Source organism: Enterobacter sp. A8, from assembly GCF_004296595.1.
GTDB classification, from domain to species: Bacteria; Pseudomonadota; Gammaproteobacteria; order Enterobacterales; family Enterobacteriaceae; genus Enterobacter; species Enterobacter cloacae.
In genome coordinates this window covers 632,728-747,053 of sequence record NZ_SCMF01000002.1, presented here as the reverse complement: position 1 = coordinate 747,053, position 114,326 = coordinate 632,728, and the positions used below count along the sequence as shown (strand labels likewise).

The following is a 114,326-nucleotide window of genomic DNA, read 5'->3' as shown; positions in this document are numbered from 1 at the left end:
CGGCACCGACGAGCTGGGGCGCGATATTTTATCCCGCATTATCTGGGGAGCCAGAACCTCGCTGATGGCGGGGTGTATGTCGGTGGTCATCGCCGTGGTCATCGGCGTGCCGCTGGGGCTGGTGGCTGGTTACTTTCAGAAGATGTGGGATGGGGTGATCTCACGCGTTATCGAAGCGCTGCTGGCCTGTCCGTTCCTGATCATGGCGATCGCCCTCGGGGCGTTTTTAGGGCCAAGCCTGACCAATGCCATGATCGCCATTGGCCTTTCCGCGATGCCGATCTTCGCCCGTCTCACGCGCGGCCAGGTGATCGCCATTCGCAACGAAGAGTACATCGACGGCGCGCGGGCGATAGGCCTGCCGGATCGCTGGATCATCATCAAATATGTCCTGCCGAACGTGATGTCACCCATTCTGGTGCAGGCCACGCTGGCCATTGCCTCGGCGATTATCGCCGAAGCCAGTCTCTCGTTTCTGGGTCTGGGGCAGCAGCCGCCAAACCCCTCCTGGGGCTCAATGCTTAACACCGCTAAAGGCTTTCTTGAGCAGGCGCCCTGGATGTCCGTCTTCCCCGGTGTGGCGATTTTCCTTGCCGTGCAGGGCTTTAATTTACTCGGCGACGGGCTGCGCGATGCGCTCGATCCGCGCCACGACTAAGGAGTCATGATGACCAAAGCGCTTGATTTTACGACCGGTTACGCTTCACGACGCCCGCCGATGATGGGCCATAACGCGGTAGCCACCTCGCAGCCGCTGGCGGCGCAGGCGGGGATGAAGATGCTGCAGCTGGGCGGCAACGCCGTTGATGCGGCTGTCGCCACCGCGATGGCGCTGACGGTGGTTGAACCCACCGGTAACGGGATTGGCAGCGATGCCTTCGCCATCGTCTGGGATGGTGAAAAGCTCCACGGCCTGAACGCCTCTGGCCGCTCGCCTGCGAGCTGGCATGCGGATCTGTTCGCTGGTAAAACGGCGATGCCGGAAATCGGCTGGGATGCGGTAACCGTGCCCGGTGCGGTATCGGGCTGGGTGGCGCTGGCGGAACGTTTTGGCACGCTGCCGCTGACCACGCTGGCGCAGCCTGCCATTGAGTATGCGCGTAACGGTTTCCCCGTCTCACCGTTGATTGGCCATCTCTGGCAGCGCGGTTATAACAAACTCAAAGACCAGCCGGGCTTTAGCGCCTGCTTCGCACCGGAAGGCCGCGCCCCGCGCGTAGGGGAGATCTTCCGTAACCCGGCGCAGGCGAACTCGCTGGAGCTGATTGCAAAAACCAACGGCGAGGCGTTTTATCGGGGCGAGCTGGCGCAGAAAATTGCCGCCTTCGCCAAAGCGCACGGCGCACATCTGACGGCTGAGGATCTGGCGAACCATCGTGTGGACTGGGTGGATCTGTTGTCGCGTGACTTTGCTGGCGGTTCGGTGCAGGAGCTGCCGCCGAACGGGCAGGGGATCGCCACGTTGATTGCGCTCGGCATTCTGGAGCAGTGCGGCATTGAGCACCATCATCCGGACTCCGTGCAATCCCTGCATTTATCCATTGAGGCGATGAAGCTGGCGCTGGCGGATCTCGACCGCTACGTGGCGGATGAAGCGCACATGGAGTTTGCGGCCAAAGAGCTGCTGAGCGACCATTATCTGAAATCGCGCGCGGCGCTTATCGACCCTGATAAAGCCTCGGATTTTGAGTACGGTTCGCCGACGCAGAGCGGCACGGTCTACATCAGCACCGCGGATGCCAGCGGGATGATGGTTTCGTTTATCCAGTCCAACTATATGGGCTTTGGTTCAGGAATTGTGGTGCCGGATACCGGCATCAGCCTGCAAAACCGCGGCTGCGGATTTGTGCTGGATCCGAAGCACCCGAACGCGCTGGCGGGCAGCAAGCGTCCGTTCCACACCATCATTCCGGGTTTTGCGATGGACGGCAACGGCCAGCCGCTGATGTCTTTTGGTGTGATGGGTGGGCCAATGCAGGCGCAAGGGCATATGCAGATGGCGCTGCGGATCATGCTGCACGGGCAAAACCCGCAGGCGGCAATCGACGCCCCGCGCTGGCGCGTGGTGCAGGGCCGGGAGGTGATCGTCGAATCGACGTTCGATCGCAACACCATTGCTGCCCTGCGTGAACGTGGCCACCACATCGTCGTGGAAGATCCGCTCCAGGAGTATAACTTTGGCGGTGCGCAGGTGATTTACCGGATGCCGGAAGGGCACTACGTGGCCGCGACGGAGAGCCGCAAAGACGGGCAGGCGCTGGTGAGTTGATCTTTTATCCTCCCTCTCCCTTTGGGAGAGGGTTGGGGTGAGGGGAAAATGTCACCCAATACTAAACGGATCCGCATCCTGCCATGCGGGGAACTTCTCGCGATACTCCTTCAGCGCCGTCAACGACAGCTCGGCATCAATGCGCGTCGCCTGATGCGGTTCGGCGGTGGCGATGATCTCGCCCTGCGGATTCACCACCCGGCTATCGCCCCGGTAGTGATGTCCGTTGCCGTCTGTTCCCACGCGGTTACACCCCACCACGTACGCCTGGTTTTCAATTGCGCGTGCCACCAGCAGCGACTGCCAGTGCAGGGAGCGCGGCGCAGGCCAGTTGGCGACATACAGCGCCAGGTCGTAATCGTTGCGGTTGCGCGACCAGACCGGGAAGCGCAGGTCGTAGCAGACCAGCGGCAGAATACGCCAGCCGCGCCATTCAAACACCACGCGTTCGTTGCCGGCTTGATAATGATGATGCTCATCGGCCATGCGGAACAGGTGGCGCTTATCGTAAAAATGGACCTTCCCCTCCGGCTCAACCAGCAGGAAGCGGTTCACCGGGCCGCGTTCCGTTTGCAGGGCGGCGCTACCGGCGATCAGCGCGTTGGTCTGCTGCGCTTTGGCGTGCATCCAGGCGACCACCTCATCCTGCGGCATCGACTGTTGTGCGGCTTCCATCGCGAAGCCCGTGGTGAACATCTCCGGCAGGACAATCACATCGCGCCCGGTAATGCCTTCCAGTTGACGATCAAAGTGGCGCAGGTTGGCAGGGCCATCCATCCACACTAAAGGTTGCTGCAAAATAGAAATCTTCAGACCAGGCACAATTCAGACTCCTCAAACGACCCTTTTTGACACTGTAGCACGACATAAAGAGAAAAGATGGCAATAAAAAACCCCGCACGTGGCGGGGTTTTTCAGGACGAAACGCGTTAAGCGGCTTCAGGTTTGCGGTGTTTCTCCGGCAGCTTTACCGGCTGTGTTGCCAGCTCGTCCGGTTCGAAATCATCGACGTTAATGCTGCGCAGACGGCTCTCTTCGGCTTTCACCAGGAGTGCGGCTTCGCTGTTGTCAATGATGCCACCCGCCAGTGCCTGTTTCGCCAGTTCATCCAGGCGGGTAAACGGCAGGTTTTTGCCCAGCTGTTTACAGATCTTCTGGTGAATCGGGTCGGCGGCCATCACGTCCAGCAGCGCCTCTTCCAGCAGACCCACCGGGTTATGTGGCGTTGGCGCCAGATACTGACCTCGGCCGATACGTGAGCGGGTTGCACTCGGTACCTGCAGGATTTTCGCCACTTTATGATCCAGCTTGTCAGACGGCGCCAGATGATGACGACCGGTTGGGAAGATCGCCACGCGCAGGGCACCTGCCACCAGACGGTTAGGGAAGTTCACCAGCAGATCGTCAATCGCCTGCTCGGCCTGATACAGCGCATCCTGCACCCCCCAGTGCACCAGCGGCAGATCCGCTTCCTGACGGCCTTCGTCGTCGTAGCGTTTCAGTACCGCAGAAGCCAGGTAGAGCTGGCTCAGCACATCACCCAGACGGGCAGAGATGCGCTCGCGACGCTTCAGGCTACCGCCCAGCACTGCCATGGAGACGTCGGACAGCAGCGCCAGGTTGGCGCTCAGCCGGTTCAGATGCTGGTAATAACGTTTTGTCGCATCATGGGTTGGCGTGGCGCTGGTCAGCCCGCGGGTCAGACCCAGCCAGAAGCTGCGCACTTTATTGCTGCCTACATGACCGATATGTTTGAACAGCAGCTTGTCGAAGGCATCCACGTCGTTGTTCTGCGCGGCGGCCATCTCTTCCAGCACGTACGGATGGCAGCGAATCGCCCCCTGGCCGAAGATCATCATGCTGCGGGTCAGGATGTTTGCCCCTTCTACGGTGATGGCGATCGGTGCGCCCTGATAGCCACGCGCCAGGAAGTTGCCTTCGCCGAGCATAATGCCTTTACCACCTGCGATATCCATTGCATCAATGATCGACTGCTGTGCGCGGTGGGTGCAGTGGTACTTCACAATCGCGGACAGTACGGCCGGTTTTTCACCCAGCATAATGCCGTAGGTAATTAACGACGCGGCGGCATCCATCACGTAGGCGTTGCCTGCGATACGCGCCAGCGGCTCTTCGATCCCTTCCATCTTGCCGATGGAGATTTTGAACTGACGACGGATGTGCGCGTAGGCACCAATCCCCATCGCCACCGATTTCAGCCCGCCGGTTGAGTTCGACGGCAGGGTAATGCCGCGACCAACGGACAGACATTCCACCAGCATACGCCAGCCCTGACCGGCCATTTTCGGCCCACCGATGATGTAATCAATCGGGACAAAGATATCCTGACCGCGGGTCGGACCGTTCTGGAACGGCACGTTCAGCGGGAAGTGGCGACGACCAATTTCAACGCCCGGGGTAGAGGTGGGGATCAGCGCACAGGTAATGCCCAGATCTTCTTCACCACCCAGCAGTTTTTCCGGGTCGGAGAGTTTAAACGCAAGGCCCAGCACGGTAGCGACAGGCGCGAGCGTAATGTAGCGTTTGTTCCAGGTCAGGCGCATACCCAGCACCTGTTCGCCCTGCCATTCGCCCATGCAGACTACGCCGGTATCCGGGATGGCGCCTGCATCGGAACCCGCTTCCGGGCTGGTCAGTGCGAAGCATGGAATTTCCTGACCGCGTGCCAGACGCGGCAGATAGTGATCTTTCTGCTCTTTTGTACCGTAATGCTGCAGCAGTTCGCCCGGGCCTAAGGAGTTAGGTACGCCCACGGTGATCGCCAGGATCCCGGAGACGCCAGCCAGTTTTTGCAGCACGCGAGCCTGAGCGTACGCGGAGAATTCCAGACCGTCATACTCTTTTTTGATGATCATCGCGAAGAAGCGATGCTCTTTCAGGTATGCCCACAGCTCCGGCGGCAGGTCGGCCATTTCATGGGTGATGGCAAAGTCATTGGCCATACGGCAGGCTTCTTCTACCGGGCCGTCAATAAAGGCTTGTTCTTCCGCTGTCAGACGCGGCTGCGGGTAGTTATGCAGTTTTTTCCAGTCCGGGTTGCCCTGGAACAGATCGCCTTCCCACCAGGTGGTACCGGCGTCAATCGCTTCTTTCTCGGTGCGCGACATCGGTGGCATCACTTTGCGGAAACCTTTGAATACCGGCGCGGAGATCATCGACTTACGCATCGGGGCAAAGTTAAACGGCAGAAGGATGATGGCCAGCGGCACTAAAAGCCAGATATTCCAGAGACCTGCGACGCCAAGCGCAGCCGTCCAGGCCAGAAGAATCAGGCTGCTCAGGAATAAACTTACACGGTGATAGAACAGCACACCGAGCAGGACAACGGTTGCGAGAATGCTCAAAATCATCATAAAGAAAAGCTCCCTTGCTTGTAGGAGGTCTGACCACTTGTGATGATATGGTTGTAGTTGATGTTATTTCCTTTAGCAATGTGTTTACAAAATAATTACAACCTGGTTCACATTGTTCGTTTGTTTGCCGGCACGAAAACGCAAAACGTCAGACGATTCGCATCCCTTTAGCTTCTCGCTTTTATTGCTATCCGGTACACTCCACTGTGTTATCTCATCAATACTGAAGGATTATCCTCATGTACCAGGATCTTATTCGTAACGAACTGAACGAAGCGGCGGAAACGCTGGCTAACTTTCTGAAAGATGATGCCAATATTCACGCTATTCAGCGCGCGGCGGTCCTGCTGGCCGACAGTTTCAAAGCCGGTGGCAAAGTGCTCTCCTGCGGTAACGGGGGGTCCCACTGCGACGCTATGCACTTCGCAGAAGAGCTGACCGGGCGTTATCGTGAAAACCGTCCGGGCTACCCGGCGATTGCGATCTCCGACGTGAGCCATATCTCCTGCGTGGGCAACGATTTCGGTTACGACTACATCTTCTCCCGCTACGTTGAAGCGGTTGGTCGTGAAGGTGACGTGCTGCTGGGTATCTCCACTTCGGGCAACTCTGGTAACGTGATCAAAGCGATTGCGGCGGCGCGTGAAAAAGGGATGAAAGTCATCACCCTGACGGGCAAAGATGGCGGTAAGATGGACGGTACCGCGGACGTTGAAATCCGTGTTCCGCACTTCGGTTATGCTGACCGCATTCAGGAAATTCACATCAAAGTGATCCACATCCTGATCCAGCTGATCGAAAAAGAGATGGTTAAGTAAGGCTTCGCTGGGGGGCACCGGTGCCCCCCGCAGTTGTGGAGTGGAGGTAATCTATGTGCGAACTGCTCGGGATGAGCGCCAATGTGCCAACCGATATCTGCTTTAGTTTCACCGGGCTGGTACAGCGCGGTGGGGGAACCGGGCCGCATAAAGACGGCTGGGGTATCACCTTCTACGAAGGCAAAGGGTGTCGCACGTTCAAGGATCCACAACCCAGCTTTAACTCACCGATTGCCAAACTGGTGCAGGATTACCCCATTAAATCCTGTTCGGTAATCGCCCATATTCGTCAGGCAAACCGCGGCGAAGTGGCGCTCGAAAATACCCATCCGTTTACCCGTGAGCTGTGGGGCCGTAACTGGACCTACGCGCATAACGGGCAACTTACGGGCTATAAGTCGCTGGAGACCGGTAATTTTCGCCCGGTTGGCGAAACCGACAGCGAAAAAGCCTTTTGCTGGCTGCTGCATAAGCTGACAGAGCGTTATCCGCGCACCCCTGGCAACATGGCGGCGGTATTTAAATATATTGCGTCGCTGGCGTCTGAACTGCGCGAGAAGGGCGTGTTTAACATGCTGTTGTCTGACGGGCGCTATGTGATGGCGTTCTGCTCGACGAATCTCTTCTGGATCACCCGTCGTGCACCGTTTGGCGTGGCAAAACTGCTCGATCAGGATGTGGAAATTGATTTTCAGAAAGAGACCACACCAAATGATGTGGTCACTGTTATCGCCACGCAGCCGCTGACCGGCAACGAGACCTGGCAGAAGATTATGCCAGGCGAGTGGGTGTTATTTTGTCTCGGGGACCGTGTAATTTGATGCCAGCTGTGGGTGGACAACTTCGTGGCTCAGCGGTTTGCTGACCACATAACGGCCATCCACAACCGAGACGACAGGCGGCTTGTGCGTCTGCTCGAAATAGTCATAGCCCGGTTTTAGCTGTTTCCAGAAATCCGCGTAGTAAGAGTACTTGTGACGCGCCATGTTGGCATCGGTCATGCGGAACGGATAGATGCTGACCTGAACGTTTGGCTGACCAAAGACCAGTGCGCCCGTGACAAACTGGAAAATCTCATCAATGCCGGAATCGGTCATCGCGTAACAGCCGATGGACACACAGGCACCGTGGATCATCAGATATTTACCTTCGTAACCGTGCGCACGGTCAAAGGCATTCGGGAAGCCGATATTAATCGCTTTATAGAAACGGCTATCCGGTTTTAGCTGGTTACGCTGAACGTTGTAAAACCCTTCCGGGCTTTTGAAATCGCCCTGACGCTGTTTTGGCCCCAGACCACCGGAGTAGTTACAAATCTTGTAGCTGTCGAGCAGCTGATATGTCTCACCCATTTTCACAAACAGGTCGAGTGTGCGTTCTTCCTTGAAGATTTGAATATAAACGGGGGATCCCATTAGCTGCTGTTTATATTCTTTGCTCACAGGCGTGGTTGAACTGTTGCTGCTGAGCAGCCCGGCAAACGACACGCACGGAATCAGGAGCATCGCAATGAACAATGCGATTTTACGCATACTACAAGTTCCTTGATAAAACTAAGACCAACTTGCCAGAACGGCAAAAGAGACCCGAAATCAGATTAATCTGTTAGGAGCGCTCACATTAGCACCGCTATAGATTTTCGCAAGAGCGGAGCTGTTAGTTTACAAATTAGTTTTACTTTATAACCCATCAAAATCGCGCTGGCTCCAGGAACTTTGCGTATCAGTTCGCAATTTGACACCTGCAGCTGAGTTTTATCTGCCCGGAAAACGCCGGAAATGGTACACTTCACGCCCTCAGAATAGTTGTTCACGGAAACTTGCTAACCACATGTTTAAAATAAGAAAAGGACTTGACCTGCCCATCGCAGGCGTGCCCGAACAGCACGTTTCGGCAGGCGCAAGCGTTCGCCATGTTGCCATTCTGGGCGACGATTACGTGGGGATGCGCCCCTCAATGCTGGTCCAGCAGGACGATCGCGTCATTAAAGGGCAGGCGCTCTTCGAAGATAAAAAAAATCCCGGCGTGATGTTTACCGCCCCTGCCAGCGGCACCGTTGTGGCGATCAACCGTGGCGAACGTCGCGTGTTGCAGTCGGTGGTTATCCGCATTGAAGGGGATGAACAGCGTGAGTTTGCCCATTATGAGGCCGCAGACCTCGCGGCGTTGAGCCGTGAAACCGTTCAGGCGCAACTGCTGGACGCCGGTTTGTGGACCGCATTTCGCACACGCCCTTTCAGCAAAACGCCTGTGCCTGGCACGGTTCCGGCCGCTATCTTCGTTACGGCAATCGACACCAACCCACTCAGTGCAGACCCGCAGCCGGTTATTCTGGCACAACGTCAGGCCTTTGATGCCGGGCTGACCGTTCTCACGCGGCTGACGCCCGGGAAAGTCCACGTGTGCCAGGCCAGTGCCGGTAAACTTGGCGGCCATCCGCAGGGACAGGTGACGTTTAATGAATTTGCAGGCCCGCATCCGGCGGGGCTGGTGGGAACGCATATTCACTTCCTTGAGCCGGTCAGCCTGACAAAACAGGTCTGGCACCTTAACTATCAGGACGTGATTGCCATCGGCAAACTCTTTACCACCGGTAAGCTCTGCACAGAGCGAGTGATCGCGATTGGCGGGCCGCAGGCGGCAAACCCGCGCCTGGTGACAACGCTGTTGGGGGCGGATATCAATGAACTGCTGGACGACGAAACCAAAGCGGGTGAAAACCGTCTGATTTCCGGTTCGGTACTCAGCGGCCGTCATGCCGTTGGGCCGCAGGCCTATCTGGGACGCTTCCATCTGCAGGTGAGCATTGTACTGGAAGGGCGTGAGAAAGAGCTCTTTGGCTGGGTGCTGCCAGGTGCAGAAAAGTATTCCGTCACCCGCACCACGCTCGGCCACTTCCTGCGTCATAAGCTGTTCAACTTCTCCACCAGCACAAACGGCGGTGAGCGCGCCATGGTGCCGATTGGCAACTACGAGCGTGTTATGCCGCTTGATATTCTGCCCACCGTGCTGCTGCGCGATCTGCTTGCCGGGGACACCGACAGCGCCCAGGCGCTGGGTTGCCTGGAGCTGGACGAAGAAGATCTGGCGCTCTGTACCTATGTCTGTCCGGGAAAATACGAATATGGACCGGTATTGCGCGAGGTGTTAACCCGCATTGAGCAGGAAGGATAACCATGGGCTTAAAACACCTCTTTGAAAAAATAGAGCCGCATTTTACCGAGGGTAAACTGAAGAAGTACTACCCGCTGTATGAAGCGACGACGACCATTTTCTACACGCCAGGTCTGGTGACGAAAGGCGCGGCGCACGTTCGTGACGCCATCGACCTGAAGCGAATGATGATTCTGGTCTGGTTTGCCGTCTTCCCGGCAATGTTCTGGGGCATGTACAACGTGGGGCTGCAGACCATTCCGGCGCTGCATCATCTGTACGATGCTCAGCAACTGGCGCAGGTGATCCAGTCTGACTGGCATTACCGTCTGGCACAGTCGCTTGGCGTAAGTTTTGCCCCAGACGCGGGCTGGATCAGCATGATGACGCTGGGGGCGGTGTTCTTCCTGCCGATCTACATCACGGTATTTATCGTGGGTGGGTTCTGGGAAGTGCTGTTTGCCATTATTCGTAAACATGAGATCAACGAAGGCTTCTTTGTTACTTCCATTCTGTTTGCCCTGATTGTCCCGCCAACGTTACCGCTCTGGCAGGCCGCGCTGGGGATCAGCTTTGGTGTGGTCATCGCGAAAGAGATCTTCGGGGGAACCGGGCGTAACTTCCTCAACCCTGCGCTGGCAGGGCGTGCGTTCCTGTTCTTTGCCTATCCGGCGCAAATCTCCGGCGATCTGGTCTGGACCGCTGCGGACGGCTTCTCTGGGGCGACACCGCTTTCACAATGGGCGGCGCACGGCGGTGAAACGCTGGTGAACAATGCGACAGGCCAACCCGTGACCTGGTTTGATGCGTTTATGGGCAACATCCCGGGCTCCATTGGGGAGGTCTCCACGCTGATGATTTTGATTGGCGGGGCGATCATCCTGTTTGGTCGCGTGGCCTCCTGGCGGATTGTCGCCGGTGTCATGATCGGCATGGTGCTGACTGCCACACTGTTCAACCTTATCGGTTCCGCCACCAACCCGATGTTCTCCATGCCCTGGTACTGGCATCTGGTGCTGGGCGGTTTCGCCTTCGGCATGATGTTCATGGCCACCGATCCGGTTTCTGCTTCCTTTACTGACAGAGGGAAATGGAGCTATGGCGTGCTCATCGGGGTGATGTGTGTCCTGATTCGTGTGGTCAACCCGGCCTATCCGGAAGGGATGATGTTGGCCATTCTGTTTGCCAACCTGTTTGCACCACTGTTCGATTATCTGGTCGTGCGCGCCAACATTAAGCGGAGGAAGGCACGTGGCTGAAATCAAAAATAACGACAGCATCGGCAAAACGCTGCTGGTGGTGCTGGTCCTGTGTCTGGTCTGTTCCATTGTGGTGGCTGGTTCTGCCGTGGGGTTAAAGCCGCGACAGCAGGAGCAGCGCGCGCTGGATAAACAGCGCAACATCCTGGCCGTCGCCGGGCTGATGCAGGAAGGGATGAGTGCAGACGATGTGTCGGCCGTCTTTGCTGAGCGCATCACCGCGCGTCTGGTGGATTTAAAAACGGGCCAGCTGCTGGATAAAGATCCGGCGAAATATAACCAGGCGTTGGCATTAAAAGACCCGCAGATGAGCATGACGCTGGACGCATCTCAGGATCCGGCGGGCATTAAGCGTCGCAGCAATCTGGCTGAAATCTACCTCGTACGTGATGAGCAAAAACAGGTGCAGGAAGTGGTGCTGCCCATCTACGGCAACGGCCTGTGGTCAATGATGTACGCCTTCGTGGCGCTTGATACGGATGGCCGCACCGTGAAAGGCATCACCTACTATGACCAGGGCGAAACGCCGGGGCTTGGTGGTGAAGTGGAGAACCCTAACTGGCGCGCGCAGTTTGTCGGGAAGAAAGTGCTCGACGACAGCGGAGCGCCTGCGCTGAAGGTGATGAAAGGGTCTGCGCGTCCTGACGATGTCTATGCCGTTGACGGGCTATCCGGGGCCACGCTCACCTCCAAAGGGGTGCAGCACAGTTTTGATTTCTGGATGGGCGAACTCGGTTTTGGTCCTTTCCTGAAAAATGTACGTGAAGGAGCGCTGAACCATGGCTGATACGGGTGAACTGAAAGAAGTTAAAAAGGTGCTGATTGGCCCACTTTTAGCCAATAACCCGATAACGCTGCAGGTGCTGGGTGTGTGTTCAGCCCTGGCGGTGACCACCAAGCTGGAAACGGCGGTGGTGATGACGCTGGCAGTAACGCTGGTTACCGCGTTTTCCAGCATGTTTATCTCGATGATCCGCCACCATATCCCCAACAGCGTGAGGATCATCGTGCAGATGGCGATCATCGCCTCGCTGGTGATCGTGGTCGATCAGCTGCTGCGAGCCTTTGCCTATGAAATATCGAAACAGCTTTCGGTATTTGTGGGCCTGATTATCACCAACTGTATCGTGATGGGACGTGCAGAAGGCTATGCCATGAAAATGCCCCCGCTGGCGAGCTTTATGGACGGCATCGGCAACGGCCTCGGCTACGGCGTAATCCTGCTGTCCGTAGGGTTCCTGCGTGAGTTGATTGGCAGCGGTAAGCTGTTTGGCATCACGGTGCTGGACACGGTACAGAACGGCGGCTGGTATCTGCCAAACGGCCTGTTCCTGCTGGCTCCAAGCGCATTTTTCATTATCGGTTTGCTGATCTGGCTGATTCGTACCCTGAAGCCAGAACAGCAGGAAAAGGAGTAACCGACAATGGCTCATTACCTGAGTTTATTTGTGCGCGCGGTGTTTGTTGAAAACATGGCGCTCGCGTTCTTCCTCGGCATGTGTACGTTCCTTGCCGTGTCCAAAAAGGTATCGACAGCATTTGGCCTGGGCATAGCGGTTACCGTGGTGCTTGGCCTGTCGGTGCCGATCAACAACCTGGTGTACAACTTTGTCCTGCGCGACAGCGCGCTGGTGGAGGGGGTGGATCTCAGCTTCCTGAACTTCATCACCTTTATCGGTGTGATTGCGGCGCTGGTGCAAATCCTTGAGATGATCCTTGATAAATATTTCCCGTCACTCTACAACGCGCTGGGGATCTTCCTGCCGTTGATCGCGGTGAACTGCGCCATCTTCGGTGGCGTCTCGTTTATGGTTCAGCGTGATTACAACTTCAGCGAATCAATTGTGTATGGTTTCGGCTCCGGGATCGGCTGGATGCTGGCTATCGTCACCATGGCGGGGATCCGCGAAAAAATGAAATATGCCAACGTGCCTGCAGGCCTGCGTGGCTTAGGGATCACCTTTATCACCACCGGTCTCATGGCGCTGGGCTTTATGTCCTTCTCCGGTGTGCAGCTATAAGGGCTAACTGATGGAAATTATGCTTGGCGTGGCGATGTTCACGCTGATTGTACTGGTGCTGTCGGGGTTGATTCTGGTGGCGCGTGCGAAGCTGGTGAATTCCGGCGATGTCATTATCGATATCAACGATGAACCGCAAAACCAGATCCGCACGCCAGCCGGCGATAAACTGCTGAATACGCTTGCTGGCAACGGCATCTTCGTCTCTTCGGCCTGCGGCGGCGGTGGCTCCTGCGGGCAGTGCCGCGTAAAGGTGAAAGAGGGCGGTGGCGATATTCTGCCCACTGAGCTGTCGCACATCACCAAGCGTGAGGCGAAAGAGGGCTGCCGTCTGGCCTGCCAGGTCGCGGTGCGCCAGAACATGAAAATTGAACTGCCGGAGGAGATTTTCGGCGTTAAAAAATGGGAATGCGAAGTTATCTCCAACGATAACAAAGCCACCTTTATCAAAGAGCTTAAACTGCGGGTGCCTGAAGGAGAGAGCGTTCCGTTCCGGGCGGGGGGCTATATCCAGATTGAATGTCCGGAGCACACCGTAGCCTACGCTGACTTCGATGTGCCTGACGAATACCGTGCCGACTGGGATAAATTCAACCTCTTCCGCTTTGTCTCTGAGGTTAAAGAGCCCGCGCTTCGTGCTTACTCCATGGCGAACTACCCGGAAGAGAAGGGTATCATCATGCTTAACGTGCGTATCGCCACGCCGCCGCCAGCGGTACCGCATGCGCCGCCGGGCATCATGTCATCGTATATCTGGTCATTAAAACCGGGCGACAAGGTGACCATCTCCGGCCCGTTTGGCGAGTTCTTTGCGAAAGAGACCGATGCCGAAATGGTATTTATCGGCGGTGGTGCAGGAATGGCGCCGATGCGTTCGCACATCTTCGACCAGCTCAAGCGGCTTGGCAGTCAGCGTAAAATTAGCTTCTGGTACGGGGCGCGTTCGCTGCGTGAGATGTTCTATGACGATGAGTTCGAACAGCTGGCGCGTGAAAACCCTAACTTCACCTTCCATGTGGCGCTTTCCGATCCGCAGCCGGAAGATAACTGGACCGGCCATACGGGCTTCATCCACAACGTGCTGTATGAAAACTACCTCAAACAGCATCCTGCGCCGGAAGACTGCGAGTTTTATATGTGTGGTCCGCCAGTGATGAACGCCGCCGTGATCAAGATGCTTAAAGATCTGGGCGTGGAAGATGAGAACATCCTGCTGGATGATTTTGGAGGCTGATGATGCTGACGTTTCTGGCAACCTTCGCGGTCTTTGTACTGGTCATATTCGGCATGTCGTTAGGCTGGATCATCAAGCGCAAAAGCATTCAGGGCAGCTGCGGTGGGATCTCGTCCATTGGCATGGAAAAAGTCTGCGACTGCCCGGAACCGTGCGATGCCCGTAAAAAAAGGATGGCGCGGGAGCAGCAGCGCCGAATTTTGTAAATCGCGACGTAACGATAACAGCAGGCCGCATTATTGCGGCCTGCTGGCTTATTTAGCCCACGCTTTTGCGGCGGCGGGCGAGTCGACCATCACCGCATCCGCCTGCAGCGCCTCTGCCTTTTTATAATCTTCGGCGGTGTTCACGCCCAGCAAGATAACGTGACTGTTGCCCTGCGAGCGGAAACAGTCCATGGATTCTTTATCCCAGGTGAGGGTTGAGCGGGACACCCCTTCACCAAGGGTAAATTTCTCAACCACGTCAACGGTTCTGTTCAGCTCTAGCGCGTACCAGTACTCCTGCATCGTCTGCTCTGGTGGCAGGCACTGGTGGCTCAGCGATACCGTTACCAGCCGGGAGCGCGTTTCACTGCGGGTAACAAAGCGTGGGATTGCTGCCGGAAGCGAGGCAAGATAACGGTCCTCAGTAGAATAAACCCTCACCCGCCCCAGACTCTGGGTCTCATTAAGCACCGCAAGAAGCGCTTTTCCCATCGTGGCCGGATCGGCATCAGGTGATTTGATATCAATATAAAACCGGGTTTGTGGCCAGGTTTCCAGTACGCTTTTCAGGGTGGGGATCGTCACCCCTTTGCCACGCCACGGATGGGTTTCACCGCCCCAGCTCCAGCCAGCGTCAACTGCCGATAACTCCGCAAGCGTGTAGTCCGAGATTTTGCCTGTTTTGTTCGTCAGCGCTTTTAAATCAGAAGGACGATACAGGACCGGAACGCCATCTTTACTGAGCTGCACGGTTATCCAGACTGCCTGAGCCTGATTCTCTAAGGCCAGTTTGATCGCTTGTGCTGTGTTTTCTGGCGCATCGGCTGTTCCGCCCCGGTGGGCAACGATCTGTGGGCCAGCGAAGCTCGTTCCCGTCACGAGCAGCAGAGAGAGCGCGAGTATTTTTCTCATGAATTTATATCCTTATTCACATAAAAAATTAATATATACAACAAGTTACGTGTTGTTTTTTGTATCATATTTTTATGACAAATAAGAGAAGGTAAATCTGCTGTCGCATTTTTTAGACTTTGATATACTGTATATAAATACATGTGTGGTGGTCGTAATGCGCAAAATAATCCATGTCGATATGGACTGTTTTTTTGCCGCAGTGGAGATGCGTGACAACCCGGCGCTGCGGGATATTCCTATTGCCATTGGCGGTAGCCGTGTCCAGCGCGGTGTAATCAGCACCGCCAACTATCCTGCGCGCAAATTTGGCGTGCGCAGCGCCATGCCTACCGCCATGGCGCTTAAGCTTTGTCCTCATCTCACGCTTTTACCCGGTCGCTTTGAGGCGTACAAAGAAGCGTCCCTGCATATCCGCGAAATCTTCTCTCGCTACACCTCACTGATTGAACCTCTGTCGCTGGACGAAGCTTATCTTGATGTCACCGACAGCGTGCACTGTCACGGCTCCGCGACGCTGATGGCGCAGGAGATCCGCCGGACTATCTTCCAGGAACTGAATCTGACCGCGTCGGCAGGTGTCGCACCGGTGAAATTCCTCGCCAAAATAGCGTCCGATCTCAACAAGCCCGACGGTCAGTACGTTATCACCCCGGAAGAGGTCCCGGCGTTTTTAAAAACGCTGCCGCTCGGCAAAATCCCGGGTGTAGGCAAAGTCTCTGCGGCAAAGCTGGAAAGCATGGGGTTGCGAACCTGCGAAGATGTACAGCGCAGCGATTTAGCCATGCTGCTTAAACGCTTCGGAAAATTTGGCCGCGTGCTGTGGGAGCGCAGTCAGGGGATAGACGAGCGCAGTGTCAGCAGCGAGCGGCTGCGAAAGTCGGTTGGAGTTGAACGCACACTGATTGAAGATATTCATGACTGGTCTGAATGCGAAACCATCATTACGGAGCAGCTCTATCCTGAACTGGAACGGCGCTTAATCAAGGTCAAACCGGACCTGCTGATTGCCCGTCAGGGCGTGAAGCTTAAGTTCAATGATTTTCAGCAGACGACTCAGGAGCACGTCTGGCCGCGCCTGAATAAAGAGGATCTCATCGCGACGGCGAAAAAGGCCTGGGATGAACGTCGGGGCGGGCGAGGGGTCAGGCTGGTGGGGTTACACGTTACCTTGCTGGATCCGCAGCTGGAACGTCAGCTGGTATTGGGATTGTAAAAAGGCCGGTGGCGCGACGTTGTTCACCCTCTCCCTTTGGGAGAGGGCTGGGGTGAGGGTATTACTTAGCAGGAATCGCTTTCAGCAGTTCAGTCAGCAGGGTCCAGTAATGGCCCACGCTTTCAATGTGAACCTGCTCATCCGGCGAGTGTGGTCCGGTAATGGTTGGCCCAATGGAGACCATATCCATGTTCGGGTACGGCTTCTTGAACAGACCACATTCCAGACCCGCGTGGATCACCTGAATGTTCGGGGTGCTGTTGAACAGACGCTGGTATGTTTCACGCACCAGTGCCATCACCGGAGAGCTTGCGTCCGGCTGCCAGCCTGGGTAGCTGCCTTTGGCAGAGGTTTTCGCTCCGGCCAGCGTGCCCAGAGATTCCAGCATGCTCACCACATACTCTTTACCGGTGTCGATAAGCGATCGGATCAGGCAGATGATCTCTGCGCTGTCGTCGCCCATGGTGACCACACCCACGTTCAGAGAGGTTTCAACCACCCCTTTCGCGACGTCTGAGTTGCGGATCACGCCGTTTGGTGTCGCGTTTAACAGCTGAATAAAGGTGTCACGAGACTGGGTGGTCAGCGCGGCTTTATCCGTGGACACGGACTCCAGCACCACGGTCAGGTTCTTCTCTTTCGCGGACAGTTCGTTTTTCAGGATATCCAGATAGACGCTGGAGAGCTTTTTCAGCTCGTCCGCTTTGGCGGCTGGAACGGCTACCGTCGCGAACGCTTCACGTGGGATTGCGTTGCGCAGCGTACCGCCGTTGAAATCGACCAGACGCAGGTCCAGCTCAGCCGCGTGGCCCGCCAGGAAGCGTGCCAGCAGTTTGTTGGCGTTGCCCAGGCCTAAGTGAATATCACCGCCGGAGTGGCCGCCTTTAAGCCCTTTCAGCGTCAGCTTGAAGGTCTGGAAGCCAGCAGGCACCGCTTCACGGGAGAGCGGCAGGGTAGAGATAAAATCAATCCCGCCCGCGCAGCCCATGTAGATCTCGCCTTCTTCTTCAGAGTCGGTGTTGATCAGAATATCCGCCTGCAGCCAGTTCGCCTGCAGACCGAACGCACCGTCCATGCCCGCTTCTTCGGTCATGGTCAGCAGCACTTCCAGTGGACCGTGCTGAACGCTGTCGCCCGCCAGTACCGCCAGCGCAGAGGCCATACCGATACCGTTATCTGCACCCAACGTGGTGCCGCGCGCTTTCACCCAGTCGCCGTCGATGTACGGCTGGATCGGGTCTTTCGTGAAGTCGTGAACGGTGTCGTTGTTTTTCTGTGGCACCATGTCCAGGTGCGCCTGCAGCACAACCGGTTTACGGTTTTCCATGCCTGCGGTCGCCGGTTTGCGGATCAGAATGTTGCCAACCTGGTCGCGTTCAGCGTGCAGACCTTTTTCCTTCGCCCAACCCATAATATGTTCGGCAAGCTGTTCTTCATGGTAAGACGGGTGTGGAATGGAGCAGATTTTGGCAAAAATATCCCACAGCGGCTGGGGAGATAATTGAGACAGTTCAGACACGATAAGTCTCCTTGTCGATGCCCTGCAAAGCGAGTTGCAGGTCACAGGGTTAGCAGGTTAATAGTTACCACAAGTCAGGCTTGCGAGATGCAACTGAGAATACCACTTTCTCCGATGGCTGGTAGCATAAAGCATGTAAAAACTCAGGCAGAGGGCGCTAAACACTGGTTTTTAGTGCGTCAGATCTCTATAATCTCGCGCAACCTATTTCCCCCTCGAACACTTTTTAAGCCGTATAAAAACAGGCTGGGACACTTCACATGAGCGAAAAATACGTCGTCACCTGGGACATGTTGCAGATCCACGCACGCAAACTGGCCGCGCGTCTGATGCCTTCTGAACAGTGGAAAGGCATTATTGCCGTTAGCCGTGGCGGTCTGGTACCGGGGGCGCTGCTGGCCCGTGAGCTGGGTATTCGTCATGTCGATACCGTCTGCATTTCCAGCTATGACCACGACAACCAGCGTGAGCTGAAAGTGCTGAAACGCGCGGAAGGCGACGGTGAAGGTTTCATCGTTATTGATGACCTGGTGGATACCGGCGGTACCGCGGTGGCTATCCGCGAAATGTACCCAAAAGCACACTTCGTCACCATCTTCGCGAAACCGGCGGGCCGCCCACTGGTGGATGATTACGTGATTGATATCCCACAGGATACCTGGATTGAACAGCCATGGGACATGGGCGTGGTCTTTGTACCGCCTATTTCAGGCCGTTAATTTCCGTACGTAACTTTACACGCCCGGCTATGCCGGGCGTTGTTCTTTTTATTCTGCCACGCGTTACAATGGACACTATATGACGTATCCATGGAGGCAACGCAATGACGCAGGCGAATCTCACCGAGACACTCTTCAAACCCCGTTTCAAGCACCCTGAAACCTCGACGCTGGTGCGTCGCTTCAATCCGGGGAACCAGCCTGCCGTCCAGTCTGCATTAGACGGTAAAAACGTGCCTCACTGGTATCGCATGATTAACCGCCTGATGTGGATCTGGCGTGGTATTGATCCGCGTGAAATCCTCGATGTGCAGGCGCGTATCGTCATGAGTGAAGCCGAGCGTACCGACAGCGAACTCTACGATACGGTGGTGGGTTACCGCGGCGGCAACTGGATCTACGAATGGTCGAAACAGGCGATGCTCTGGCAGCAAAAAGCCAGCCAGGAAGAGGACGCCACCCTCAGCGGCAAGCACTGGCTGCACGCAGCCAATCTTTATGCCATTGCCGCCTATCCGCACTTAAAAGGGGATGAGCTGGCGGAGCAGGCGCAGGCGCTGGCAAACCGTGCCTATGAAGAGGCTGCCCAACGCTTGCCGGGCCGGATGCGCGAGCTTGAGTTCACCATCCCCGGCGGCGCGCCCGTGACCGGATTCCTGCATATGCCTGAAGGCGACGGCCCGTTTCCGACCGTGCTGATGTGCGGTGGGCTGGATTCGCTGCAAATCGACTATTACAGCCTGTATGAGCGTTACTTCGCCCCAAAAGGGATCGCGATGCTGACGCTTGATATGCCCTCTATCGGTTTTTCCTCTAAATGGAAACTGACGCAGGATTCCAGTCTTCTGCACCAGCATGCGCTGAAAGCGCTGGAAAACATTCCCTGGGTCGACCACACCCGCGTCGCGGCGTTTGGTTTCCGCTTTGGGGCGAACGTGGCCGTGCGTCTGGCCTATCTTGAGGCGTCACGCCTGAAGGCCGTAGCCTGTCTTGGGCCGGTGGTTCACGCTCTGCTCAGCGATCCTGCCCGTCAGGGCAGCGTGCCGGAAATGTACCTCGACGTACTGGCCAGCCGCCTTGGCATGCATGATGCTTCAGACGAAGCGCTGCGCGTGGAACTCAATCGCTATTCGTTAAAAACGCAGGGCCTGCTGGGACGCCGGTGTCCAACGCCGATGCTGTCCGGTTTCTGGAAAAACGATCCGTTCAGCCCGGAAGAGGAGTCACGCTTAATCACATCGTCATCTGCGGATGGCAAATTGCTGGAAGTTCCCTTCAGCCCGGTGTATCAGAATTTTGACAAAGCATTAAAAGAGATTACGCGTTGGATCGCCCAGAGATTGTGTTAAGAGATTGCTAAATTTTGATGGTTTGGTAAAACAGTGGCTTCACAAAAGGAGATCGTAATGACGTTACCGAGTGGACACCCGAAAAGTAGATTGATTAAGAAGTTCATGGCTCTTGGCCCGTATATTCGAGAAGAGCAGTGTGAAGAGAATCGCTTTTTTTTCGACTGCCTGGCTGTATGCGTCAACGTGAAGCCTGCACCCGAAAAACGTGAATTCTGGGGCTGGTGGATGGAAATGGAAGCAGAAGAGAAACGTTTTACCTATAGCTACCAGTTTGGCCTGTTTAATAAAGACGGCAACTGGCAGGCCACCACCATCAAAGATCAGGAAGTGATTGACCGCCTGGAATATACCCTGAAAGAGTTCCACGACAAGGCGCGCGATTTACTGGCCACGCTGGACCTGAAGCTTGAGCCTGCCGATGATTTTTCCAGTGAAAAGGCGAAATTGACGGCGTAAAGATGAAATAATACCGGGTGATGATCCCGTAGGCCCGGTAAGCGCAGCGCCACCGGGCACAAAAAAACCGGCTTAATGCCGGTTTTTTTATTACTGCCGACTCAGAACTGGTAGGTCATACCCAGGGCAACGATATCATCGCTGCTCACGCCCAGTTTGTTATCGTCATCAATCTGGTTGATTTTATAATCAACAAACGCGGACATATTTTTGTTGAAATAATAGGTCGCGCCGACGTCGATATATTTCACCAGATCTTCATCGCCAATACCTTCGATATCCTTGCCTTTAGACTGGACATAACCCAGGGATGGACGCAGACCAAAATCGAACTGATATTGTGCGACCACTTCAAAGTTCTGCGCTTTATTGGCAAAGCCGCCAGAAATTGGGGTCATATTGCGGGTTTCGGAGTACATCGCCGCCAGGTAGATATCGTTCGCATCATATTTCAGACCGGTTGCCCAGGCTTCGGCTTTTTTGCCTTCGCCGCGGGTCAGCAGGTTCTGCGCGTTGGTACGGTCAGAGTTGGTGTACGCGCCGCTTACCGCGAAATCGCTGCCGCCAAAGTCATAGGTCAGAGACGTACCAAAACCGTCACCGTTCTGTTTTTTGACGTCGCGGTTTTCGTTTTTACCCTGATATTGCAGGGTCATATCCAGACCATCAACCGCGCCAAAGAAGTCGGTATTACGGTAAGTGGCAAGACCGCTTGCACGCTTGGTCATGAAGTTATCGGTCTGCGCGGAAGAGTCGCCGCCAAACTCAGGGAACATATCGGTCCACGCTTCCACGTCATACAGCGCACCCAGGTTACGACCGTAATCCAGAGAACCAAAGTCTTTCAGCTTCAGACCGGCGAATGCCAGACGCGTTTTCTGAGTGGAATCGCTCTCTGCTTTGTTGCCCGCAAATTCCGCTTCCCAACGGCCATAGCCCGTCAGCTGATCGTTAATCTGAGTTTCACCTTTAAAACCGAAACGCACGTATGTCTGGTCACCATCTTTTGAATCGTCATCGCTGATGTAGTGCATTGCTTTAACTTTGCCGTACACGTCCAGTTTGTTGCCGTTTTTATTATAAACTTCGGCAGCGTGAACAGATGCGGAAGCCACAACGCCCATAACCATTAATGCCAGAGTGCTCTTTTTCATTTTCGATCCTGTCTTATAAACGCGCTTAAAAATTCGCTGGACGATAAGCTCATGCTTAAGTCCCGTGAAAAAACAGAAAGGGTTTTAACGTTACGGAATGAAACTTTTATGACAAATTAAGATTAATTTTAAAAAACTGTGATTTATTATTTCGGTAATAAAATTGTCAAAATCTGCCGCTACGCTTCCTGATCCCGCGCAACAAAGTGTTTCGCGATGTGCTGTGGCAGTTGGCAACGGGCCTGACACCTGTTAAAACGTTCGTTCGACATCACTTTCCCTTATCGTTGAACGGCAGAGAATCATGAGTGACAGCCAGACGCTGGTGGTAAAACTCGGCACCAGTGTTTTAACAGGCGGATCGCGCCGCCTAAATCGCGCCCACATTGTTGAGCTTGTACGTCAGTGCGCTCAGCTGCATGCCGCAGGGCATCGTATTGTTATTGTGACCTCCGGGGCGATTGCCGCCGGGCGTGAACATCTGGGTTACCCCGAACTCCCCGCGACGATCGCCTCTAAACAGCTGCTGGCCGCCGTGGGACAAAGCCGACTCATTCAACTCTGGGAACAGTTGTTCTCAATTTATGGCATTCACGTCGGGCAGATGCTGCTGACGCGCGCGGATATGGAAGACAGAGAACGCTTCCTGAACGCCCGCGATACGCTGCGCGCGCTGCTGGACAACAATATCGTCCCGGTGATTAACGAAAACGACGCCGTGGCTACCGCTGAAATCAAAGTGGGTGATAACGATAACCTCTCTGCGCTGGCGGCGATCCTGGCCGGTGCCGATAAGCTCTTGCTCCTGACCGACCAGCAGGGGCTGTTTACCGCAGACCCGCGCTCCAACCCGGAAGCTGAACTGATTACCGATGTACACGGCATTGACGATGCGCTGCGCGCCATCGCCGGCGACAGCGTCTCTGGCCTGGGAACGGGCGGCATGGGCACTAAACTGCAGGCGGCGGATGTGGCCTGCCGCGCCGGGATCGACACCATCATTGCGGCGGGCAGCCGTCCTGGCGTCATTGGCGACGTGATGGAAGGCATTTCCGTCGGCACGCGCTTCCACGCCCAGGAATCCCCGCTGGAAAACCGCAAACGCTGGATTTTCGGCGCGCCGCCGGCAGGTGAACTGACCGTGGATGAAGGGGCGACCGCCGCGATTCTGGAAAGAGGGAGTTCATTGCTTCCTAAAGGAATTAAAAACGTGACAGGCAACTTCTCCCGTGGTGAAGTGATCCGTATCCGTAACCTTGAAGGTCGCGACATCGCTCACGGCGTTAGCCGCTACAACAGCGATGCTCTGCGCCGTATTGCGGGTCACCACTCGCAGCAGATTGACGCCATTCTGGGCTACGAGTATGGCCCGGTTGCCGTGCATCGTGATGACATGATTATTCGTTAAGGAGCCAGAAAATGCTGGAACAAATGGGTGCCGCCGCCAAGGCCGCCTCTTACAAACTGGCGCTCCTTTCCAGCCGCGAGAAAAACCGCGTGCTGGAAAAAATCGCTGATTATCTGGAATCGCAGTCGCAGGAAATCCTCCTCGCCAACGAACAGGATCTGCTGGAAGCGCGCCGCAATGGTCTGAGCGAAGCGATGCTCGACCGTCTGGCGTTGACCCCGGCACGCCTGAAAGGCATCGCCGACGATGTCCGTCAGGTTTGTAATCTGGCCGACCCGGTCGGGCAGGTGATCGACGGTGGACTGCTCGACAGCGGTTTACGTCTGGAGCGCCGCCGCGTGCCGCTCGGCGTTATCGGCGTGATTTATGAAGCCCGTCCGAACGTGACGGTGGATGTCGCTTCCCTGTGCCTGAAGACCGGTAACGCCGCTATTCTGCGCGGCGGGAAAGAGACCTGGCGCACCAACGCCGTGACGGTGAAAGTCATCCAGCAGGCGCTGCAGGAGTGCGGCTTACCGGCAGGTGCCGTGCAGGCTATCGAAAGCCCGGACCGTGCGCTGGTGAACGAGATGCTGCGCATGGACAAATACATCGACATGCTGATCCCACGCGGTGGCGCTGGCCTGCACAAGTTGTGCCGCGAGCAATCAACGATCCCGGTGATCACCGGCGGTATCGGCGTGTGCCATATCGTGGTGGACGAGAGCGCCGAAATTACACCGGCGCTGAAGATTATCGTGAATGCCAAGACCCAGCGTCCAAGCACCTGTAATACCGTTGAAACGCTGCTGGTGCATCAGGGTATTGCAAACACCTTCCTGCCAGCCCTGAGCAAGCAGATGGCCGAGAGTGGCGTCACGCTGCACGCGGACGAGAAGGCGCTGGCGCTGCTGCAAGACGGCCCGGCGACGGTGGTGCCGGTAAACGCGGAGCAGTACGACGACGAGTTCCTGTCTTTGGATCTGAATGTGAAGATCGTGGCCGATCTCGACGACGCTATCGCGCACATCCGTGAGCATGGTACTCAGCACTCTGACGCCATCCTGACGCGCACGCTGCGCAACGCCGACCGCTTTGTTAATGAAGTGGATTCTTCTGCCGTGTACGTGAACGCATCAACCCGCTTCACCGACGGTGGACAGTTTGGTCTGGGCGCGGAAGTGGCCGTCAGCACGCAGAAACTGCACGCGCGGGGTCCGATGGGCCTGGAAGCGTTGACTACGTACAAGTGGATCGGCATCGGCGACGATACGATTCGTGCGTAAATAATCACGGGTGATGCAAAAATAGCCGTTTGATTCAAAAGGGCATTGACGCATCACCCGGATAGATCTAACCTTTTGCCCCGGGGTTACGCTCGTAACCGGCCTCTCAGGGCCGATATAGCTCAGTTGGTAGAGCAGCGCATTCGTAATGCGAAGGTCGTAGGTTCGACTCCTATTATCGGCACCATCTCAACTTCCCAAAACGTCCGTATTCATCCATAAATAATCTGATTTATAAAGATTTTACCGCTTTTTAGTCCATCGTTGTCCGTGACCATCCAGTAGAATCCGATACAGAATGTGTATAGGATTGTGTATATGTTCCTGTTCGGCCTTGGATTCCTATACACATGCCTTTAAACGATATGCAGATTCGTCGCGCTAAGCCTGAAGATAAACCCTATACGCTTGGGGATGGGCAAGGCTTGTCATTGCTTATAGAACCTAATGGAAGCAAGAGCTGGCGGTTCCGCTATCGCTATGCCGGTAAACCCAAGATGATCTCGCTTGGCGTTTACCCAACGATCACCCTTGCTGATGCTCGTTCCCGTCGTGATGAAGCTCGAAAACTTGTGGCAGAAGGAAAGAACCCTAGTGAGGTTCGAAAAGAGCAAAAGCTGGCTCTGCAAGCAGAGTCAGAGAACGCCTTCGAAAAGATAGCCAGAGAGTGGCATCAACTTAAATCTGCTAAATGGTCGGCAGGATATGCATCAGACATCATGGAAGCGTTTAAGAACGATATTTTTCCTTATGTTGGAACAAGGCCTGTGGGAGAGATTAAACCGCTAGAGCTGCTGAACGTACTGCGTAAAATTGAGAAACGTGGTGCGTTGGAGAAAATGCGGAAAGTGCGTCAGCGTTGCTCTGAAGTGTTTCGCTACGCAATTGCAACGGGTAGAGCGGAGTACAATCCTGCGGCTGATCTCTCCAGTGCCCTCGAAGTACATCAATCTAATCATTTCCCGTTTCTAAAAGCTGATGAGATACCGGATTTCCTGCGTGCCTTAGAGGGTTACACTGGGAGTAAGCTTGTCCAGATAGCTACGAAATTACTGATGATTACGGGCGTGAGAACCATCGAATTACGCGCGGCATTATGGCAAGAGTTTGATCTGGATAACGCTATTTGGGAAATTCCTGCTGAAAGGATGAAAATGCGTAGGCCACATCTTGTGCCTTTATCTACTCAAGCGTTAGATTTACTCATTGAGCTCAAAGTTATGACAGGAAACTATCGATATGCTTTTCCGGGACGGAACGATCCTAATAAGCCTATGAGTGAAGCCAGCATAAATCAGCTTATCAAGCGGATAGGTTATGCAGGACGACTAACTGGACACGGTTTTAGACACACTTTATCAACAATTCTACATGAGCAGGGATACGAGAGTTCATGGATAGAAATGCAACTGGCACATGTTGATAAAAACAGTATTCGCGGGACGTACAACCATGCGCAATACCTTGATGGGCGTAGAACAATGATGAATTGGTACAGTAATTTTCTGGGAGTGAAAAATTAAAATGAGTATAAAAAAAGTTGAAATAAGGAATTGTATTAGCAAGCTTGCTAATAATATAAGGGCGGAAAAGATAGATTATAGTAGCTATCTTGAGCTTTATTCAGGTGGAGAAAATATTAGAAACATCAATAATGTTAATAATAGTGTCATATATGGCAGAAGGGGGTCGGGTAAAACGCATCTGCTGAAAGCATTGTCAGAAGAAATAATGAATAATTTTTCTGCTGATAAAATATTTCCAGTTTATATTGATTTGAGAAGAATTATTCCTCTTATATCTACGAGTTCAGATAGTCAGGACGTTAATGCTGTACTAATCTTTAAGTACATAATGCAAGAAGTTTCATTTAACCTGTATCAAAATTTACCTCAGATTTTAGAGGCTAATGAATTCGATTCTAAAAACGATTTGTTATTTGACTCAAAGCTTGAGCATTTAAAAAAACTATTCTCTGAGTTGTATCTTGAGTTTGATGGTCGAGAATTAAAGAAAACGAGTGATTTGACCGTCTCTGAAGAGGAGGTCAAAAGTATCAATGGTGGTGTTGAAGTATCGAAAAGCCCCAATCTAAAAGTTAGTGCTGGTAGTTCGACAAAAGAAACAAAACAAACAGAATTAAGAATGCATATATCTATTCTTCATATGACAAATGTCATTGAGGAAATAATTTCTTCCTTGGATCTAAGATTCATCATGGTTATGCTTGATGAATGGTCTGAAATATCTAAAGATACTCAACCTGCGCTAGCTGAGATAATAAAGAAAACATTTTCAGCTATTAATGTGGTTACAAAGATAGCAGCTATACCAAATAGAACAAATCTTGGATTCAAAAACGATAATAAGTTCTATGGATTAGAGGATGGCGGTGATATTTTTGGTTATCATTTGGATTTAAGATATGTGTTCGAGGTAAACAAAAATCAAACTCGTGATTTCTTTAATGATCTCTTATATAAGCATTTATCATCAATCGACAAGGCAGAAGTTGATGCCTTAATTAAAAAAGAAAAGAAAACTAAAGAAAGTTTTATAAATATCTTGTTCGCCAATGTCGCGTTAAATGAAATATTAATTGCTTGCGCTGGTATTCCTAGGGATTTTATGAATCTCTTTTTGAATAGCTATGATAGATTCATGCTATCATCCACCTCTACAGCTTTAAGAATTAGTGTTAAAAACTTACGTGCTGCTAACGCTGAGTGGTATGAGAAAGATAAGAAAGAGCAAGTTGATAAAAACGAAATTGAAAGGAATCTTTTAACTCAGATTGTTCAGGAAGTTATTGAGAAAAAGAAATCCATGCACTTTCTCATTCCTGAGAAGTACTCAAATAATAAACATATTCAGAACCTTATTGATTTTAGGGTTATACATCTTAGAAAGAGTGGGTACTCACATCAAGACCATGCGGGGGTTTCTTATAATGTTTACTCTGTTGATTATGGGTGCTATAACTCATTAAATATAACCAAGAGTAAATTGGATACATCTATTCTCAATGAACTAGGTGTAAAAGAATTAAGAGATATCAGACGAATTTCTTTAGAGGATTCCTTTTTCCAGCAGTTTATGATGGAAATTGGCGAGGCTTTCATATGCCCTCACGCTGCCTGTAAAAAACCTGTAGATACAAATCATCCCGCTTATACGAAACAAGGGTTATGTAATCATTGTTTTGATAAGGTGGTTTAATCTGACTTGAATAGCTATTGACATGGTACCAGTGATTAATTTTGGTACCATGTCATTAATATAATCATTTAGTTACTTACAGATGTCTTGGTGACTATTTAATACCTTGATTAAATATGTCGCACATTCAAGATGTCTTTTTAAAAATTTATTTTATTATAATTCTCATGGGTATTTATTTGTTTTATAACTATATGCTTAACCAACCTCAACTATGCAAGTCTACTATGAGAAATTTGGTATTACTCACAGCGCGCAATGCTCTCCCCGCCCCGCCTGCCCGCTTAAGGGGGCGCTTTTAATGCAGGTGCATGACCGGCCTCAGGGCGCGCCAGTGCTGGCGCTGGCGGGGGATCCAGTGTCGGTAAAACGCATGCAAAACCATGCACCTATGCATGCATGGCTTTTATACGTAAAAATGGCGGGATTTTCGGGGATTTTTAAGCGGACTACTGCACGGCCAGTTCTGCACGGCGGCGGGTGTAATTCAGGCTCTGTGCGGGTGTGAATTTTTCACGATTATCATCGCGCGAAGCCGCGTCAGGCCTGAATCCGATGGCCGTTAAAATGTCATTATCCTGCGCCGAATAATTAATTTTTTCACCGGCGGCCAGCCAGACCTGAAGCGCCTCACGAAGATAGTCGACTGAGTGCTGCATGGCGCAGCGCTGAATGGCGGAATGCTGCCCGGAATAATTCATCAGCTCCGGGGCAAGGGCGGCGGCCAGCTCCGCGCCGTGTGCCTGCATAAAATCATTCAGACGGTTACGGATGCTGATGCGCTGCACCTCCTCATGCGAGCGGATATAACGCCCGGCAGCCTGATTTATTTCCCACTTTTTCACGTCGATAATTTCGCGCAGGGTTTGCAGGCTCTGGCCGCTGTGGCCGTTACCGGCAAGCTGTTCGCGGTATGCCTGTTCGGCCTGCTTCAGTTCATCCCGGCGTTGCATCCAGGCGGATTTATTTGCCTGACAGGCCTCAAAGGCTTTCTGTAGCGTCAGTGTGGTCACGTATGTCTCTCCTGATGTCTGGCCGTGCTCACGCACCGGCACGGTTAACGGTGGCCGCCGGTGCGGGTACAGGGATAACCGGCTCAGTAACCGGTGAACGGATAATCCCGTCAACGGATTCAAGCGTACGGAAGGTCGCCGAGCACTCGACGTTCACGCACTGGTGATAGCGCTGTTTGACGTTCTCAGACAGATAGCGACTGGTGCGGGCGTGCGCACTGGTTTTGCAGAACGGGCAGTGAAACATGCTTATACCTCCGCTTTTGTCTCGCCATTATCAGCCAGTTTTCTGGCGAGCATCATTCTCTTCGCCGGGCTGCGTAACAGCTCCATATCCACACCGTTAATCTGCGGCCGGTGCATGCCCGTCACAGACAATACCGGCTCCTGCTTCATATCGAAGTGATACAGGCTGCCCTGACGGCTCAGCGCATCGCGCAGCTCGCCGACGACAACCGACTGGGGGGCACTGTCACCCTGCATTTCGAGCGCGCGAATGCGCAGCAGGAAAGCACGTATGAGCGCGACGGGGAGCATGTTGACCGCCTGAGCCCATTCCGCACCGGCATAAGCGGTAAAGGCATCGTCATGCGCTGACAGGTATTTACTGGCGGTGGAGCAGGCATTCAGCATGGCGCGTGTCCGGTCGGTTTCCAGCTCCGCAATCAGGCCGGTGAACTCGTCGGCCAGCTCGCGACTGGCGATACGCCTGCTGTGCTCTGCTTTCATTTCAGGGGTGAGATTGCCGCGCAGGGTGCGGAAGCGACTGCGCCAGTCCTGCTCCGCCTCTGCACTCTCACTGAGGGCGGTCTGCCGCTCCTGCTTACAGCGTTCAATGGACGTATCAATCTCTTTCAGTTCCTGCATGCTGGCCGCGTGCGTGTCTCTGGCCGCAGTGAATGCGCTCAGCTTGTCGGTGATGCGCTGGCTGCTCTCTGCTGACTGTTGAGCGGCTACATTCTGCAGGGCGGTAATGACTGTTTCGGGTTTCATGTTCAGGCTCTCCGTGTGTTCAACCTGAAATGATTCTGCCCTTCATCACACAACATCTCGATTCATTGCAGTTGTGGCAGTTCTGGCACAAACGGCACTCAAAACCCGGCTGGCCAGAGAAAGGTCTCAGCAAAACCTTACTCATCGCTTGTTTTTTTACTGATAACTGTTCACCACTGTTCACCATAAATAAAAATATAAGTAATACAGTAGGTTAAAGGGTGAATAGTTGCAGGTCTGACTGTTCACCGTCTGTTCACCACTGTTCACCTGCCGTTCTGGCTTATCTCAGGGCTTTTATATTTTATTCCGGTCAATGCAGGAGGTATTAATTAGTAAAAGTAATCATGGGTTTTCCATCAATTGCCACTGATTGCCAGCAGTTGCCATGGGTTTGCCACATTCGATAAATCAACGGTCTGGATGCAAAATCGTCTGTAAAAGACTTGTTGCCCTGAGGGAAAATATTCACAAAATAGAGAGCTACCCGAGGCCGGACGGACACGACCGGCACAGTATGGACTTTATGAGGTAGCCCGATGCACACCGCTTTTTCTTCCCCGTCTTCTGCCCCTGCCGCCCCGATGATGCCGGTCTCTGATGCCGTTCAGGAACGCTTTATCCGCCTGCCCGAAGTGATGCATCTGTGCGGTCTGTCCCGGTCGACCATTTATGACCTCATCAGCCGGGAGGCTTTCCCGAAGCAAATCTCCCTCGGCGGTAAAAACGTGGCGTGGGCGCAGTCTGAAATCACCGCATGGATGGCAGATCGTATTGCCGAACGCAACCGGGGCTGTGACGCATGATGATGACCGTTCAGCAAACAGTCCCTTTTTCTGGCTTGCTTCCTGTCGCCGTTTCCAGGTATAGTTTTCCCGCTGCCGCAAAATCGGCAGCCGGAATTGGCGTTCCGCGAAACTCAATGGCGACACCAGACGCGCCGTGCGTCTTTTTTTTCGTCGTAGCTCAGGCACACCCATTTTCCGGGCTGTGGTGTCTATTTTTACACTATGGTTCCAGCAAGATAATGGTAGTCCGGGCGGGGCAGCCTTCGGGCTGGCCGGTATCCATTGAGGCCGGTTACGCCAACCCCGTTCGGGCTGCCACCAGTGAAATTGGCGTTTCCGGTGGTAGCAGTAACCGCTACTCAATGGAGGCTGCCATTATGGCTACTATCCTCACCCCGTCACATCCGCAGTTTGTCTTTGTGTTTGCCGCCGTTCGTCGCGCAGACCGTAAACCCCGTATCTGTATGCTCCGCACCGTTGCCGGTGATGAACACGCCGCACGCCTTTCCCTCGTTCGTGATTATATTCTGTCGTTCGCTGGCCGCCTGCCGGTTACGGAGGTGCGACCATGAAACAGACCCTTATCACCCCTCATGATATCGAGTGCCTTGAGCATATGCGTAATGTCGGCCAGCTCGTTGACGAGCTGATGAAGGTGCAGGACTCAACCTCCGTTTGTCGCAACCCGGCGCAGCAGTTGCAGCTCACCTCCGTGATTTACCTCATGACCGCCCAGCTCGACGGCGTGGTCGAGCGCTGCAAAAAGCGCTGGCTGACCGGGGAGGACAACGTATGAAAAAGCCTCTTTCACCCGTATTACGCGCCGCGCTCTATCGCCGCGCCGTGGCCTGTGCATGGCTGACAGTATGCGAGCGTCAGCACCGCTACGAACACCTCACCCTTGATGCGCTGGAAAGCGCCATCGCCGACGAGCTGGAGGGCTTCTATCTGCGCCAGCACGGTGAGGAAAAAGGCCGCCAGATTGCCTGTGCACTGCTGGAAGATTTAATGGAAGCCGGACCGCTCAAGGCCACCCCGTCGCTGTCCTTTCTGGGACTCGCCGTGATGGATGAACTCTGTGCCCGTCATATCACATCGCCTGTTATGCACTGAGGGAGAAAATAACGATGAAAATGAACGTAACGGAAACCTTAAAACAGGCGTGCGGCCACTGGCCGCGCATTCTCCCGGCGCTGGGTGTGAAGGTCATTAAAAACCGCCATCAGGCCTGCCCGGTGTGCGGCGGCTCTGACCGCTTCCGCTTTGATGATAAAGAGGGGCGCGGGACGTGGCTCTGCAATCAGTGCGGCGCGGGTGACGGGCTTAAGCTGGTTGAAAAGGTTTTCGGTGTAAAACCGTCAGAGGCAGCCCAAAAGGTGAATGCCGTGACCGGCAACCTGCCGCCGGTTGCCCCGGAAGTGATTGCGGCCGCAGAGGCTGAAACGGAGGCTGACCGCAAAGCGGCGGCCGCACTGGCCGTCAGGCTGATGGAGAAAACCCGCACGGCCTGTGGCAACGCCTATCTGACCCGCAAGGGCTTCCCCGACCGGGAATGTCCGGTAATGACGGTCATGCATAAAACCGGCGGCGTGACGTTCCGCGCCGGTGATGTGGTTATCCCGCTGTATGACGATACCGGCGCACTGGTTAACCTTCAGCTTATCAATTCTGAGGGGCTCAAACGCACCCTGAAAGGCGGGGCGGTAAAAGGAGCGTGTCACACCATCGAAGGAAAAAAACAGGCCGGAAAACGCCTGTGGATTGCGGAGGGCTATGCAACCGCGCTCACCGTGCATCACCTGACCGGCGAAACCGTCATGGTGGCACTGTCGTCCGTGAACCTCCTTTCTCTGGCGAGCCTTGCCCGTCAGAAACACCCGGCCTGTCAGATTGTCCTCGCCGCCGACCGTGACCTTAACGGCGACGGCCAGAACAAAGCCACCGCGGCCGCAGAAGCCTGTGAGGGCATTGTCGCCCTGCCGCCGGTGTTTGGTGACTGGAATGATGCGTTTATGCAGAATGGCGGGGAGGCCACCCGAAAAGCGATTTATGATGCCATCCGGCCACCGGTACAAAGTCCGTTCGATACCATGAGCGAGGCGGAATTTACCGCCATGAGCGCCAGCGACAAGGCTCTGCGGGTGCATGAGCATTACGGCGAAGCGCTGGCGGTGGATGCGAACGGCCAGCTCCTGTCCCGTTATGAAGCAGGGATATGGAAAGTCGTTCAGCCGTCCAGTTTCGAACGCGACGTAGCCGGGCTTTTCCAGCGCCTGCGCGCTCCGTTCTCGTCGGGGAGAATCACCTCAGTGGTGGAGACGCTGAAGCTGATTATTCCTCAGCAGGCCGCACCGGCACGCCGTCTGATTGGTTTTCGCAACGGGGTACTCGATACCCAAAGCGGCCTGTTCAGCCCGCACAGCAAATCGTACTGGCTGCGCACGCTCTGCGACGTGGATTTTACTCCGCCGGTCGAGGGGGAAACGCTGGAAACCCATGCCCCGAATTTCTGGCGCTGGCTTGACCGGGCGGCCGGTAAAAATCCACAAAAACGCGACGTGATTCTGGCCGCGCTGTTTATGGTGCTGGCAAACCGCTACGACTGGCAGCTCTTTCTCGAAGTCACCGGTCCGGGTGGCAGCGGCAAAAGTATACTGGCCGAAATCGCGACCCTGCTTGCCGGGGAGGATAACGCCACGTCGGCAGACATCGACACGCTGGAAGACCCGCGCAAGCGTGCCTCCCTGATTGGCTTCTCGTTGATACGTCTGCCTGACCAGGAAAAATGGAGCGGTGACGGCGCAGGACTTAAAGCCATCACCGGCGGCGATGCGGTCTCGGTTGACCCGAAATACCAGAACCCGTACTCAACACATATCCCGGCGGTGATTCTGGCCGTGAACAACAACCCGATGCGCTTTACCGACCGCAGCGGCGGTGTGTCACGTCGCCGGGTGATTATTCATTTCCCGGAGCAGATTGCCCCGGAGGAACGCGACCCGCAGCTCAGGGATAAAATTGCGCGCGAGCTGGCCGTTATTGTGCGCCAGCTTATGCAGCGGTTCAGCGACCCGATGACGGCGCGCGCACTGCTCCAGTCGCAGCAGAACTCCGATGAAGCGCTCAGTATCAAGCGCGATGCTGACCCGACGTTTGATTTTTGCGGTTATCTGGAAATGCTGCCGCAGACCAACGGGATGTTTATGGGTAATGCCAGCATCGTCCCGCGCAATTACCGTAAATATCTCTATCACGCGTATCTGGCCTATATGGAGGCTAACGGGTACAGGAACGTGCTCAGCCTGAAAATGTTCGGGCTGGGGTTGCCCATGATGCTGAAAGAGTACGGCCTGAATTATGAAAAGCGGCACACGAAGCAGGGGATACAGACCAACCTTTCACTGAAAGAGGAAAGCTACGTCGACTGGCTGCCGAAATGTGACGAACCCGCAGCGACTTAACCAACTCCAGACCGGCAACAGCCGGTCTTTTTCTTTCCGGCCATTGTCATAAGGTGAACACTCCACTGTTCACCCTTCACCGTATATTCACCCTGTATTCCTTTGAAAGTATTGATAAAAAAGAAAAGGTGAACAGTAAAACCGGAAAAAACTTTTTATACCCCCCGTGTATCGCCTTACCGGGCGCAGCCAGAACGAGCAAAACGAAAAAGGTGAAGAGTCGACTGTTCACCCTTCACCAACTCATCACCACTTAAATGCCTGATATAAAATGAGAAATAACCGAGGTGAACAGTGTGAACAGTAAAATGCAAAAAAACTTTTTCATCATCATCTACACTCTGCTCGCCGTCATATAATTCTGTACCGTATTCACGATATTCTGTTGAAAGTAGTTTTCAAAATATCAAGGGCGGTTAAATCGTCCGCATTCAATGAGGTTAACAATGGCGCAGGATGCTTGGGATGTGCAATTGCAGATGCTATTAGCTCACATACCTGTCAAGGATGTAATGGTTAATGCGGTTGGAAGTTTTGTTGGTGGTGTAGCACTCATTTGGCTCGCAATGAGTAAGCATGGAGTTCGTATTTTAAGGTCAAAGTTAGCAAGACCTAATGTACGTATCGAACGACGTAGAACACCTGAAAATATATTTTCAGGGATAGAGCTTGGTGCTCCATCTCGCTGGGTTGAACAGCAACTAGGTGTTCCTAACCGCATAGGGGATAAATGGTGGGGATACAGGTTTTCAGACTCATTGGTTTCTCTGACATTCGATTCAAACGATTCTATTAAAACCATCGCAGTGGCATTGATTAACCATGATACAACTTTCGAATTTCCATCTTGGCACCTTTGCTGTCCACCGCTGGGAAGATTAACCCTAAAAGATCTTATGGAAGAGGAACACTTAACTTTGGAGTATAGGGAGTCCTTACGGCATCAAGAACTCGTAGTTTCAGGAAGAGAAGGACCGCCAGGTGCATGGTATTATGTTGCTTTTGGGGCGCTGTCGCCTCATGTCCCAGGGCAGTTGTTACCGAGTGATTTTGAATGGGATAGGGCTAATGAAACTCTTCTGAGCAATTCAAAAGATGTAAAAATCAACTGGGCAGCAGTTTCAATCACCTCATACATCGATGTTTTTCCATGGGATTTAGGTTTGACGCTTCGACCTTGATAGCTACGATTTGGCGTATCTGCTTATATTGGTAAGTAGGGCAGGTATTCGTGAAGGGGATTAGTGTTCAGGTCACAATTTTTGACCTAAAGAGGTTGTATAAAAAACGAATGCATCCGCCAGTGTGTATAGATCTGTGTATAGATTTATTTTTGATATTTATTTTTTGAATGCAAATCAATTGGTTAGGTTGTGTTATTGATTCCTATTATCGCACCATCTCTTCAAGAAGTTTCGCATCATTTATACCTTCCATATTTTCACTGTGGGACAGAAGACCCGAAAACTGAGTCAATTTTTTGCGCATGTTCGGTCAACAGTGAGCAACATAAACCGCCTCCCAAATTGTTAGATGTGTACTGTTATTGCTCAAATGTAGAGTGTGGGCACACGTTTGTGATGAACGTTTCCTTCTCACACACGATTAGTCCCAGCGCTTTGCGCGGCCAGGGACGAATTAAAGAGCTAATGGATGCCCTGCCACCGGACGAGCGACAAAAAGCATTAGAACTCCTGATGGCAGCCAAAGAGAGTCACTGAACGGTTCGCCGGGAGTAACTAAAATTTCCCCGGCTTCGGTTCATTAAATTTCAGCTGCTTAAGAAAAAATGTCTATAAGAATCAGTTTGTTAACTTTTAAGTGTGCCGTCAGTTATCATGAAAAATCTCACCTAAAATTTTATATCCCTTTACTATCAATAGCTTAATTCAAGTGCTTACGATTTTGGAGTAAAGCTAAACTGAAAAAAAGCTGAAATTCTTTTCACTCTTTTCAGTTCTCTGCTCGCTGTAAATCCCCAGTTGTGGCGCGGTCTGGCGCTATCATTTGTAAAAAATCCCAACTGAAAAATTTTTGCGATCTGAAAACCGCAGGCGGGTGCGGTGTAGTGCGATTTCGGTCATAAATAGAAATTTTTGGCATGATTTTGTTGATTGCCGGATGTAAGCTATAAAAATCATGCTCTCGCAACACAACGTTGCGACACTTATAAAATGAAATATATTTTTCTAGGAAGTTTTGGAAGGAAATAAATGAATAGACAGCAAAAAGAACAAGTATTAGGGCTTTTAGATGCTTTTGATGCAATTAACTTCAATGACAAAGTGGCTGAATCATTTAAAGAAAGTGGCGATATTTCCCAAGTCATGCTTGGTGATATCAATGTATATGATTATGTCACTCTAGTTAATAAGGTTCGTAATCATTTTAGGCAGGAGTTCGATGATTTGAATTATGTAACATTGCCATTTTCTTATAATTATGGCAGTGAAATTGGTTCTGGTAATTTGCTTTCTGATCTTTCAAATATGAATGCAAATATATCTGGTGCTAATTATAGTAATTCACTCGCATTTGTGTATCGATTGGCAAATTATCAGAGGGTAAATGGTTTTTGGGAGTTGAATACTAGAAGGGCTTTCAAAAAGACCGAAAGAAAACTTCAAGAAGAATATGAGCTTCTTGAAATGAAAAAGTCACTAATTGAACAAAGGATTTTAGAGTTAGATAATTTTGTAAAAAGGGTTGAGGATGCTGAAGTTAGTGTGAGTACATTTCTTGATGAATGCCAGTCTCAAGTTAAAAACTATGAGGCTTTGCTTCAAAATTTAGTATCACAGAATGATTCTATAAATAACATGTTCAACTCTACAACTAGCGTTGTTGAAAAAATAAACTCACAACTAGCTCTCTCTGAAAATAAAAATAATAGCATTGATAAGATTTTTGATGATTCTGAAAAGGCATTGAATGCAATTAAATTAAATATTTCACAATATAAAGATGAGTATAGTGAAATAAGTAAGAAACTGATCGCACTTAATAGCTCATTTGATGAAAAGTTAGCTTTTGTCGCTGACAAAGAATCATACTTTAAAGAACGAAATGATTATCTTGATGCTCTGATTGGTAGAGAGGTTGGAGCATCACTTTTTGAAACATTCAAACAGCGAAAAAATGAACTTGCACCATCTGTCAGTTTTTGGAAGTACGCAGTACCATTTCTTGCAGTTTCAACTGTACTTTGGATATTTTTCCTGTTCCATTTATCCGAAGGGCAGACAATGGATTATAAACTGATAATAATAAACTCTATCAAAGCATTACCTGCAATAGGGTTGCTTCTATTTGGTATTGCACAATATAGCAAGGAGCGTAATTTTCAAGAGGAGTATGCCTTTAAATCGGCCGTAGCATTAACATTAAAAGCATATGCTGAACAGCTCATAAGTGAAGAGAATAAAGATGCGTTAATCCTTTCATCTGTATCGTCAATATACAAATCACCAATATATCATTCGAAATTAAAAGTTGAGGATGGTAAAAGTGCTATAGATTCGGTGTCGGATTTACTAGGGAAATTTAAAGATATTAATTTGACAAAAAAATAGGTCTTATAAAGTGAATGTCTTTTTTTAATGTTGTTGAAAAAGGTGAGTTATGATTGATGAAATAAAAATACTTAATAAGTTCAACTCTTTAACTGAGGATGAAAGAGAGTCAATAAATTTAAAATATGCTGAGGAGAGCCATCGACAGTTTAATGAATTTAAAAGTGCATATGTTAACGATGAATGTTACCTTTGTGGGAAATCGTTCAAAACGATTAGTAAAGAAACGCCATGTCTTCATTGGCTTTTAAGACGTTGCAAATTCAAGACGAAAGATTTTCCTCTGCTCTATAATAAATATGGATATGTAAATATTGCCGCTTTTCTACGGTGGTGCGCTAATATGGAAAAACCATTGATTAATATAAATGATCTTCCATTGGAAATGCCAAAAGGTAAAGTTTTATCTAGTACCATCAAATGGAAGAATATTGAATGGACTTTTGATTGTTCTGAATCGGATTTTAAAGGCCATGCAGGAACAGCAGTAGAATATCCGCATTATCATTTCCAAATGAGAATTGATGGTATGCAGTTTATAAATTTTAATACGTTCCACTTACCTTTCAGCAACGATGATCTATTTGCACTAACAATGGGACGTAACCATCCTGATAAATTTACACATAACTTCGGTCAATTCGGAATGGGTATGGAAGCTGCAATGGCGTTTGTGGAAGACGATCCTGAATGGGCTTTAGAAAGTATGAGCCGTTCAGATGACGAGGCAGACTCAACCTACCACATATCTACACTAGCTATTGCTGGAGAGGGAGAAAAGATATCAGGAGATCTAATTGCTGATTTGATCGAAGAGTCACGTGTAACAGGAGTCCCATTAAGTAAATTAATGCAGGAGCGTTTGCCGGAAAAAACGAATGTTCGCACGTTGATATCTCCCAGTGAGGCAGTACCGGAGATTGCGAAAAGAACAGAGCATAAAAAATGAACTTGGTTAAGTGCCCTTATTAAAATGGGGGCACTTTAGGGGGCATTTTATCATTTGTTCTTTGGTAAATGATTTTAAAACAGGTGGTTACATTTATTTTTTGTTCCTATTATCGGCACCATCTCAAAGTCTTCCCAAGTCTACTTAAGTCCTCCAGAACCCTTTATACTCTACACCCCTCCCTCAATATTTTGAGGTCTAGTGAAGTACCCCTTAAGTACAATGTTTTGGGGTATATGCTATTCGGTCTAATGGAGATAACCGCGAAAGCTGGCTGTGCTCCCCGCTTGATGTGATCGGCATCGGAACTGATGGTCCCGCGCGCTACCTGATATTGCGCTGGATGGCGCAGGGGGCATCGACTGAAACCACACAATCCATACCCTAGGCTGATATTGGCGAGCGGGAGTGCTGGCGTAAGTTAAAAGCGGGTGGGGTAATGGTCGCGAGAATTCTGATTGAATCGGGGATGCTGAAAAAGCGTATACACGGTAAAGGCTGGCAGATTAAAACACCGCGGTTAAAGCATCTCAATAATGCTCAGCCACGGACTTATGTTTTGCTGTTTGCCCCTAAACTGGCTGAAGAAAAAACGCACTAACGAAGTGATTTTAGTTGCCTCATTTGCCTCAAATTACCAGTTAATTGCCTCGCTTTTTGAAATTAAATATTTTAAATACAGATGGTTGTGTATTTTTAGGCAACTGAGGCAACCAATTTTTGTATCTCTATAATGATGTTTATCCAGCGGTAACCAATAACCACTGCAGGAGCAGGAGTGTCAAATAGACAGCTGATGTGAAGCCAAGTAGAAGTAAAAAAGCCAATATTCGCTTCACCAAAGGACTGAAGTCGCGATAGTGAACGAGGTTAATTTCACGGGCTATCGATTCCTTTGATCTTATAGCAAGGATGCCAGGCAAATCTCCGTTGATGGAAAGAGCTTCGAACATTACAGAGTCTTTTGGTGCAAGGCTTTCAAATTCAATGATGTATCTTCCATCAGCCTCTTTGAATTCTGTAAACTTCCGAACCGGCCATATATTCAGATATCTTGGTTGATAGTTGAATATCACTTCAATTTTTGTTGCGACTTCTCGACCTTCATTCAATAACGTTACCGAACGTGTGTGCACAAGTTGCTGAGGGCGAATAACTTCACCTTCCTGATTCCTTAAAGGTTCAGGAACGAGAAAAGTAAAGTTGTGCAACTCGCCGTATGCAAGCCTGACGCGAGCCTTGAAGTAAGTATTCAATGTCCACGTTAGTAACGCCGCTACTATTGAAAATATCTCTTTACCATAGAGTTTCAAAAATTCCATTTGATGCCTTCGCTATATCAGTCATGAACACCTGACAGAAAAGTCGGCACTTCTACAATACCAATCGACTTAAAATCCTGCCTTTCAAGGCTATGAGGTTAGCACGAAATTTAACTGCTTAGTGTTGTGGTGTTTTGCAGTTGTCCTGATCGGTAGCTTAGCTATTTGCATTTGGATAGATCCATGCAGTCGTGGGCGTAGGTGGAAAGAAGTATGCCTGAAAACTGGATGTAGATACCAAGCTGTTTATTCGGCGTTCGGGGAGGCTCGAGACCCAGTTCGGCCAGCTTGACGAAAGTATAGGCTCTGACCTTTTTCCGATGATTAAAGATGTACTGGATATCATTTTTGATTTTAAAAGGGATAACCCAGGTCATCTAAGGTGCTGGCTTACGGATCAATAGTGGGTGGTACACATGGGGCTGCAGCTTAGTTGAGATGCTTATTCAACAGCGGGAGCTGGAATTAAGTTTTTCGGTGTCCGCTCCGCTGCAGCAGGAAATGCACACGGAATGCTACGGTGTTCATGTTGTCACATCCATCAGCAGCCATACAGGGCAACCATCGACCAGACAAACCACTACGACATGACCGCAGGTGGCGTGGATGCGAACGGACTGGTGAGGCGTATCAAGATGATGACGCTGCCAACGTCTCTAAATCCTCCCGAAACAGATTGCTCATACGCATTTAAGTCCAATGTGTGGATCTATAAACCACGTAAACAGGTGAATAGTGGTAAACGTACCTGCACACAACGCAGGCTCTGCCAGCGCTTCGCTCACGCTCCGAAAGGTACACGAGCACCCTGATTAGGTGTGATCCTTCTGAACACTGATGCAGTCGCTACGCTCCGCTTGTTGCTTGCACCACTAACGGGGCTTTATGGCTTCTATTGTCTGAAATCTGATACATTGCACAAACATCATGTGGATTGCTGTAAAGTTCGTCAGTATGATTATTTTCACAATCAGCGGATGAGAAAACACTTCTGGGAGATAAGGGACGAGACGATATGAAAGTGACTGATGAGGCTTTGTTACGTTCAGGGTTTACGCAGCCCGAATTGCAGAAGATAAAAAGCAATATTGAAAAATATGGGGGAACGCTTGGAGAGGCCATAAATGACCTCGCCAGACGATTTGTTACCTTGGCAGGAGTGGTGGCTGTTTGTACCTTTATCCTGTTATTACTTATTGTGTTCAGCTCACCTGATAGAGTAATTGCATGGGGGCTGGCGATGATCTTTGGGGTTGCCATTATGTCCTTTGCGCAGCCGCCGGTAATTTCCTATAAATCCTGGCGTTACCGAAAAGCTATCAAGGATTAACTGGTTCCATTTTCTGTTGTCACCAGGTCGAAAATCACTTTTGCTTTAACACCATAACCGACAATCTTCATTGTTAGCGTAGGAGTGCTCATTGTGCTGACTTTGCGATAGTAATCGTGTTGAAGCCAGCGGAATAATCTCCAGGCTCCAGTTTTGCGAGCGAGTCCTACAATGCTGTACACACTGGCTCCAAGAGAAACACCATTATAGAGAGCCAGGCCCGTGTTAGGATTAAATCCCATAAATTGGGCGGTATGCATCGCGGAGTCAGCAATGATACCTTGCGAGGGTTTATGTCCTACTGGCTGATTAAAGTTGAGCACTTCTTTCGTTAATCCGTTCATACCATCGGCAATCAGGACTGCCCCAGCCAGCATACCAATTGGCCCCATAGTGGATAACATCATAAAACCACCAAAGAAAACCATCCCTGAAAGCACCACATTCACAGCTGAAATAACATATCCGACTATCTTGTTATTTTCTCTGACAAACTCGACCTTCGCATAAAGCTGAGCGGACCTGGTCCTTAACAATCGCTCTTGCTCAAGAAGATTCTCTTTTTCAGCACGCAGATTTTTGAGGCATTCAATGCATTCTTCATCGGTTTTCGCCCGCCGTGCTGTCGCGAACTCTTTTTCTACGACCTGTTTTATTTCCTCAACAAACTTGATACGTGTTAGACCATCTTGTAAATAGTAAGCTGACAGTCGATTTGCAGTTTCGATGACCTTTCGGGCTTCCAGATTCACCATCGTATCTGACCAGGTTCTGTTCCATCCCCTGTTAAGCAGCGCAATATCCATCATGCTTTCTTCATTAATATGCCTGGCTGTTTTACGGGCAATATATTCGCCTCATCGGTTTTTCTCAATAGACGATCCCCTGGTATTCATCTCACGCCAGTAAAAGAATAACCACCCGTAATTACGATGACGAATAAAGGGAACAATTAACGATAATTAAATACGACAGGCGTAATATTGTGCGCACCCTGCAAAAAGGCGATATAACCTTTGGGTTATATCGCCTGCTCCTTTTTATCGTGCGATTAAGGCAAACACGCCCCAGCCAAAGTATTCCCGCGTATACGTCACATGGCGTTTAGGCGCATTCGTCAGCTCTGCCCGAACCTCATGCGCAAAGTCATCGTCAGGGTTCTCCTCCAGCCAGCGGCGCATGGTCAGCCATTTAGCCGCTTCATACCGATCCCAGCCTTCCTGGTCTGCCAGTACCATTTCGACCAGGTCATAGCCCTGTTCATCGAAAGAGGCGACAAGGTCGGGCAGGGTGAGGAAATCGGCCACCGATGAAACGCCACAGGCCTGGGCAATCTCTTCCGTTGCAGGCACCTGACGCCAGTACGGTTCGCCGATAAGCACCAGTCCGCCTGGCTTAAGGCTCTTTGCCAGCAGTTCGAGCGTCCCGGCGACGCCGCCCGCAATCCAGGTTGCACCTACGCAGGCCGCCACGTCGCATTTTTCATCCGCCACGTAGCCCGCCGCGTCGTTATGAATAAAATGAACGCGTTCACTGACGCCAAGCTCTTCCGCGCGCAGCTTTGCCTGAGCGGTGAAGAGCGGGCTCATGTCGATGCCGGTACCGGTAATGCCGTAGTCACGTGCCCAGGTACACAGCATCTCTCCCGAGCCGCTGCCGAGATCGAGAATGCGCGCGCCTGGCTTCATGCGTAACACGCGGCCCAGCGTGGCGTACTTCTCTGGCGTGAAGGGGTTGTGAATGCGGTGTTCACTTTCGCTGATAGTAAAAATACGTGGGATATCCATAATCCTCTCCTTATCGATTATCAGGCTGGGCGCGAACGTTGTTCAGCCCGGTGGTATTGATGCGGTAGGGCTGACCGTTGACGGATTTGATCAGCTTTTTGGTTTTGAGTTTTTTAAAGACGGCGAGTGTGCAGTCGGTGAGCAGAAGCCCTTCCCGGCTGTAGCATTCAACAGAAGTGACGCGGCCAGATGCATCGCGGACGTGCACAATACGTCCACCTTTAGCGAGAACGTGTAAGGTACGTTGTTCCTGACGGGATAAATTCATACTGGAAAACCTGTTTAATCATCATGTGCAAAACGTGCAAACACACAGCGGTGTCCGCATTCGATTTCAGCGCATTGATAATCAGTCCGGCCTGAAAGGGCGGGGTGCTGATTATCAGATGATTACATTCTCCAGCATCAAAGCCTCGGTAGAGTTGAAAGGTATTTACGAGGCGAATGATAACACCGATTTTTGGTAAGTGAATAGCCAGGGATAAAAAGTGTGATCCTGAAGGGGAGGGTGCGGCGCCAGCATGTTGTATGCCCGGCAGGCTGGAAGTGAAAAGGTATGCCTGTGGTCCGGCTATCTATCTTTTTTATCCTGAAACCCCATGGTATTTCAGGATGAGCATACCCGATACAAGCCCGCACGAAGCGGGCCGTACAGCAAATCACATTACAGCTTCAGCAAACGCGGCAGCTGGTTATCCAGTTCCAGCAGACAGCTCTTCATATAGCTTTCGGTTTGAGTGGTCACTTTTTGGTAATTATTTGCACTCCACTCGCTCAGTGGCGCTTCAACTGGCGTAGGGGCGCATTCCGCTACCGTAAACGCAGAGAACATATTTCCGCTTTCCGGGCGTTTATAGAACAGGACTTTGTATTTCAGCTGATAGAGAGGTGTGGTCGCGGTGGCGTCTTTATAGATCAGCGCCCAGGTTGCTTTACCAATATAGAGCGGCTGCTTGTAAACGTGGCCATTGCCTTTTTCGTTCAGCCACTTGCTGATATTTTGTTTCGCTTTAGGAACAAACCAGCTGTTCGTCGGGTTTTGCAGGGTTTCAATGGATGTCCCTTTATAGTTCTCTTTATCAAAGTCACCGGAGTTAATGTTACCGGTTAACGCGCCGAGAACGGCAAGCCCCATACCGGCTGCGGCATGCGTCGGGGTCACTTCGCGCAGCGTGTTGTCGGCGATACGGTTGTCATTCAGTTCCGGCAGTGCTGATACGCTATAAATATCAATTGCGCTGCCATTTGCCGCTTTCACGGTGTCGGGTTTTACCGAGCCAGCACAGCCCGCAAGAATTAAGGATGCAGATACAATCGCTAGAAGACGAACTTTCATTTTCTCTCCATGAGATAATTTTATTTAGGTGGCTGCGTGGATGATCCTGAGCCGAAAAGGGCCGTTTATCTTGCCCGACAGAGTTGTCAGCCTGCAGACACAGGCTGACAACTACCCAGATAAATATCGACTCCCTGACCCTGTTCTTTAGTCAATCAGCCACATTCCTTTGACCCGCATCAATAATCGTTCGCGATTATCCAGCCACGGGTATTTTATTATTCGCCCGTATTATGTGACGCACCGAGAGGCAAACGCCACAAATCATAGCGTTCCTCTCCGGGTTTAACGGCTCCCGCGAAGTGGTCATTGAGGCGACTCGAGGTAAAGATCAAATCCCCGTCCGGACGGATTGCCGGTGTGTCTGGCCAGTAAACGTCTTCGCTGGCGGCGATAAGCGAAATAGCGCGGTGCTTCGGATCAAACCGGACAATGCCGTTGCGGGTAACATCCGTGATATAGAGGTTGCCCTTTGCATCGGTTACAAGACCGTCGGTGTTACCGCCCACCACGCCAAGATCCTGGATACTGGCGGCAATCTGCGCATCGGTTGATCCTGCCTGCCTCAGCAATGCCGTGGGCACTGCCCAGGCATGGGTTCCCGTTGTGACCGTCCAGTACAGCGTGTCCGCATCCGGGGAGAGCGCAATACCGTTGATGCCAATTAATAAGGGTTTACCCGGCCAGACCTCCGCACCGTGTGAAACCACCTTGACGCCCGGCTCAATCTGTAGCGCAGGGTGACGGTCGAGCACGCGTCGCGCCGTGCCGGTGGTGAAATCTACGACGATAAGGCCCACGCGGTTTTCCGGTGCGCTCCGCGAGCCGCTGTCGGAGATATAGGCGACACGGCGTTTCTCATCGACAACCACATCGTTCAGGAAGCTGGCTTTGCGGTCCGCCACGCCATCCAGGGCGATACGTTTAAGGGGGCGGCCCGTGTTGAGATCCAGTACGACCAGTTTCTGCGAGCCCACGGGCGACTCCGCTTCGCCTGCGACAAACCCCATGTCCAGCGCCCATAGCCAGCCGTTTTGACGATCAATATAAAAGCCAAGCACGTTGCGCAGGTTGTGCGCGGGATCGGTGTTTACCGCGTTCCCCTCGCGGGACGGAAACGCCGTCAGGCGGGCAGGGCCGGACTGCACAGTCGTATCCAGAATGCTCAGCGTGGCGGGGGCGGCGGCAGAAACCAGCCGGGGCGTACTGACAAAGGCCCGGCCCTTTGCATCAAAATGGATACCGGCAATGGGCGCGTTAACCGAGCCGGAAAACCGCGTCGGCGTTTGCCCATTCTGAGAGGTATCCCAGCTCACGCCAGCATAGCTGCGCCAGCGTTCAAGGGGCTGGAGCGTCGCCGCACTGGCGAGACTCGGGAAAGCGATCAGCGCCGCCAGCGCAATGGCGGACAGACTACGGGTGCGAATGAACATGAAAAGGCTCCGGTGAGTTCAGCATTAAAGGATGGAACGGAACGTGCCGCCCTCGACGCGTACAGCCGCCCCGTTGGATGCCGCGCCCAGTGGACTGGCTAACAGAGCGACCATCGCCGCGATCTCGTCTGCCTCAATCATTCTGGCGATCAACGAGCTGGGGCGGTAGGTCTGGAAGAAATGCGCTTCGATCTCCCGATCGGTCATATCCGGCGCAGGCGCGGTCTGGCGAAGGTACTCAATAATGCCGTCCGAGCGCGTCGCCGACGGCAGCACGCTGTTAACCGTCACGCCGGTTCCCCGGGTCAGTTCGGCCATACCGCGCGAAACAGCAAGCTGCGCTGATTTGCTGACGCCGTAATGCACCATGTCTGGCGGCGTAAAGGCGCCCACTTCGCTGGATATAAAAATCACCCGTCCCCAGTGCCGTTCCAGCATGCGCGGGAAGTAGTGGCGTGAGAGGCGGACGCCGGACATCACATTGGTGTTGAACATGCGCAGCCAGTCTTCGTCGTTAATATCCGCGAAGGCTTTGGCTTCGTAGAACCCAAGGTTATTAATCAGAATGTCGGTATCAGGGCAGGCGGCGAACAGGGCTTCTGCGCCCTCCAGGGTTCCGAGGTCAACGACAACGGTGGAGACCTGTGCGTCAGGCGTCGCGTCGGTGATGGTGGCCGCGGCTTTTTGCAGCTTTGCCGGGTCGCGTCCGGTAAGGGTGACGGCAACCCCTTCTTGAGCGAGCGTGCGGGCGATGGCCAAACCAATGCCTGCGGTTGCGCCCGTAACCAGCGCGGTCTTACCGGTGAGTTGAAGATCCATAGTGTTTACCCTCTGGTGATGAATGCAGCTCACTTTACTCATCACTCCAGAGGGGATAAATTAGCCAGATTGAAAAACATTTGTTCCTGAAAGAGCAAAATGAGCCGCAAATTCGATTATCTCGGAGACGTTGAAGTCTTCATTACTGTCGTTGAACACGGCTCTTTTACTGCCGCAGCGGTTGTCCTTTCCACCACACCCTCTGTCCTGAGTCGCGCGGTTTCCCGTCTGGAAGCGCGTCTTGGACGGCAGTTATTACAGCGAACGACCCGCCGCGTGGGGCTGACGGAGGCCGGACGCGTTTATCTGGAACAGGCGCGGTCTGCGTTTGCACTGCTTGATGACGCCGAACGCAAGGGGCGGGGCCAGGAAGGCGATCTGACCGGTCGCGTGCGAATGAGCGTTCCAACCACCTATGGGCACTACCGTCTGCCGCCGCTGCTGGCGCGCTTTGCCCAACACTACCCACGCGTTCAGGTGGAGCTGAACATCACCAATCGCAACGTTGATCTGATTGCGGAGGGATTCGATCTGGCGATTCGCCTGGGGCAGTTGCCCGACAGTGGGTTAGTCGCGCGCAAACTGGAGGACGCAGCGCTGCTGCTGGTCGCATCGCCTGATTACCTGCACCGCATGGGGAGCCCGCAGACGCTGGAGGAGTTGCATCGTCACACCTGTCTGCCCTTTATCATGCCGCGTACCGGGCGCATTGCCCCCTGGGTGTTTCGTGATGAGGAACGTGATATTGACTGGCTGCCGGGTTCAACTATCGAAATCTCAGACGATGTACTCGGTGTGGTTTCGCTGGCAGAGCAGGGGATGGGGATCTGCCAGAGCTATGAATTTATCGTCCGCGACAGGATACAGCGCGGTCAGTTAGTCGAGGTGCTGCCACACCTGCGTGGACGGTCGCGGCCGTTCTCCGTGCTCTTCGCGCCACACCGACGCCAGTCGGCGGCCACCCGGGCGATGATTGATCTTCTCACCAACCAAAAATGACAAGGATATGTCCACCATGAAAAAAGAGACTTATACCTTTTGGCTCCCACTCATCGTGGGCGGTATAGCACTGCTATCTGGTTTTGTGGTCTGGTCAGTTAACGTTTATCGCGTGACATACCTTACGATCCGCGGGGAGCAGTATCTGGCCGGAGGGGCGTTGCTGCTGGCGTTGGTGCCGATGGTTATTTTTATCAGAAAGGGACGACTGAAAGGCAAGCGTGTTGCTGGCGCGATAAAACTATACCTCGGCTTCTTCATTTGCAGCCTGCCGGTTGCCATGTTCGTGATTTTTACAACGGCCTGGCTACTGGAGGGAGACTATTCCTCATGGAGCAAACCTTACCGGTATGAATCCAGTACCCGCCACAGTTGCTCGGGGGCAGAAGTCTACGAGCCGGAGTTAAAAAAAGAGATCCGCATCTGTAACCCGAAGGGTAACGTTTATTCCAACTCTACCCTGTACGTGGAAAAGCGGAGTAATGCGCTGGGGATTGTGGTGCTCTGGGCGATCACGCGCGCCTGAACCGGTGAAGCTCAGGGCGCGAAAATCACCGTCAGCCCGCTTCCAGCATCCCAAAGCTCACAATACGCGAACGGCCCAGCTCTTTCGCCCGGTATAAGGCCACGTCGGCAGCGCGCAGCAGGTTATCGCTCTGAGCGTGCTGCGGATAGCTGGCGACGCCAATCGACACATCCACCGGGCCAATCTCTGAAAGCCCATAGCGCAGCGACAGTTCATGCACGCCGTTATAAATCTCTTTGGCGCACGCCTGCGCCGCCTCTTCATCGACGCCGGAAAGCAGCACCAGAAACTCTTCGCCACCATAGCGGAATGCCAGTCCGCTGTCGTGTACGGCGCGTTGTATGATGGTGGCCACGCTTTTGATGACCTGATCGCCCGCTTCATGACCAAAGCGGTCATTGATGCTTTTGAAGTGGTCGATGTCGATCATCAGGCAGCTTACCGGCTCTTCATTGCGCACCGCCTGCGCCATTTGGGTGCGCAGGGTATCTTCCAGATGATGACGGTTACGCAAGCCGGTGAGCGGATCGAAGAGGGCTTTTTCCAGCAGGGCATCGCGCAGACGTTGGTTGGCCAGCGCCAGACCGAGCGCTTCAGCCATCAGTTCCAGATAGGCGCGGGAAGGGGCATTTTCCGCGGTGATGTTCTGGAAGGAGAGCAACCCAATGGCTTCGCCCTGGGCAATCATAGGAACGCAGAGCGACGTATGTGTGTGCGACGCCGGCAGATGGTAGCAGGCGATATCCGGCTCGCCATTCACCGGAGGATGGCTTTGCCCACGTCTGACCGCCCAGCACTCATCGGGATGAAAAGGCGTATCCTCTCCTGGCGGCGAAAGCCACTGCGCGACGCAGCGCATCTGCCACGGATCGCGGTCGAGGATATAGAGCCGCCCGGCAATTCCCGGCGCGATATTGGGGGCGAACAGCTCCGCTACGTTAATCACGTCCGCAAAGTTCTCACACCCTTGCAGCCGCTGGGTCATGCGCGCCAGCAGCTCGCGGATGGCCCAGTCGGCGTCGCGCTCTTTTTCCAGACGCTGCCGCGCAAGGCCATTTTCACGAAAGATACGAATCGCCTGCGCCATATCGCCAATCTCATCGATCTGGTTGAAATTGGGTGTTTCTACGGCATAGTCCTGCGACGCCAGGCGATGCACCACATCGCTCAGGCGTACCACCGGGCGCAGCACGCGCCGTTTTAAGATAAAGCCAAGCACAAACAGGAACAGCAGGGCGGTCAGGCCAACCATCATTTCAGAGATTGTCCGCAGCGTTTTCGATTTTTTGGTTGCCTCCTGAACGGAAGCGATCACCCGCTTGTCGAGTATCTGGCGGAAGTGATCGATCTGATTCTGGGCGCGTTCCAGCTCCTGCTCATAGGGCGCACCGTAGAGCAGGGCGATGGCCTGCGCATCTTCTCCCTGCGCCGTATGGGTGAGGGCGACCTGCTGTTCGTCCTGTAGTTCATCGACGATTTTTATCCCTTCATGCAGCAGGGACAGCTCATCGTCTGACGCGCCGACATCCTGCAGTTTTTCCAGCCGGAGTTCGGTACTCTTCAGCTTGTTCTCTGACTGGTTGTATTCCCTGAGGATCTGCGGATCTTTTTTAATCACGTACAGGCGGGCTAAATCAGACTGCGCCCAGATATCGGTTTCGATATCTTCCGTGAGCGCATCAAATTTCTGCCGCTGTTCAACGGCCTGACGCTCAAGGGTGTCAGCATTGGACGCCATCAGCATGATGATGCCGGAAGCGAGGGTCAGGCAGACCGTGGCACCGTAGGCCCAGTTTGTTATCGTCGCGATTCGCACCTGGTGATCCTTTTACGACCAAAGAAGGATGACGTTCTTTCAAATTATAGAAAACGTTTGATTTAAGGCGAAAAAAAAGGCGGCACAGCGCCGCCTGTTGGGAAGGTTATCGTCAGCGGTTTATAAATCTGGAGGATTTTTCCCTTCTTCAATAAACGCGGCATCCAGCTCTTCGGCGTTACCCGCATGATCGCGACCGGAGAAGAGGTTCCAGCAGGCGATAAACAGCGCGGCAATCAGCGGGCCAATCACGAAGCCGTTAATGCCGTACAGCTCCATGCCGCCAAGCGTTGATATCAGGATCAGGTAGTCCGGCATTTTGGTGTCTTTGCCTACCAGCAGCGGGCGCAGGATATTATCCACCAGCCCGACGATAATCACGAAGAAGCCGACAATGAACAGCCCCTGCCAGATCTGATGCGTCGCGAAGAGGAAAATGGCAGCCGGAACCCAGACAATCGCCGACCCCACCGCAGGCACCAGGGAGAGGAAGGCCATCAGTGCTCCCCAGAGGATGCTGCCGTCGATACCGGCAATGGCAAACGCAATCCCGCCGAGCGTGCCCTGAACCACCGCGACAACCGCCGTGCCTTTTACCGTCGCCCGCGAGACGCCGACAAACTTGGCGAACAGGTGCTGCTTGGCGAAATCGGACAGAGGCAGGGAGTCGAGGATCTGGCGCACCAGGAACGGCCCGTCTTTCAACAGGAAGAACAGCAGATACAGCATGATGCCGAAGCTAATGGCAAAGCCGAACGTCCCTTTGCCGATCAGAAACGCGCTGCCCGCCAGATACTGTCCGCCCTGCAGGGCGACATCGGAGAGTTTTTTCTGGATCTGCGCGGCGTTGGTCAGGTTGTGATCCGCGAGGAAACCGCTGGCCCAGTCCGGCAGATGGTTAAAGATGCTCGCCACCACCTCCGGGAACTGGGTGTTGTTCTCCTGCAGTTTGGTGTACACCACGTTCAGCTCTATGGCGAGCGAGGAGAAGATCACCATCAACGGGATAAAGACAATCAGGCAGATAATGCCGATGGTCAGCAGCGAGGCCAGCCCGTTGCGATCCCCCAGCGCGGCGCGCAGCTTGTTTTTTACCGGGTTAAAGATAACGGTCAGAATGGCGGCCCACAGAATGGCGGAGAAGTAGGGCGACAGCACGTCGAAAAACGCCCACGTCACGAGGGCGAGAATAAAGATAAAGAAACCTTTGGTCAGTCCGTTAAAGCGCATCAGTCAGTCCTGGTTACTAAGAAACTGTGACGACTATAGAACTGATTGACGGATTTACCAACCATTGCGCCGGGGGGCGCAGGCGACGCGCCGCCGGGCAATGTCAGGACGGGAGGGATCAAATCTCCTCAAACAGCGGGCTCACTAGCGCAACGTGCGTTTTCACGCCCACTGCCAGCGCGGCCTCGTCGATGCGAAAGTGTGGATTGTGGACGTTCCAGACCGCGCCTTTTTCCTCGTTGCCGCAGCCGATGAACAGAAACGTTCCCGGAACTTTCTCCTGATACGAGGAGAAATCCTCGCTGCCAAACAGGGCCCGATCGGCAAGCTGCAGCGTTCCTTCTTCGAAGTGCGCTGCAATCGCCGCTTTGGCGATGGCATTGGTGTCGGCATGGTTGTTGCCAACGGCGTAACCCTGCTGCCAGCGGATCTCACAGCGCGCGCCGTGGGCACTGACGACGCCCTCGACAATACGCTGCACCAGCTGCGGTACCTGCTCGCGTACCTGCTGATTATGAGTACGCACCGTTCCGGCCAGGCGGGCGCTGTCCGGAATCACGTTATAGCTGTCACCGGCCTGGAAGGTCGCGATGGTCAGCACCGGGGCGTTAATCGGGTCGAGATTACGCGCCACTACGTTTTGCAGCGCGGTGACAACTTCAGCGCCGATTACCACCGGGTCGATGCAGAACTGCGGCATTGAGCCATGTCCGCCCCGGCCGAAAATCGTGATATCAAAATTATCGCTGGAGGCGACATAGACCCCTTCTTTCAGCGTAATGTTACCGGTAGGACTGGTCGGGAAAACGTGCAGACCGAAGATCTTCTCGACATCGTCAACCACGCCTTTCTCCACCAGTTCGCGCGCGCCGCCCGGCGGCACTTCTTCGGCAGGCTGGAAGATAAACTTGATGCTGCCGCACAGCTGGCTGCGCAGGTGGCAAAGCACTTTCGCCGCGCCCATCAGCATGGCGGTGTGGGCATCGTGACCGCAGGCGTGCATTACGCCGGGTTTGGTTGAGCTGAATGCTTCACCGCTCTCTTCCTGCAGCGGCAGGGCGTCGATATCAGCACGCAGTGCCCACATCGGGCCGGGTTTTTCACCCTGTAATACCGCCACCACGCTGTTCTCCAGCGGGCGGCTAATCGTCAGCTCCGGCAGATTCGCCAGTTCACGGGCGATAAAATCTGCGGTCGGCTTTTCCTGAAATGAGAGATCCGGGTTGGCATGAATATGCCTGCGCCAGCGGATCACCTCGTCGTGAACGTCGCGGATAAGGTTTTCAGTGCTACTTTTCATGACAGTCTCCTTCAGTCAGTCACCGGCAGTGAGGGCGCAGGTTTTTTTATCAATGGCACTATCGCCACGCCCGCGCACACCATTGCCAGTGACAAGAAAATAAATGCGCTTTCATAACTGTGGCTTTTTCCAACGAGATAGCCAATAACAACCGGTGAAACGAAGCCCCCCAGCGTCCCTCCGGTGTTTGTCAGCCCGATGGCCGAGCCCATGATGTTCTCCGGCAGGCGTTTCATTGGCAGGGTAAACGCGGTCACAAAGGTGGCCATCAGGAAGATCTCCCCCACAAACAGCAGGATGCTGGCACTCACCGCCGTGGCGGTGTGGAAGATGCCGAGAATGGCAGCAGCGCTCACCAGTGCGCAGATCAAAATCACCTGTGGCTCGCGGTGGTGGAAGTATTTTCCGACCAGCCAGCCGGTGCACAACGACGAAAGCCAGATCCCCGCGCCGCCAGCCGCCACGATATAACCGGACACCTCAATCGGCATGCCCATGCTCTGGACAAAGAATTTAGGCAGCCAGGCCAAGAGGCCATAGCTTGGGATATTGATGCAAAACACCGAGAAAAACAGCAGCAGCACCGTAGGGTTACGCCACAGCGCCTCGTGTTGCCCGTGCGCGGCCTGGCGTGGCGCGGGTTTCTGATACGGCACGCGCAAGGCGATCAGCAGGGCGATGGCGCAGGCAACGATCCCTAATGCCACAAAGGAGGCGTGCCAGCCCAGGTGTTCCAGCGCCGAGACGGCCACAATCGGCCCGACGGTCATCGCCAGCCCGGCGGAGGAGAGCAGGACCGACTGGGCGAAGGTGCGTTTTTCCAGCGTAAAATTGCTGACCACCGCTTTCGCGCAGGAGCAGGGATAGCCGGAATGCCCCACGCCGGAGAGAAAGCGAAACACCAGCAGCAGGCCAACGCTCATACCCAGCGCGCCAAAGCAGAGGGCGAAGACCCCCAGCGCACACAGAGAAAGGATCAGCATGGTTTTGTAGCCGATTCGGTCGTTTAACCAGCCCGCAGGCACCTGAAAGAGAGAGTAGGCGAGAAAGAAGATCCCGGTGATATAGCCCAGCTGCGCGGTGGTAAGCCCGAACTCTTTTTCGATCGGCAGCAGGGCAAAACCCATTACGGTTTTATCGATGTAGACCACGACATAGCCGATAAAAAGTAAAAAAATCATCTGTGACTGGCTTTTCATTGTGTTTTCCGCCTGACGTCAGAGTGTGATGAGAATGGTTGTGTGCACTCTGAATCTAGGGGTTTACCAGACAGGCGGGAAGATATAATTTTGCTATAGGTGATGCTTTTTTGTTATAGGGCGAGCGATGAAATATCTGCCAAAACTCGGCCATCTTCAGGCCTTTCGTCAGGTGGCGCGCAGCGGCAGTATCCGTTCGGCCGCACGGGAACTGGGCGTTTCGCAGCCCGGATTGAGCCGTACATTGCGTGAGCTTGAGCAAACTTTAGGCACCCAACTTTTATTGCGCAGCAAAGAGGGGATTGCCCTTACCGAGGCGGGAATGGCGTTTTCTCAACGGGCGGAGTGGGTGCTTGAAGAGCTGCGGCGTGCGGCGGATGAAGTGGAGCAGATTAACCATTTTACTCACGGGCGTCTGACGGTGGGGTTCTCTTCGCTTATTGCGCTGACCGTCTTTCCCGATGTGGCCGAGGCATTCAAGAAAACGCTGCCCCAGGTCTTGCTGACGGTGAAGGAGGGGCAGCTCTCCTCGCTCCTGCCTGGCGTACGAAACGGTGAAATAGATATGGCTATCGGCTCGGTGGATCCGATGGCGCCGCCGGAAGGGGTGATGATCGAACCGCTGTTTACCTCGCCGTTTTGCATCATCGCGCGCAAGGGGCACCCACTGGCAGAAGCCCGCGATCTGATGGCGCTGCGTCAGGCTAAATGGCTACTGCCGGAGTCATCCATGGGCTACTACCAGCAGCTACAAAATGAGCTCAGCCATTTTTATCGACAGGTGGATATCACCCCACTGCGCACCGATTCCGTCATCACGGGGCTGAATATGGTGCTTAACGCGGACTATCTGACGGTGGTCGCGCGGGCAATGTGTCAGCCGCTACAGCTTGATGACAAGCTGGTGGCGTTGCCCATCACCCAACTGCCGTCGGCGCAGTATTGCGCGGTGTGGTCGCAGAAGTCGGCGATGACCACCAACGCGCGTCAGTTTTTGATTCGCCTGCGCGAAGCATGCAGAGGGTTTAGCTGGTAGCGGACAGATACGACTTTTGTCTGAGCCAGAATCACAGCCGTCCGCGCCATGCTGTAAGTATCTGCTTGCGGAGGTGCTTATGGCCTGGCGTCCGATTCTGTATGTGATCCTCACAACCCATCCCCGACTCAGTGCGCGACGCGCCCGGTTGCGTCTGGTCGTCTAGCTTTTTTATGTTAATCGCGGTATAACACACCTTCTTTGGATGTTTAGATGTCCATACGTATAGAAGGTAATATGCAAACACAACAAGAAAATGGGCAGCTAAAGCGCACCATGAAAACACGCCACCTGATTATGCTCTCGCTGGGTGGCGTGATTGGCACAGGGTTATTCTTTAATACCGGTTATATCATTTCGACAACCGGGGCCGCAGGCACGCTGCTGGCCTATCTCATTGGCGCACTGGTAGTCTGGCTGGTGATGCAGTGTCTGGGCGAACTGTCGGTGGCGATGCCGGAAACCGGCGCGTTTCACGTCTATGCCGCTCGTTACCTCGGCCCGGCGACGGGCTATACCGTGGCGTGGCTGTACTGGCTCACCTGGACGGTGGCACTAGGGTCGAGCTTTACCGCCGCCGGGTTCTGTATGCAGTACTGGTTCCCACAGGTGCCCGTCTGGGTATGGTGCGTGGTCTTCTGCGTGGTGATTTTTGGCCTTAACGTTATCTCCACGCGTTTCTTTGCCGAGGGCGAATTCTGGTTCTCGCTGGTGAAAGTTATCACCATCATCGCCTTTATTATTCTTGGCGGCGCGGCGATCTTTGGCTTTATTCCGATGCAGGACGGTTCGCCTGCGCCGGGTCTGAGCAACATTACCGCTGAAGGCTGGTTCCCGCATGGTGGCCTGCCGATCCTGATGACCATGGTGGCGGTGAACTTTGCCTTCTCCGGCACCGAGCTTATCGGCATTGCGGCGGGCGAAACGGAAAACCCGCATAAGGTTATTCCGGTGGCGATCCGCGCGACCATTGCCCGGTTGATCATCTTCTTTATCGGCACCGTGTTTGTGCTGGCGGCGCTGATCCCGATGCAGCAGGCCGGGGTGGAAAAGAGCCCGTTTGTGCTGGTGTTTGAAAAAGTCGGGATCCCGTATGCGGCAGATATCTTTAACTTTGTGATTTTGACCGCGATCCTCTCGGCGGCAAACTCCGGCTTGTACGCCTCAGGGCGCATGCTGTGGTCGCTTTCTAACGAGAAAACGCTGCCGCGCTGCTTTGCCCGCGTCAATAAAAACGGCGTGCCGCTGACGGCGCTCTCCGTTTCCATGCTCGGTGGCGTGCTGGCGCTCTTCTCAAGCGTGGTTGCGCCGGACACGGTGTTTGTGGCGCTGTCGGCCATTTCTGGTTTTGCGGTGGTGGCGGTGTGGATCAGCATCTGCGCGTCGCACTTTGTCTTCCGCCGTCGTCATCTGCAGTCCGGACAGCCGCTGTCTGCTCTGCACTATCGCGCGCCGTGGTATCCGCTGGTGCCGGTGCTCGGGTTTATCCTCTGCGTGGTGGCATGTATCGGCCTGTGGTTTGATCCGAGCCAGCGCATTGCCCTTTATTGTGGCCTGCCGTTCGTCGCCCTGTGTTATGGTGCCTACTACCTGACCCGAAACCTGACATCGCAGGAGCCTGAACATGTCGCAGAATAATCCGCTTACCGCCCTCCTTGAAAAGCAGCCGTTTGTGGTGCTGGATGGCGCAATGGCAACTGAACTGGAAGCGCGCGGGTGCAACCTTGCAGACAACCTCTGGTCTGCCAAAGTATTGATGGAAAACCCGGAGCTTATCCGTGAAGTCCACCTCGACTACTACCGTGCGGGTGCGCAGGTGGCGATCACCGCCAGCTATCAGGCCACGCCTGCGGGCTTTGCGGCGCGCGGTCTGGATGAGGCGCAGTCCCGCGCGTTGATCGGCAAAAGCGTGGAGCTGGCGCGTAAGGCGCGTGAAGCGTATCTGGCGGAAAATCCGCATGCGGGCACGCTGCTGGTGGCGGGGTCCGTTGGGCCGTATGGCGCCTATCTGGCGGATGGCTCTGAGTATCGCGGAGATTATGTGCGTCGCGCCGAAGAGTTTACTGCATTTCATCGTCCGCGCATTGAGGCGTTGCTGGATGCGGGGGCGGATCTGCTGGCTTGCGAAACGCTGCCTTCCTTTGAGGAGATCAAGGCGCTGGCAGCACTTGTGGCTGAGTATCCCCGCGCCCGGGCATGGTTCTCGTTTACCCTGCGCGACAGCGAGCACCTGAGCGACGGGACACCGCTGCGGGAAGTTGTCGCGGCCCTGAAAGATAATTCGCAGGTCGTGGCGCTAGGCATCAACTGTATCGCGCTGGAAAACACTACCGCGGCGCTGAAACACCTGCACAGCCTGACGGCACTGCCGCTGGTGGTCTATCCGAACTCGGGCGAGCATTATGATGCGGTGACCAAAACCTGGCACCATCACGGTGAAGCGTGCGAGACGCTGGCGGGGTATTTGCCCCAGTGGCTGGAGGCCGGTGCCAGATTAATCGGTGGATGCTGTCGCACCACGCCGAAAGATATTGCTGAGCTTAACGCGCAGCGCTAATGCCCTCACCCTGACCCTCTCCCACAGGGAGAGGGAAAAAAACAACCGCACAAAACCAACTATCCTTTCCCGCTTTTTTTCTAAAAACGAATCGTTATTAGCGATTCGTTTTAATTCCTTTATCAAAATTCCCGCGCCGGAAATACTGCCCTCATAACAACAAGGGGAGCAGACAGGATGGCAATTACATCGCGAATTACATTACTCGGCGCGCTGGCGCTGTGGGCATTTCAGGCGCAGGCGGTGGACGTCACCGTTGCGTATCAGACCTCCGCAGAGCCTGCGAAAGTCGCGCAGGCGGATAACACCTTTGCCAAAGAGAGCGGCGCAAACGTCGACTGGCGTAAGTTCGACAGCGGGGCGGCCGTGGCGCGTGCGCTTGCGTCCGGCGACGTGCAGATTGGTAACATCGGCTCCAGCCCGCTGGCGGTAGCGGCCAGCCAGCAGGTGCCGATTGAAGTTTTCCTCCTCGCTTCACAGCTGGGCAACTCCGAAGCACTGGTGGTGAAGAAAAACATCACCAAACCGGAAGACCTGATCGGCAAGCGCATCGCCGTGCCGTTCATTTCGACCACTCACTACAGCCTGCTGGCGGCGCTGAAACACTGGGGCATCCAGCCAGGCCAGGTGCAGATCATTAATCTGCAGCCACCGGCGATTATTGCGGCCTGGCAGCGCGGCGATATTGATGGCGCATACGTCTGGGCACCGGCCGTCAATGAGCTGGAAAAAGACGGCACCGTGCTGACCGACTCCGAAAAAGTGGGCCAGTGGGGCGCGCCAACGCTTGACGTGTGGGTGGTGCGCAAAGATTTTGCCGAGAAACATCCTGAGGTCGTGAAGGCCTTTGCCAAAAGCGCCCTCGACGCTCAGCAGCCCTATATCAGCAACCCGGATGCATGGCTGAAGCAGCCTGCCAATCTCGAAAAACTGTCCCGTCTGAGCGGCGTGCCGCAAGCGGACGTTCCGGGGCTGGTGAAAGGTAATACCTATCTCACGCCTGCCCAGCAGGTACAACAGCTGACCGGGCCGGTAAACAAAGCGATTGTCGATACCGCCACGTTCCTGAAAGAGCAGGGCAAAGTGACGGCGGTGGCGGCGGACTACAGCCAGTACGTGACCGATCGCTTTGTGAAATAAGGGGGCTGCGATGCTGACTATTACAAATCTGTCTGCTGATTACGGTGGCAAACCGGCCCTGGAGAACATCAACCTGACGCTGGAGAGCGGTGAGCTGCTGGTTGTGCTTGGCCCGTCCGGGTGCGGGAAAACCACGCTGCTGAATCTGATTGCCGGGTTTGTGCCATATCAGCATGGCTCCATTCAACTGGAAGGGAAAAAAGTGAAGGGCCCGGGTGCTGAGCGCGGGGTGGTCTTTCAGAACGAAGGTCTGCTTCCCTGGCGCAACGTGCAGGAAAACGTGGCGTTTGGGTTGCAACTGGCGGGCGTAAGCCGCGAGCAACGGCTGGCAACAGCACGGGACATGCTCAAAAAGGTCGGTCTTGAAGGGGCTGAAAAACGGTTTATCTGGCAGCTTTCCGGCGGCCAGCGTCAGCGGGTTGGTATTGCCCGCGCGCTGGCGGCCAATCCGCAGCTTTTGCTGCTGGATGAGCCGTTCGGGGCGCTGGATGCCTTTACCCGCGAGCAGATGCAAACCCTGCTTTTACGCCTGTGGCATGAAACGGGTAAACAGGTGCTGCTGATCACCCACGATATCGAAGAGGCGGTGTTTATGGCGACCGAGCTGGTGCTGTTGTCCCCTGGCCCGGGGCGCGTGCTGGAGCGGCTGCCGCTTGAGTTTGCCCGTCGCTATGTCGCGGGGGAGCCGGTGCGCAGCATCAAATCCGATCCGCGGTTTATCGAACAGCGTGAATACGTCTTAAGCCGTGTGTTTGAACAACGGGAGGCCTTCTCATGAGCATCGTCTTCAGCGAGAAAACGCGACGCGCGCGCCCGGCCTTACGCTGGCCTTTCTCGCGCCAGATAACACTCAGTGTCGGCACGCTGCTGGTGCTGCTGGCGGTGTGGTGGCTGGTTGCCGCGCAGGCATGGATCAGCCCGCTGTTTCTGCCGCCGCCGGGGCAGGTGCTGGCAAAACTCATCACCATTGCCGGGCCGCAGGGCTTTATGGACGCTACGCTCTGGCAGCACTTAGGTGCAAGCCTGGCGCGCATTCTGGTGGCGCTACTGGCGGCGGTGATAATCGGCATTCCGGTCGGGATCGCGATGGGCTTAAGCCCGACGGTGCGCGGCATCCTCGACCCGCTGATTGAGCTTTACCGTCCGGTGCCGCCGCTGGCCTATCTGCCGCTGATGGTGATCTGGTTCGGCATCGGTGAAACGTCAAAAATCCTGCTGATTTATCTGGCGATTTTCGCCCCGGTTGCCATGTCGGCTCTGGCGGGCGTCAAAAGCGCCCAGCAGGTGCGGATCCGCGCGGCGCAATCGCTGGGAGCCAGCCGGACACAGGTGCTGCTGTTCGTGATTTTACCGGGCGCACTGCCGGAGATTTTAACCGGATTACGCATCGGCCTTGGCGTGGGCTGGTCAACGCTGGTGGCGGCAGAGCTGATCGCCGCCACCCGAGGGTTAGGGTTTATGGTGCAGTCGGCGGGGGAGTTTCTGGCGACTGACGTGGTACTGGCCGGGATTGCGGTTATCGCCGTGATCGCCTTTGGATTAGAACTGGGGCTGCGTGCGCTGCAGCGTCGTCTGACGCCCTGGCATGGAGAAATACAATGAGTGAACGTCTGACCATTACCCCGCTGGGGACATATATCGGTGCGCAGGTGTCGGGCCTGGATGTGACCCGTCCGCTGAGCGATAACCAGTTTGAGCAGCTTTATCATGCGGTGCTGCGCCATCAGGTGGTATTCCTGCGCGAACAGGCAATCACCCCGCAGCAGCAGCGCGCCCTGGCACTGCGCTTTGGCGATCTGCATATCCATCCGGTTTATCCGCATGCGGAAGGGGTGGAGGAGATTATTGTGCTCGACACGCATAACGATAACCCGCCGGACAACGACAACTGGCACACGGATGTGACGTTTATCGAGACGCCACCTGCAGGGGCGATACTTTCGGCGAAGCTGCTGCCGGAGACGGGCGGCGATACGCTGTGGGCCAGCGGCATTGCGGCCTTTGAGGCGCTATCCGCACCCTTCCGTACCCTGCTGAGCGGCCTGCGGGCGGAGCATGACTTCAAAAAATCGTTCCAGGAGTACAAGTATCGCAAAACAGAAGCGGAGCATCAGCGCTGGCAGGAGGCGGTTGCGAAACATCCGCCGCTGCTGCATCCGGTCGTGCGCACCCATCCGGTAACCGGCAAGCAGGCGCTGTTTGTGAATGAGGGATTCACGACGCGGATTGTGGACGTGACGGAAAAAGAGAGCGAGGCGCTGTTACGTTTCCTGTTTGCGCATATCACCAAACCGGAGTTTCAGGTGCGCTGGCGCTGGCAGGAGAACGATCTGGCGATCTGGGATAACCGCGTGACGCAGCACTATGCGAATGCGGATTATCTGCCACAGCGTCGGATTATGCAGCGGGCGACAATTTTGGGAGATAAGCCGTTCTACCGTCCTTGAACCATCGCACCCGTAGGCCGGGTAAGGCGTAGCCGCCACCCGGCAATTGTGCACCGTTCTTGCCGGGTGGCGCTGCGCTTACCCGGCCTACAAAAAACCGCACATTTAAAGGTGCGCCTCAATATACCGCTGATAGCGGTTTGCCTTGAGGTAGCACAAGTCCACCAGCACCAGCCCGTCGATGCAGTTGTTGAACGCCGGGTCGCTGCCAAAATCGATAAACTGCACGCCGCCGGGTTCACACAGCTCGGAATACTGTTTGTAGAGCGGTGGAATACCGCACCCCAGATTACCGAGCAGGGATTTCAGCTTCGTCAGGTCATCCACGTAATCGACCCCGCCAAACTGCGCCAGCACGTCCGGCAGGGAGGCCGGATAAGGCTGACGTGACGCGGCTAAGGGATGTGTCGCCGGGAACCAGAGGCGGTAAAACGCCACCAGCAGATCCCGTGCGGCAGGCGGTAAGCCACCGGAAATCGAGACCGGGCCAAAGAGGTAGCGGTAGTGCGGATAACGTGCCAGATAGGCACCAATACCGGACCACAGATAGTCCAGACCGCGACGACCCCAGTAGCGCGGTTGAATAAAGCTGCGCCCCAGTTCAATACCGTGTTCCAGCACGTCCTGCATTTTATCGTCGTAGTGAAACAGACTGTAGCTATAAAGCCCTTCCAGACCGCGTTGCTCGACCTGTCTGGCAGTGGGCATAAAGCGATAGGCGCCGACGATCTCCAGATCGTCTTCATCCCACAGGATCAGGTGCAGATAGTCATCGTCGTAACTGTCGGTGTCCCGACGTTTACCGCTCCCTTCCTCCACGGCGCGAAACGCGATCTCGCGCAGGCGTCCCAGCTCGCGCAGCAGGGGAGCCTCTTCCTGTCCGTTGCGTTGCCACAGATAAATAGTTTTGCCATCGCTGGTTTTGCCCAGACATTCGGCCTGGGCCAGCTCGCGCTTCAGCGTGGCCCGGTCTTCCGGACGGGCAATGGCGCATTGGGTTTTAAAGACGCCAGGCACTCCCTTGCCAAGACGTATCACGTGCTGACGGCACTGCTCGGCCATCTCACGCGATGAAAGGGTTGTGCTATACCAGTGATGCCAGGCTATCTGCTGGCCGATCTTTATCGGTAGCTGGCTGTGGCGGCGGCGGAACATCTGCTGCATCAGCAAGAGCATCGATACGGTGGGGGACACCAGCGTGCTGGCATAAAAGAGCAGGCTGTTGTGTGCCTGAATATGCACCGGCAGCAGCGGTACGCGCAGCTTACTGGCGAGTTTAATAAAGCCGGGGTGCCATTTTTTATCGCGGATCCCTTTGCGCGTAGGACGGGACACTTCTCCCGCCGGGAAGAAGATCAGCACCCCTGCGTTTTGCAGATGCTGTTCCATCTGCATCAGGGACGTTTTTGCCGTTCTGCCGCCCATGTTGTCCACCGGAATAAACAGTGAGCTAAGCGGTTCAAGGTGGGTCAGCATCCGGTTAGTGACGACTTTCACATCGCGCCGTACACGGGAAACGGCATACATCAGCGCCAGCCCGTCCAGCGTTCCGGTTGGGTGGTTGGCAATAATGACCAGCGGGCCATGTTCAGGGATTTGTTCGAGATCGCGAGCGGAAACGGTGCAGAGTATATCGAGGTGCTCCAGAACCTGCTCCACCATATCCAGGCCTTTCAGATGGCGGTGTGTCGCGGCAAATTGCTGGAATTCTTCTTCGTAGAACAGTCTTTTTAACAGACTTTTTTGCCAGGGTGCAGGCCTCGCCTGAGGCCAAAGGTCGTCGAGAACGCTATCGAGACTAAACATGGTTACTCCTCCTGCCGTCTTGCTCAGACAGTAGAAGGGAGAGATGTCGGTTGTATTGCAGTTTGGTGAAGATTAGCGCAGAGAGGAGGCCGGGTAAGGCGAAGCCGCCACCCGGCGCTAAAGCGGATTAACGCAGAATTTTCTTCTCGGCCAGATCCAGCGCAAAGTAGCTGAAGATCAGATCCGCGCCAGCACGTTTGATCGCGCCCAGGCTTTCCAGGATCACTTTCTCTTCGTCGATGGCACCCGCCTGCGCGGCGAATTTGATCATCGCGTACTCGCCGCTCACCTGGTATGCACCCAGCGGCAGCTCGGTGCGCTCGCGAATGTCGCGCAGAATATCCAGATATGCGCCAGCTGGTTTCACCATCAGGCAATCTGCGCCCTGGGCTTCATCCAGCAGCGATTCACGGATGGCTTCACGGCGGTTCAGCGGGTTCATCTGATAGGTTTTGCGATCGCCCTTCAGCGCAGTACCGGCCGCTTCACGGAACGGACCGTAGAACGAAGAGGCAAACTTAGTGGAGTAGGACATGATGGCGGTATCGGTGAATCCGGCCGCATCAAGCGCCTGGCGGATCGCCTGAACCTGCCCGTCCATGGCAGCGGAAGGTGCGATGAAATCCGCACCGGCTGCTGCAGCTACCACCGCCTGCTTGCCGAGATTCAGCAAAGTGGCGTCGTTATCGACACCGTGATCGCACAGCACACCGCAGTGGCCATGAGAGGTATATTCACAGAAACAGGTGTCTGACATGACGATCATTTCCGGCACGGTCTCTTTGCAGATCCGCGACATCCGGGCGACCAGACCGTCCTCTTTCCAGGCATCGCTGCCGGTAGCGTCAGTGTGGTGGGAGATGCCAAAGGTCATCACCGAGCGGATCCCCGCGTTGGCGATACGTTCGATCTCACGCGCCAGATATTTTTCCGGAATGCGCATCACGCCTGGCATGGCGTCGATGGCTTTGTAGTCATCGATCTCTTCTTCAACAAAAATCGGCAACACCAGATCGTTTAAGGTCAGTGTTGTCTCTTCAAACATAGCGCGCAGTGCAGGTGACTTGCGCAGACGACGGGGACGAGCAATTAAATCGGTCATGATATGCCTGACGTTTGTGGAACAAAGAAGGCTAGTGTACATGAAAGTGGAGGAGAGGGTTTTACGAAAGTAGGCTTTTTGTTAATGCGAAATGGGGTTTGCGATGTTTCACATGGTCAATATATATAACCAACGTCAGCCTGTTTTTCACACGCTCGAGATATTGGTGCGATTTCTAAATTGAAGTAAATATATCATTAATAATGATCTATTATTCTTTATTATATTTTCTATATTTATATCAGATGATTTTAATTCGCTGTTTTTATAGTGTTTATTTATAATTTTTAATGTCGTTGCATTTTTTTCATGTTATTAGTCTGTATACGGACTTAATGGAATCATTCATTGAACCTTTTCGAAATGAAAATGCATAATTCCCTCCGCAATACAATGTTGCCAAATGATTTGATGGACAAACTTGCTTACGTCCCTGAGGAGGGATGACCCAATGCAAACATGGAAAAAGAAACTGGTTGTATCACAACTTGCATTAGCCTGCACCCTGGCTATCGCTTCTCAGGCCAATGCGAAAGATATTTCTGGTGCCACATATAATACCTTCGGATATGATAATTCAGCATCAACACCCTGGTATTATGGCTACGCTGACTGGGATTACTCGGATGCCACCCACGACGGTGATATTTATCCGGTGATTAATAAGTCAACGGTGAACGGTGTTATTTCGACGTACTACCTTGACGATGGTGTCAATGGAAGAGCGAATGCGCTGAGCATTTCTAACAGCACCATTAATGGCATGATCACCTCAAAGTGCATGACCACCACGTGTGCTGATGGGGTTGATACGGACGGCACGACCCATACGCAGTACGATCGTTTTAGCCTGACCGTCGATCACTCCACCATTAACGATACCTATGAGCATTATGCGTATGATGTTCTGAATGGTGACAACACCGAAACCCACTATCTGGATACCTATGGACTGGGTAATGCGATTACGCTGGATGTGGAATCGGATATTGTTATCCAGAACAACTCCCACGTTGCAGGTATCACGCTGACTCAGGGTTACCATGAGCTGGACAATACCCCGTATGACGGCGTTGAAGGCGTTGCGGATAGCAGTAATGTCTTTACTAACACCCTGGTGGTCAAAGACTCTGTTTTGACCTCCGGCGCATACAGCGATCTGGGTACCAGCGGGTTCTATGGTCAAACCGCGAAGCCGAGCGACTACGGTGAAACCAACGCGACCGGCGCAGATGACGCGGCACTGATCGTCGCGGCCAGCGCGTCTGACAACGCCATGCAAACCACCGCCACCTTCGATCACTCTACCGTTACCGGCGATATCCTGTTCTCCAGCACCTTCGACAATAACTTCTACGAGAATGGCGACCCGGCAACCGATACCACCGAAGACGGTGTGTATAACCCAACCACCAACGGCTGGGATGGTACCGATAAGCTGGATGTCACACTGACCAACGGCAGCAAATGGGTTGGCGCAGCACAATCCAGCGTTGAAGCGATCGGCACCGCGCAGATGTATGGTGAGGGTTACAGCAGTGTTGACTGGAGAACCCTGTCTCCAAACAGCATCTGGCCTGATTCCACCTACGACACCAACGGTCACGTTGCAGGTGAAGAGGTATACCAGAGCGGTCTGTTCAACGTCACCCTGAACAACGGTTCAGAGTGGGATACCCGCAAACTGTCTAACATCGACACGCTGGCAGTGAATAACCAGTCGCAGGTCAATGTTGAAAACTCTGGCCTGCTGGCGGATTCCATCACCCTGACCAACGCCTCTACCCTGAATATTGGCGACAGCGGTGCAGTGGCGACAGACAGCCTGTATCTGGACAGCTATAGCCGTGCCGCGCTGACGGAAGAAACGGCTGAACTGTATGCCAACACCATCACCGTCGACAACGGTGCGGAACTGGCACTGGGCCTGGGTCAGGTGGACACGCACAACATGGTGCTGACCGATGGCGGTGTGCTGAACGTTGCCAGCCGTGACTACGTGCTGAACAGCGATCTGAACAACGCCCGCTTTATCACCAACGACAAGAGCAAAGCAGATTACGACTATGGCGTCGTGGCGCTTAACTCAGACGGTCATCTGGCGGTGAACGGTGATGTGGCAGGTAACTACACTGTGCGTATCGATGATGCGACCGGCGCCGGTTCTGTTGCTGATTATAAAAACAAAGAGATCATCCGCGTTTATGACAATAACGCAGACACTGCGGCCCGCTTTACGGCAGCAAACAAAGCCGATTTAGGTGCCTATACCTACCAGGCGCAGCAGAAGGGTGACACGGTTGTTCTGCAGCAGAAAGCGCTGACTGACTATGCCAATATGGCGCTGAGCATTCCGTCAGCGAATACCAATATCTGGGATCTGCAGCAGGATACCGTTGGAACCCGTCTGACTAACAGCCGTCACGGTCTGGCCGATAACGGCGGGGCGTGGGTGAGCTACTTCGGCGGCAACTTTGACGCTGACAATGGCGTTATCAGCTACGATCAGGACGTAAGCGGGATTATGGTTGGTCTGGATACGCAGATTGACGGTAACAACGCGAAGTGGATCGTGGGTGGCGCGGCAGGTTTCGCGAAGGGGGATATCAGCGATCGTACCGGTCAGGTTGATCAGGATAGCCAGACGGCGATGATCTATGCCTCTGCGAAGTTTGCCAACGATGTCTTCCTCGACAGCTCCCTGAGCTACACCCGCTTCAATAACGATCTCTCCGCGACCATGAGTAACGGTCAGTACGTGGACGGTAATACCACGACAGATGCGGTTGGTTTCGGTATGAAACTGGGTTATGACTGGAAACCAAACCTGTCCGGCTACGTCACGCCTTATGCGGCAGTGTCTGGGCTGTTCCAGTCGGGTGACGACTACCGCTTGAGCAATGACATGCGAATTGATGGCCAGTCTTACGACAGCCTGCGCTATGAACTCGGTGTCGACGCAGGGTATACCTTCAACTACGGCGGCGATCAGGCTCTGACGCCATACGTCAAACTGGCGTATGTGTATGACGATGCTGATAACAATGCGAACCTGAATGGCGACAGCATTGATAACGGCGTTGAAGGCTCTGCGGTGCGTGTGGGTCTGGGCACACAGTTCAGCTTCACCAAAAACTTCAGTGCATACACGGATGCCACTTACCTGGGCGGCGGTGACGTTGACCAGAACTGGGGCGCCAATTTGGGTATGAAATATACCTGGTAAAGTATAAAAGCGGGGGAATATATCCCCCGCTTTGTCATCTAAAAAAAATAATATTGAACCGACAAATACGGATGTCCAGAGGTCTGCATGAAAGTTAATGCGAAACCACTTTCTGAATTAAGCCGGCTCGAACAGTGTTTGAAAGTAGCCAGTACCCCATTTAAATCTGCTCCCCAGCAGATTATTTCAAATGATGATAATGATGAACCCAGCACCTTTGTATTACAGACCGGCGTTATTGAAATCTATCGCCGTTCAGACGAGTTGCTGATTGGCATTGCTACTGCGCCCTTTATTCTGGGGCTGACTGCAGGCATGCTTGATTACAGCAAGGAATATCGGGTCGTTGCCAAAAATCCGTGCACAGGCTTTTATTTACCTGCTTCGACCTCTCTGCAGCTTATTCAGCAAAGTTCTCTCTGGAAAGAAGCTTTCTGCTGGCTGTCCTGGATTAAATCCATTCTGGAAAAGCGGGACAGGCAACTGGTAGGAAATAACTCCTATCACCAAATCCGCGCCATGCTGCTGAATATGGCCGAATGGGATGAAACCCTGCGCTCAAAAATTGGTGTGATGAATCATATTCAACAAAGCACGCGCATTTCGCGTTCGGTCGTGGCAGAGGTGCTCGCTGCGCTTCGACAGGGTAACTACATCAATATGAGCCGGGGCAAACTGGTTAGCATCAACCGTTTGCCCACGGAATATTAAGGCTGGACGGAGGCGGTAAGCACCTGGGCTTTATTGGCGCTGAGCTCAGCCACTAAGTTATTGATGCCATCGCTCATATTGACGAAACGGGTATTTGGCGAGCGTGTGACCACCACAAAAGCGCCCACGTTGGACTGGGGGATCATTGCCATATAGGTAATGAATCCTCCACCCCCCCCCGTTTTCTGAATAATGCCCGGACGGCCATTTTTAGGTGCCATATATACCCAGCCCAGACCGAGGGCGTCGGCTTTGCCCGGCACGTCCATACCGATCACGCGGTGCAACTGGCTGCGCTGGTAAATCAGCGTCTGCATACGGTCGGCCTGATGGCTGCGTGAGTAGAAGTCTGATGAAAGGAACTGCTGCATCCAGCGCATCATGTCGCCAGGGGTGGAATAAACCCCGCCGCTGCCGATGGCTGCCAGCGTGTTGTTACACGGGCTGGCACCTTTTTCGGCGACCATCAGACGGCGGCACTGATCCGGTGATGGGGTGAAGGTGGTGTCCTTCATGCCCAGCGGGCGCGTGATCTGCTCTTCAAACAGCTGCGTATACGGTTTGCCCGCTGCCGTCGACAGCGCATCGGCCAGCAGGTCAAACGCCAGGTTGGAGTAAGAGGCCTGAGAACCGGGCGCGGACTTCAACGTGGCTTTGCTCAGGTAGTTCCAGCGCTGTTCACGCGTTGGCCAGACAAAAACGTCGCGATGCGCCGCACCCCCTGGCTGCTCGCGAGGCAGGGCGCTGGTATGCGTTGCCAGGTTGACCAGCCTTATCGGCGTTCCCTGATACGTCGGGACACGTGCGCCCGGCGGAGCATACTTGCTGAGCGGATCGTCGAGTTTCACCACGCCCTGGTCCAGCAATTTCACCAGCATTTCGCTGGTCATCAGCTTGGTCAGGGACGCGATGCGGATGACGGAATCCAGCTGCGGATGAACATTATTACCGGGACGCGTTTCACCGAAACTGCGAAACACGCGCTGATTACCGTCGATGACGACCATCGCCATTCCCGTCGCGCCGCTGCCGTAATAAATCAGGTTCGCGTAGCGATCGGCAATATCTGATGCCAGAACGGGCGCCGTCAGCGGTTGGGCTGCCTGGGCGGTTGAGAAGCTCACCGCACACAGCGCGGCGAAAAAGAGCAGACAACGTTTCAACGAAAAGCATCCATAGTGTGAATGAGGAAAGTAATGGGTATTTATACTACTAAACCGTACGGTGCAATGCCCCGAATTACATAACGATAACCAGAAAAACGTAACTGCGAGTAAATCAGAAGAATTTACTTACTGTCAGTCTCCCATTTTGTGACATCGGCCTTATGATAGAGGGCTGTGTTACTCAATCTTGCTGAGAAGGGTATGTCCGGAAAGCGTGTGGTTATGGTTGTCGATATGCAGCAGGGGGTGTTCGAAACGCCTCGTCATCAGCGTGAAAAATGTGTTTCATTGATCAATCAGCTTACGCAGGCAGCCGATCGGGTGATTTTTATTCAGCATACCGAGCCCGGCGGTCTGGAAGAGGGCAGTGACGGGTTTGCCTTGCTGCCTGAACTGCATCAGCCTGCTGATGCCCTCTACGTGACCAAGACGGCCTGCGATGCGTTCTATAACACCTCGCTTGAAACGCTGCTCCGCGAGCAGGGGATCCGGGAGTTTGTCATCTGCGGTTGTGCCACCGATTACTGTGTCGATGCCACGTTCAAGAATGGCGTCAGCCGGGGCTACCACATCACCGTGGCGGAGGATGCGCATACCACCGCGAATCGCCCGGCGGCCGAAGCCCGCATTCTGATTAACCACTACAACGACGTCTGGCGCAACTTCATTGCGCCCGCAAACCCGCCCGCGGTGAAACGCGCCGAAACAATTCTTGAAAACTGGAAAGCGAACTAATAATAAACCTTCGGGTCTGACCTTTTTGCCTGCGCCAGGCACCTGGCCCAGACAAGATTTTCGTGTGGTGATGTGTTGAGCACAGCAACAGCCATAACAACAAGAAGGATGTATCATGTTTAAGTCTTTTTTCCCAAAGCCGGGGCCATTTTTCCTGTCGGCATTTATTTGGGCACTGATCGCTGTCATTTTCTGGCAGGCCGGCGGCGGAGCGTGGTTGACGCGTATCACGGGCGCGACGGGCGAGGTTCCCATTAGCGCGGCGCGTTTCTGGTCGCTGAGCTATCTGCTGTTTTATGCCTACTACATTGTCTGCGTAGGGCTTTTTGCCCTGTTCTGGTTTGTCTATTCGCCACATCGCTGGCAGTACTGGTCGATTCTGGGCACGTCGCTGATCATCTTTGTCACCTGGTTTCTGGTGGAAGTGGGGGTGGCGGTTAACGCCTGGTATGCCCCGTTCTACGATCTGATCCAGAGTGCGCTGAGTTCACCGCATAAGGTGACTATCAATCAGTTCTACCATGAAGTTGGCATCTTCCTCGGTATTGCCCTTATTGCGGTGGTGATTGGCGTCATGAACAATTTCTTTGTCAGCCACTACGTCTTCCGCTGGCGTACCGCGATGAACGAACATTATATGGCGCACTGGCAACACCTGCGTCATATCGAAGGCGCCGCACAGCGTGTGCAGGAAGACACCATGCGTTTCGCCTCGACCCTTGAAGACATGGGCGTGAGCTTTATCAATGCCATTATGACCCTGATTGCCTTCCTGCCGGTTCTGGTGACGCTCTCGGCGCACGTGCCGGACCTGCCGATTGTTGGTCATCTGCCGTATGGCCTGGTGATTGCCGCTATTGTCTGGTCATTAATGGGAACGGGGTTGCTGGCCGTGGTGGGGATCAAGCTGCCTGGGCTGGAGTTTAAAAATCAGCGCGTTGAAGCGGCGTATCGTAAAGAGCTGGTGTATGGTGAAGATGACGCCAACCGCGCCTCGCCGCCAACCGTACGTGAACTGTTTGGCGCCGTGCGTCGCAACTATTTCCGTCTTTACTTCCACTATATGTACTTCAACATTGCGCGCATTTTGTATCTGCAGGTGGATAACGTTTTCGGTTTGTTCCTGCTGTTCCCGTCCATTGTTGCGGGTACGATAACGCTGGGTCTGATGACACAGATCACCAACGTATTTGGTCAGGTTCGCGGGTCGTTCCAGTATCTGATTAGCTCCTGGACCACGCTGGTGGAACTGATGTCCATTTACAAACGTCTGCGCAGCTTTGAACGCGAGCTGGACGATCGGGATCTGCAGGAAGTCACCAATACATTTAGCTAAAACAGGGAATTGCTATGTCTTTTGCCGTACCGCGTACATTATCGCTCTCTTTACTCGCCGCACTCGTGCTGGCGGGGTGTGCCGAAAAAGGGGCCGTCCCGCTTAAAAAAGGTGAGAAACCTGTAGATGTGGCGAGCGTGGTGCGGCAAAAAATGCCCTCTACGGTGAAAGACCGCAATGCGTGGGCCGAGGCATTAGCGAAGACCTTTGAAAGTCAGAAAATTGCCCCTACCGAGGAGAATATCTGCTCGGTGCTGGCAGTGGCGCAGCAGGAGTCGATGTACCAGTCAGACCCGGTGGTGCCGGGGCTGAACAAAATTGCCTGGAAAGAGATCGACCGTCGCGCGGAATCGATGCATATCCCTGTGTTCCTGGTGCATACCGCCCTTAAAATTACCTCGCCAAACGGCAAAAGCTATAGCGATCGGCTGGACACGGTGAAAACCGAGAAACAGCTCAGCGCCATTTTTGATGATTTCATCAATATGGTGCCGATGGGGCAGAAACTGTTCGGCTCGCTTAATCCGGTGCATACCGGCGGCCCGATGCAAGTCAGCATTGCGTTTGCCGAGCAGCATACGGACGGCTATCCGTGGAAAATCGACGGGACGGTGCGCCAGGAAGTCTTCTCCCTGCGTGGCGGACTGTGGTTTGGCACGTACCATCTGCTGAACTATCCGGCGAGCTACAGCGAGCCGTTGTACCGTTTTGCTGACTTTAACGCGGGCTGGTATGCCAGCCGAAACGCGGCGTTTCAGAGTGCGGTCAGCCGTGCCAGCGGGGTGAAACTGGCGCTGGACGGCGATCTCATCGCCTACGGCAGCAGCAAGGCGGGGACAACGGAACTGGCGGTGCGCAAACTGTCAGCAACGCTTGGCATGAGCGATAGCGACATTCGCCGTCAGCTGGAGAAAGGGGATAGCCTGGCGTTCGAGAAGACGGATCTCTACAAAAAGGTTTTCACGCTGGCCGAGAAGAAGAGTGGAAAAGCGTTACCGCGGGCAATCCTGCCGGGTATTCAACTGGAAAGCCCGAAAATCACGCGTAATCTGACAACGGCATGGTTCGCCAAACGCGTCGACGATCGTCGGGCTCGTTGCATGGGACGTTAATGGCGACGACGCAGGCGTACGACTAACGCGACAACACCGAGAATCAGACAACCCGCGAGGAAAGGGACAAGGCCAAACAAGGTGCTCACACCCAAACCAATCTCAACCCGCGGGCGTCCGTTATCCTGCACCTGCATCAGATGTTCATAGACGCCAGGCGCGTTAACCAGCATGTTGAGAAGCTGTGAGCCTGCCCAGAAGCAGAACAGGACAAACAGGGCATACGCAATATTACCCGCAGTGGAGGTTTTTGGTGGTGTGCCGCCAAAAATCGGTTTCGACAATGTAAAGTCAGCCATAAAGACCTCCGGAAATATCACTCTGTTAATACGCTTCGCACACGGTGAGTTTGACAGGTCATAGCATTTGTCAATATCAGAATCGTGGTAATTTCCCCTGCGGAATTCTCCTGGATTGTCGATTTCTGCAGCACATCACAAATTCATTACTTAACTGAAATTGCGTCGTGTTTCAGATTTTCCGCATCTGCCACAGACCCGATCGTAAAACTGTGAGAGGATGTCTTTTTTTCCTGCCGGAGTTGTTATGAAGCTCACGTCCAAACTACGCCGTGACTGGCACTACTACGCCTTTGCTATCGGGCTGATCTTTATTCTTAACGGTGTCGTGGGGCTGCTGGGGTTTGAAGCCAAAGGATGGCAAACCTATGCTGTCGGGCTGGTGACCTGGGTGATCAGTTTCTGGCTGGCTGGGTTAATTATCCGCCGTCGCCCGGAAGAGGCGACAGCGGATGAGGCGGAGACGGTGAAAAGAACCGATTAACCGTTTACTGAACTTTTGAGTGCGCTGTCAGCGGCATGACGCTCCAGCGCCAGTTCGATCAGACGGGTGATCAGCTCAGAGTAACCCAGACCGCTGGCCTGCCACAGTTTTGGATACATGCTGATGTTGGTAAAGCCCGGCAGGGTGTTGATTTCATTAATCACCACCTCATTATCTGGCGTTAGGAACACATCCACACGCGCCATGCCGCAGCAGCCAAGAGCCTGCCAGGCGTTGATGGCGATCGCCCGGATCTTATCGTTGATGGCCGGATCGATATTTGCCGGCACGACGACCTGAGCGCCTTTATCATCAATGTATTTGGTGTCGTAAGAGTAGAAATCGCTGTTTAACACCACTTCACCGCAGGTGCTTGCCTGTGGGAAATCATTGCCCAGCACCGCGCACTCAATTTCACGGCCCTTGATACCCTGCTCAACCACGACTTTGTGGTCAAACTCAAAAGCCAGACGAACGGCTTCGGTGAACTGCGCTTCGCTTGTCACTTTGCTGACGCCAACGGAGGAGCCCTGGTTCGCAGGCTTCACGAACAGCGGCAGACCCAACTGGGCGGAAATCTGGCTGAAGGTGTATTTATCGCGGTTGGTGCGGGTGAGCGTCACGAACGGGGCAACGTTCAGCCCGGCATCGCGCAGCAGGCGTTTGGTGACGTCTTTATCCATACAGGCGGCGGAGCCCAGCACATCGGAGCCGACAAACGGCAGGTTCGCCATGCGCAGCATACCCTGCAGCGAACCATCTTCGCCCAGCGTGCCGTGGACGATTGGGAACACGACGTCAATCTGAGCAAGAGCCTGTGCATTACCGGCGTCGATAAGTTGTCCCTTCACTACGCCAGGGACGGTGGCGACGCTGATTTCAGAAGGATTAAGGGCGATATGTGCCGGATCGTTGGCGTTTAACAGATACTGGCTCGCATCGTTCACATGCCACTGGCCCTGTTTATCAATGCCCAGCAGCACTACGTCGAAACGGTTTTTATCAATCGCATCGACAATATTTTTTGCCGACTGCAATGAAACCTCGTGCTCCGCTGATTTTCCCCCAAAGACAATACCTACGCGCTGCTTTGCCATCTTACTCTCTTCCAGTCTGACGAAAAGCCAATAACATACCACGATGCCCTGCGGGTTTCGCGACCTTCTGCCATAATGTTTTGGGAGTAAAGAGGGGGGAGTGTGAAAGGCAAAACGTTGCTGATCGTTTTCATTCTGGTGGCAGTCGCAACGGTGGGTTACCGCTGGTTGCCGTCTCACTACAACCCTTTTACGCCGCTCTCGCTTGACGACCCGCCAGGCCCAATCACTCAGTACAAACTGCGGCGCCTTACCCCCGAGGCGTGTGCCAGCCTGTTATCGCAGGCCAATCAGAAGGCCCTTATTCGCACACAGCCTGTCGCCGACAGCGCCGGAGCATGCCCCCTTCACAACGTGGTGCGCGTGCGTGACTTCGGACCGGTCAGCCTGAACAGCAGCTTTCTTGCCAGCTGCCCGCTGGCGCTGAGTTCTGCACTGTTTGTCAGCCAGCAGGCCCGGCCACTCACCAGAACCTGGACCGGGAGCGAGCTGGTGCGCATTGAGCACCTGGGCAGCTACGCCTGTCGCAATATTTACCACCGCCCTGATGCAAGACGCAGCGAACATGCCACGGCAGAGGCGCTGGATATCAGCGCGTTTCGGCTGGCGAACGGTGAACGAGTCACCATTCTGCACGGCTGGAGATCGACCAAAACGCAGCCGTGGCTACAGGCGCTGCTGACGGCGAGCTGCGGCTACTACGGGAACGGCCTGGGGCCGGAGTATAACGCGGCGCACGCCAACCATTTCCATCTGGGAATGCGCGGCTTTGGACTCTGCCGCTAAAGCATAATCTTCCGTCAGAAATTGGATGATTTGTGACATATTTCACAAATATGATGACTGGGAAGATAAAACACCAAAGTCAGCAAGGGCGCATCTCTGGCACGGCGTAGATGCCGGTAACTTGCTAATCTGTCGGCGCATTTGCCTAAAAATGAAGACTATTTCTTTTATGGAATCCTGGAAAGTTAACCTCATCTCGGTCTGGTTCGGGTGTTTCTTCACCGGGCTGGCCATCAGCCAGATTTTGCCCTTTCTGCCGCTGTACGTCTCGCAGCTGGGTGTGACCTCGCATGAAGCCCTCTCCATGTGGTCGGGGCTGACGTTCAGCGTGACGTTTCTGGTTTCCGCCATTGTGTCACCCATGTGGGGGAGCCTGGCGGATCGAAAAGGGCGCAAACTGATGCTGCTGCGCGCTTCGCTGGGAATGGCAATAGCCATCCTGCTGCAGGCCTTTGCCACTAACGTCTGGCAGCTGTTTATCCTGCGGGCGATCATGGGGCTGACATCCGGCTATATTCCGAACGCCATGGCGCTGGTCGCTTCACAGGTGCCGCGTGAACGTAGCGGCTGGGCGTTGAGTACGCTCTCCACCGCACAGATCAGTGGCGTTATCGGCGGCCCGTTGTTAGGCGGCTTTCTGGCCGACCACGTAGGGTTGCGCGCCGTCTTCTTCATTACTGCTATCCTGCTGGTGATCAGTTTTCTGGTGACGCTGTTTCTGATCAAGGAGGGGGGACGTCCGGTGGTCAGTAAATCCGAACGCCTGAGCGGCAAAGCGGTCTTCGCCTCGCTGCCGTATCCCGGGCTGATGATAAGCCTGTTCGTAACCACCATGGTGATCCAGCTCTGTAACGGTTCGGTAGGCCCGATTCTGGCGCTGTTTATAAAATCAATGGAGCCAGACAGCAGCAATATTGCGTTTCTCAGCGGGATGATTGCTGCCGTGCCGGGCGTATCGGCGTTAATCTCTGCGCCGCGGCTGGGAAAACTGGGCGACAGGATCGGTACGGCGCGTATCTTGATGGCCACGCTGATTTTTGCCGTGGTGCTCTTTTTTGCGATGTCGTTCGTCACCTCACCGCTTCAGCTCGGCGTGCTGCGATTCCTGCTCGGCTTTGCCGATGGCGCCATGTTACCTGCGGTGCAGACCTTGCTGGTGAAATATTCAAGTGACCAGGTGACAGGGCGTATTTTTGGCTATAACCAGTCATTTATGTATTTGGGTAACGTTGCCGGTCCGCTTATTGGCGCATCCGTTTCGGCGATGGCCGGTTTTCGTTGGGTATTTGCGGCCACGGCGATTGTGGTGTTGATCAATATTATCCAGCTGGCGATTGCGCTGAGACGCCGTCGCCAATTAGAGCAGGCGAGAGCAGCGCGTTAATCATTTGCCGTAATGTATTATATATTCTTATGGTTGCCGCATTTTTATATAACTAAATGCGGCTTTTTCTAAAGAGAAAAACGTTTCGCTGCTTGCCATTCATCTTTATTTTGGCAGCAGCATCACTTTTGCATAAGATAATACTTTTCTCCTCTTTGCATTATTCATTCTGAATGCTAAGTTCAGAAAAAACGCATAAGGAAATAGCACGATGAAAAATCTCATTGCTGAGTTGCTGGTCAAGCTTGCACAAAAGGAAGAAGAGTCAAAAGAACTGGTCGCCCAGGTAGAGGCGCTGGAAATTGTCGTTACGGCGTTGCTCCGACAAATGACACAACCGCAGCAACAGGCGTTAATCGATAATGTAGAAAGCGCACTGGACAAGGCTCGCCCCGATTCGCTGGTCCCCGCTGAAGATGCGGAGATGCTTCAGCAATACGTAAAGAAGCTATTAAGGCATCCTCGCAGCTAGCCTGCTGAAAGAGAATGGCCTGTCATAGAATGGTCATGCAGGATGCCTGTCGTCGCTCTGTTTTTATTTTTGGCCTTCGCTCTGGGAGAAAAGAATTTAAACAGAGCATCTATTTCATCGCATGCCTCTTGCTATTAAATACCCTAACGCATCAGGCGAAACCGGGTAATCAACAGCGTGCCGCGTCAGAGATGAAATAATGCATAAACCCGAAGAAAATCATTGTCGCAGGGTGGTTTTTTTCCCGCAACGAACCAGACTTAATGTGGAACTTCACATAAAGGATGGTGCAATGAAAACAACAATACTGGTTACCCTGTTTTCCGGCCTGTGCCTGATCGCCTCAGCGCATGCGGAAGAGAAAACCTTAACACCTCAACAGCAGCGTATGACAACCTGCAACCAACAGGCGACAGCAAAAGCGCTGAAAGGGGATGCCCGTAAGACATATATGAGCGATTGCCTCAAAAATGGTGCATCCAAACCAGATGAAAAAAGCCTGACGCCGCAGCAGCAAAAAATGCGTGAATGTAACGCTCAGGCCACGCAACAAATGCTGAAAGGCGACGATCGCAGCAAGTTTATGAGTGGTTGTCTGAAGAAACAGGCATAGTCCTATCGGGTGAGTCCTTACGGTGACTCACCCGAAATTTCATACTTTCTCCGCATCCCCCCTCTCTATAATTTGGGAAAATGTTTCAGAATATTCCCAAAATATGATGAACGACGAAAACTTTTACAATAAAGAGCGTATCGGGGAAGAGTGGCTTCAAAACCTTTCTCAGGATGACGCGCACCGTACCGGCATACGCTTTGCCCGGCGCGTCCGGCTGGGGCGGATTGTGGGTCTGGCGGCGATGTTTTTTCCTGTTGCCGGTGTGCTGGTCACGCATTTTCTGCCCGGCGGCTGGTGGTTATTACTGGTGAGCTGGGTTTTTATCTGGCCGCATCTTGCCTGGCAGTTCACCTGCCGTTCATCTCAACCTCATCAATGTGAAATCTTCAATCTGAAGATCGACGCTATTTTTACCGGCATCTGGATTGGCCTGATGGGCGTGAACGCTCTGCCATCGGCTGCGCTGGTTATGATGATGGGCATGAATATGATGGGATCCGGCGGCTGTCGCCTGTTTCTCGCAGGCATTGCCATAACCACGTTATCCGCTGTCGTGACGCTGAAGCTAACCGGAAATGTTGTGGTGCTCTCTTCCGGATCGCTGGAGTGGTGGCTGACGCTGCCGGTCTTGATGGTCTACCCAATACTTTTTGCCTGGGTGAGCCATCAGACGGCCATTCGCCTGGCGGAAAATAAGCGAAAACTTGAGCTGATGAGTACCCGCGATGGCATGACGGGCGTTTATAACCGGCGCCACTGGGAAACGTTGCTGCGGATGGAGTATGAAAAGTGCCGACGGGATCATGGTCAGACCACGATCCTGCTCATCGATATCGATCACTTCAAGAGCATCAATGATACCTGGGGACATGATGTGGGCGATGAAGCGATCATTGCTATCACTCGTCAACTGCAGCTGACGCTGCGGGCCGGGGATTATATTGGCCGTTTCGGTGGCGATGAGTTCGCGATCATCATGTCCGGCACCCCGGCAGAAAGTGCAATTGCGGCGATGTCCCGCGTCCACGAGCGGCTGAAAAAACTGTCGTTACCCTGCGCCCCGAACGAACGGCTTCGCATCAGCGTGGGGGTTGCGCCGTGGGGAACACAGTTTGCCCACTACCGCGAATGGTTAAAAGCGGCAGATATCGCGCTTTATAAAGCCAAAAATGCCGGACGCGGACGTACCGAGGTGGCCGCCTGACGTCCGGCTTAGTTTGGTCAGGACTTACTCAGCTTCTCTGACTTTTCCATGCATTTCGCCATCGCTTCAATGACCGCCGCACGGAACCCGCGCTCTTCCAGCACCCGCACCGCTTCGATGGTGGTACCGCCAGGCGAGCAGACCATATCTTTCAGTTCCCCTGGATGCTTACCGGTTTCCAGCACCATTTTGGCTGAGCCCATCACCGCCTGTGCGGCAAATTTATAGGCCTGCGCACGTGGCATACCGCCAAGCACCGCAGCATCCGCCATCGCTTCCAGGAACATGAAGACATACGCAGGAGCAGAGCCACTCACGCCCACAACCGGATGGATCATCGATTCGGCAATCACTTCCGCTTCGCCGAAGCAGCGGAAAATGTTCAGCACATCGGCCACATCTTCCGTGGTCACCAGCGCGTTAGGGGTGATGGAGGTCATCCCGGCGTTGACCAGCGAAGGGGTATTGGGCATTGCGCGAACAATTTTACGGTCATGACCCAGTGCACGGGCCAGCTGATCGAGCGTCACGCCTGCGGCAATCGACACCACCAGCGTGTCTTTATTCAGGCTGGAGGTGATCTCGCTCAGGACTTTGATCATGATATTCGGTTTAACCGCCCCAAAGACGATATCGGCGACCTGGGCCACTTCCTGCGCGCTTTCGGCTGCGTTAATACCATACTCATCACGTAACGCCGCGACTTTATCCGGTGATGGTGTATAGACCCAAATCTGACCCGGCAGGACCTGCCCGCTGGCGATCAGGCCACCCAGGATGGCTTTGCCCATGTTACCGCAGCCAATAAACCCGATTTTCTTATCCATCACGTTTCTCCGTCGTTATGCGTTGTTTTCTCTGATTGATAGCTTAACAACGAAATGCAGGCGACAATAGTCGCCAGTATCAATAGGGGAGACATTATGGCGATTTGGGTTGATGCGGACGCATGTCCGAATGTAATTAAAGAGATTTTATTCCGCGCTGCCGAGCGTGTTCAGATGCCGCTTACGCTGGTGGCAAACCAGAATATCCGCGTACCGCCTTCCCGATTCATTCGTGCGTTGCGGGTTCCTGCCGGTTTTGATGTGGCGGATAACGAGATCGTACGGCTGTGCAGCGCGGAAGATCTGGTGATCACGGCGGATATTCCTTTGGCCGCAGAGGTACTGGAAAAGGGCGCCGCAGCGCTGAACCCGCGCGGGGAGCGTTACTCACCAGCAACCATCCGGGAAAAACTGACCATGCGTGATTTCATGGATACGCTTCGCGCCAGCGGTGTGCAGACCGGTGGGCCAGACAGTTTATCTCAACGTGATCGCCAGCAGTTTGCCGCAGAGCTCGATAAGTGGCTGCTGGAAGTGAAACATCGCACTGCTAAATGATAATCATTGTCAATATGTGGTACAGTATGGCAGTGACAGGGTTGTCATTCCGTACCGCTTTGCAGTAAAGTAAACGCAACATCTTCTGCAATTATTTCTTTACACTCTTCAGCCATCCGGCATCAAGGGGAAACACCTGGTTATGACCCAACCCATCTTTTTAGTTGGCCCCCGCGGCTGTGGGAAAACCACCGTTGGCCTGGAGCTGGCGCGTGCCTGTCAACGTCATTTTGTTGATACCGACCACTGGCTGCAGACGCAGGCCGGACAAACCATCGCGGATATCGTCGAAAAAGAGGGCTGGGAGAGCTTTCGCAGCCGTGAAACGGCCGCGCTGGAAGCGGTAACGGCACCCGATGTGGTGATTGCCACAGGTGGCGGAATTATTCTGGCGGAATATAACCGCCGCTATATGCGTGAAAAAGGGATAGTGATTTATCTCTGTGCGCCCGTGGCTGCGCTGGTGGGGCGTCTGGAAGCGTTTCCGGAAGAGGGGCAACGCCCTGCGCTAACCTCCAGACCGCTCAGCGAAGAGGTGAGCGAAGTGCTGGCGGAGCGCGATGCGTTATACCGCGAAGCGGCACATCACGTGGTGGATGCTTCCGCGTCGCCCGAAGAGGTTGTGATTCAGATTATTACCGCCCTGCGTTTGGCTTGTGCCAGCTAACCGCCGTCTATACTTATAGCTCTGACATAAAAAAAGGATGAGCTATGCCAACCAGACCTCCCTATCCGCGTGAAGCACGTATTGTTACCGTTGAAAAAGGCAATGGCGATCAAACCGTGACCTGGTATCAACTGCGTGCCGATCACCCTAAACCCGACTCTCTCATCAGTGAACATGAGACTGAACAGGAAGCGCTGGATGCGAAACGGCGCTACGAAGATCCCGATAAGTCATAAATGTTTTCCTAAACGCTCCAATACCGTGCCTGAATCACACTTTTTACTCATCGCTAATGTTAAGCAGGAGTTAATATTTAGTTATTACAGGTAGCTCCGTTACCGGCAGGTGATCTTTACATTTCGGGATGGAGATCACCTGCTACGCTTGGTGCTGTTTTGTTGAAAAACGAACTGTGCAGCGTAGTGAGCCTGTACCTGTGTAATAAGTTTTTGTAGTAATGGAAGGCGAAGACGATGAAGGCAACGTTGGCGATCATCACTATTGGTGTGGTCCCTGTAAGCGAAGTGTTACCGCTCTTAACCGAGCATGTATCTGAACAACAGATCACGCATCTCAGCCTGCTGGGGAAGATGAGCCGGGAAGAGGTCATGGAGGACTACGCTGTAGAGGCGGGGGAGGATCCCCTGGCGACGTTATTAAGCGACGGTAAACTGGCGCATGTTTCACGACAGAAAATTGAGCGCTCGCTGCAGGCAGTAATAGAAGTGCTCGATAATCAAGAGTATGACGTTATTTTGCTGATGAGTACTGCTCCCATTAAGGGGCTCATGGCGCGTAATGCGATTTTACTCGAGCCGATGCGAATCATTCCGCCGCTGGTGGCATCCATTGTGGACGGACACCAGGTGGGGGTGATTGTGCCCATTGAAGAACTCATGGACAACCAGGAAGCAAAATGGCACGTGCTTGAAAAAACGCCCCTGTATGCGCTGGCCAATCCTTTCTGGGACAGTGAGGCCAAACTCATTGCGGCCGGGAAGGAGCTACTGGAGCGCGGGGCCGATGTGTTGATCCTCGACTGCCTGGGGTTCCACCAGCATCACCGCGATCTACTGCAAAAAGCGCTGGATGTGCCGGTACTGTTGTCGAACGTTCTGATGGCGCGTCTGGCCTCAGAACTCCTTACCTGATGATTTTGCGTGACAGGTCATGAGCATGGCCCCTATAGTGAATTTTTATCTAAAAATATAAGGGCCAGTTCATGCTTCAAAGTAACGAATACTTTTCCGGTAAAGTGAAATCCATTGGTTTTACCAGCAGCAGCACTGGCCGCGCCAGTGTCGGCGTGATGGCTGAAGGGGAGTACACCTTTGGTACGGCCGAAGCTGAAGAGATGACGGTGGTAAGTGGTGCGCTTAACGTCTTACTGCCGGGTGAAACGGAATGGAAAGTTTACTCTGCCGGCGAAGTTTTCAACGTCCCTGGCCACAGTGAGTTCCATCTGCAGGTTGCTGAACCGACCTCTTATCTGTGCCGCTATCTGAAATAATCTTCTTCCCTCTCCCCGTTGGGGAGAGGGTCAGGTTGAGACGAAATTATCTCTGCGCTTCGCCGCCGAGGCCTTCTACCAGATTTTGAATCAACGCGGCCAGCTCGCCGGTCATCAGGATAAAGTCCGCATCAAAGCGCTGGGCGTAATCTTCACGATCGATATCTTCGTTCTGATCGCGCAGTTCATCGCAGAACTTCAGGCGCTTAACAGAGCCATCGTCACACATCACAAACTGAATACGCTGCTGCCAGTCGAGCGCCAGTTTAGTGACCACTTTGCCTGCTTCAATGTGGACGGCGATCTCATCGCTCACCAGATCCTGCTTTTTCGCACGAATGACACCGCCATCCTCAAGAAGGGCTTTCAGTTCGGCTTCATCGAGGATCTGGAACCCTTGCGCTGCGGTGCCGCTGCGAACCCATTCGGTCAGGGTTAACTCGATCGGCGTTTCCAGCGCCAGTGGAACCACCGGCAAAGAGCCGATGCTCTTACGCAGCAGGGCCAGCGTATCTTCCGCTTTTTTGGCGCTGGCGCAGTCCACCATGATCAGCCCGTTGACGGTATCGATCCACATCATGGTCTGGCTGAAGCGGCTAAACGCGCGCGGCAGCAGGGAGTGCAACACTTCGTCTTTCAGGGAATCTTTTTCGGTCTTTTTCAGCTTGCGGCCCTGTTCGGCTTCAAGCTTGAAAATTTTCGCTTCCAGCGCCTGCTTCACCACCGGCGTGGGCAGGATTTTCTCTTCTTTACGGGCGCAAACGATGATTTGACCCGTGCTGCTGGCGTGGGTCAGGGCATCGCTTTGTGAACCCATTGGCGGAACCCAACCGGTTTTTGCCATATCCTGGCTTCCGCAAGGGGAAAAGGTATAAGCGGCTAACTGTTTTTCCATCTCTTCTGCACGCAGCGAAACGTCGCGGCTGAGACGGTAAACCATCAAATTTTTGAACCACAGCATGATAATTTCCACGGCCTTGTCGTTAAATCAGCGGGCATGATAACGAATTGTCGCATCGCTTGCATTGCTAATCGGGAAGCGTGCTTCTACTCTGTTGATAATCAAAATAATGAGGAGAGTCTTGTGCGTATTGGGATTGATTTGGGCGGCACCAAAACTGAAGTTATCGCACTAAGCGAGCAGGGGGAGCAGCTTTTCCGTCACCGCCTGCCCACGCCGCGCGACGATTATCACCAGACTATCGAGACGATTGCCCGGCTGGTTGAGATGGCAGAGCAGGCGACAGGACAGACCGGCTCCGTCGGGATGGGCATTCCCGGGTCCATTTCGCCTTATACCGGGGTGGTGAAAAACGCCAACTCCACCTGGCTCAAAGGCCAGCCTTTTGATAAAGATTTGAGCGCGCGTCTGCAGCGCGAGGTGCGTCTGGCAAATGATGCGAACTGTCTGGCGGTCTCAGAGGCGATTGACGGTGCGGCGGCGGGTGCCCAGACCGTTTTTGCTGTCATCATCGGTACCGGCTGCGGGGCCGGTGTGGCGTTTGGCGGGCGTGCGCATATTGGCGGTAACGGTACGGCGGGCGAGTGGGGACATAACCCATTGCCATGGATGGATGAAGACGAACTTAAATACCGTACTGAAGTACCGTGCTACTGTGGAAAACAGGGCTGTATTGAGACGTTTATCTCCGGCACCGGTTTTGCCACCGATTACCACCGCCTGAGCGGTCAGCCGCTTAAGGGTAACGAGATCATGCGTCTGGTTGAGGAGCAGGATCCCGTAGCGGAACTGGCGTTGAGCCGCTACGAAATGCGCCTGGCGAAATCGCTGGCGCATGTGGTGAACATTCTCGATCCTGATGTGATTGTGCTGGGCGGTGGGATGAGCAACGTCGACCGGCTGTACGCGACGGTGCCTGCTCTCGTCAAACAGTGGGTCTTCGGCGGCGAGTGTGAAACCCCAATCCGCAAAGCCGTCCACGGTGACTCCAGCGGCGTGCGCGGCGCAGCGTGGTTATGGCCGGAATAAAAGCAAAACAGCAACGCACGTTGCGGTTTTTTATGTTTGTACCCTCTCCCTGTGGGAGAGGGCCAGGGTGAGGGCACCAGACCGCGCCGATCCGCCTTTCACTGCACCGCAAACTCCTTATCCAGTCTGCTATACCCCAGTCCATTAATCTTCTTCACTTTGATTTGCACCGGAATACGCTCCTTCATAGCCTCGACGTGGCTTATCACGCCGATGGTTTTCCCGGTGGCATTCAGCGCGTCGAGCGCATCCAGCGCGGTGTCCAGCGTCTCGCTGTCGAGCGTGCCGAAACCTTCATCCAGGAACAGCGAATCGATTCGCGTTTTGTGGCTCACCAGGTCAGAAAGTGCCAGCGCCAGCGCCAGACTGACGAGGAAGCTTTCGCCGCCAGAAAGCGTGCGGGTATCGCGTACGGCATCGGCCTGCCAGGTATCAACCACCTCCAGCTCCAGTGCGTCGCTGACTTTACGCTGCAGAAGATAGCGCCCGTGCAGGCGGTTAAGCTGCTGGTTAGCGAGCCAGACCAGATTATCCAGCGTCAGACCCTGGGCGAATTTACGGAACTTGTCGCCGGTGCTGGAGCCTATCAGCGCATTCAGATAACCCCAGTCCTCGGCCAGACGTGAGGCCTCGTCAATTTGCTGCATCAGCGCCAGCTGGTGCTGGCGGTTATCGCTATCCTGCTTAAGCTGCTGGCGGATCTCCCCCTGATGAGTGGTGTTCTCGCGAAGCTGCTGCGCCAACTGCTGTAGCTGCACATGCAGGGTTTGCGCGTCGGCGTCCAGCCCTTCCGGTTGTTGGTGCTGGTGGGCCTGTAGCTGCTGTTCAGCCTGCCCGCTAAGCGCGATTGCCTGCTGAAGCTGGCTCTCCAGCGTCTGCTTGCGTTGTTCAAGACGGTGGATGGTCTCCTCATCCAGCAGCGCGGCGAGAAAGGCCTCGCGATCGGCGAAGCAGCTTGCCGCCAGCGCGGTGGCAAATTGCGCTGTGGCGTGCTGTAGCCGCTCGCTTTCCAGACTCTCCTGCTGCTGCAGGGTGGCAAGCTGGCTTTGCAGGGACAGGCATTCGTCGTGGATCTCGCGCCAGTTCTCAGGAATGGCCGGTTCTGCCTCGGTGTCATCGCCTGCCGGAAGCGTGTCGAGCAGCGGTTTCAGGGTATTAATGCGCTCCTGAATCGCAGCATACTGCGTCTGTTTTTCCTGCCACAGGTTGAATTCCGTCTCCCGGGCGTACAGCCAGGCGGTCTCTTCCCCCTCTTCAGGAACATGCAGCGACAGCGCGAGCAGGGCGTTTTCCAGTGCCTGACGCGTTGCCGACAGCTGCTGCTGGTACTGACGCTCCTGCGCTTGCTGTTCGTTAAGCTGGTTTTGCAGCGTCAGGCGCTGGCTGAGCTGATAGAGCTGACGTTCGTACTGTTCCTGTTCGTTCATCCATGGGGCGATATCTTCCTGAATATTCAACGAGATATTCAGGTCTGCACAGACCTCCTGCCACTCTTTAGTGAGTGCTTGCTCTTCCTGAGAGAGCGTCTGCGCTTCGTCTGTTGCTCGCTGGATCTGCTGTGTCAGGGCATTGACCTGTCCCAGCACCAGCAGACCCTCCTCTTTAAGCGCGGCAACCTCTTTTTCCAGCGCGTCCCGGCGTCGCTGGTTATCGGTGAGTTCAAGCGCCTGATACGTCTCAATGGCGGGATGTTCACTGGAGCCGCACAGTGGGCAGGGTTTTCCGGCCTCAAGCTGCGAGCGATAGCTTTCCAGCTTTTTGATCGTCGCTTCGCTTTCACACAATGCTTTCAAATCGACATAGTGCTGGTTTTTTTCTTTGTACTGCTGGCGGCGCAGCGTCAGCGTTTCATTGAGTTTTACCTGCTCGGACTGCGCTTTTTGCCGGGTATCCGCGTTCTCTTGCAGCCGTTTTTGCAGCGGCTGATAGCGGGCATGAAGCGAGGTCAGGCGCTGGCGTAAAGGGCGTGACCGGGACTGTTGCTCCATTGCCGCTGCCACGTCATCCGCCGTCAGCGTCAGGGGGTTTTCCGGCATCCCGGCGAGCTTCTGACGTAATTCAGCAATACGGGCTGCAAGCGTGGCAATCTGATGTTTATCGCGGTTCAACTGCGCAAAATGGGCGCGCCAGCCAGCAATCTCCTGGCCCCACACGCGGTAACGTTCATGCTCCGCCAGCCATGTGGCCTGGATCGTAAGGTCACTCTGCAATTGCGCATGGGTACGCAGCGCCGTATGACGGATGCGTGAGCGCTGCGCGGCTTTGGCCTGTAAGCGAGTATTTACTTCGACAATGCGCTGCTTTGTCTGCGCGAGGCGCGTGGTTTGTTCTTGCTGGCTATCCCACAGGGGGCGAAGCTGGGCGGCGGGCTGCGCAAGCTGGAGCTTGGCCAGCTCAGGCGCGGCGTCGGTCAGCGCCTGCTGCGCCTGCTGTTGCAGGAGCATGACCCGCTGCTGCTCGCGAATTAGCTCGTCGTTGCGCGTCAGCCACTGAAAATCGCGCTGTTGGTTCTGCTGCTGAGTCAGCAGGGTTTTCTCTTCGTCAGTAAGTGCCTGCAAACTCTGCTGTAACTGCTGCTGTTGCGCTTCGCTCAGTAACACCACGCCTGCGGCCTGCGCCTCGCACATCTCAAGCGCGTTACGGGCGGCCTTATGTTTCTCGAACACCATCGCTGAGATCTGACCGTAGATCTCGGTGCCGGTCAGCTCTTCCAGCAGTTCGGCGCGATCGCCCGGTTTAGCGTTGAGGAAGGCGGCAAACTGCCCCTGGGAGAGCAACATTGAACGGGTAAAACGGCTATAATCCAGCCCGGTGAGCGCGGCGGTTTGCTCCAGTTTGTCCGTCACTTTATCGGCCAGAATTTTACCGTCTTCACAACGCGCCAGTTCGACGCGCGGTGCCTGCAGGTTTCCGTCTGGTTGATTGCGCGCGCGGTTCTGGCTCCAGAACGCACGATACGCTATGCCTTTTACCTCAAACTCCACCTCGGCCAGACACTCGGCGGTATCGCGGGTCATCAGGTCGTTTTGTGCCTGGGAGACTTTTTGCAGACGCGGTGTTTCGTGGTAAAGGGCCAGACAGATGGCGTCGAGCAGGGTCGTTTTCCCGGCACCGGTCGCGCCGGTAATGGCGAACAGCCCGTTGCTGGCAAACGGCTCGGCGGTAAAGTCAATTTTCCACTCGCCCTTAAGGGAGTTGAGGTTTTTCAGACGCAGGCTCAGAATTTTCATGCGTTTTCTTCCTCATCGCTGAGCGCGTGCAGGGTATGAAGGAACAGCTCGTTAAGCCTTGCGCGCGTGGTGTCGTCAATCTCTTCCTGCGACAGTCGGCGTTCAAATACCTCTTCCACCCTCAGTTCGCTGAGCGTTTCACGCTGTGCACCCAGCAGAATTTTCTCGCGCTGTTCGCGGCTGCGGCGAACCAGTAAGACCTCGACGGGCAGATCTTCCGTCAATGCCTGAATTTTACGCTGCATATCATGCAGGTAGTCGTCGGTCGTGATTTCAATATCCAGCCAGATGGGCGGATTTTGCTCGACACCGCGCCACTGCTCCAGCTGAGCGGTAATCGCCGCCAGATCGCCCTTCAGCACCGCCAGCGGTTGGGTGACGGGGATCTCCAGCGACTCCACGGCACTGAGTTTGCCCTCATTAAAGCTCACCAGGTGCACACATTTGGCTTTGCCGGTCTCATCAAAACTGAGCGCAATGGGCGAGCCGCAGTAGCGAATGTGCTCGCAGCCGCCGATGACCTGCGCCCGGTGAATATGCCCGAGCGCGATATAATCCGCTGGCGGGAAATTTTGCGCCGGGAAGGCGTCCAGCGTACCAATATAGATGTCACGCACCGCGTCACTTTTACTGGCGCCGACGGTAGTAAGATGCCCGGTGGCAATCACCGGAATGGCCTGATCGCCGCGCAGGGCGCAGGCATTAGTATATTGCTGGTGATAATAGTCCGTGATGCTCTGCAACAGATGCTGCTGCTTTTCCCCGCCGGACATCCCCGCCTGGCTTTGCACGATATCGCGTGGGCGCAGGAAGGGCACCGGACACAGCACCGCTCCCGGTGTACCGTCACGTTTTTTCAGGATCTGCGGCGCATGACCGGCGCTGGCTACCACGGTCGTGTTAAGGAAGGCCAGGATATCGCGGGATTCATTCAGCGTTGCGACGGAGTCGTGGTTACCGGCGACAATCACCAGATGACAGCCAGTTTGTTGCAGATTTACCACGAAGCGGTTGTAGAGCTCACGCGCATAGCTTGGCGGCGAACCGGTATCGAAAATGTCACCCGCAACAATAATCGCGTCCACCTCGTGCGATCGGGCCGTGTCCAGCAGCCAGTTCAGGAACGCTTCATGCTCCGCTGCCCGGCTTTTGCTGTAAAAGTTTTGACCCAGATGCCAGTCCGAGGTGTGTAATATGCGCATAGCGAATCCGTGGCAAAAAAAAGGAATGGGGATTATAAACTTTCAGAAGCTGGAAAATAACCGCTGTAATAAAACAACAGTTTGCCATTTTACGTGGTACTGTTTTTCATAAATCTGTCATAAATCTGACGCATAATGACGCCGCATTACAAACTTGTAACTTAAATAAGATAAGACAGGGCAAAGTATGGCGAGACGTATTCTGGTCGTAGAAGATGAAGCTCCAATTCGTGAAATGGTGTGCTTCGTGCTCGAACAAAATGGCTTCCAGCCGGTTGAAGCGGAAGATTATGACAGCGCGGTGAACCAGCTGAATGAACCCTGGCCCGATCTGATCCTGCTTGACTGGATGTTGCCTGGCGGCTCCGGACTGCAGTTTATCAAACACCTCAAGCGTGAAGCGATGACCCGCGATATCCCCGTTGTCATGCTTACCGCGCGCGGTGAAGAGGAAGATCGCGTGCGCGGCCTTGAGACCGGCGCGGATGATTACATTACCAAACCCTTCTCACCGAAAGAGCTGGTTGCCCGTATTAAAGCTGTGATGCGCCGTATTTCACCGATGGCGGTGGAAGAGGTCATTGAGATGCAGGGCCTGAGCCTTGATCCCACCTCGCACCGTGTTATGACGGGCGAAAATCCCCTCGACATGGGGCCTACCGAATTCAAACTCCTGCATTTCTTTATGACTCACCCGGAGCGTGTTTACAGCCGCGAACAGTTGCTGAATAACGTCTGGGGAACTAACGTGTATGTCGAAGACCGGACGGTTGACGTACATATCCGCCGCCTGCGTAAAGCGCTGGAACTGAGCGGCCACGATCGCATGGTACAGACGGTCCGCGGCACGGGTTATCGTTTTTCTACCCGTTTCTGAACAATGACAGGAGTGTGACGCGTGCTGGAACGTCTGTCATGGAAAAGGCTCGTCTTTGAACTGATCTTATGTTGTATTCCGGCCTTCATTTTGGGGGCCTTTCTTGGATACCTGCCGTGGTTTCTGCTGGCGTCTGTGACCGGGCTGCTGATCTGGCATTTCTGGAACTTACTGCGCCTCTCCTGGTGGCTGTGGGTTGACAGAAGTATGACACCTCCGCCGGGAAGCGGGAGCTGGGAGCCGCTGCTTTACGGCCTGCACCAGATGCAGATGCGTAATAAAAAGCGCCGTCGCGAGCTGGGAAGCCTGATTAAACGCTTTCGCAGCGGTGCGGAATCGCTGCCGGATGCGGTGATTCTGACCACGGAAGAGGGGACAATCTTCTGGTGTAACGGTCTCGCCCAACAGCTGCTGGGCCTGCGCTGGCCGGACGATAATGGCCAGAACATCCTTAACCTTCTGCGTTATCCGGAGTTCACGCAGTATCTGAAAAAACGTGATTTCACGCGTCCGCATAATCTGAAGCTCAACAATGGCCGCCATCTTGAAATACGTGTAATGCCCTACAGCGATCGGCAATGGCTGATGGTGGCGCGTGACGTCACCCAGATGCACCAGCTGGAAGGGGCACGACGCAACTTCTTCGCCAACGTGAGCCACGAGCTGCGCACGCCGCTGACGGTGCTGCAGGGCTATCTGGAGATGATGCAGGAGCAGACGCTTGAAGGTGCGCCGCGTGAGAAGGCGCTGCATACCATGCGCGAGCAGACGCACCGTATGGAAGGGCTGGTGAAACAGCTGCTGACGCTGTCGAAGATTGAGGCGGCTCCGACGCTTGCCTTAAATGACACTATCGACGTACCGATGATGCTGCGGGTAGTGGAGCGCGAAGCGCAAACCTTAAGCCATAAAAAACATCATCTGACTTTTGACGTCGATAACAGTCTGAAGGTGCTCGGGAGCGAGGATGAACTGCGGAGTGCTATCTCTAACCTGGTCTATAACGCGGTTAATCATACCCCGGAAGGAACGGATATTATGGTGCGCTGGCAGCAGACACCAACGGGTGCCGAGTTTAGCGTCGAGGATAACGGGCCGGGCATTGCGCCTGAGCATCTTCCACGTCTGACCGAGCGGTTTTACCGGGTAGATAAAGCCCGTTCCCGGCAAACGGGGGGAAGCGGGCTGGGGCTGGCCATTGTGAAGCACGCGGTGAATCACCACGAAAGCCGCCTCGATATTCAAAGCACGCTGGGCAAAGGAACCCGTTTCAGTTTCGTTATACCGGAACGATTAATTGCCAAAAAGATCGCCTGACGGCGGGTGTGTCATTTTACCTTTCCACGGGCCAGCTATTGCTGGCCCGTTTGCTTTGCAGTAAAGCGAAACGCGAATGAATTTTATACGGCTGGTGCTTTTTTGTTCGCATGATTAGCCATGGCTTTTTCATGATATTAGCGAATTATTCTGGTTGGTATTTTCATGCTGGCATATTGTTCTGGTTTTACGATCCCTCCTTGCCTTTAAACGTTATAAGCGTTTAAATTGCCCCCCAGATACTGTCAGACCGACTGTATTTGCGTGGTAAATCGAAAAACTATTCTTCTCCACGCCAGGACGGGAGCATATCCCGCTGAAATTGAGCAAAATTTCCGCTGTATCGTCCCATTGGGGATGGCGAAAATCTCAATATATTCAACACCACATCCACAGGCAGTAAGGTTTTATGACCCATCACTTAAAATCGCGTGACATCATCGCGCTGGGCTTTATGACATTTGCGCTGTTCGTTGGCGCAGGCAACATCATTTTTCCCCCAATGGTTGGCTTACAGGCGGGTGAACACGTCTGGACAGCAGCATTTGGTTTCCTGATTACTGCCGTGGGCCTGCCAGTGTTGACCGTGGTTGCGCTGGCGAAAGTTGGCGGCGGCGTTGATAGCCTCAGCACCCCAATTGGCAAAGTGGCTGGCGTTCTGCTGGCAACGGTGTGTTATCTGGCCGTTGGCCCGCTGTTTGCGACCCCGCGTACCGCGACAGTCTCCTTCGAAGTGGGGATTGCGCCACTGACCGGTGACGGTGCGATGCCGCTGTTTATCTACAGCCTGGTTTACTTCGCTATTGTGATTCTGGTCTCCCTCTATCCGGGCAAACTGCTGGATACCGTGGGTAACTTCCTGGCTCCACTCAAAATTATCGCGCTGATCGTGCTGGCGGTTGCGGCCATTATCTGGCCTGCGGGTCCTATCAGCAGCGCGATGGATGCCTACCAAAACGCGGCCTTCTCTAACGGATTTGTGAACGGCTATCTGACCATGGATACGCTGGGCGCGATGGTGTTTGGTATCGTTATCGTGAACGCCGCTCGTTCCCGTGGTGTGACCGAAGCGCGTCTGCTGACCCGCTATACCATCTGGGCTGGTCTGATGGCCGGTGTGGGCCTGACGCTGCTCTATCTGGCGCTGTTCCGCCTGGGTTCCGATAGCGCCACGCTGGTCGATCAGAACGCGAATGGTGCGGCAATTCTGCACGCTTACGTCCAGCACACCTTTGGCGGTGCGGGCAGCATGCTGCTGGCGGCCCTGATCTTCCTGGCCTGTCTGGTGACGGCGGTTGGTCTGACCTGTGCCTGTGCGGAGTTCTTTGCGCAATATCTGCCGCTCTCTTACCGCACGCTGGTATTCATCCTTGGCATCTTCTCCATGGCGGTGTCTAACCTCGGTCTGAGCCACCTGATTCAGGTCTCCATTCCGGTGCTGACGGCCATCTATCCGCCGTGTATCGTGCTGGTGGTGTTGAGCTTTACGCGCCCGTGGTGGAACAACTCCTCGCGAATTATTGCGCCAGCCATGTTTATCAGCCTGATTTTTGGTATCCTTGACGGGATTAAAGCATCAGCGTTTGCTCACATCCTGCCAGCCTGGACACAGCGTCTGCCGCTGTCTGAGCAAGGTCTGGCCTGGCTGATGCCTACCGTTGTTGCACTGGTTCTGGCCATTATCTGGGACCGTGCTGCAGGGCGTCAGGTCGCATCGAACGCCCATTAATCAACGGCAACAAACTGTTTAACCACGGGGCTTAAGGCCCCGTGGTTTTTTGTTTTTTTCGTGTTGAATGGCAAGATTTAAATGGAAAGCACTAACAAACTCAAACGTGGGCTGAGCACGCGCCACATTCGCTTTATGGCGCTCGGCTCCGCTATCGGTACCGGTCTTTTTTATGGCTCGGCAGATGCCATCAAAATGGCCGGTCCAAGCGTTCTGCTGGCCTACATCATCGGCGGCGTGGCGGCGTATATCATCATGCGTGCGCTGGGAGAGATGTCGGTTCATAACCCTTCAGCCAGTTCATTCTCGCGCTATGCGCAGGAGAATTTAGGCCCGCTGGCCGGGTTTATCACCGGCTGGACCTACTGCTTCGAAATTCTGATTGTGGCCATTGCCGATGTCACCGCCTTTGGGATTTACATGGGCGTCTGGTTCCCGGCGGTACCGCACTGGATTTGGGTGTTAAGCGTGGTGCTGATTATCTGCGCCGTCAACCTGATGAGCGTGAAGGTCTTCGGTGAGCTGGAGTTCTGGTTCTCCTTCTTCAAGGTTGCCACCATCATCATCATGATTGTGGCCGGTTTCGGCATCATCATCTGGGGGATCGGTAACGGCGGCCAGCCAACCGGTATTCATAACCTCTGGAGCAACGGTGGTTTCTTCAGCAACGGCTGGCTCGGCATGGTGATGTCGCTCCAGATGGTGATGTTTGCCTACGGCGGGATTGAGATTATCGGGATCACCGCCGGGGAAGCCAAAGACCCGGAGAAGTCCATTCCGCGCGCCATCAACTCGGTGCCGATGCGTATTCTGGTGTTCTATGTGGGTACGCTGTTCGTCATTATGTCTATCTATCCGTGGAACCAGGTGGGGACCAACGGTAGCCCGTTTGTGCTGACCTTCCAGCATATGGGCATCGCCTTTGCGGCCAGCATCCTGAACTTTGTGGTCCTGACCGCGTCGCTGTCAGCGATCAACAGTGACGTCTTTGGCGTGGGCCGCATGTTGCACGGCATGGCAGAGCAGGGCAGTGCACCGAAGGTCTTTGCCAAAACCTCCCGTCGCGGCACGCCGTGGGTGACGGTTATGGTGATGACCGTTGCGCTGCTGCTGTCGGTCTACCTGAACTACATCATGCCGGAAAACGTCTTCCTGGTGATCGCTTCTCTGGCGACCTTCGCGACCGTGTGGGTGTGGATCATGATCCTGCTGTCACAGATTGCGTTCCGCCGCCGTCTGTCCCCTGAGGAGGCAAAAGCGCTGAAGTTTAAAGTGCCTGGCGGGGTAGCGACGACCGTCGTTGGGCTGATCTTCCTGGTGTTTATCATCGGCCTGATTGGCTACCATCCTGATACCCGTATTTCCCTCTACGTGGGCTGTGCGTGGATCGTACTGCTGCTGGTGGGTTGGGTGTTTAAATGCCGCCGCGACCGTCAGCTGGCGCAAGCGCAGTAATATTTTATGCCCTCTCCCTGTGGGAGAGGGAATTTTGTCTCCTCCTCCTTTCTCCTCCCCCAATAAATCACGTCATGGTGAGCTAACCTTAATCACCCTGTGGCAAGGTGACGTCAATTTCATCAAAGGGGATTCGTGATGTTAAACGCCTGGCACCTTCCGGTTGCCCCATTTGTTAAGCAAAACAAAGACAACCTTGTGATTACGCTCTGGCTGGCGGGGGAAAATCAGCCTGAACGCGTGACGCTACGCGCTGAAGTCGATAATGAAGAAACCACGCTGAAAATGCACAAGCAGCGCAGCCAGCCGCAGCCTGGCGTAACGGCATGGCGGGCAAACATCGACTTGCGCAGCGGCCAGCCGCGCCGACGCTATAGCTTTAAGCTGCTCTGGAATAACCGCCAGCTGTGGTTTACCCCGCAGGGATTTAGCCGTTTTCCTCCGGCGCGGCTGGAGCAGTTTGCCGTCGATTACCCGGACGCTGGCCCGCAGTGGGTTAACGATCAGGTCTTCTATCAGATCTTCCCGGATCGCTTTGCGCGCAGCGAAACGCGCACCGCCGGGCAGGATAAGGTCTATTATCACCACGCCGCAGGACACGACATTATCCTGAAAGAATGGGATGAGCCGTTAACCGCGCAGGCGGGCGGCTCGACGTTCTACGGCGGCGATCTTGATGGCATCAGCGAAAAGCTACCGTATCTGAAGAAGCTGGGCGTGACGGCGCTCTACCTTAACCCGGTGTTTAAAGCACCGAGCGTGCATAAATACGATACCGCCGATTATCGCCACGTTGACCCGCAGTTTGGCGGTGATGACGCGCTGCTTCGTCTGCGTAAAAATACGCAAAAAGAGGGCATGCGTCTGATTCTGGACGGCGTGTTCAACCACAGCGGCGACTCACACGCGTGGTTTGACCGTCATAACCAGTCGATGGGCGGGGCGTGCCATAACCCGGATTCACCCCAGCGCGACTGGTACAGCTTCAACGAGGAGGGTCGCGCGCTGGACTGGCTGGGCTATCCGAGCCTGCCAAAGCTGGATTTCCAGTCGCCAACGCTAGTGAACGAGATTTACGGCGGTGAAAACAGCATTGTGCGCCACTGGTTGAGTGAGCCATGGAATATGGATGGCTGGCGTCTTGACGTGGTGCATATGCTCGGTGAAGCGGGCGGGGCGCGTAATAACCTTCAGCACGTCGCCGGGATCACCCGTGCAGCCAAAGCCGCGCAGCCGGAGGCGTTCGTGTTTGGCGAACATTTTGGCGACGCGCGCCAGTGGCTGCAGGCGGACGCAGAAGATGCGGCAATGAACTATCGCGGTTTTACCTTCCCGCTGTGGGGATTCCTTGCTAACACCGATATTTCCTACGATCCGCAGCATATTGATGCGGAAACCTGCATGGCGTGGATGGATAACTACCGCGCCAGTCTTTCGCATCAGCAGCAGTTACGGATGTTTAACCAGCTGGACAGCCATGACACCGCGCGATTTAAATCCCTGCTCGGTAAGGATGTCGCGCGCCTGCCGCTGGCGGTGACCTGGCTCTTTACCTGGCCGGGCGTGCCGTGCATCTATTACGGCGATGAGGTGGGGCTGGACGGGAACAACGATCCGTTCTGCCGCAAAACCTTCCCATGGGATCCGGCGAAGCAGGACAACGTGCTGTTCAGCCTGTATCAGCGGCTGGCGAAACTGCGTAAGCAGAGCCAGGCGCTGCGCTACGGTGGTTGTCAGGTGGTTTATGCCCACGTCAACGTGGTGGTGTTTGTCCGCGTCTATAACCAGCAGCGCGTGCTGGTAGCCATCAACCGGGGCGAGGCGTGCGAAGTGGTGCTGGATGACTCTCCGCTGCTTAACGTGAGCGCGTGGCAGCTAAAAGAGGGGAAAGGGAGCGTGCAGGAGGGGATCCTCTCCCTGCCGGCGATTTCTGCTTCCGTCTGGTTTGGCTGACGGCGTGATAACAAAAAGGCCCGCATAAGCGGGCCTTTTTCGTAAACCGTGCCGATTACAGGCTGGATACGTTCTCGGACAGGTATTTCGCAACGCCGTCTGGGGACGCAGACATACCTTCTTTACCTTTTTCCCACTGAGCCGGGCACACTTCACCGTGCTCTTCGTGGAACTGCAGCGCGTCAACCATACGCAGCATTTCGTCGATGTTACGACCCAGCGGCAGATCGTTCACAACCTGGTGACGCACGATGCCGTTCGCGTCGATCAGGAAGGAGCCACGCAGCGCAACGCCAGCGTCCGGATGTTCGATACCGTAAGCCTGCTGGATTTCGCGTTTGATGTCCGCAACCATTGCGTATTTCACCGCACCGATGCCGCCTTTGTCGACAGGGGTGTTACGCCATGCGTTGTGTACAAACTCAGAGTCGAAGGAGACGCCAACCACTTCTACGCCACGCTTCTGGAATTCTTCATAACGTTTGTCGAACGCGATCAGCTCAGACGGGCAAACGAAAGTGAAGTCCATTGGCCAGAAGAACAGAACGGTCGCTTTACCGTTGGTGTGCTGTTTGAAGTTGAAGTTTTCAACGATTTCACCGTTGCCCAGAACTGCTGCAGCTGTAAAATCCGGAGCCGGACGAGTTACCAGAACCATATGATTCTCCTGTAGATACTAAGGTTATTTGGAACGCAACGCGAGCCAGTATAGAGAGTGTTCATGGATAAGACAAAGAGGTGGTGACAATCGTTCCGCCAGCTTTTACCTATCAATGCGAATTCTGTCAGAGCTGTTTGTTTTTCGCCTGCGTCATCATTCGCGGGTAAAACTGCCAGAAACGCGTTTCCAGCGCATCGTAATGTTCGTCCAGGTCATGCCATGAGTCGCGTAGCGCATCCAGACGCGGTCGGCGGCTCGCCATCCCATTTAACACATTCTGGATGAAGTCCATCTCGCGATAGCGCTCCAGCCAGCGTTCCGACCACAGGTAATTATTCAGATTCACAAAGCGCGGCGGCGAGTCGGGCAGAATGATCGACACCTGCTGGTGGGCATAACGCACAAAATCCGGCAATGGCATCTCCGGCGACAGCTGCTCCCAGTGGCGCGACAGGAAATGGTCCCACATGACATCAAGCGAGATTGGCGCAACGCGGCGCGTTTCGGGGCGAAACCACGCTTTGGCCTCGGTTACTTCTGGCAGGTTATCCGTCATGACATCGATACGACGATGCATAAAGATCCCGTCGACAACTTCAGTGGACCAGGTCTCGGCGGGGTTGCCGCGGACGAAATCGGCCAGCAAATTGCCGGAAAGGGAGCTGTCAGCGAGGTGAGCGAGATGCAGGTGAGCGAGAAAATTCATGCGTTTTATTTGTCCGGGGGCGGCTAGTTGTTGCAGCAAAAGGGTGTGAGCACTAGACTATGCCGCCTGTTTTTAAGTCACGAGTATACGTCATGCGCGTCGCCGATTTCTCCTTTGAACTACCTGAATCCCTGATTGCTCACTATCCAATGCCTGAGCGCAGTAGCTGTCGCTTGCTGTCACTGGACGGGCCAACGGGCGAGCTGACGCACGGTACTTTCACCGATCTGCTCGACAAGCTCAACCCTGGCGATCTGCTGGTCTTTAACAATACCCGCGTGATCCCGGCGCGTCTGTTTGGCCGCAAGGCCAGCGGCGGCAAGATTGAAGTGCTGGTCGAACGTATGCTTGATGATAAACGTATTCTGGCACATATTCGCGCCTCAAAAGCACCTAAACCAGGTGCCGAACTGCTGCTGGGCGATGACGAGAGTATCAAAGCAACCATGACCGCGCGCCACGACGCGCTGTTCGAAGTGGAGTTCAACGATGAGCGCACGGTGCTGGATATTCTCAATGCCATCGGCCACATGCCTTTGCCGCCGTACATTGAGCGCCCGGATGAAGAGGCCGATCGTGAGCTCTACCAGACCGTCTACAGCCAGAAGCCTGGCGCGGTAGCGGCGCCGACGGCGGGTCTGCACTTTGACGAACCGCTGCTGGAAAAATTACGCGCGAAAGGCGTGGAGATGGCGTTTGTGACGCTGCACGTCGGCGCGGGCACCTTCCAGCCGGTGCGGGTAGACAGCATTGAAGATCACATCATGCACTCTGAGTATGCTGAAGTGCCGCAGGAGGTTGTTGATGCGGTTCTGGCGGCAAAAGCGCGCGGCAGCCGCGTTGTTGCGGTAGGCACCACCTCCGTACGTTCACTGGAGAGCGCTGCCCAGGCGGCTCAAAAAGATCTGATCGAGCCATTCTTTGGCGATACGCAGATCTTTATCTATCCGGGCTATCAGTACAAAGTCATCGATGCACTGGTGACCAATTTCCATCTGCCTGAATCAACGCTGATTATGCTGGTCTCCGCCTTTGCGGGGTATCAGCACACCATGGCGGCATACAAGTCTGCGGTAGAACAAAAATATCGCTTTTTTAGCTACGGGGACGCGATGTTTATCACGTACAATCCGCTGGCTTTGAATGAGCGTGTCGGGGAATAAGTCCGCGGCACCGGAATAATGTGTTGGACTGTTTTTCTGGCACAGAGGAATAAAAATGAAATTTGAACTCGATACCACCGATGGCCGCGCGCGTCGCGGTCGCCTGGTGTTTGATCGCGGCGTGGTGGAAACCCCCGCGTTTATGCCTGTGGGGACTTACGGCACCGTAAAAGGGATGACGCCGGAAGAAGTAGAAGCCACTGGCGCCCAGATTATCCTCGGTAATACCTTCCACCTGTGGCTGCGTCCTGGTCAGGAGATCATGAAGCTTCACGGCGATCTGCATGACTTCATGCAGTGGAAAGGCCCGATCCTGACCGATTCTGGCGGTTTCCAGGTCTTCAGCCTGGGTGATATTCGCAAGATCACCGAGGAGGGCGTCCACTTCCGTAACCCGATCAACGGCGATCCGATTTTCCTCGATCCTGAAAAGTCTATGGAGATTCAGTACGATCTCGGCTCTGACATCGTGATGATCTTCGACGAATGTACGCCATACCCGGCGGACTGGGATTACGCTAAACGTTCCATGGAGATGTCGCTGCGCTGGGCGAAGCGTAGCCGCGACCGTTTTGACTCCCTGCAGAACAAAAATGCGCTGTTCGGCATTATCCAGGGCAGTGTTTACGAAGATTTACGCGATATCTCTGTTAAAGGTCTGGTAGAGATAGGTTTTGATGGCTACGCTGTCGGCGGTTTAGCTGTGGGTGAGCCGAAGGAAGACATGCACCGTATTCTGGAACATGTCTGCCCGCAAATCCCGGCGGATAAACCCCGTTACCTGATGGGTGTGGGTAAGCCAGAAGATCTGGTTGAAGGTGTGCGCCGCGGCATCGATATGTTCGACTGCGTCATGCCAACCCGTAACGCACGTAACGGTCATCTGTTTGTTACCGATGGCGTGGTGAAAATCCGTAACGCGAAGCATAAGAGTGACACCAGTCCGCTCGATGCCGAGTGCGATTGCTACACCTGTCGCAATTATTCTCGCGCGTATTTGCATCATCTCGATCGTTGCAATGAGATTTTGGGCGCGCGTCTCAATACCATTCATAACCTTCGCTATTATCAGCGCTTAATGGCTGGTTTACGCAAGGCTATCGAAGAGGGTAAATTAGAGAGCTTCGTGACCGATTTTTACCAACGTCAGGGTCGAACCGTTCCACCTTTGAACGTTGATTAATATTAATAATGAGGGAATTTGAATGAGCTTTTTTATTTCTGATGCGGTAGCGGCAACAGGTGCTCCAGCGCAGGGCAGCCCGATGTCTCTGATTCTGATGCTGGTTGTGTTCGGTCTGATCTTCTACTTCATGATCCTGCGCCCACAGCAGAAGCGTACCAAAGAGCACAAAAAGCTGATGGACTCCATCGCGAAAGGTGATGAAGTCCTGACTAACGGTGGCCTGGTCGGTCGCGTAACCAAAGTGGCTGAAAGTGGCTACATTGCTATCGCCCTGAACGACACCACTGAAGTGGTTATCAAACGTGACTTCGTAGCTGCCGTTCTGCCGAAAGGCACCATGAAGGCGCTGTAATCCCAACTTTTCCCAAAGGGAACTGCCGTGTTAAACCGTTATCCTTTGTGGAAGTACATCATGCTGGTCGTCGTGATTCTCGTCGGCCTGCTGTACGCGCTTCCCAACCTGTATGGTGAGGATCCGGCTGTTCAAATCACTGGCGCGCGCGGTGTCGCCGCCAGTGAGCAAACGCTGATCCAGGTCCAGAAAACGTTACAAGAAGAAAAAATTACCGCTAAGTCTGTGGCTCTGGAAGAGGGCGCAATTCTTGCTCGCTTCGACACCACCGACACGCAGCTCCGCGCTCGCGAAGCGCTGATGGGCGTGCTGGGTGATAAATACGTCGTGGCGCTTAACCTTGCTCCTGCTACCCCGCGTTGGCTGGCTGCGCTGAGCGCAGAGCCAATGAAACTCGGTCTTGACCTCCGTGGCGGCGTGCACTTCCTGATGGAAGTGGATATGGATACCGCGCTGGGCAAACTGCAGGAACAGAATATCGATAGCCTGCGCAGCGATCTGCGTGAAAAAGGCATCGCGTATACCACCGTTCGTAAAGAAGATAACTACGGTATGAGCATCACGTTCCGCGACAGTGCGGCGCGCGATCAGGCTGTAGATTACCTGACCCAACGTCACCGTGACCTGGTGATCACCGCTCAGGGCAGCAACCAGCTGCGCGCGGTAATGACCGACGCCCGTCTGAAAGAAGCGCGTGAATATGCCGTTCAGCAGAACATCAACATTCTGCGCAACCGTGTAAACCAACTGGGCGTGGCTGAACCGCTGGTGCAGCGTCAGGGTGCTGACCGTATCGTTGTAGAACTGCCGGGTATTCAGGACACCGCGCGCGCGAAAGAGATTCTGGGCGCCACTGCAACGCTGGAATTCCGTCTGGTGAACACCAACGTTGACCAGTCTGCTGCCGCTTCTGGCCGTATTCCGGGTGACTCGGAAGTGAAAGAGACCCGCGAAGGTCAGCCCGTTGTGCTGTACAAACGCGTGATCCTGACCGGTGATCATATTACCGACTCCACCTCCAGCCAGGACGAGTACAACCAACCGCAGGTTAACATCTCGCTGGACAGCGCGGGTGGTAACATCATGTCTAACTTCACCAAGGACAACATCGGTAAACCGATGGCGACCCTGTTCGTGGAGTACAAAGACAGCGGTAAGAAAGACGCTAACGGCCGTGCGGTGCTGGTGAAAGAGGAAGAGGTGATTAACATCGCCAATATCCAGTCTCGTCTGGGTAACAGCTTCCGTATCACTGGTATCAACAACCCGAACGAAGCGCGTCAGCTCTCTCTGCTGCTGCGTGCCGGTGCGCTGATTGCGCCAATTCAGATTGTTGAAGAGCGTACCATTGGTCCAACTCTGGGTATGCAAAACATCCAGCAGGGGCTGGAAGCATGTCTGGCCGGTCTGGCGGTCTCTATCCTCTTCATGATCTTCTTCTATAAGAAGTTTGGTCTGATTGCCACATCCGCGCTGATCGCGAACCTGGTGCTGATCATCGGCATTATGTCCCTGCTGCCAGGGGCGACGCTGACCATGCCGGGGATTGCGGGTATCGTTCTGACCCTTGCGGTGGCGGTCGACGCCAACGTACTGATTAACGAACGTATCAAAGAAGAGTTGAGCAACGGTCGCTCTGTTCAGCAGGCGATTGATGAAGGCTATAAAGGCGCGTTCAGCTCCATCTTCGATGCGAACGTAACAACACTGATCAAGGTTCTTATCCTGTATGCAGTGGGGACTGGCGCAATCAAAGGCTTTGCGATTACCACCGGTATCGGTGTTGCAACGTCAATGTTTACTGCTATTGTCGGCACCCGTGCCATCGTGAACCTGCTGTACGGCGGCAAGCGCGTCAAAAAGCTGTCTATCTGAGGAGTGCGTTGTGGCACAGGAATATACTGTTGAACAATTGAACCACGGCCGTAAAGTCTGGGACTTTATGCGCTGGGACTACTGGGCCTTCGGCATTTCAGGTTTACTGCTGATTCTGTCCATCGTCGTTATGGGCGTAAAAGGCTTTAACTGGGGTCTGGATTTCACCGGTGGTACGGTGATTGAAATCACCCTGGAAAAACCGGTCGATATGGACCAGATGCGTCAGTCACTGCAGAAAGCGGGCTTTGAAGAGCCGCTGCTGCAGAACTTCGGCAGCAGCCGCGACATCATGGTGCGTATGCCGCCGGTACACGATGCCAACGGCAGTCAGGAACTGGGCAGCAAGGTTGTTAGCGTGATTAACGAAACAACCAGCCAGAACGCCACGGTTAAGCGTATTGAGTTCGTCGGCCCGAGCGTGGGTGCGGACCTGGCGCAAACCGGTGCGATGGCGCTGCTGGTGGCGCTGATCTCCATCCTGGTGTACGTCGGTTTCCGCTTTGAGTGGCGACTGGCGGCGGGTGTGGTTATCGCACTGGCGCACGACGTGGTGATCACCATGGGCGTACTGTCTCTGTTCCATATTGAGATTGACCTGACAATTGTGGCATCCCTGATGTCCGTTATCGGTTACTCCCTGAACGACAGTATCGTGGTATCTGACCGTATTCGTGAAAACTTCCGTAAGATCCGTCGCGGTACGCCGTACGAAATCTTTAACGTGTCGTTGACCCAGACGCTGCACCGTACCTTAATCACATCCGGTACCACCTTGATGGTGATCCTGATGCTGTATCTCTTCGGTGGTCCGGTGCTGGAAGGCTTCTCGCTGACCATGCTGATCGGTGTGTCTATCGGTACCGCGTCGTCAATCTACGTGGCGTCCGCTCTGGCACTGAAACTTGGCATGAAGCGCGAGCACCTGCTCCAGCAGAAAGTCGAGAAAGAAGGGGCGGATCAGCCGTCTATTCTGCCGTAAGACGTTTATCGCGTTATCGAAATCCCGGTCTGTTGACCGGGATTTTTTTTATCTGCTCCTGACAAACACTCCTGACAGTATGCTGTCAGGAGCCCTGTCGTAGACTCCTGTTGAACCCAAACAAGAGGCAGGAGGATGTATGAAAAGTGTGATTAACTGGTTTGAGATCCCGGTCGCGGATATGGATCGCGCCATCAAATTTTATGAGCCGGTGATGCAGGTTTCACTGAGGCGCGAGAAAATGGACAGCGCCGAGCTGGCGGTATTCCCGCATGAGGATCCGGCCACCGGCGGCGCACTGGCAAAATTTGAGGGGATTATTCCCTCGGTGCAGGGGGCCATTATCTACCTGCATACTGACAATCTGACAGCAACGCTCGATCGCATTGCCTCTGCGGGCGGCGAGTGCGTGTTTGGCCCGCTGGAGTTACCGCGCGGTATTGGTACTATTGCTTTATTTACCGACAGCGAAGGTAATCGCGTCGGCCTTCATCAACCTGCCTGAGAGCGTAAGCAAAAATGACCCGACGCGCTGACCGTTTGTTTCAGATAGTACAGATCCTGCGGGGCCGACGTCTGACAACGGCAGCGCATCTTGCGGACCGGCTGGGCGTTTCTGAGCGCACGGTGTACCGCGATATCCGCGACCTGTCGCTTTCCGGCGTGCCGGTGGAGGGCGAAGCGGGGAGCGGTTACCGGCTGATGTCGGGGTTTGACCTGCCGCCGCTGATGCTGACAAACAAGGAGTCTGAGGCGCTGATTGTGGCTATTCGCCTGCTTACCACCTGGGGCGGGGAGTCGCTGTCGCGCGAACTGGAGTCGGCACAGGAGAAAGTGCTCGCGATCCTGCCCGAAGAGAGCCGCCGAAAGGCAGAGCAGACGCGGATCTACGCCCCGGATTTTGGCATGAAAAGCCACTCCCGCAGTGATTTTGATGTCATACATCAGGCGATCTCGGCCCAGCGCGTGCTCGTGCTGCATTATCGTGACGAAGCGGGGCAATTTTCAACGCGTGAGGTTCAGCCGCTGGGGCTGTTTTTCTGGGGAGAACGCTGGCTACTGGCGTCATGGTGTGAACTGCGCGATGACTATCGCTGTTTCCGTCTCGACAGATGCCTCAAAATTGTCCTTACGGAAAGACGCTTTAGTGAGAGTGCAGACCGATCGCTGGCGGATTTTTTGCGCAAGGTGAAGCAGTAACAAGCCACGGGGAGAGGCAGCCCGCACAGGTTTTGTAGGCCGGGTAAGCGTCAGCGCCACCCGGCAACAATCACACGATTAGAAGTTGTAACCCACAACCAGGTAACCACCCCAACCGGTAGAACGGACGCTGAAGTCGCCGTTGCCGAAGTTCAGGCTGGCGTCGTCGTTCCACTGTCCACCGTTGTGCCAGTAACGCGCAACAACAGAGTAGTGCCAGTGATCGTAGTTCAGCGCCAGGATGTGGCTGGAGGCGATGGAGTCGTTGGTGCGCGCTTTCTTACCGTTCAGATCGCGGAAGTCGTTGTCGCCCAGATCGGAACCCCAGTCAAAGTTGGTGAAGCCGATATAGCTCAGGTTGCCGCCCCACAGCTGGGTGATTGGCACAAAGTATTTCACTTTGAAACGGTAACCATCCCACTCGTTTTCGTTCGCGGCACCGTAGTTCTGCCATTGATACTTAGCGTAAACGTTCAGAGACAGGCTCATTGGCAGGCCCGTGTCGATGTCGGTACCCAGACCCATATACCAGGTGCTCTGGCGACCGGACTTGTTACGGCCCATGTCGTAGATATAGTTGTTCGCGAAATACCACTCTTTGAACGGACCAAACGCCAGGCTGGTACCAGTCAGTTTATCAATAGAGAAGCGCGGTTCGATCTCCATGAACAGTGGGGAACCGTGGTTCCAGATACCTTTTGCGTCGGTGTTACCACCGAAGAAGACCGGTGCATCCATATAGCCGTAGAAATCAAACCAGTCTTTCTTGGCGAACGCTTCGTACTCCAGGTAGGTATCGTTACGGATCTGAGGTCCGAAACGGGTGTGGTAGCTGCCGACCACGTTAACGCTCTGGTGCCACCAGTCGGAGAGGTATTGTGGTTTATCGTTTTCCGCTGCGTTAACAGTGAAAGAGGAGGACAATGCCAGCACGGCGCCGGCTGCGAGTAATGTTTTTTTCATAATCATGCCACTGATTGAAATTCCCTTCCGGGAGTGAAAAATGCGCGAATTGCGTTTCTAAATATTTCGTGTTTCTGCGGAGCCTATTATAGGAATCCTTGCTCACAAAAATATGTGTTGTTTCACATATCTCTCACACGCGTAATCGATTGCGTTCACGTTTGCGTACTTTAAACGGCCGGGATTGTAGCGGCAATCATTTATGTTGCCAATCCATACGAAATGTAAATGTTAGCGGAGTGACATTTCACTCCGCTCAAAAGGAGGGGGATTACTGTGCGGCGGGTTGGATGTCGTGAATGCGGATAAAGCCTAACTGATCGGGCGTAAGGCCGCTTAACTGCAGCGGAATATCCACATCACTCGGCGCTAAAACACTGGCCGGGGCGGTGAAGAGCTGATTCTTCACGTTCACCTCCTGGTAATTCTCGGTGGTGCCCTGGATCTGGCCCCACTCGACGGTGCCGCTAAAGGCTGGCAGCGGATCGTTGGACTCACCCTGAATGCGTAATGTTGCGCGAGTACCATCCGCATTTGCCGCCACATTCACCAGCGACATTTTTAACGTGCCAACCTGGCTGTTGAGACGGGCAGGGGTGTTGGCCCCCGGCAGCAAATACACTCCGCTGGTGGATTTTGCATTCAGCGCGTTTTGCTGGGTGATCTTTACGGTCTCTTTGTTCAGTTTGTCCATTGCCGTATTGAGCGTATTCACGCTCTGTTTCATCTGGCGGACTTCGGTTTGCTGTGCACAGGCACTAAGGGTGAAGAGACTCCCCACCAGTAGAATTTTCAGGTAACGTCTTGTCATTGCGTTTAATTCCTTGAAATAACGGATCACCGTAATGGTAGCCAGCATCATCCCGACAGACATAGATCCTTTGTCTCAAAAAGCTCTTCCTTTGTTGTCAGGCCAGTTCAGGGTAAAATGAAAGTCAGTTAACCAGATAACAGGGATACCGTATGCATTGCCCATTCTGCTCCGCTGTGGATACCAAAGTCATCGATTCTCGTCTTGTGGGCGAAGGGTCTTCCGTACGCCGCCGTCGGCAGTGTCTGGTATGTAACGAGCGTTTCACGACCTTTGAGGTGGCAGAGCTGGTCATGCCGCGCGTGGTAAAAAGTAACGACGTGCGCGAGCCGTTTAACGAAGAGAAGCTGCGCAGTGGAATGCTTAAGGCGCTGGAGAAACGCCCCGTCAGCGCGGATGACGTCGAAATGGCGTTAAACCACATTAAATCTTACCTTCGTGGTCTGGGTGAACGTGAAGTGCCCAGCAAGATGATCGGCAATCTGGTGATGGAGCAGTTGAAAAAGCTCGATAAGGTTGCCTATATCCGCTTCGCCTCTGTCTACCGCAGTTTCGAAGATATCAAAGAGTTTGGCGAAGAGATCGCCCGCTTACAGGATTGAGTCCATGCAGGATGAGATGTACATGGCGCGCGCCATGAAGCTGGCGCAGCGCGGTCGATTTACCACCCATCCTAACCCCAACGTCGGGTGCGTCATTGTTAAAGATGGCGAGATCGTGGGCGAAGGTTTCCACTACCGCGCGGGCGAGCCCCATGCTGAGGTGCATGCCCTGCGTATGGCGGGTGAAAAAGCGCGTGGGGCTACGGCCTACGTGACGCTTGAGCCGTGCAGCCATCACGGGCGCACACCGCCATGCTGTGAAGCGTTGATCGCGGCGGGAGTGTCACGCGTTGTCGCTGCGATGCAGGATCCTAATCCCCAGGTGGCCGGACGTGGTCTGTACCGTCTGCAGCAGGAAGGGATCGATGTTAGCCACGGCCTGATGATGCAGGACGCGGAAGCGATTAACAAAGGCTTCCTGAAGCGTATGCGTACCGGGTTCCCGTATATTCAGCTCAAGCTGGGCGCCTCACTGGATGGCCGCACGGCGATGGCGAATGGCGAAAGTCAGTGGATCACCTCGCCGCAGGCAAGGCGCGATGTGCAACATCTGCGCGCGCAAAGCCATGCTATCCTCACCAGCAGTGAAACGGTTCTCGCGGACGATCCGGCCATGACCGTGCGCTGGAACGAACTGAATGCCGATACCCAGGCGCTGTATCCGCAGGAAAACCTGCGTCAGCCGCTGCGTATTGTCATTGATAGCCAGAACCGCGTCACGCCTGAACACCGCATTGTGCAGCAGCCCGGTGAAACCTGGATTGCCCGCACAAAGGAAGATTCACGCGACTGGCCGGAAAGCGTGCGCAGCATTATGGTGCCGGAGCACAACGGTCATCTGGATTTAGTGGTGCTGATGATGCTGCTGGGTAAGCAGCAGGTGAACAGCATCTGGGTGGAAGCCGGCCCGACGCTGGCAGGCGCACTGCTCCAGGCAGGTCTGGTCGATGAACTGATTGTCTACGTTGCGCCTAAACTGCTGGGTAGCGACGCGCGTGGCCTGTTTGTGCTGCCCGGCCTTGAAAAACTGGCCGATGCACCTCAACTCAAATTTAGCGAGATTCGTCCGGTGGGTCCGGATGTTTGCCTCCATTTAACGACAGCGTAATTGCTCCTGAAATAGGGAAGCAGTGCGCAAAGTATTATGATAAAATCCGCCCCCCTGCGGGGCCAAATGAACCCGTAAAGGAAGAGTATGAACATTATTGAAGCTGCTGTAGCTACCCCGGACGCTCGCGTCGCCATCACCATTGCGCGTTTCAACAACTTCATCAACGATAGCCTGCTGGAAGGTGCGGTTGACGCCCTGAAACGTATCGGCCAGGTTAAAGATGACAACATTACCGTTGTATGGGTTCCAGGTGCTTACGAACTGCCACTGGCAGCGGGCGCGCTGGCGAAAACCGGTAAATACGACGCGGTGATTGCGCTGGGTACCGTTATTCGTGGCGGCACTGCGCACTTCGAATACGTTGCGGGCGGTGCAAGCAATGGTCTGGCGCACGTTGCACAGGACGCTGAAATTCCTGTCGCGTTCGGCGTGCTGACCACCGAAAGTATTGAACAAGCCATCGAACGTGCTGGCACTAAAGCCGGTAACAAAGGTGCAGAAGCTGCACTGACCGCGCTTGAAATGATCAATGTATTGAAAGCCATCAAGGCCTGATTTTTTTGTAAGGGGAATTCCGTGAAACCTGCTGCTCGTCGCCGCGCCCGTGAATGTGCCGTTCAGGCACTTTACTCCTGGCAGTTGTCCCAGAACGACATCGCTGATGTTGAATACCAGTTCCTGTCAGAACAGGACGTGAAAGATGTTGACGTTCTGTACTTCCGTGAACTGCTGTCGGGAGTGGCGACTAATAGCGCGTATCTCGATGGTCTGATGAAACCCTACCTCTCCCGTCTGCTCGAAGAGCTGGGTCAGGTAGAAAAAGCAGTGCTGCGCATTGCGCTGTTTGAGCTGTCTAAACGTGATGATGTGCCGTACAAAGTGGCCATCAACGAAGCGATCGAACTGGCGAAAACCTTCGGCGCTGAAGACAGCCACAAGTTTGTAAACGGCGTTCTTGATAAAGCAGCACCTGCGATCCGTCCCCACAAAAAGTGATCCGCAAACCGGAGCTCTGCATTGCCTGACGGGCAGTGCGGCTCCGGTTTTTTCTTTTATTTGCTGAGGCATAACGTATGGCATGCGGCGAATTCTCCCTGATTGCCCGTTATTTCGACCGTGTCAGAACCTCTCGTCTTGATGTTGAAACCGGCATTGGCGATGACTGTGCACTTCTCAATATTCCCGAAAAACAGACGCTGGCAATCAGCACCGACACCTTAGTGTGCGGGCGCCATTTCTTACCTGATATCGATCCTGCCGACCTGGCGTATAAAGCGCTGGCGGTCAACGTGAGCGATCTGGCTGCGATGGGGGCCGATCCGGCGTGGTTAACGCTGGCCCTGACGCTGCCAGAGGTCGATGAACCCTGGCTTGAAGCCTTCAGTGACGCTCTGTTTGAGCAGCTTAACTACTACGACATGCAGTTGATTGGCGGCGATACCACGGCGGGGCCGCTATCGATGACGCTCGCGATCCACGGTTATGTGCCGGCTGGACGCGCGCTGAAACGCTCCGGGGCGAAACCTGGCGACTGGATCTACGTCACCGGTACGCCGGGCGACAGCGCAGCGGGACTGGCGATCCTCCAGGATCGCTTAACCGTGAACGATACTGACGACGCGGCATATCTGGTCAAACGCCATCTGCGGCCAACGCCGCGTATTCTTCACGGTCAGGCGCTACGCGAACGGGCAAGCTCAGCTATCGATCTCTCGGACGGGTTAATTTCAGATCTCGGTCATATTCTGAAGGCCAGCGGTGTCGGCGCGCGCGTTGACCTGGATCTGTTCCCGCTATCAGAGCAGCTGCTTCGACACGTCGAGCCTGAGCAGGCGCTGCGCTGGGCGCTCTCCGGTGGAGAAGATTATGAGCTGTGCTTTACCGTGCCTGAGCTCAACCGTGGGACGCTGGACGTGGCGTTAGCGCATCTTGGCGCGAAATTTACCTGTATCGGCCAGATCATGCCAGAGAGTGAAGGGCTGAAGTTTGTGAAAGATGGTGCGCCCGTTACGCTGGACTGGAAAGGGTACGATCACTTCGGGTGATGTTGTGCGATCTGTACTGCCGGGTGGCGGCTTCGCCTTACCCGGCTTACGTATTTGAGGGTTAGGGAGAGGGATTACTTAAACCCTACCACCGGATGCTGCTGATACGGTGTCTCCAGCTCGGCAACTTGCTCCGGCGTCAGCGTGATATCCACCGCATTCAGCAGTTCATCAAGCTGCTCTTCCCGCGAAGTGCCAATAATCGGTGCCGCGACGCCGCGTTTACCCAGCAGCCATGCCAGCGCGACCTGGGCGCGGGTTGCTCCGGTATCGTCGGCGATCCCGGCTAACCGTTCGGCAATTAACGCATCGCTGGCTTCTGTACTGGAATAAAGATTTTTTCCTACTTCATCCGATACCAGGCGGGCCGTGGTTTCCCCCCACGGACGGGTCAGGCGACCACGTGCCAGCGGGCTCCACGGGATCACCGCCACGCCTTCCTGATAGCAGAGCGGTAGCATCTCGCGTTCTTCTTCGCGATAGATCAGGTTGTAGTGATCCTGCATGGTGACGAAACGCGCCCAGCCATGTTGCGCCTGCAGAGCCAGCGCCTGGGCGAACTGCGACGCGTGCATAGACGATGCGCCGATGTAGCGCGCTTTACCGGCTTTCACCACATCGTTGAGCGCTTCAAGCGTCTCCTCAATGGGAGTATTGTAATCCCAGCGGTGAATTTGCAGCAGGTCGACATAGTCCATGTTCAGGCGTCGAAGGCTGTCATCAATGGAACGCAGGATCTGGGCGCGAGAGAGCCCCTCAGCCAGATCGCCCACCGGGTAATAGACCTTGGTGGCGACGACGATTTCATCACGACGCGCAAAATCGCGCAGGGCACGGCCGACGATCTCTTCACTGCTGCCGTCGGAGTAGCTGTTGGCGGTGTCAAAGAAGTTAATGCCACCTTCAATGGCGCGTTTGATGATAGGGCGGCTGCTCTCTTCCGGCAGCGTCCAGGCGTGATTACCCCGGTCAGGCTCGCCAAAGGTCATACAGCCCAGGCAAAGTCGGGAAACGTTAAGATCCGTTTTTCCTAATGTCGTGTATTGCATGGTTCCACTCCTGCTTTTTTAAACAATACGTTTAAGCATAGCAGGAGCGGAAAAGGAGAAGGATCAGGCAAGCCAGCTACGAATTTTGGCTTCAATACCAGCGGCGTCCAGGCCAATTGCCGCGCGGGCTTCGTCCTGAGTACCTTGCGGAATGAAGTGATCCGGCAGACCAAGGTTCAGTACCGGAACGGCTTTACGGTTCGCCATCAGCACCTCGTTTACGCCGCTCCCCGCGCCGCCCATGATGGCGTTTTCTTCCAGCGTCACCAGCACCTCATGGGTTTCTGCCATTTCCAGGATCAGGGATTCATCGAGCGGTTTCACGAAGCGCATATCCACCAGAGTGGCATTCAGCGCTTCAGCGACCTTAGCGGCCTCTGGCATCAGGGTACCAAAGTTCAGAATTGCCACTTTCTCACCGCGACGTTTCACCAGACCTTTACCTATCGCCAGTTTTTCCAGCGGCTGCAGCTCAACGCCCACCGCGTTACCGCGTGGATAGCGAACCGCGCTTGGACCATCCTGATAGTGATAGCCGGTATACAGCATCTGACGACATTCGTTTTCGTCGCTTGGCGTCATGATAACCATGTCCGGGATGCAGCGCAGGAACGAAAGATCGAATGCACCCTGGTGCGTCTGGCCGTCAGCACCCACGATGCCTGCGCGGTCGATAGCAAACAGCACCGGCAGCTTCTGGATGGCGACGTCATGGATCACCTGATCGTAGGCGCGTTGCAGGAAGGTGGAGTAGATCGCCACCACCGGTTTGTATCCACCAATCGCCAGACCCGCCGCGAAGGTGACTGCGTGCTGCTCGGCAATCGCCACGTCAAAATACTGGTCAGGGTATTTTTTGGAGAACTCGACCATGCCGGAACCTTCACGCATGGCCGGGGTGATGGCCATCAGCTTGTTGTCTTTCGCCGCGGTTTCACATAACCAGTCGCCGAAGATTTTGGAATAGCTCGGCATACCGCCGCTGCTTTTTGGCAGACAACCGCTGGTCGGATCGAATTTAGGTACCGCGTGGAAAGTGATCGGATCTTTTTCCGCCGGTTCGTAACCACGGCCTTTTTTCGTCATGATATGCAGGAACTGCGGGCCTTTCAGGTCGCGCATGTTCTTGAGCGTGGTGACCAGCCCCAGCACGTCGTGCCCATCAACCGGGCCAATATAGTTAAAGCCCAGCTCTTCAAAGAGTGTGCCCGGCACGACCATGCCTTTGATGTGTTCTTCGGTGCGCTTGAGCAGCTCTTTGATTGGCGGTACGCCAGAGAAGACTTTCTTGCCGCCTTCGCGCAGCGTGGAGTAAAGCTTGCCGGAGAGCAGCTGTGCCAGATGGTTGTTCAGCGCGCCGACGTTCTCGGAAATCGACATTTCGTTATCGTTCAGGATAACCAGCATGTCCGGCTTGATATCGCCCGCGTGGTTCATGGCCTCAAAGGCCATCCCGGCGGTGATGGCGCCGTCGCCGATCACGCAGACGGTGCGGCGCTGCTTGTTCTCTTTTTCGGCGGCCACGGCAATACCGATACCCGCAGAGATGGAGGTGGAGGAGTGGCCGACGCTTAAAACATCGTACTCACTCTCACCGCGCCACGGGAACGGATGCAGGCCGCCTTTCTGGCGGATCGTGCCAATTTGATCGCGACGACCCGTCAGAATTTTATGTGGATAGGCCTGATGGCCCACGTCCCAGATGAGCTGATCGAACGGGGTGTTGTAGACGTAGTGCAGCGCAACGGTCAGCTCGACCGTGCCAAGCCCGGAGGCGAAATGTCCGCTGGAGCGGCTTACGCTGTCGAGCAGATAGCGACGCAGCTCGTCGCACAGCTTCGGCAGGTTCTCTTTCGGCAACAGACGCAACTCCTGGGTGGAGTCAACTAACGCCAGTGTCGGGTATTTGGCAATATCAAAACTCATCAAAGGCTCATCGAGATAGTGTGTTTATTTATCACGCTGGATTATATAGTCCGCTAGCGCTTCCAGTGCCGAGGTATCGAGAGACTGCGCGGCCAGTTCATTCAGCGACTGGCGGGCTTCCTCTATCAGATCCCGGGCTTTACGCTGGGCTTGCTCAAGACCCAGCAGGGCGGGGTAGGTACTTTTGCCAAGCTGCTGATCCGCACCCTGACGTTTACCCAATGTTGCAGTATCGCCCACCACATCCAGAATGTCATCCTGAACCTGGAACGCCAGACCGATACTTTCTGCGTATCTGTCCAGAATCGGCAGGGCTTTGCGCCCCTGTTCACCCGCGCTCAGTGCGCCCAGGCGAACGGCGGCACGGATGAGTGCGCCCGTTTTATGCCGGTGAATACGCTCCAGCTGTTCCAGATTAACCTGACGTCCTTCTGCCTCCAGATCCAGCGCTTGCCCACCGCACATTCCGGCAACGCCGCTGGCCATCGCCAGCTCGGAAACCATTGCCAGACGGTCGCGATCGCTGACTTCTGCCATCGGCGCATCGCTCAGAATAGAGAATGCCAGCGTTTGCAGGGCATCCCCCGCCAGGATGGCATTCGCTTCGCCAAACTTAATATGGCAGGTTGGCTGACCGCGACGCAGATCGTCATCATCCATCGCCGGTAAATCATCGTGGATCAGCGAGTAGGCATGGATGCACTCAACGGCGGCAGCCGGGGCGTCCAGCGTAGTATCGCTGATACCAAACATATTGCCTGTGGCGTAGACGAGGAACGGGCGCAGGCGCTTTCCACCCAAGAGTGCGCCATAGTGCATGGCCTCAACCAGTGGAGTGTTCTGAAAAGGTTGTGGCGCAATAAAACGGCGCAGGGCGTCGTTGGCGCGTATGACTCGCGCCTGAAGCTCGTTAGCAAAATCCATTTACTCGGCGTCCGGTGTGAAAGGCGTTGTCTTAGCGTCTTCGCTATCGGAAAGCAGGATCTGCACACGCTGCTCGGCCTGCTGCAGTTTAACCTGCCCCTGGCGCGCCAGCTGCACGCCACGCTCGAATTCGTTGAGCGCCTCTTCCAGCGGTAAATCACCGCTCTCAAGGCGGGTGACGATCTGCTCCAGTTCACTCAGCGCAGTTTCAAAACTGGCCGGTGCGTCGTTCTTCTTCGGCATAGTGAATTGACTCTTATATTCTCAGCCCCAACATGGTAACGGACTCGGGGCAATTATCAAATAACGCGCAATGTGCACAGGAACGGCGCGATGGTGGTATACTTGCGCGCCTGGATGCAGCCACGGGTGTGGGCTGTAATATTATTTTCCATTACAAGCCTTAATACGCTTGCCTAAGAAACATTGCCGCCATGAAGTTTATCATTAAATTGTTCCCTGAAATCACCATCAAAAGCCAATCTGTGCGTTTGCGCTTTATTAAAATTCTCACCGGGAACATTCGTAACGTTTTAAAACACTACGACGAAACCCTCGCCGTGGTGCGCCACTGGGATCACGTTGAAGTCCGCGCGAAAGATGAAAACAAACGTCAGGACATTCGCGACGCGCTGACCCGTATTCCGGGTATTCACCATATTCTGGAAGTGGAAGATGTTCCGTTCACTTCCCTGCATGACATCTTCGAAAAAGCGCTGGTGCAGTATCGCGACCAGATCGAAGGCAAAACCTTCTGCGTGCGCGTGAAGCGTCGCGGCAAGCACGAATTCAGCTCTATCGAGGTGGAACGTTACGTTGGCGGCGGTCTGAACCAGCATGTTGAAACGGCGCGCGTGCGTCTGACCAACCCGGATGTCACCGTGAACCTGGAGATCGAAAACGATCGCCTGCTGCTGGTGAAAGGGCGTTACGAAGGTATCGGCGGCTTCCCAATCGGTACTCAGGAAGATGTGCTGTCCCTGATTTCCGGTGGTTTCGACTCTGGCGTCTCCAGCTACATGCTGATGCGTCGCGGCTGCCGTGTGCATTACTGCTTCTTTAATCTGGGCGGCGCGGCGCATGAAATCGGCGTGCGTCAGGTGGCACACTATCTGTGGAATCGCTTTGGCAGCTCGCACCGAGTGCGCTTTGTGGCGATCAACTTCGAGCCAGTGGTTGGCGAAATCCTGGAGAAAGTGGATGACGGCCAGATGGGCGTGGTCCTCAAGCGTATGATGGTGCGTGCGGCCTCTAAAGTAGCGGAACGCTATGGTGTGCAGGCGCTGGTCACCGGTGAAGCGCTGGGCCAGGT

Annotated in this window: 110 protein-coding genes and 1 tRNA gene (2 of these 111 only partly in view); 74 read left to right on the top strand and 37 right to left on the bottom strand. The window is 54.1% G+C overall.

The window, feature by feature from the left end:
• Together EQV24_RS11655 and EQV24_RS11650 are read left to right on the top strand one after the other, a co-directional pair.
• Positions 1-658, top strand: partial view of an ABC transporter permease gene (locus EQV24_RS11655; protein WP_102752171.1) — the 3' portion only. It extends 218 nt beyond the left edge of the window; 658 of the gene's 876 nt are visible here — the last part of the coding sequence; the start codon falls outside the window, past its left edge; the stop codon is at positions 656-658.
• 9 nt (positions 659-667) lie between these two features.
• Positions 668-2,269: a gamma-glutamyltransferase family protein gene (locus EQV24_RS11650; protein WP_130626631.1), complete on the top strand. Its 1,602-nt coding sequence runs from the start codon at positions 668-670 to the stop codon at positions 2,267-2,269.
• Between the two features lie 51 nt (positions 2,270-2,320).
• Here the strand turns inward: EQV24_RS11650 and EQV24_RS11645 are convergent, their stop codons facing one another.
• Positions 2,321-3,091 (bottom strand): amidohydrolase, encoded by a 771-nt coding sequence (locus EQV24_RS11645; protein ID WP_029882429.1) that lies wholly within the window; start codon positions 3,089-3,091, stop codon positions 2,321-2,323.
• Between the two features lie 107 nt (positions 3,092-3,198).
• A complete protein-coding gene (gene fadE, locus EQV24_RS11640; RefSeq protein ID WP_130626615.1) occupies positions 3,199-5,643 on the bottom strand; it encodes an acyl-CoA dehydrogenase FadE in 2,445 nt (814 codons plus the stop codon).
• Positions 5,644-5,882: 239 nt separating this feature from the next.
• Between fadE and lpcA the strand changes: the two genes are divergently transcribed.
• Both lpcA and EQV24_RS11630 read left to right on the top strand, forming a co-directional pair.
• Positions 5,883-6,461 (top strand): D-sedoheptulose 7-phosphate isomerase, encoded by a 579-nt coding sequence (lpcA, locus tag EQV24_RS11635; RefSeq protein WP_013095727.1) that lies wholly within the window; start codon positions 5,883-5,885, stop codon positions 6,459-6,461.
• 53 nt (positions 6,462-6,514) lie between these two features.
• A complete protein-coding gene (locus tag EQV24_RS11630) occupies positions 6,515-7,282 on the top strand; it encodes a class II glutamine amidotransferase (protein ID WP_013095728.1) in 768 nt (255 codons plus the stop codon).
• Here the strand turns inward: EQV24_RS11630 and dpaA are convergent.
• Positions 7,253-7,993, bottom strand: a complete 741-nt coding sequence (gene dpaA, locus EQV24_RS11625; protein WP_013095729.1) for a peptidoglycan meso-diaminopimelic acid protein amidase — start codon at positions 7,991-7,993, stop codon at positions 7,253-7,255. The genes EQV24_RS11630 and dpaA overlap by 30 nt on opposite strands.
• Positions 7,994-8,291: 298 nt before the next feature.
• Between dpaA and EQV24_RS11620 the strand changes: the two genes are divergently transcribed.
• Genes EQV24_RS11620 through nqrM form a run of 7 tightly spaced genes read left to right on the top strand, consistent with a single transcriptional unit; the run spans position 8,292 to position 14,334 of the window.
• Positions 8,292-9,635: a Na(+)-translocating NADH-quinone reductase subunit A gene (locus EQV24_RS11620; protein WP_130626614.1), complete on the top strand. Its 1,344-nt coding sequence runs from the start codon at positions 8,292-8,294 to the stop codon at positions 9,633-9,635.
• A gap of 2 nt (positions 9,636-9,637) precedes the next feature.
• Positions 9,638-10,873: an NADH:ubiquinone reductase (Na(+)-transporting) subunit B gene (locus EQV24_RS11615; protein WP_013095731.1), complete on the top strand. Its 1,236-nt coding sequence runs from the start codon at positions 9,638-9,640 to the stop codon at positions 10,871-10,873.
• On the top strand, positions 10,866-11,660 hold the full coding sequence (locus EQV24_RS11610) for a Na(+)-translocating NADH-quinone reductase subunit C (protein ID WP_013095732.1): 795 nt from the start codon (positions 10,866-10,868) through the stop codon (positions 11,658-11,660). The genes EQV24_RS11615 and EQV24_RS11610 overlap by 8 nt, the downstream gene beginning before the upstream one ends.
• Complete coding sequence (locus EQV24_RS11605; protein ID WP_013095733.1) at positions 11,653-12,291, top strand: NADH:ubiquinone reductase (Na(+)-transporting) subunit D; 639 nt, start codon at positions 11,653-11,655, stop codon at positions 12,289-12,291. The genes EQV24_RS11610 and EQV24_RS11605 overlap by 8 nt, the downstream gene beginning before the upstream one ends.
• Before the next feature lie 6 nt (positions 12,292-12,297).
• Positions 12,298-12,894, top strand: a complete 597-nt coding sequence (gene nqrE / locus EQV24_RS11600; protein ID WP_013095734.1) for an NADH:ubiquinone reductase (Na(+)-transporting) subunit E — start codon at positions 12,298-12,300, stop codon at positions 12,892-12,894.
• A gap of 10 nt (positions 12,895-12,904) precedes the next feature.
• Positions 12,905-14,128, top strand: a complete 1,224-nt coding sequence (nqrF, locus tag EQV24_RS11595) for an NADH:ubiquinone reductase (Na(+)-transporting) subunit F (protein WP_013095735.1) — start codon at positions 12,905-12,907, stop codon at positions 14,126-14,128.
• Positions 14,128-14,334 carry a (Na+)-NQR maturation NqrM gene (gene nqrM, locus EQV24_RS11590; RefSeq protein WP_020686315.1) on the top strand — a complete coding sequence of 69 codons (207 nt, stop codon included), beginning with the start codon at positions 14,128-14,130 and terminating at the stop codon, positions 14,332-14,334. Before nqrF ends, nqrM begins: the two co-directional genes overlap by 1 nt.
• Positions 14,335-14,382: 48 nt before the next feature.
• Here the strand turns inward: nqrM and EQV24_RS11585 are convergent, their stop codons facing one another.
• A complete protein-coding gene (locus EQV24_RS11585) occupies positions 14,383-15,246 on the bottom strand; it encodes a glycerophosphodiester phosphodiesterase family protein (protein ID WP_062856084.1) in 864 nt (287 codons plus the stop codon).
• A 157-nt stretch (positions 15,247-15,403) separates the two neighbouring features.
• Between EQV24_RS11585 and dinB the strand changes: the two genes are divergently transcribed.
• Positions 15,404-16,462, top strand: a complete 1,059-nt coding sequence (gene dinB, locus EQV24_RS11580) for a DNA polymerase IV (RefSeq protein WP_013095738.1) — start codon at positions 15,404-15,406, stop codon at positions 16,460-16,462.
• Between the two features lie 61 nt (positions 16,463-16,523).
• Here dinB and pepD read toward each other — a convergent pair whose 3' ends face one another.
• The gene (gene pepD / locus EQV24_RS11575) at positions 16,524-17,981 is read right to left on the bottom strand and encodes a cytosol nonspecific dipeptidase (protein WP_130626613.1); all 1,458 of its coding nucleotides are present in this window, start codon (positions 17,979-17,981) and stop codon (positions 16,524-16,526) included.
• A 260-nt stretch (positions 17,982-18,241) separates the two neighbouring features.
• Between pepD and gpt the strand changes: the two genes are divergently transcribed.
• The 3 genes from gpt (at position 18,242) to crl (ending at position 20,508) form a co-directional block, all read left to right on the top strand.
• Entirely contained in the window at positions 18,242-18,700 is a 459-nt protein-coding gene (gene gpt, locus EQV24_RS11570) for a xanthine phosphoribosyltransferase (protein ID WP_003863205.1), read from the top strand.
• Positions 18,701-18,804: 104 nt separating this feature from the next.
• Positions 18,805-20,049: an esterase FrsA gene (gene frsA / locus EQV24_RS11565; protein ID WP_023620942.1), complete on the top strand. Its 1,245-nt coding sequence runs from the start codon at positions 18,805-18,807 to the stop codon at positions 20,047-20,049.
• A gap of 57 nt (positions 20,050-20,106) precedes the next feature.
• Complete coding sequence (gene crl / locus EQV24_RS11560; RefSeq protein ID WP_023620943.1) at positions 20,107-20,508, top strand: sigma factor-binding protein Crl; 402 nt, start codon at positions 20,107-20,109, stop codon at positions 20,506-20,508.
• 101 nt (positions 20,509-20,609) lie between these two features.
• Here crl and phoE read toward each other — a convergent pair whose 3' ends face one another.
• On the bottom strand, positions 20,610-21,662 hold the full coding sequence (phoE, locus tag EQV24_RS11555; RefSeq protein WP_013095744.1) for a phosphoporin PhoE: 1,053 nt from the start codon (positions 21,660-21,662) through the stop codon (positions 20,610-20,612).
• 304 nt (positions 21,663-21,966) lie between these two features.
• Between phoE and proB the strand changes: the two genes are divergently transcribed.
• From proB to EQV24_RS11530, 5 genes are all read left to right on the top strand, one after another.
• Positions 21,967-23,070: a glutamate 5-kinase gene (gene proB / locus EQV24_RS11550; protein WP_013095745.1), complete on the top strand. Its 1,104-nt coding sequence runs from the start codon at positions 21,967-21,969 to the stop codon at positions 23,068-23,070.
• 11 nt (positions 23,071-23,081) lie between these two features.
• On the top strand, positions 23,082-24,335 hold the full coding sequence (gene proA / locus EQV24_RS11545; RefSeq protein ID WP_130626612.1) for a glutamate-5-semialdehyde dehydrogenase: 1,254 nt from the start codon (positions 23,082-23,084) through the stop codon (positions 24,333-24,335).
• A gap of 111 nt (positions 24,336-24,446) precedes the next feature.
• Positions 24,447-24,522 (top strand) — tRNA-Thr (locus EQV24_RS11540).
• A 163-nt stretch (positions 24,523-24,685) separates the two neighbouring features.
• Positions 24,686-25,858: an integrase arm-type DNA-binding domain-containing protein gene (locus EQV24_RS11535; protein WP_130626611.1), complete on the top strand. Its 1,173-nt coding sequence runs from the start codon at positions 24,686-24,688 to the stop codon at positions 25,856-25,858.
• A gap of 1 nt (position 25,859) precedes the next feature.
• Positions 25,860-27,554 carry a DnaA/Hda family protein gene (locus EQV24_RS11530; protein ID WP_130626610.1) on the top strand — a complete coding sequence of 565 codons (1,695 nt, stop codon included), beginning with the start codon at positions 25,860-25,862 and terminating at the stop codon, positions 27,552-27,554.
• Between the two features lie 449 nt (positions 27,555-28,003).
• Here the strand turns inward: EQV24_RS11530 and EQV24_RS11520 are convergent, their stop codons facing one another.
• From EQV24_RS11520 to EQV24_RS11510, 3 genes are read right to left on the bottom strand one after another with little or no spacing between them, the layout of a single operon-like run.
• Positions 28,004-28,567, bottom strand: a complete 564-nt coding sequence (locus tag EQV24_RS11520; protein WP_130626609.1) for a phage polarity suppression protein — start codon at positions 28,565-28,567, stop codon at positions 28,004-28,006.
• A 28-nt stretch (positions 28,568-28,595) separates the two neighbouring features.
• Positions 28,596-28,814, bottom strand: a complete 219-nt coding sequence (locus EQV24_RS11515) for an ogr/Delta-like zinc finger family protein (RefSeq protein ID WP_014830132.1) — start codon at positions 28,812-28,814, stop codon at positions 28,596-28,598.
• 2 nt (positions 28,815-28,816) lie between these two features.
• Positions 28,817-29,560 (bottom strand): capsid protein, encoded by a 744-nt coding sequence (locus tag EQV24_RS11510; protein ID WP_130626608.1) that lies wholly within the window; start codon positions 29,558-29,560, stop codon positions 28,817-28,819.
• Positions 29,561-30,099: 539 nt separating this feature from the next.
• On the opposite strand from EQV24_RS11510, the gene EQV24_RS11500 reads away from it, so the two are divergent.
• The 9 genes from EQV24_RS11500 to EQV24_RS11455 all read left to right on the top strand — a co-directional run bounded on the left by EQV24_RS11500 (position 30,100) and on the right by EQV24_RS11455 (position 38,330).
• A complete protein-coding gene (locus EQV24_RS11500; protein WP_013095392.1) occupies positions 30,100-30,366 on the top strand; it encodes an AlpA family transcriptional regulator in 267 nt (88 codons plus the stop codon).
• Complete coding sequence (locus EQV24_RS11495; RefSeq protein ID WP_130626607.1) at positions 30,363-30,920, top strand: host cell division inhibitor Icd-like protein; 558 nt, start codon at positions 30,363-30,365, stop codon at positions 30,918-30,920. Before EQV24_RS11500 ends, EQV24_RS11495 begins: the two co-directional genes overlap by 4 nt.
• Positions 30,917-31,144 carry a hypothetical protein gene (locus EQV24_RS11490; protein ID WP_033128396.1) on the top strand — a complete coding sequence of 76 codons (228 nt, stop codon included), beginning with the start codon at positions 30,917-30,919 and terminating at the stop codon, positions 31,142-31,144. Before EQV24_RS11495 ends, EQV24_RS11490 begins: the two co-directional genes overlap by 4 nt.
• A complete protein-coding gene (locus EQV24_RS11485) occupies positions 31,141-31,461 on the top strand; it encodes a DUF5375 domain-containing protein (protein ID WP_032983270.1) in 321 nt (106 codons plus the stop codon). Before EQV24_RS11490 ends, EQV24_RS11485 begins: the two co-directional genes overlap by 4 nt.
• Before the next feature lie 14 nt (positions 31,462-31,475).
• On the top strand, positions 31,476-33,809 hold the full coding sequence (locus EQV24_RS11480) for a primase-helicase zinc-binding domain-containing protein (protein WP_130626606.1): 2,334 nt from the start codon (positions 31,476-31,478) through the stop codon (positions 33,807-33,809).
• Between the two features lie 446 nt (positions 33,810-34,255).
• Positions 34,256-34,990: a hypothetical protein gene (locus EQV24_RS11470; RefSeq protein ID WP_130626605.1), complete on the top strand. Its 735-nt coding sequence runs from the start codon at positions 34,256-34,258 to the stop codon at positions 34,988-34,990.
• Positions 34,991-35,284: 294 nt separating this feature from the next.
• A complete protein-coding gene (locus EQV24_RS23900) occupies positions 35,285-35,530 on the top strand; it encodes an ogr/Delta-like zinc finger family protein (RefSeq protein ID WP_207905505.1) in 246 nt (81 codons plus the stop codon).
• Positions 35,531-36,022: 492 nt separating this feature from the next.
• Complete coding sequence (locus EQV24_RS11460) at positions 36,023-37,381, top strand: hypothetical protein (RefSeq protein WP_130626604.1); 1,359 nt, start codon at positions 36,023-36,025, stop codon at positions 37,379-37,381.
• A gap of 49 nt (positions 37,382-37,430) precedes the next feature.
• A complete protein-coding gene (locus EQV24_RS11455; protein WP_130626603.1) occupies positions 37,431-38,330 on the top strand; it encodes a hypothetical protein in 900 nt (299 codons plus the stop codon).
• 740 nt (positions 38,331-39,070) lie between these two features.
• Here EQV24_RS11455 and EQV24_RS11450 read toward each other — a convergent pair.
• On the bottom strand, positions 39,071-39,652 hold the full coding sequence (locus EQV24_RS11450; RefSeq protein ID WP_130626602.1) for a hypothetical protein: 582 nt from the start codon (positions 39,650-39,652) through the stop codon (positions 39,071-39,073).
• Positions 39,653-40,667: 1,015 nt separating this feature from the next.
• On the opposite strand from EQV24_RS11450, the gene EQV24_RS11445 reads away from it, so the two are divergent.
• Entirely contained in the window at positions 40,668-40,982 is a 315-nt protein-coding gene (locus tag EQV24_RS11445) for a hypothetical protein (RefSeq protein ID WP_047023471.1), read from the top strand.
• On the opposite strand, the gene EQV24_RS11440 is transcribed toward EQV24_RS11445, so the two are convergent.
• From EQV24_RS11440 to EQV24_RS11415, 6 genes are all read right to left on the bottom strand, one after another.
• Complete coding sequence (locus EQV24_RS11440; protein ID WP_130626629.1) at positions 40,979-41,788, bottom strand: DUF4225 domain-containing protein; 810 nt, start codon at positions 41,786-41,788, stop codon at positions 40,979-40,981. The two genes, EQV24_RS11445 and EQV24_RS11440, sit on opposite strands and share 4 nt — an antisense overlap.
• Before the next feature lie 234 nt (positions 41,789-42,022).
• Positions 42,023-42,769: a class I SAM-dependent methyltransferase gene (locus EQV24_RS11435; protein WP_130626601.1), complete on the bottom strand. Its 747-nt coding sequence runs from the start codon at positions 42,767-42,769 to the stop codon at positions 42,023-42,025.
• A gap of 10 nt (positions 42,770-42,779) precedes the next feature.
• On the bottom strand, positions 42,780-43,037 hold the full coding sequence (locus tag EQV24_RS11430) for a YjhX family toxin (protein ID WP_013095761.1): 258 nt from the start codon (positions 43,035-43,037) through the stop codon (positions 42,780-42,782).
• Positions 43,038-43,433: 396 nt separating this feature from the next.
• Complete coding sequence (locus tag EQV24_RS11425) at positions 43,434-44,105, bottom strand: hypothetical protein (protein ID WP_130626600.1); 672 nt, start codon at positions 44,103-44,105, stop codon at positions 43,434-43,436.
• A 218-nt stretch (positions 44,106-44,323) separates the two neighbouring features.
• Entirely contained in the window at positions 44,324-45,538 is a 1,215-nt protein-coding gene (locus tag EQV24_RS11420) for an L-dopachrome tautomerase-related protein (RefSeq protein ID WP_130626599.1), read from the bottom strand.
• 24 nt (positions 45,539-45,562) lie between these two features.
• Positions 45,563-46,357 carry an SDR family oxidoreductase gene (locus EQV24_RS11415; protein WP_130626598.1) on the bottom strand — a complete coding sequence of 265 codons (795 nt, stop codon included), beginning with the start codon at positions 46,355-46,357 and terminating at the stop codon, positions 45,563-45,565.
• 99 nt (positions 46,358-46,456) lie between these two features.
• On the opposite strand from EQV24_RS11415, the gene EQV24_RS11410 reads away from it, so the two are divergent.
• Positions 46,457-47,356, top strand: coding sequence for a LysR family transcriptional regulator (locus tag EQV24_RS11410; protein ID WP_130626597.1), 900 nt, complete (start codon positions 46,457-46,459; stop codon positions 47,354-47,356).
• A 16-nt stretch (positions 47,357-47,372) separates the two neighbouring features.
• Complete coding sequence (locus tag EQV24_RS11405; RefSeq protein WP_013095766.1) at positions 47,373-47,882, top strand: hypothetical protein; 510 nt, start codon at positions 47,373-47,375, stop codon at positions 47,880-47,882.
• A gap of 31 nt (positions 47,883-47,913) precedes the next feature.
• On the opposite strand, the gene EQV24_RS11400 is transcribed toward EQV24_RS11405, so the two are convergent.
• The 4 genes from EQV24_RS11400 to EQV24_RS11385 all read right to left on the bottom strand — a co-directional run bounded on the left by EQV24_RS11400 (position 47,914) and on the right by EQV24_RS11385 (position 53,427).
• Positions 47,914-49,698: a diguanylate cyclase gene (locus tag EQV24_RS11400; protein ID WP_058661761.1), complete on the bottom strand. Its 1,785-nt coding sequence runs from the start codon at positions 49,696-49,698 to the stop codon at positions 47,914-47,916.
• A 120-nt stretch (positions 49,699-49,818) separates the two neighbouring features.
• Entirely contained in the window at positions 49,819-50,928 is a 1,110-nt protein-coding gene (locus EQV24_RS11395) for an AI-2E family transporter (protein WP_013095768.1), read from the bottom strand.
• 118 nt (positions 50,929-51,046) lie between these two features.
• Positions 51,047-52,228: an amidohydrolase gene (locus EQV24_RS11390; RefSeq protein WP_029882448.1), complete on the bottom strand. Its 1,182-nt coding sequence runs from the start codon at positions 52,226-52,228 to the stop codon at positions 51,047-51,049.
• A gap of 11 nt (positions 52,229-52,239) precedes the next feature.
• Positions 52,240-53,427 (bottom strand): MFS transporter, encoded by a 1,188-nt coding sequence (locus tag EQV24_RS11385; RefSeq protein ID WP_130626596.1) that lies wholly within the window; start codon positions 53,425-53,427, stop codon positions 52,240-52,242.
• A gap of 127 nt (positions 53,428-53,554) precedes the next feature.
• Between EQV24_RS11385 and EQV24_RS11380 the strand changes: the two genes are divergently transcribed.
• From EQV24_RS11380 to tauD, 7 genes are all read left to right on the top strand, one after another.
• Positions 53,555-54,463, top strand: a complete 909-nt coding sequence (locus EQV24_RS11380; protein WP_013095771.1) for a LysR substrate-binding domain-containing protein — start codon at positions 53,555-53,557, stop codon at positions 54,461-54,463.
• Positions 54,464-54,700: 237 nt separating this feature from the next.
• The gene (mmuP, locus tag EQV24_RS11375; RefSeq protein ID WP_013095772.1) at positions 54,701-56,101 is read left to right on the top strand and encodes an S-methylmethionine permease; all 1,401 of its coding nucleotides are present in this window, start codon (positions 54,701-54,703) and stop codon (positions 56,099-56,101) included.
• Positions 56,088-57,020 (top strand): homocysteine S-methyltransferase, encoded by a 933-nt coding sequence (mmuM, locus tag EQV24_RS11370; protein WP_058661759.1) that lies wholly within the window; start codon positions 56,088-56,090, stop codon positions 57,018-57,020. Before mmuP ends, mmuM begins: the two co-directional genes overlap by 14 nt.
• Positions 57,021-57,197: 177 nt before the next feature.
• Complete coding sequence (gene tauA / locus EQV24_RS11360; RefSeq protein ID WP_130626594.1) at positions 57,198-58,160, top strand: taurine ABC transporter substrate-binding protein; 963 nt, start codon at positions 57,198-57,200, stop codon at positions 58,158-58,160.
• 10 nt (positions 58,161-58,170) lie between these two features.
• Complete coding sequence (gene tauB, locus EQV24_RS11355; RefSeq protein ID WP_045901747.1) at positions 58,171-58,938, top strand: taurine ABC transporter ATP-binding subunit; 768 nt, start codon at positions 58,171-58,173, stop codon at positions 58,936-58,938.
• Positions 58,935-59,762 carry a taurine ABC transporter permease TauC gene (tauC, locus tag EQV24_RS11350; protein ID WP_020686348.1) on the top strand — a complete coding sequence of 276 codons (828 nt, stop codon included), beginning with the start codon at positions 58,935-58,937 and terminating at the stop codon, positions 59,760-59,762. Before tauB ends, tauC begins: the two co-directional genes overlap by 4 nt.
• A complete protein-coding gene (tauD, locus tag EQV24_RS11345; protein ID WP_130626593.1) occupies positions 59,759-60,607 on the top strand; it encodes a taurine dioxygenase in 849 nt (282 codons plus the stop codon). The genes tauC and tauD overlap by 4 nt, the downstream gene beginning before the upstream one ends.
• Before the next feature lie 105 nt (positions 60,608-60,712).
• Here the strand turns inward: tauD and EQV24_RS11340 are convergent, their stop codons facing one another.
• Positions 60,713-62,413, bottom strand: coding sequence for a lysophospholipid acyltransferase family protein (locus tag EQV24_RS11340; protein ID WP_038418777.1), 1,701 nt, complete (start codon positions 62,411-62,413; stop codon positions 60,713-60,715).
• A 127-nt stretch (positions 62,414-62,540) separates the two neighbouring features.
• Positions 62,541-63,515, bottom strand: a complete 975-nt coding sequence (gene hemB / locus EQV24_RS11335) for a porphobilinogen synthase (protein WP_013095798.1) — start codon at positions 63,513-63,515, stop codon at positions 62,541-62,543.
• Positions 63,516-63,966: 451 nt separating this feature from the next.
• On the opposite strand from hemB, the gene EQV24_RS11330 reads away from it, so the two are divergent.
• Positions 63,967-66,741, top strand: coding sequence for an autotransporter outer membrane beta-barrel domain-containing protein (locus EQV24_RS11330; RefSeq protein ID WP_130626592.1), 2,775 nt, complete (start codon positions 63,967-63,969; stop codon positions 66,739-66,741).
• Between the two features lie 87 nt (positions 66,742-66,828).
• Positions 66,829-67,452, top strand: a complete 624-nt coding sequence (locus EQV24_RS11325; protein ID WP_013095800.1) for a helix-turn-helix domain-containing protein — start codon at positions 66,829-66,831, stop codon at positions 67,450-67,452.
• Here the strand turns inward: EQV24_RS11325 and ampH are convergent.
• The gene (ampH, locus tag EQV24_RS11320) at positions 67,449-68,615 is read right to left on the bottom strand and encodes a D-alanyl-D-alanine-carboxypeptidase/endopeptidase AmpH (RefSeq protein WP_013095801.1); all 1,167 of its coding nucleotides are present in this window, start codon (positions 68,613-68,615) and stop codon (positions 67,449-67,451) included. The two genes, EQV24_RS11325 and ampH, sit on opposite strands and share 4 nt — an antisense overlap.
• A 204-nt stretch (positions 68,616-68,819) precedes the next feature.
• Between ampH and EQV24_RS11315 the strand changes: the two genes are divergently transcribed.
• From EQV24_RS11315 to EQV24_RS11305, 3 genes are all read left to right on the top strand, one after another.
• Positions 68,820-69,353, top strand: coding sequence for an isochorismatase family protein (locus EQV24_RS11315; RefSeq protein ID WP_130626591.1), 534 nt, complete (start codon positions 68,820-68,822; stop codon positions 69,351-69,353).
• 115 nt (positions 69,354-69,468) lie between these two features.
• Entirely contained in the window at positions 69,469-70,689 is a 1,221-nt protein-coding gene (gene sbmA, locus EQV24_RS11310) for a peptide antibiotic transporter SbmA (RefSeq protein ID WP_130626590.1), read from the top strand.
• Between the two features lie 14 nt (positions 70,690-70,703).
• Complete coding sequence (locus EQV24_RS11305) at positions 70,704-71,801, top strand: DUF1615 domain-containing protein (protein ID WP_130626589.1); 1,098 nt, start codon at positions 70,704-70,706, stop codon at positions 71,799-71,801.
• On the opposite strand, the gene EQV24_RS11300 is transcribed toward EQV24_RS11305, so the two are convergent.
• On the bottom strand, positions 71,798-72,100 hold the full coding sequence (locus tag EQV24_RS11300; RefSeq protein WP_130626588.1) for a DUF2755 family protein: 303 nt from the start codon (positions 72,098-72,100) through the stop codon (positions 71,798-71,800). The two genes, EQV24_RS11305 and EQV24_RS11300, sit on opposite strands and share 4 nt — an antisense overlap.
• Positions 72,101-72,347: 247 nt before the next feature.
• Between EQV24_RS11300 and EQV24_RS11295 the strand changes: the two genes are divergently transcribed.
• Positions 72,348-72,584: a DUF2754 domain-containing protein gene (locus EQV24_RS11295; RefSeq protein ID WP_038418781.1), complete on the top strand. Its 237-nt coding sequence runs from the start codon at positions 72,348-72,350 to the stop codon at positions 72,582-72,584.
• On the opposite strand, the gene ddlA is transcribed toward EQV24_RS11295, so the two are convergent.
• On the bottom strand, positions 72,581-73,681 hold the full coding sequence (gene ddlA, locus EQV24_RS11290) for a D-alanine--D-alanine ligase (protein ID WP_130626587.1): 1,101 nt from the start codon (positions 73,679-73,681) through the stop codon (positions 72,581-72,583). The genes EQV24_RS11295 and ddlA overlap by 4 nt on opposite strands.
• A 102-nt stretch (positions 73,682-73,783) precedes the next feature.
• Between ddlA and EQV24_RS11285 the strand changes: the two genes are divergently transcribed.
• The 5 genes from EQV24_RS11285 to adrA all read left to right on the top strand — a co-directional run bounded on the left by EQV24_RS11285 (position 73,784) and on the right by adrA (position 78,143).
• A complete protein-coding gene (locus tag EQV24_RS11285; RefSeq protein WP_058682040.1) occupies positions 73,784-74,467 on the top strand; it encodes an extensin family protein in 684 nt (227 codons plus the stop codon).
• Positions 74,468-74,636: 169 nt separating this feature from the next.
• A complete protein-coding gene (locus EQV24_RS11280) occupies positions 74,637-75,851 on the top strand; it encodes a multidrug efflux MFS transporter (protein ID WP_013095809.1) in 1,215 nt (404 codons plus the stop codon).
• Positions 75,852-76,062: 211 nt separating this feature from the next.
• Positions 76,063-76,323, top strand: coding sequence for an anti-adapter protein IraP (gene iraP, locus EQV24_RS11275; protein ID WP_013095810.1), 261 nt, complete (start codon positions 76,063-76,065; stop codon positions 76,321-76,323).
• Between the two features lie 292 nt (positions 76,324-76,615).
• On the top strand, positions 76,616-76,936 hold the full coding sequence (gene psiF, locus EQV24_RS11270) for a phosphate starvation-inducible protein PsiF (RefSeq protein WP_013095812.1): 321 nt from the start codon (positions 76,616-76,618) through the stop codon (positions 76,934-76,936).
• Positions 76,937-77,039: 103 nt separating this feature from the next.
• Positions 77,040-78,143: a diguanylate cyclase AdrA gene (gene adrA, locus EQV24_RS11265; protein ID WP_130626586.1), complete on the top strand. Its 1,104-nt coding sequence runs from the start codon at positions 77,040-77,042 to the stop codon at positions 78,141-78,143.
• Positions 78,144-78,160: 17 nt separating this feature from the next.
• Here adrA and proC read toward each other — a convergent pair whose 3' ends face one another.
• On the bottom strand, positions 78,161-78,970 hold the full coding sequence (gene proC / locus EQV24_RS11260) for a pyrroline-5-carboxylate reductase (RefSeq protein WP_013095814.1): 810 nt from the start codon (positions 78,968-78,970) through the stop codon (positions 78,161-78,163).
• 96 nt (positions 78,971-79,066) lie between these two features.
• On the opposite strand from proC, the gene EQV24_RS11255 reads away from it, so the two are divergent.
• The 5 genes from EQV24_RS11255 to ppnP all read left to right on the top strand — a co-directional run bounded on the left by EQV24_RS11255 (position 79,067) and on the right by ppnP (position 81,705).
• A complete protein-coding gene (locus EQV24_RS11255) occupies positions 79,067-79,528 on the top strand; it encodes a YaiI/YqxD family protein (protein ID WP_130626585.1) in 462 nt (153 codons plus the stop codon).
• A 142-nt stretch (positions 79,529-79,670) separates the two neighbouring features.
• Complete coding sequence (aroL, locus tag EQV24_RS11250) at positions 79,671-80,195, top strand: shikimate kinase AroL (RefSeq protein ID WP_130626584.1); 525 nt, start codon at positions 79,671-79,673, stop codon at positions 80,193-80,195.
• 44 nt (positions 80,196-80,239) lie between these two features.
• Complete coding sequence (gene yaiA, locus EQV24_RS11245; protein WP_013095817.1) at positions 80,240-80,431, top strand: protein YaiA; 192 nt, start codon at positions 80,240-80,242, stop codon at positions 80,429-80,431.
• Positions 80,432-80,668: 237 nt separating this feature from the next.
• Entirely contained in the window at positions 80,669-81,346 is a 678-nt protein-coding gene (locus EQV24_RS11240) for an AroM family protein (RefSeq protein WP_013095818.1), read from the top strand.
• Positions 81,347-81,417: 71 nt separating this feature from the next.
• A complete protein-coding gene (gene ppnP / locus EQV24_RS11235; protein ID WP_013095819.1) occupies positions 81,418-81,705 on the top strand; it encodes a pyrimidine/purine nucleoside phosphorylase in 288 nt (95 codons plus the stop codon).
• A gap of 46 nt (positions 81,706-81,751) precedes the next feature.
• Here ppnP and rdgC read toward each other — a convergent pair whose 3' ends face one another.
• Positions 81,752-82,666 carry a recombination-associated protein RdgC gene (rdgC, locus tag EQV24_RS11230; RefSeq protein WP_013095820.1) on the bottom strand — a complete coding sequence of 305 codons (915 nt, stop codon included), beginning with the start codon at positions 82,664-82,666 and terminating at the stop codon, positions 81,752-81,754.
• A gap of 123 nt (positions 82,667-82,789) precedes the next feature.
• Between rdgC and mak the strand changes: the two genes are divergently transcribed.
• A complete protein-coding gene (gene mak, locus EQV24_RS11225) occupies positions 82,790-83,695 on the top strand; it encodes a fructokinase (RefSeq protein WP_130626583.1) in 906 nt (301 codons plus the stop codon).
• A gap of 98 nt (positions 83,696-83,793) precedes the next feature.
• Here mak and sbcC read toward each other — a convergent pair whose 3' ends face one another.
• Positions 83,794-86,925, bottom strand: a complete 3,132-nt coding sequence (sbcC, locus tag EQV24_RS11220) for an exonuclease subunit SbcC (protein ID WP_013095822.1) — start codon at positions 86,923-86,925, stop codon at positions 83,794-83,796.
• Positions 86,922-88,127, bottom strand: coding sequence for an exonuclease subunit SbcD (sbcD, locus tag EQV24_RS11215; protein ID WP_129327072.1), 1,206 nt, complete (start codon positions 88,125-88,127; stop codon positions 86,922-86,924). Before sbcD ends, sbcC begins: the two co-directional genes overlap by 4 nt.
• Positions 88,128-88,314: 187 nt before the next feature.
• Between sbcD and phoB the strand changes: the two genes are divergently transcribed.
• From phoB to malZ, 5 genes are all read left to right on the top strand, one after another.
• Positions 88,315-89,004, top strand: coding sequence for a phosphate response regulator transcription factor PhoB (gene phoB / locus EQV24_RS11210; protein WP_010428026.1), 690 nt, complete (start codon positions 88,315-88,317; stop codon positions 89,002-89,004).
• Between the two features lie 21 nt (positions 89,005-89,025).
• A complete protein-coding gene (phoR, locus tag EQV24_RS11205) occupies positions 89,026-90,321 on the top strand; it encodes a phosphate regulon sensor histidine kinase PhoR (RefSeq protein WP_029883416.1) in 1,296 nt (431 codons plus the stop codon).
• Positions 90,322-90,730: 409 nt separating this feature from the next.
• Positions 90,731-92,050, top strand: a complete 1,320-nt coding sequence (gene brnQ, locus EQV24_RS11200; RefSeq protein WP_013095826.1) for a branched-chain amino acid transporter carrier protein BrnQ — start codon at positions 90,731-90,733, stop codon at positions 92,048-92,050.
• A gap of 81 nt (positions 92,051-92,131) precedes the next feature.
• Entirely contained in the window at positions 92,132-93,505 is a 1,374-nt protein-coding gene (gene proY / locus EQV24_RS11195; RefSeq protein ID WP_020686369.1) for a proline-specific permease ProY, read from the top strand.
• Positions 93,506-93,643: 138 nt separating this feature from the next.
• Positions 93,644-95,458: a maltodextrin glucosidase gene (gene malZ, locus EQV24_RS11190; RefSeq protein WP_130626582.1), complete on the top strand. Its 1,815-nt coding sequence runs from the start codon at positions 93,644-93,646 to the stop codon at positions 95,456-95,458.
• Positions 95,459-95,513: 55 nt separating this feature from the next.
• Here the strand turns inward: malZ and EQV24_RS11185 are convergent, their stop codons facing one another.
• Both EQV24_RS11185 and acpH read right to left on the bottom strand, forming a co-directional pair.
• Positions 95,514-96,116 (bottom strand): peroxiredoxin, encoded by a 603-nt coding sequence (locus EQV24_RS11185; protein ID WP_013095829.1) that lies wholly within the window; start codon positions 96,114-96,116, stop codon positions 95,514-95,516.
• A gap of 127 nt (positions 96,117-96,243) precedes the next feature.
• A complete protein-coding gene (gene acpH, locus EQV24_RS11180) occupies positions 96,244-96,825 on the bottom strand; it encodes an ACP phosphodiesterase (protein ID WP_130626581.1) in 582 nt (193 codons plus the stop codon).
• A 92-nt stretch (positions 96,826-96,917) separates the two neighbouring features.
• On the opposite strand from acpH, the gene queA reads away from it, so the two are divergent.
• From queA to EQV24_RS11145, 7 genes are all read left to right on the top strand, one after another.
• Positions 96,918-97,988, top strand: a complete 1,071-nt coding sequence (queA, locus tag EQV24_RS11175; RefSeq protein WP_029883413.1) for a tRNA preQ1(34) S-adenosylmethionine ribosyltransferase-isomerase QueA — start codon at positions 96,918-96,920, stop codon at positions 97,986-97,988.
• Between the two features lie 55 nt (positions 97,989-98,043).
• The gene (tgt, locus tag EQV24_RS11170) at positions 98,044-99,171 is read left to right on the top strand and encodes a tRNA guanosine(34) transglycosylase Tgt (protein WP_013095832.1); all 1,128 of its coding nucleotides are present in this window, start codon (positions 98,044-98,046) and stop codon (positions 99,169-99,171) included.
• A gap of 22 nt (positions 99,172-99,193) precedes the next feature.
• Complete coding sequence (gene yajC / locus EQV24_RS11165) at positions 99,194-99,526, top strand: preprotein translocase subunit YajC (RefSeq protein WP_000007630.1); 333 nt, start codon at positions 99,194-99,196, stop codon at positions 99,524-99,526.
• A 27-nt stretch (positions 99,527-99,553) separates the two neighbouring features.
• Entirely contained in the window at positions 99,554-101,401 is a 1,848-nt protein-coding gene (gene secD / locus EQV24_RS11160) for a protein translocase subunit SecD (RefSeq protein WP_071830016.1), read from the top strand.
• 10 nt (positions 101,402-101,411) lie between these two features.
• Positions 101,412-102,383, top strand: coding sequence for a protein translocase subunit SecF (secF, locus tag EQV24_RS11155; RefSeq protein WP_013095834.1), 972 nt, complete (start codon positions 101,412-101,414; stop codon positions 102,381-102,383).
• 139 nt (positions 102,384-102,522) lie between these two features.
• Positions 102,523-102,888: a VOC family protein gene (locus tag EQV24_RS11150; protein ID WP_020686373.1), complete on the top strand. Its 366-nt coding sequence runs from the start codon at positions 102,523-102,525 to the stop codon at positions 102,886-102,888.
• Positions 102,889-102,902: 14 nt separating this feature from the next.
• On the top strand, positions 102,903-103,583 hold the full coding sequence (locus tag EQV24_RS11145; RefSeq protein ID WP_020686374.1) for a YafY family protein: 681 nt from the start codon (positions 102,903-102,905) through the stop codon (positions 103,581-103,583).
• A gap of 78 nt (positions 103,584-103,661) precedes the next feature.
• Here EQV24_RS11145 and EQV24_RS11140 read toward each other — a convergent pair whose 3' ends face one another.
• Together EQV24_RS11140 and EQV24_RS11135 are read right to left on the bottom strand one after the other, a co-directional pair.
• Entirely contained in the window at positions 103,662-104,546 is an 885-nt protein-coding gene (locus tag EQV24_RS11140) for a nucleoside-specific channel-forming protein Tsx (protein ID WP_025756198.1), read from the bottom strand.
• 271 nt (positions 104,547-104,817) lie between these two features.
• Positions 104,818-105,357: a DUF3251 domain-containing protein gene (locus EQV24_RS11135; protein ID WP_014830864.1), complete on the bottom strand. Its 540-nt coding sequence runs from the start codon at positions 105,355-105,357 to the stop codon at positions 104,818-104,820.
• Between the two features lie 152 nt (positions 105,358-105,509).
• Between EQV24_RS11135 and nrdR the strand changes: the two genes are divergently transcribed.
• From nrdR to thiL, 5 genes are all read left to right on the top strand, one after another.
• Entirely contained in the window at positions 105,510-105,959 is a 450-nt protein-coding gene (gene nrdR, locus EQV24_RS11130; RefSeq protein WP_008503337.1) for a transcriptional regulator NrdR, read from the top strand.
• Between the two features lie 4 nt (positions 105,960-105,963).
• Positions 105,964-107,067, top strand: coding sequence for a bifunctional diaminohydroxyphosphoribosylaminopyrimidine deaminase/5-amino-6-(5-phosphoribosylamino)uracil reductase RibD (gene ribD / locus EQV24_RS11125; RefSeq protein WP_013095839.1), 1,104 nt, complete (start codon positions 105,964-105,966; stop codon positions 107,065-107,067).
• An 87-nt stretch (positions 107,068-107,154) separates the two neighbouring features.
• Complete coding sequence (gene ribE / locus EQV24_RS11120) at positions 107,155-107,625, top strand: 6,7-dimethyl-8-ribityllumazine synthase (RefSeq protein WP_003859098.1); 471 nt, start codon at positions 107,155-107,157, stop codon at positions 107,623-107,625.
• A 21-nt stretch (positions 107,626-107,646) separates the two neighbouring features.
• Positions 107,647-108,066: a transcription antitermination factor NusB gene (gene nusB / locus EQV24_RS11115; RefSeq protein WP_006809908.1), complete on the top strand. Its 420-nt coding sequence runs from the start codon at positions 107,647-107,649 to the stop codon at positions 108,064-108,066.
• A 77-nt stretch (positions 108,067-108,143) separates the two neighbouring features.
• Complete coding sequence (gene thiL, locus EQV24_RS11110) at positions 108,144-109,115, top strand: thiamine-phosphate kinase (RefSeq protein ID WP_013095840.1); 972 nt, start codon at positions 108,144-108,146, stop codon at positions 109,113-109,115.
• A gap of 74 nt (positions 109,116-109,189) precedes the next feature.
• Here the strand turns inward: thiL and EQV24_RS11105 are convergent, their stop codons facing one another.
• From EQV24_RS11105 to xseB, 4 genes are all read right to left on the bottom strand, one after another.
• Positions 109,190-110,164 (bottom strand): aldo/keto reductase, encoded by a 975-nt coding sequence (locus tag EQV24_RS11105; protein WP_038985384.1) that lies wholly within the window; start codon positions 110,162-110,164, stop codon positions 109,190-109,192.
• Between the two features lie 63 nt (positions 110,165-110,227).
• Complete coding sequence (gene dxs / locus EQV24_RS11100) at positions 110,228-112,090, bottom strand: 1-deoxy-D-xylulose-5-phosphate synthase (protein WP_023622252.1); 1,863 nt, start codon at positions 112,088-112,090, stop codon at positions 110,228-110,230.
• Positions 112,091-112,114: 24 nt separating this feature from the next.
• On the bottom strand, positions 112,115-113,014 hold the full coding sequence (gene ispA, locus EQV24_RS11095) for a (2E,6E)-farnesyl diphosphate synthase (protein ID WP_014830869.1): 900 nt from the start codon (positions 113,012-113,014) through the stop codon (positions 112,115-112,117).
• Positions 113,015-113,257, bottom strand: coding sequence for an exodeoxyribonuclease VII small subunit (gene xseB, locus EQV24_RS11090; RefSeq protein WP_008503331.1), 243 nt, complete (start codon positions 113,255-113,257; stop codon positions 113,015-113,017). It lies immediately after the preceding gene.
• A gap of 191 nt (positions 113,258-113,448) precedes the next feature.
• Between xseB and thiI the strand changes: the two genes are divergently transcribed.
• On the top strand, positions 113,449-114,326 hold the 5' portion of the coding sequence (gene thiI, locus EQV24_RS11085; protein WP_020686381.1) for a tRNA uracil 4-sulfurtransferase ThiI. The gene runs 571 nt beyond the window's last position; the window shows 878 of its 1,449 coding nt (coding positions 1-878); its start codon is at positions 113,449-113,451; its stop codon lies beyond the right edge, outside the window.

Bases quoted from the DNA above. Each gene is read 5' to 3' on its own strand.
- EQV24_RS11650 (WP_130626631.1), top strand. From the start codon at position 668: ATGACCAAAGCGCTTGATTTTACGACCGGTTACGCTTCACGACGCCCG.
- fadE (WP_130626615.1), bottom strand. From the start codon at position 5,643: ATGATGATTTTGAGCATTCTCGCAACCGTTGTCCTGCTCGGTGTGCTG.
- lpcA (WP_013095727.1), top strand. From the start codon at position 5,883: ATGTACCAGGATCTTATTCGTAACGAACTGAACGAAGCGGCGGAAACG.
- EQV24_RS11630 (WP_013095728.1), top strand. From the start codon at position 6,515: ATGTGCGAACTGCTCGGGATGAGCGCCAATGTGCCAACCGATATCTGC.
- dpaA (WP_013095729.1), bottom strand. From the start codon at position 7,993: ATGCGTAAAATCGCATTGTTCATTGCGATGCTCCTGATTCCGTGCGTG.
- EQV24_RS11620 (WP_130626614.1), top strand. From the start codon at position 8,292: ATGTTTAAAATAAGAAAAGGACTTGACCTGCCCATCGCAGGCGTGCCC.
- EQV24_RS11615 (WP_013095731.1), top strand. From the start codon at position 9,638: ATGGGCTTAAAACACCTCTTTGAAAAAATAGAGCCGCATTTTACCGAG.
- EQV24_RS11605 (WP_013095733.1), top strand. From the start codon at position 11,653: ATGGCTGATACGGGTGAACTGAAAGAAGTTAAAAAGGTGCTGATTGGC.
- nqrE (WP_013095734.1), top strand. From the start codon at position 12,298: ATGGCTCATTACCTGAGTTTATTTGTGCGCGCGGTGTTTGTTGAAAAC.
- nqrF (WP_013095735.1), top strand. From the start codon at position 12,905: ATGGAAATTATGCTTGGCGTGGCGATGTTCACGCTGATTGTACTGGTG.
- nqrM (WP_020686315.1), top strand. From the start codon at position 14,128: ATGATGCTGACGTTTCTGGCAACCTTCGCGGTCTTTGTACTGGTCATA.
- EQV24_RS11585 (WP_062856084.1), bottom strand. From the start codon at position 15,246: ATGAGAAAAATACTCGCGCTCTCTCTGCTGCTCGTGACGGGAACGAGC.
- dinB (WP_013095738.1), top strand. From the start codon at position 15,404: ATGCGCAAAATAATCCATGTCGATATGGACTGTTTTTTTGCCGCAGTG.
- gpt (WP_003863205.1), top strand. From the start codon at position 18,242: ATGAGCGAAAAATACGTCGTCACCTGGGACATGTTGCAGATCCACGCA.
- frsA (WP_023620942.1), top strand. From the start codon at position 18,805: ATGACGCAGGCGAATCTCACCGAGACACTCTTCAAACCCCGTTTCAAG.
- crl (WP_023620943.1), top strand. From the start codon at position 20,107: ATGACGTTACCGAGTGGACACCCGAAAAGTAGATTGATTAAGAAGTTC.
- phoE (WP_013095744.1), bottom strand. From the start codon at position 21,662: ATGAAAAAGAGCACTCTGGCATTAATGGTTATGGGCGTTGTGGCTTCC.
- proB (WP_013095745.1), top strand. From the start codon at position 21,967: ATGAGTGACAGCCAGACGCTGGTGGTAAAACTCGGCACCAGTGTTTTA.
- proA (WP_130626612.1), top strand. From the start codon at position 23,082: ATGCTGGAACAAATGGGTGCCGCCGCCAAGGCCGCCTCTTACAAACTG.
- EQV24_RS11535 (WP_130626611.1), top strand. From the start codon at position 24,686: ATGCCTTTAAACGATATGCAGATTCGTCGCGCTAAGCCTGAAGATAAA.
- EQV24_RS11530 (WP_130626610.1), top strand. From the start codon at position 25,860: ATGAGTATAAAAAAAGTTGAAATAAGGAATTGTATTAGCAAGCTTGCT.
- EQV24_RS11515 (WP_014830132.1), bottom strand. From the start codon at position 28,814: ATGTTTCACTGCCCGTTCTGCAAAACCAGTGCGCACGCCCGCACCAGT.
- EQV24_RS11510 (WP_130626608.1), bottom strand. From the start codon at position 29,560: ATGAAACCCGAAACAGTCATTACCGCCCTGCAGAATGTAGCCGCTCAA.
- EQV24_RS11500 (WP_013095392.1), top strand. From the start codon at position 30,100: ATGCACACCGCTTTTTCTTCCCCGTCTTCTGCCCCTGCCGCCCCGATG.
- EQV24_RS11495 (WP_130626607.1), top strand. From the start codon at position 30,363: ATGATGATGACCGTTCAGCAAACAGTCCCTTTTTCTGGCTTGCTTCCT.
- EQV24_RS11490 (WP_033128396.1), top strand. From the start codon at position 30,917: ATGAAACAGACCCTTATCACCCCTCATGATATCGAGTGCCTTGAGCAT.
- EQV24_RS11485 (WP_032983270.1), top strand. From the start codon at position 31,141: ATGAAAAAGCCTCTTTCACCCGTATTACGCGCCGCGCTCTATCGCCGC.
- EQV24_RS11480 (WP_130626606.1), top strand. From the start codon at position 31,476: ATGAAAATGAACGTAACGGAAACCTTAAAACAGGCGTGCGGCCACTGG.
- EQV24_RS11470 (WP_130626605.1), top strand. From the start codon at position 34,256: ATGGCGCAGGATGCTTGGGATGTGCAATTGCAGATGCTATTAGCTCAC.
- EQV24_RS11460 (WP_130626604.1), top strand. From the start codon at position 36,023: ATGAATAGACAGCAAAAAGAACAAGTATTAGGGCTTTTAGATGCTTTT.
- EQV24_RS11455 (WP_130626603.1), top strand. From the start codon at position 37,431: ATGATTGATGAAATAAAAATACTTAATAAGTTCAACTCTTTAACTGAG.
- EQV24_RS11450 (WP_130626602.1), bottom strand. From the start codon at position 39,652: ATGGAATTTTTGAAACTCTATGGTAAAGAGATATTTTCAATAGTAGCG.
- EQV24_RS11445 (WP_047023471.1), top strand. From the start codon at position 40,668: ATGAAAGTGACTGATGAGGCTTTGTTACGTTCAGGGTTTACGCAGCCC.
- EQV24_RS11440 (WP_130626629.1), bottom strand. From the start codon at position 41,788: ATGGATATTGCGCTGCTTAACAGGGGATGGAACAGAACCTGGTCAGAT.
- EQV24_RS11435 (WP_130626601.1), bottom strand. From the start codon at position 42,769: ATGGATATCCCACGTATTTTTACTATCAGCGAAAGTGAACACCGCATT.
- EQV24_RS11430 (WP_013095761.1), bottom strand. From the start codon at position 43,037: ATGAATTTATCCCGTCAGGAACAACGTACCTTACACGTTCTCGCTAAA.
- EQV24_RS11425 (WP_130626600.1), bottom strand. From the start codon at position 44,105: ATGAAAGTTCGTCTTCTAGCGATTGTATCTGCATCCTTAATTCTTGCG.
- EQV24_RS11420 (WP_130626599.1), bottom strand. From the start codon at position 45,538: ATGTTCATTCGCACCCGTAGTCTGTCCGCCATTGCGCTGGCGGCGCTG.
- EQV24_RS11415 (WP_130626598.1), bottom strand. From the start codon at position 46,357: ATGGATCTTCAACTCACCGGTAAGACCGCGCTGGTTACGGGCGCAACC.
- EQV24_RS11410 (WP_130626597.1), top strand. From the start codon at position 46,457: ATGAGCCGCAAATTCGATTATCTCGGAGACGTTGAAGTCTTCATTACT.
- EQV24_RS11405 (WP_013095766.1), top strand. From the start codon at position 47,373: ATGAAAAAAGAGACTTATACCTTTTGGCTCCCACTCATCGTGGGCGGT.
- EQV24_RS11395 (WP_013095768.1), bottom strand. From the start codon at position 50,928: ATGCGCTTTAACGGACTGACCAAAGGTTTCTTTATCTTTATTCTCGCC.
- EQV24_RS11390 (WP_029882448.1), bottom strand. From the start codon at position 52,228: ATGAAAAGTAGCACTGAAAACCTTATCCGCGACGTTCACGACGAGGTG.
- EQV24_RS11385 (WP_130626596.1), bottom strand. From the start codon at position 53,427: ATGAAAAGCCAGTCACAGATGATTTTTTTACTTTTTATCGGCTATGTC.
- EQV24_RS11380 (WP_013095771.1), top strand. From the start codon at position 53,555: ATGAAATATCTGCCAAAACTCGGCCATCTTCAGGCCTTTCGTCAGGTG.
- mmuP (WP_013095772.1), top strand. From the start codon at position 54,701: ATGCAAACACAACAAGAAAATGGGCAGCTAAAGCGCACCATGAAAACA.
- mmuM (WP_058661759.1), top strand. From the start codon at position 56,088: ATGTCGCAGAATAATCCGCTTACCGCCCTCCTTGAAAAGCAGCCGTTT.
- tauA (WP_130626594.1), top strand. From the start codon at position 57,198: ATGGCAATTACATCGCGAATTACATTACTCGGCGCGCTGGCGCTGTGG.
- tauB (WP_045901747.1), top strand. From the start codon at position 58,171: ATGCTGACTATTACAAATCTGTCTGCTGATTACGGTGGCAAACCGGCC.
- tauC (WP_020686348.1), top strand. From the start codon at position 58,935: ATGAGCATCGTCTTCAGCGAGAAAACGCGACGCGCGCGCCCGGCCTTA.
- tauD (WP_130626593.1), top strand. From the start codon at position 59,759: ATGAGTGAACGTCTGACCATTACCCCGCTGGGGACATATATCGGTGCG.
- EQV24_RS11340 (WP_038418777.1), bottom strand. From the start codon at position 62,413: ATGTTTAGTCTCGATAGCGTTCTCGACGACCTTTGGCCTCAGGCGAGG.
- hemB (WP_013095798.1), bottom strand. From the start codon at position 63,515: ATGACCGATTTAATTGCTCGTCCCCGTCGTCTGCGCAAGTCACCTGCA.
- EQV24_RS11330 (WP_130626592.1), top strand. From the start codon at position 63,967: ATGCAAACATGGAAAAAGAAACTGGTTGTATCACAACTTGCATTAGCC.
- EQV24_RS11325 (WP_013095800.1), top strand. From the start codon at position 66,829: ATGAAAGTTAATGCGAAACCACTTTCTGAATTAAGCCGGCTCGAACAG.
- EQV24_RS11315 (WP_130626591.1), top strand. From the start codon at position 68,820: ATGTCCGGAAAGCGTGTGGTTATGGTTGTCGATATGCAGCAGGGGGTG.
- sbmA (WP_130626590.1), top strand. From the start codon at position 69,469: ATGTTTAAGTCTTTTTTCCCAAAGCCGGGGCCATTTTTCCTGTCGGCA.
- EQV24_RS11305 (WP_130626589.1), top strand. From the start codon at position 70,704: ATGTCTTTTGCCGTACCGCGTACATTATCGCTCTCTTTACTCGCCGCA.
- EQV24_RS11300 (WP_130626588.1), bottom strand. From the start codon at position 72,100: ATGGCTGACTTTACATTGTCGAAACCGATTTTTGGCGGCACACCACCA.
- EQV24_RS11295 (WP_038418781.1), top strand. From the start codon at position 72,348: ATGAAGCTCACGTCCAAACTACGCCGTGACTGGCACTACTACGCCTTT.
- ddlA (WP_130626587.1), bottom strand. From the start codon at position 73,681: ATGGCAAAGCAGCGCGTAGGTATTGTCTTTGGGGGAAAATCAGCGGAG.
- EQV24_RS11280 (WP_013095809.1), top strand. From the start codon at position 74,637: ATGGAATCCTGGAAAGTTAACCTCATCTCGGTCTGGTTCGGGTGTTTC.
- iraP (WP_013095810.1), top strand. From the start codon at position 76,063: ATGAAAAATCTCATTGCTGAGTTGCTGGTCAAGCTTGCACAAAAGGAA.
- psiF (WP_013095812.1), top strand. From the start codon at position 76,616: ATGAAAACAACAATACTGGTTACCCTGTTTTCCGGCCTGTGCCTGATC.
- adrA (WP_130626586.1), top strand. From the start codon at position 77,040: ATGATGAACGACGAAAACTTTTACAATAAAGAGCGTATCGGGGAAGAG.
- proC (WP_013095814.1), bottom strand. From the start codon at position 78,970: ATGGATAAGAAAATCGGGTTTATTGGCTGCGGTAACATGGGCAAAGCC.
- EQV24_RS11255 (WP_130626585.1), top strand. From the start codon at position 79,067: ATGGCGATTTGGGTTGATGCGGACGCATGTCCGAATGTAATTAAAGAG.
- aroL (WP_130626584.1), top strand. From the start codon at position 79,671: ATGACCCAACCCATCTTTTTAGTTGGCCCCCGCGGCTGTGGGAAAACC.
- yaiA (WP_013095817.1), top strand. From the start codon at position 80,240: ATGCCAACCAGACCTCCCTATCCGCGTGAAGCACGTATTGTTACCGTT.
- EQV24_RS11240 (WP_013095818.1), top strand. From the start codon at position 80,669: ATGAAGGCAACGTTGGCGATCATCACTATTGGTGTGGTCCCTGTAAGC.
- ppnP (WP_013095819.1), top strand. From the start codon at position 81,418: ATGCTTCAAAGTAACGAATACTTTTCCGGTAAAGTGAAATCCATTGGT.
- rdgC (WP_013095820.1), bottom strand. From the start codon at position 82,666: ATGCTGTGGTTCAAAAATTTGATGGTTTACCGTCTCAGCCGCGACGTT.
- sbcC (WP_013095822.1), bottom strand. From the start codon at position 86,925: ATGAAAATTCTGAGCCTGCGTCTGAAAAACCTCAACTCCCTTAAGGGC.
- sbcD (WP_129327072.1), bottom strand. From the start codon at position 88,127: ATGCGCATATTACACACCTCGGACTGGCATCTGGGTCAAAACTTTTAC.
- phoB (WP_010428026.1), top strand. From the start codon at position 88,315: ATGGCGAGACGTATTCTGGTCGTAGAAGATGAAGCTCCAATTCGTGAA.
- brnQ (WP_013095826.1), top strand. From the start codon at position 90,731: ATGACCCATCACTTAAAATCGCGTGACATCATCGCGCTGGGCTTTATG.
- proY (WP_020686369.1), top strand. From the start codon at position 92,132: ATGGAAAGCACTAACAAACTCAAACGTGGGCTGAGCACGCGCCACATT.
- malZ (WP_130626582.1), top strand. From the start codon at position 93,644: ATGTTAAACGCCTGGCACCTTCCGGTTGCCCCATTTGTTAAGCAAAAC.
- EQV24_RS11185 (WP_013095829.1), bottom strand. From the start codon at position 96,116: ATGGTTCTGGTAACTCGTCCGGCTCCGGATTTTACAGCTGCAGCAGTT.
- acpH (WP_130626581.1), bottom strand. From the start codon at position 96,825: ATGAATTTTCTCGCTCACCTGCATCTCGCTCACCTCGCTGACAGCTCC.
- queA (WP_029883413.1), top strand. From the start codon at position 96,918: ATGCGCGTCGCCGATTTCTCCTTTGAACTACCTGAATCCCTGATTGCT.
- tgt (WP_013095832.1), top strand. From the start codon at position 98,044: ATGAAATTTGAACTCGATACCACCGATGGCCGCGCGCGTCGCGGTCGC.
- yajC (WP_000007630.1), top strand. From the start codon at position 99,194: ATGAGCTTTTTTATTTCTGATGCGGTAGCGGCAACAGGTGCTCCAGCG.
- EQV24_RS11150 (WP_020686373.1), top strand. From the start codon at position 102,523: ATGAAAAGTGTGATTAACTGGTTTGAGATCCCGGTCGCGGATATGGAT.
- EQV24_RS11145 (WP_020686374.1), top strand. From the start codon at position 102,903: ATGACCCGACGCGCTGACCGTTTGTTTCAGATAGTACAGATCCTGCGG.
- EQV24_RS11140 (WP_025756198.1), bottom strand. From the start codon at position 104,546: ATGAAAAAAACATTACTCGCAGCCGGCGCCGTGCTGGCATTGTCCTCC.
- EQV24_RS11135 (WP_014830864.1), bottom strand. From the start codon at position 105,357: ATGACAAGACGTTACCTGAAAATTCTACTGGTGGGGAGTCTCTTCACC.
- nrdR (WP_008503337.1), top strand. From the start codon at position 105,510: ATGCATTGCCCATTCTGCTCCGCTGTGGATACCAAAGTCATCGATTCT.
- ribD (WP_013095839.1), top strand. From the start codon at position 105,964: ATGCAGGATGAGATGTACATGGCGCGCGCCATGAAGCTGGCGCAGCGC.
- ribE (WP_003859098.1), top strand. From the start codon at position 107,155: ATGAACATTATTGAAGCTGCTGTAGCTACCCCGGACGCTCGCGTCGCC.
- thiL (WP_013095840.1), top strand. From the start codon at position 108,144: ATGGCATGCGGCGAATTCTCCCTGATTGCCCGTTATTTCGACCGTGTC.
- EQV24_RS11105 (WP_038985384.1), bottom strand. From the start codon at position 110,164: ATGCAATACACGACATTAGGAAAAACGGATCTTAACGTTTCCCGACTT.
- dxs (WP_023622252.1), bottom strand. From the start codon at position 112,090: ATGAGTTTTGATATTGCCAAATACCCGACACTGGCGTTAGTTGACTCC.
- ispA (WP_014830869.1), bottom strand. From the start codon at position 113,014: ATGGATTTTGCTAACGAGCTTCAGGCGCGAGTCATACGCGCCAACGAC.
- xseB (WP_008503331.1), bottom strand. From the start codon at position 113,257: ATGCCGAAGAAGAACGACGCACCGGCCAGTTTTGAAACTGCGCTGAGT.